The following is a 115,343-nucleotide window of genomic DNA, read 5'->3' as shown; positions in this document are numbered from 1 at the left end:
TTTCTTTCATGACTTTAGCAAACAAACTTCTGATTACTATCAACTTATAAAGTTAAATCCTGCTTATCGTGTTTATTTCGGGATAAATGACTTCATTAATATTTATGATAATTTAGAAGAAATAAAATCCACTTTTGAGAATATCGAAAAAGGAAGCGGCGCAAAACTTGAAGTTTTTATTAGTCATGCAAAAAGCAATTATGATATTGCTATTAAAGAATTGGTTTATCGTCCCGGAGTTTCACCATTAGAATTAATTACGCCACAAACCATTCTAAAACTCAATCAATTTTTTAGCACTGTCAGCAACGACATTAGAAAAGAGTTCAAAAACGAAAGATTAGTTCAGATTCTTGAATTTCCCGTTCTATTTCTCGGAGCCAAGCCATCTAAAACACCTTCGTTTTATAATTTTATGAATTATGCCGATTTTGGTTTAGGAACCTGGCATCCAAAAACCGGAATGTTTGATGTAATACGGGGAATAGAAAAATTAGCTCTCGAATTGGGAGTTACGATCGAAACCAATTCACCAATAGAGAAAATAATAATCGAAAATAAAACTGCAACAGGAATTGTAATTAATGGAAAAATCATTAATGCAGATATTATTTTAAGCGGTGCCGATTATCATCATACAGAAACCTTATTAGACGAAACATTCAGAACTTATTCGGATAAGTATTGGGAAAGCCGTGTTTTTGCACCTTCTTCCCTACTCTTTTTTGTTGGTTTTAACAAAAAAATAGAAAACGTTACCCATCATGCTTTATTTTTTGATGTAGATTTTAATCAGCATGCGGTCGATATTTACGATCATCCCAAATGGCCTGATGCTCCTTTATTTTATGCCAATTTTCCATCAAAAACAGATAAAACAGCAGCACCGGAAGGAATGGAAAGTGGATTTTTCCTTATTCCGTTAGCACCCGGAATAAACGATAGCGAAGAACTTCGCGAGGAGTATTTCGAAAAAATAATCACTCGTTTTGAGCAACTTACACAACAAGACGTTAAAAATAATATTATATTTAAGAAGTCATTCTGTAAAAATGATTTTGTGACAGATTATAATGCATACAAAGGAAATGCATACGGAATGGCCAATACATTATTGCAAACCGCTTTTTTAAGACCAAAACTAAAAAGTAAAAAAGTACGTAACTTATATTTCACGGGACAGTTAACTGTTCCCGGACCAGGTGTTCCGCCAGCTTTAATTTCAGGAAAATTGGTTGCCGAGTTAATTCAAAAATCTATTAGACCGTAAAAAGATGAAATCACTATTTGATACAGTTTCTTTTAAATGTAGTAAGTTGGTAACCAAAAACTACAGCACATCCTTCTCGCTGGCGGTAAATATGTTATCACCAAGCATTAGAGATGGTATTCACAGTATTTATGGATTTGTTCGTTTTGCAGACGAAATTGTCGACTCATTTCATGATTACGACAAAGAAAACCTCATAAGCGATTTTGAAAAAGAATATTACAAAGCCATTGAGAACGGAATTAGTTTAAACCCAATTCTAAACTCCTTTCAACATACTGTAAAACAATATAATATTACAGATGATCTTGTTCAGGCATTTTTAAAAAGCATGAAACTCGATCTCATTAAATCAAATTACGACACACAAACAGAATACGAAGATTACATATATGGTTCTGCCGATGTTGTGGGTCTAATGTGCCTGAAAGTTTTTGTAAAAGGAAACAATCAAAAATATGAACAGCTTAAACACGAAGCAATGAGACTGGGATCGGCTTTTCAGAAAGTAAACTTTCTTCGGGATCTAAAAGATGATAATTTGGTTTTAAACCGAAATTATTTTCCGGGCGTTGATTTAAAATCTTTTGATGAAAATGCAAAAACCGCCATCATCAAAGAAATTGAAGAAGATTTCAGAATTGCTTATCAGGGAATTGTAAAATTGCCTATCGAAGCAAAGTTTGGAGTTTATACAGCTTATGTTTATTACAAAAAGCTCCTCAAAAAACTTAAAAATACACCTTATTATGAAATTGGAAATTCAAGAATAAGAGTTTCAAATTATACAAAAGCCGGGCTTTTAGCACAATCTTTTGTAACTTACAAATTAAAATTGGTCTAGTTTTTTTACATCAAAACAATTCAACAAATACAAAATGATTTCTTTTTTAATCTTTTTAGGTGTTTTTTTATTCATGGAATGCATTACCTGGCTTACGCATAAGTACATTATGCACGGTCTAATGTGGTATTTCCATGCAGATCATCATCAGCCCAAATACGAAAATACTTTTGAGCGCAATGATATTTTCTTTGTCATTTTTGCTATTCCAAGTATAACTCTTTTTTATTTTGGAGTTCAGGGCGGATTCAACTATTTATTTTTTATCGCCTGTGGTGTTACACTTTACGGGATATGCTATTTTTTAATTCACGATGTTTTGATTCATCAGCGTTTTAAGTGGTTTAAAAACACCAAAAACAAATACCTCATCGGTTTACGAAAAGCACATAAAATACATCATAAACATTTAGGAAAAGAGCACGGAGAATGTTTCGGAATGCTCTTTGTGCCTTTCAAATATTATAAAATGTAGTATAATTTGGGCGTTCCCGCAGAAAAAGCGGGCGGGTTTTCCGTTCCCGCTTTTTTGCAGCAGGCAGAAAAAGCCTGCCACAAAAAGAGCTCCACTACAACCCCTAACGCAAACGTGTCTTCAAGAACAATTCGTAATAATTAATTTCATGAAAGTATATAAATTAGAAACAGTTCAGCATTTAAACACTACAATTGAAGAATGTTGGGACTTTTTCTCAAGTCCAAAAAATCTTCAAACCATAACGCCTAAGGATATGACTTTTGAAATTCAGGATTATGACGGTAAACGTATGTATCCCGGACAAGTTATCACCTATACGCTAAAACCTCTTCTCGGCATCAAAATTAACTGGATGACGATCATTACAGTTTCTGAAGAAAACAAATACTTTGTTGACGAACAGCGTTTTGGCCCGTATGCACTATGGCATCACAAACATTTTTTTGAGCCAACAGAAAATGGGACAAAAATGACAGATATAGTTCATTATGCATTGCCTTTAGGATTTCTGGGCCGCATCATGAATACTTTGGTAGTTAAAAACAAACTGAAAAACATCTTTGATTATCGTCGCACTATAATCGATGGATTATTCAAAGCTAAAGCATAAATTATTTTTTTGCCACAGATTTTAAGATTTAAAAGATTATATCTAAAATTAGCCACGAATTCACGAATTAAAATAACTGAAAAATTCGTGAATTCGTGGCAAAAAAAAGAGAATCAATAAAATGACAAAACAAAAAGTTACTTTTTTCTGGTTTCGACGTGATTTACGTTTAGAAGATAATACAGGATTATTTGAAGCCTTACAATCTGATTTTCCCGTAATTCCGTTATTTATTTTTGACGATGAAATTTTAGAAAATCTTCCTAAAAATGATGCGCGAGTAAATTTTATTTATGTTTCACTTCAAAAAATAAATGCTCAACTTTCAGAATTTGGCACTTCACTTTTAATTAAAAAAGGAAAAACACTTCTGGTTTGGCAATCACTTCTGGAAGAATTCGATATTCAAAAAGTATTCTTCAATAAAGATTATGAACCTTTTGCTATCAAAAGAGATTTGGCAGTTTCTTCTTTATTAAAAGAAAATAATATCGAAACTTTTTCATTTAAAGATCACGTCATTTTTGAAGAAAAAGAAATTACAAAAGCAGATGGGCTTCCGTACACGATTTACACACCATACAAAAACAAATGGCTGGAAAAATACCATCTTTCAGGACAAGCCCCAGAATATGAAACAAAAGCTTTATTAAAAAATTTTGCAAAAAATCAGTTTACGTTTCCAAAATTAGCAGCAATAGGTTTTGAAGAAAGCATTATAAAAGTACTTCCTCATAATTTAACTCAAATTGCCAATTATAAAGAAACTCGCGATTTTCCGGCTTTGGACAGCACATCGTATCTTTCGCCACATTTACGTTTTGGAACAGTTAGTATTCGAAAATTAGTAAATTGGGCAAACAAGAAAAATCAAACGTTTTTAAGTGAATTAATCTGGAGAGAATTTTTCATTCAGATTCTCTTTAGTTTTCCCAATGTTGTAAATCACAATTTCAAATCGGCTTACGACGGAATTCAGTGGCGCAATAACGAAGACGATTTTAAACGCTGGTGTTTCGGAACGACAGGTTACCCCATGGTCGATGCAGGAATGCGTCAGCTTAACGAAACCGGATATATGCACAATCGTGTACGAATGGTTGTAGCAAGCTTTTTATGCAAGCATTTACTAATTAACTGGCAATGGGGCGAAGCTTATTTTGCAGAGAAATTATTAGATTTTGAATTGGCTTCAAACGTAGGAAACTGGCAATGGGCTGCCGGAACAGGTTGCGATGCTGCACCATATTTCAGAGTATTTAATCCCGAAATTCAACAAAAGAAATTTGACGAAAAAGGAATCTACATTCGCAAATGGATTCCTGAATTTGATCTGGGGTACAATGAACCAATGGTTGATCATGCCTTTGCAAGGGATCGCGCTATTGCAACTTATAAGGAGGGAATCATTAAATAAATTCCAAAAGTAAAAAGTAAAATTTCAATATAAAAATTCCAAAATTCCAATTATTTAGCGACTAGATACCTTTGCCAAAAGTTTAAACTAGACAAAGTTTTAAAACTTTGACAAAGATCTCCATAATTGGAATTTGGAATTTATCCCGATGCTTCGGGATTGGGATTTTATATTCCTAGTATTTCAAATAATTATCTACTTTAATCTTTGCCTTTAAATCGAACATTAAATTATACAAACCAAAGAAAGTACGGTTCATATAAATAAAGTGTTTTGAACCGCGATTTCCGTTCATTTTTTTGAGATTGGTATCGTTAGAAAAGCGTTCGCCTAATTTGGCAATATTTTCAAAGAAAGTTTCATCTGCAAAATCAAATGTTTCTTCCTGAAAAGGTTTTGTGAAAAGTGACAATAAATCATGAAACATCTCTGTAAAATATTCAATTTCCGAAGGTAAATCGTCCGGGCGAAGAATTTCTAACTCAAACAATTTTTCATTAAAAAGAGCTGGATCTGTAATCACGTTTTTATTGATCAACTCAAAATAAGGCACGTAAAAGTCTGTCGGAATTTGTTTCATACAGCCAAAATCCAAAGCAATCAGATTATTTTGATCATCTACCAAAAAATTTCCCGGATGTGGATCTGCGTGAACTTTCCTAAGAACATGAATTTGATACATATAAAAATCCCAAAGTGCCTGCCCAATTTTATCCGCAACGTCACGATTTGTATTAATGGCGGTAAACTCAGAAAGATGAATTCCTGTCATCCAATCCATCGTAATAATTTTCTCTGATGAAAACTCAGGATAATAATTCGGAAAAAGTATACCTTCTATCTTACTGCAAGCTTCTACAACTTCTTTACTTTGTTCCAGTTCTAATAAATAATTCGTTTCTTCTATCAGTTTATCTTCAACTTCCTTAAAATATTTATCAGAATCTTTCCCCTGCAAATTAAACATTCTGATTGCAATAGGTTTAACCAAAGCCAAATCTGAAGAAATACTATTGGCAACACCTGGATATTGAATTTTAACGGCTAGCTTTTTACCATTTTTAGTTGCTAAATGCACTTGCCCAATACTTGCTGCATTTACAGAGTTTGCATTAAACTCATCAAAGATTTCATAAGGTGTTTTCCCAAAATTAGTTTTAAATGTTTTTAAAACCAATGGGGCAGATAATGGCGGAACAGAAAATTGTGAAAGCGAAAATTTCTCTACATAAGCCTGAGGCAAAAAGTTCTTGTCCATACTTAGCATTTGCGCCACTTTAAGTGCGCTTCCTTTTAGGCTTTTTAAACCGTCGTAAATATCTTCAGCATTATTCTCGTTGAGTTTATCGCGGGTTAAATCAGGATTTACTATTTTTTCAGCATAATGTTTAACGTAGTTTACCCCAATTTTGGCACCAGTCTGCACTAGTTTTCCGGCTCTTTCTATCTTTGAGGTTGGTATATAATCTATTGTTTTCATTGTTTGTTGTATATTTTTTCTTTGAAAAGAAATTTTCCGAAATCTAAAAGATGGTTCAATGGCGCAACATTCATTAACTCAAACGAAGCGTTTACAGATTTTTCGATAAAAATATCCGTTTTTTCAAAAGCTGGAGACGCATCATCCATCCAGAATTTAATCGTCATCATTAATTGCAGCCAGGCCGATTCCTGAATTCCTTTTTCCTGAAATTTTTGAAATTTTTCCTGTTCAATTCTATAATCATCTGTCAGGATTTCTGAAACATATTCTTTAAAACTTTCTCGAAGCAATGATAATTGCGAAAGGTTTTTTAAGGGATTTCTATCTATTTTTAATGATTGCAGGACGTAACTTCTGTTGGCAGTCAGTATTTCGAAAAAAGTAAAGTAAAAACTCAACATTTTGTTTTTCATATCATACTCCTGGTAATCTGCATTTTTATGAAGCAAATCAACTGTATTGACAAAAAAGAGCCTGAAAATTTCTTTTTCTAAACCTTCCAATGTTCCAAAAAAAGCATAAAATTCTGTTTCTTCAAAATCATTTTCTTTTGCAAAATGGTATACAGATTTTGGCTTTTGCCCTTTCTCTAAAATCTCATTCATGTATAGCGAAACGATATCTTCTTTGTTGATTATCTTCTTTTTAGTATCCATTTTAATTAATTTAGAATTCGCCTTAAAGGTAAGCAATGTTTAATTATCTTTACTAATCGCTAAACAAGATGCACTGTTAAATATATTATAAATCATGTCCAAAAATGTCTTACTTACCGGCGGATCAGGGTTCATTGGCAAATACTTAACCGAAGTATTAATTGCTAATGGTTTTTCGGTTTCTGTACTAAGCCGCAGTGATCGAAAAAATACTCCTTTAATCACTTATTACAAATGGGATTTAGAAAATGATTTTATCGAGGAAGAAGCTATACTTAAGGCAGATTATATTATTCATTTAGCAGGTGAAGGAATTGTTGAAAAACGATGGACAGAAAAACGAAAAAAAGCAATTCTGGAAAGTAGAACAAAACCGGTCAAACTAATTTTTAATGTTTTAAAGAAGAAAAATAAATCACTGGATGCATTTATTTCGGCTTCGGCGATTGGAATCTACGGCGCATATACCAGCAAACAAATTTGTACCGAAGACCAGCCTCCGGCAAATGACTTTTTAGGAATAACGTGCCAAAATTGGGAAGATGCCGTTGATGAAATTAATTCATTAGGAATTAGAACCGTAAAAGTAAGGACTGGAATTGTTTTTGGAAAAAATGAGGGCTTTCTTAAAAAGATTAATCCATCATTCAAAGCAGGTTTTGGCACTATTTTAGGTTCCGGAAAACAGTATTTGCCCTGGATTCATATTGAAGATCTGTGCCAGATTTATTTAAAAGCTGTCATTGACCCGGAAATGCACGGCGCATATAACGCTGCGATTACAGATAATACTACCAATGGCTCATTTTCTAAAATTCTGGCTAACCTGTACGGATATAAAATCTGGCTCCCAAAAGTACCTGCTTTTTTAATTCGCTTTGCTTTGGGCGAAATGAGTGTTGCTGTTTTGGAAGGACAAAGAGTTTCCTCTGAAAAAATACAACAAACGGGTTTTGAGTTTCAATTTACTGATATCGAAACTGCCCTTTCTCATAGTTTGTCGTGATTTTTTATTTTAAAGTTAAAAGAGCCAATTCCTCATTTCTAATAACTCCGGTTAAACCTGTATTTGCAGTCGATGAGATTTTTGAACCGATTTTCATAGGGATTGAAATATCAAAATCAGATACCAAAATTGGAAAATCAGAATGAATTTGTATTCCTTCATTTACTTTTTTCAATAAGGCTTTTACTTCAATTTCTCTTGATTTTCCGTGTACGGTTAATTTTCCTTTTATTAAATATTCCTTTTCGGCGTCATCAATATCTTTAATATCAAATTTTGCAATTTTTCCTTTAAAAACGGCTTTAGGATAACGATGGCTCTCTAAATAGTTTTCATTAAAATGCTCTTGCATTAAATCTAATTTAAATCGAAAATCTCTGATTATAACGGTACAAATAAATGTACTGGTTTTAGGCTCTAAAACTATCACAGCCGATCTATTTACTGCTTTTATTTCTTCAAAAAGAGGAATGGATGCCTCAAAATTTACTGTGGCTGTATTGGTTGTAAATTTTTCCTGAGCATACAAAGAAAATGCAGTAAAAAGCAAAATAAGTAAAGTAGTTCTTTTCATAATCGTCAGCAATTAAACAATTATGTCACTCCATTTTTTAAATTAAAATAGACAACTGAAAGAATCAGTTTTGAAAAATCGAATGGCAGTTATTCCGTTAAATATAGCAACTTATATATACACTTAAAGTTACGTAATTTTCCGGAGCTTAGTCGCTGGTATTATGCTAAATATTTGTGAAATGTTTTTGCTCTTGAAATGTAGAGTGAGGCAGAAATATTGGTGATGAAGTATTGTCTCTACGAGACACTTTGAAGTGGATATGTGTGTTTCAAAGTATCCCGTAGGAACTATATGATAATTAATTTGTGAATTAAATTCCTATCCTTCAACTTCGGTACAAATTTCAATTAAAAAACCATCAAGATCTCTCACATACGCTACAACTTGACCCCACGGTTTTTGTGTTGGTTCTTTTACCAATATTGCGCCAAACGAAGTTGCTTTTTGTACAAGTTCAGACACATCATCGGTTATAAAACCTATTTCTATTGCAAAAGGTTTGTGTTCTAAACTGCTTTCGACAAAACCATCTTCTAAATTTTGTGCTGCCAGTTTTTTTGATGCAAATGAAAGCGTAGTTTCGCCAGTAATCAATTCACCATAATCATTATCAGGTGTAATAAATTTTCTTGAAAAACCAAAAACGTTTTCATAAAACACAACCGACTTTTCTACATCTTCTACATATAATATTGTATAACCAAATTTGACCATTTCTCTGCTTTTTTTAATTTTTAATAATAGATTTCAATTTACAAAAATCATTTTAAATAGAATTATCCTATTTCTAACAAAACATTATATTTATCTAAACTTGCCAAATCTTCTATAGAATTTACATTCGTAATTTTTGCATGATCTTCTAATTCTTTTTTAGCTTCTATTTGTTTGATGCATTTTCTAAATCTGCGTACTTCATCTAAACTGGATAAAATAAGTCCGGGAACCTGCACGCTTTTGCCTTCTTTATCTTTTGCTACCATTGTAAAATAAGACGAAAGACAATGTTTTACGGCTCCGGTTTGAATATTTTCAGCTTCAACACGTATGCCTACAATCATGGAACTACGACCTACATAATTTACAGAAGCCTTCATTGTAACTAATTCCCCCACTTCGATAGGCTTTAAAAAATTCACTGTATCAACTGAAGCCGTAACGCAATAATTACCGCAAAATTTTGATGCCGAAGCAAAGGCAATCTGATCTAATAATTGAAGAATATATCCTCCATGAATTTTACCACTGAAATTGGTATGCGATGGTAACATTAATTCGGAAATACTAATTTTTGATGATGAAACGGGCTTAAAATCTGTAGTCATGTTTTTATTCTGTTTGGTTAAGTTTTAATTTAGGGATTGACTTTCGTCGGTATTTGAGGCTCTTGTAATAATATTTTCCGGAAGCGATTTTTTGGCCTTCGCTCCCATTTTCTTTAATCTTTCTACACTCGAAATTAGATTACCTTTTCCATCAACGAGTTTGTTCATTGCATTCTCATATTCGGTTTTGGTATCTTTTATTTTGTTTCCAATTTTTACTAAATCGGTTACAAAACCTTCAAATTTATCATACAATGCACCGGCCTGTCTTGCAATTTCAAAAGCATTTTCCTGCTGTTTCTGATTGCTCCACATACTATCAATGGTGCGCAAAGTGGCCAATAATGTGGTTGGTGTTACAATTACAATATTGCGATCAAAAGCTCTGTTGTATAACGTAGAATCTTCGTTTAAAGCAATCGCAAAAGCGGGCTCTATTGGTATAAAAAGCAATACAAAATCCGGGCTTTCAATTTGATATAAATCATGGTAATTTTTACTGCCAAGCTGCTCTACGTGTCTTTTAATCGAAAGTACGTGTTCTCTTAAAAAATCACTTTTAAGAATCTCAGACTCTTCGTTGATCCATTTCTCATAGGCTACCAAAGAAACTTTCGAATCGACAATCATTTTCTTTCCGTCTGGTAAATTAATTACAACATCCGGCAAAACGCGCGTTCCTTCTGTATTGGTAAAACTTTGCTGTACTTCGTATTCTCTTCCTTTTTCCAGTCCGGATTTTTCTAAAACACGTTCCAGAACCAGTTCGCCCCAATTTCCCTGCATTTTACTATCGCCTTTCAACGCTTTTGTTAGGTTTAAGGTTTCTTTACTCATTTGAGCATTCATTTCACTTAAACCTAAAATTTGCTGACGTAAAGCAGCATGATAGTCGATACTTTCTTTGTGTGTCTGATCTACTTTTTGCTCAAAAACATGAATTTTATCCTGTAAAGGCAACAAGATACTTTTCATATTTTCATTGTTTTGTTCTGTAAATTTTGCCGATTTTTCTTCGAGAATTTTATTCGCCAAATTTTCAAATTCTTTGGTGAATTTTTCCTGAAGCTCTGTTATTTCAGCTTTTTGTTCTTTATGCCTTTCCCATAAATTTTCAAAATCTACTTCTTTCTTTGAAAGCTGAATGGCGAGACTATCCTTTTCGGTTCTGATATTTTCTTTTTCCAGATTATTTTGCTGCAAAAGTCTTTCAAAATTTTTTCTGTCATTTTCAAATTGCTCTTTCTGCAATTGATACTGATTTACATTGGCATTTAATCTTTCTTCCAAGCTAATTTTTTCAGATTGAAATTTAGCCGAAAACAATATTCTTCCAAAGTAAATACCTAGTAACAATGCGATTATAAAAACCAATAAAAATGGAAGGAAGTCGAACATAACTAAGTTGTTTTTTAAGTAAAAGTACGCAATAATACGTAGTCCCGAATTTTAAAATTTAAATTTCACGAATTATTATCAATTCAAAATTAAACAAACATTCTGAACCATTTTTCAAAAAAATACGCTCAAAAAAAACCGTTCTACGCAACCTTTTTAAAAGATGATTATCTATTAAATATAACCTATTAAAAAAATATCATGAAAAAAATAATGCTTGGCTTATTTATAGCTTTTGGAATTAGTGCCTGCTCCCTTAACAACGATGATTTTAATACAGATTGCGGACCTGATGTAAATGTGCCTTTTACAGGATTTCCTCTTTTATGTAATTATAGTGTAAAAAATATGCCTAATAACCCTCAGGCTATTTATATAGATACTCAGGAAAGTATGGATAAGGCATTTACAAAGCATGAAAACACTTGTCCTGTTGCCAGTGATCCGAATATTGATTTTACAAAAAACCATTTAGTTGGGGTTTATGCCGGAGCAAAACCAACAAGCGGATATGAAATTAAAGTCACTTCTATGTATGAAAATAGCTGTCAAATGATTATCACCTTTTATGAAAAAAGCCCACAGGCAGGTGAACAAATTACACAAACACCAACTTATCCTTCAGACTTTATTTTAATTCCTGCAACTAAAAAACCACTTGTTTTTATCAAAACTTCAGAGTCTCCAGATAATATTATTATTGGAAACATTGGCAGCATTCGTAATTTCTATCAATTAAATGATTTTAACATTCTTAAATTTCAGGATGTTGCTTACGGAAGTTATAGTTTTGAGCAATACAAATATACCAGCACAATAAAAAGAGGCGAATATACTTTGTTCTTAAAAAATGTTCCAGCTGAAATTTTAAATATTAAAGGTCAGACTAAAACGTACGGTGCTCCGGATACTGCAGATCAGGGCGGCGTTTATTTTCAAATGCGTCAGGCAGGAACTGTTACTAAAATTTTCATTGATACTTATGATACTGCAGATCAAAGTGACGCTATAAAACTTTTCAAAAAAGCCATTCAGGATAAAATTACAAGTTTAAAATAATCCGATTATGAAAAGAATTTTATTGTTTTTTATTGCCTTTTGTCTTTTTTCAAGCTTTTGTGCTACAGAAAAGACAATAAATTCCAATGCGATAGTAAATACCTGGATTTGGGAAAAATCTATTGGAGGAACCAATAATCCTTACACGGCTACACCAAAAACAAGTGGATTTACTAAAAAAGTAGTTTTTACTTCTGATGGAAGGGTGATCACGTATAAAAATGATGTAGAGATTAGAAACAGCAGCTATGAAATTGGAAAAGGCCTTGGTGCAGCAGATAATCTGGAACATGACCTTATTTCGTTTGAAGGTAAAACTTATGTAATCGAAAAGCTTGATAATCAAAACCTAACCATTTTAAGCAATAACTCAGACGCTACTCGTACTATTTTTAAAAGATAGCTAAATGAGTTAAAAAAAGCTAATTTTGCCAAAACAAATCTAACCACTTTTTGAAAGACGATTTAGAAAAATATATTCGCCAATGCATGCAAAATGAACGAGAGGGACAACTGAAAATTTATCAGTTGTTCTCTCCGGTTTTGTATGGCATTTGCTTAAAATATATGAAAAACGAAGATGATGCAAAGGATGTTTTTCAGGAAGCATTTATTGTTGTTTTTCAAAAAATAAATCAGTTTAAGTTTGAAGGAAGTTTTGAAGGCTGGATGAAGCGAATTTTTATAAACAAACTCATTGAGACTTTAAATAAAAAGAAAAAAGAAAGTTTCTTTTTGGATGTTTTTGATCCTGATACCGATTTTATTGAAGAACAGGAACTGGATATCCCGCCAATAGAACAAGAAAAACTGTTAGAATATATTCGGGATTTACCAGATCAATACAGGACGGTTTTTAACTTGTATGTTTTTGAAAAAATGAAACATAAGGAAATAGCCGAATTACTAAAGATTTCAGAAGGAACATCAAAATCAAATTTAAACAGGGCCAAGCGCATTTTGCAAAAGAGAATTTTGAGCATAAAAAATTTTAAGACAGCATGAAAAAGCAAAATATAGAAGATATTTTTTCATCAATGGAAAACTTTTCAAGTGTTCCGCCTCCTGAATTATGGAGTCAGATTGAAGAAAAACTAGACAAACCAAAAAAGAAAAAAAGAGCGATTCTTTGGTGGTCTGCTGCCGCATGCTTGTTATTGGGTTTAATGCTCCCAACTGTTTTACATTTTAGTTCTGATGCAGGAATCAAAACTATTGATAATAGCTCTAAAAATAATAATGTTGTTCTGGACGGAAAAAATACAGACTTAAATGATTCAAAAACAAGAAGCATTGAAGAAAACAATATTCAGAAAGATACCATTACCAACAAAATAAAAAGTACAGAAAATGCTGTTGCGCTTGGAAACTCATCTGAAAAAGAAACAAAAAGCATATCAGATCCTTCTAAAATCAATCAAAATCAAAAAACGACAGTCAGTTCAATAAACACCAAAAACAAAAGCAATAAAGAAGGTGTTTTAAATGGGAAATCAAATTTAGAAGTAAATAAACCAAATCAGGCAGTAGCCGAAAAATCATTTGCCCCAAATAATGAGAATGGCTTTAATACCGCTTCTAAAGCTGAAACATTAAACTCTGAAAAAAGAAATTCAAACCAGGCTGTAGCCGGAAAATCTCTTGTTCCGAATAATGAAAATACATTTAATTCGCCTTCTAAATTTCAAACACCAAATATTGAAAAAGTAAAAACAAATCAGGCTGTAGCTGAAAAATCTGTTATCTCCGAGAAAACAAATTCATTTAATTCTGACGTTAAAAATCAATTTTCAAATATTAAAAAAGCAAAAGCAAATCAGGTTGTAGCTGAAAAATCAGTTATCCCAGGTAAAACAAACACCTTTAATTCTGGTTCTAAAAATCAGTTTTCAAACATTGAAAAAGAGAAAACAAATCAGACTGTAGCTGAAAACTCAATTGTTCCAAATAAAACAAATACCTTTAATTCTGGTTCTAAAAATCAGTTTTCTAATATTGAAAATGCAAAAACAAATCAGGCAGTAGCCGAAAAATCAGTTGTTCCGAATAAAACAAATTCCATTAATTCTGGTTCTAAAAATCAAAAGCCTTCTTCTATTTTTGAAAATAAACTGAATTTAAAAAACGAGAACAATCTGGCTTCAAATCCTTTTAATTCAGCATTAAATAAAGATCAAAAAACAAATACGGCTGCAAAAGGATTTAAAAACGAAATCATAACAAACGAAAGAGCTATTGCTGATAATCAAAAAAGCACTTCAAAATTTGGTGATGCGTTAAGCAAACAAGATTCAGTTCAGTTAGCAGAACTTCAAAATTTAGAAAAAGGTATTGTTGCCGTAACTCCCGAAACTAAAAAAGAAAAAGAAGATAAAGCTATTGCTAAAAATGAAAAATGGGCTGTGGAAGTTTTTGCCGGAGTTGCCAATTCTGAAAATTATAAAAATGAAAAAACTTTGGGCAACGTAAACGATTCTAAACAAAGTAACAGTTACGGTGTAAAAACGAAATATAAAATCAATAAAAAGTGGGCCGTAAGTTCTGGTGTAAAATTCAATGAATTGGGTCAGAGTATTGCCAATGTTTCTTATATGAGAACTACAAATGCATTTTTGACTTCCAGCGATTATTTCAACCAAAATGCAACGGTAGCAACTTCTCATATTACAAATAATGCCAATTATATATTTGTACCTACTAATACAATAACGGCATTAAAAAGTGATAATGTCGAAAAAGGAAAACTGGATCAGAATTTAAGATATCTTGAGGTACCATTAGAGGTTTCATATTCTATTTTTAATAAAAACAAAACCAATATTAGTTTAAATACAGGCGGATTTGTAGGTAAATTAATTTCAAATGATATGGCTTTAAATGGCAGCTCTATTGGCGAAAATGTAAACGCAAACGATTATGTATATGGCTCACTATTAAGTACTACTGTACAATATCGCATCTATAAAAAAACAAATGTTTTTGTTGAGCCTGCTATGAATTATTATATAAATCCTTTAAGCGAACAGTCTTTCAACCAATTTCAATGGGGGTTAAATTTTGGTTTGAATGTTTCCTTTTAGAGTTCTTTTTGTTGTACTTTTCAAGAAAAATAACAACAAATTAGCATTCTTAAAATGGCAATCAAAAATAACTGGATCAACACAAAACTATTCCCTAACGATTTAATTATTGCCAAAGAATTGGTTTATGATTATTGTAATTTTGAATGTACTGAACCTCAACCAGAAGCAGAAAGTCAGGATTATAATGCATACGATTTTCAAATTGAAGGCCGTACTATTAAATTTAGAACGGCAAAAATTACGCCTACAAAAACAGGGCAATTTGTAACTTTATGGAAACGAAATAAAACCGGAATTATTGAACCTTTTGATTTTTCTGATGCTATTGATTTTGTGATTGTAAGTGTTATAAAAAATGATTTATCAGGTCAATTTATTTTCCCGAAATCAATTTTGTTACAAAAGGGAATTTTTTCGACTGCTGCAAAGGAAGGAATACGCGCCACGAGAGTTTATCCGCCCTGGGACGAAACTTCGAGCAAACAAGCTCAAAAAACGCAAAAATGGCAATTGGATTATTTCTGTGAAATATCACCGAAAACAGATTTCGATAAAATCAAAAAATTACTGCTTTTATAAAATACAAAAAAGGCTGTCTGAGATTCAGACAGCCTTTTTTTAATATCGGTTATTGTGATTATTTCTTTATAATCTTATCTTTAAAAACAACTTTATTGTTTTCGCTTAAGGTATAAACATAAATTCCAGATCGTAAATTACTTACCTGAACTGCGGTAATATTACTATCCTGAGAACCTTTTATTTCAATCGGACCACCAACCAAACGTCCTGAGATATCATAAAGCTTTAATTTTAAGTTTTTCTCATCAGTTGTTTTTACTACAATATTTACAATATCAGTTGCAGGATTTGGATATGCTTGTGCAAAACCTTTTTTAGCATCAAAATCAATTGTAGATAATACATCTTGTTTCAATTGAAAACGAGCAATTACCGGGCCGTGATCTGATGTATTTGTAGTATAACTTGGAATATCATTTCTTGGATCATAAACGGCTGTTGAGCTATTAACATACTGATCAACCAATTCGTTTGAAATCATGATATGATCTAAAAATCCACCTGAACTTAAAAAGCTAAACGCACCGGCCTGACTAATTTCTAAAGTTAAGGCTTTGTAATTACTGCTATCTGTAACAAAGTTCTCATAAGTTGAAGGATTATTAACGCCAAAAACAGATCCCTTTACATCATCATTATAATCTCCTAAAAGAATTATGTTTGAGTTTGCATAGTAAGTATCTAAACTATCTTTTAGAACCTGCGTATCATATTTACGTCTGTTATAGGTGGTAACATCAGATCCGCTGTTGGCGCGGGCATGAAGGTCTATTAGATTTATTTCGTTTTTAACTCCGTTAACATTCGTTTCTATGGTTACCATATAAGGCAAACGTCCTGAAGAGAAAAATCCTGTGCTAGGTTTTGCCGGTGGCGTACCCAATGGTAATGGATAATTAACTAAAGTTTTTGTTCCGGCAACTAATTCATCATACAAACCCTGAAACATAACACGCGATTTTTTGACAGATGTTGTTTGTGTGTTATAAATCACGACTAACTTTTGAAGTGGAAAATTTGGGTCTGAAGTGGGATCCCATGAATAAGACCATGATGTAGAGGTACTCTTAGCAAATGTTTTTCCGTTTATGCTTATTTTCTGAATTAAGTCATCTATGGCACCATCACTTGAAACTTCCTGAACTGCGTATACATCTGCATCTAGTTTATTCATCACTTTAGCAACATTTTCAATTTGCAATAAATTGTCTGTAGGACCATAGGAATTATTTGTAGAACCGAAGAACTCTAAATTATAAGTCACCACATCAAAAGTATCTTCTTTTGGTAAAGAAGAACCTGTCAGTGAACCAATTTGTTTATTTAATGAAGTTCCGGTTACTGTTAAGGCTCCAGCTATTTTAAATTCTTTGACTGTTGGTGCAAACTTTACGTAAAGTATTTTTCCGGCTAAAGCATCTGCAGCAGAAACTAATATCGTGGATCCAAAAGAAATATTGTCTGCTGAAATTTGATAGGAAGCCGGAGCTGTAATGGTGATATCTCCATATCCTTCTGCCTTAAAATTGAATGATTGAGCATCAGAAACGGTATTCTGAAGTACAATTCCAAAATCTAAAACCGGATTTGAGTCTACATAACCTGCTTCATTGGTTATAGCAAAATCATCAAATGACCATTCTGAAGCATTATTATTTCCACCACCCATTGTTGTTTCATAAACCCACGCCAGATACGTATGGTTTGTTTTATAAGCGTCTAATTTAATATATTGCGATTGCACATAATTACCTGTACTGGTTGGAAATTTACCCTCAATTTCTGTCCATGTTGCTGTAGCCGGACTGCTTACTCCGTCATAATTTGTAGAAACCATTAATTTTAAACCTGGCCCTGGATAAAATTTACGAGAATAAAATGACAGCAGCGGCAAGTTTACAAAATTATCTAAACGCAATCTAGGCGAAATTAACCAATCGTTACTTGCTCCTGTATCTGTATAGCCGTTCACTAACACTGCTCCCGCGCCAGAATTTATATTTCTTGTTTCTGTTGTATGTTTCCATTGATTGGTTGGTCCTGCAAGATTGTATTGTGCCCAACCACTATTTGTTAAAACATTTGCATCATTAAAACCTTGTACATATGGATTAATACCCGTTCCGGTTAGCGAAACTGTTGTAGTTACTGCTCCGGTTGATTCATGCGTTATTTGACCAGAAAAACCAGCAACAGCATTTGGTGAGAATTTTACATAAACTGTTGGTGTTGCGTTTGAAGCAAAATCAGCAACAGTAAAAGTCAGTGATGATGCAAACGTATTGTTGTCTTTAGAAATACTAAAATTTGCCGGCGCTGTTACTACCACATCAGTTGTTAGATTTACCGCAGCAATTTGGTAGCTTTTGTGAATGGCATCCTCATAATTCGATTCTGAAAAACCTAAATCTAATGACGATATTGTAGTAGATATTAGAGGATCTACAACACTTGCAGTAGTCACGTCTACTCTATTTACTGTGATTTGTGGATTGTCATAAAGATCTTCTGAAAAAGAAAAAACAGAATATGCCGTATTCAAACTTAAGGCAGTAAATGTTTTTGAATACTCCTGAGTTGGATCAATTATATCTACGAAACCAGATTGTAAAGCTGTATTTCCGGCTGCATCCTGACCTGTTTTTATTTGTGCAATTGTTGGCTCAGAACTTCCGCCCGGAAGCAAGACGTAATATGTTTTTCCACTTTCGTTTATTTTACTGATAAAATCGAAGCCTGAAGATAAGACATTGTCTGTTTTAGGATAACCAGCAACAGTAACCGGAGCAGTATTATCACTTCTAACATCAATATTATCAATTGCAAAAGATGGACGTCCGCCACCTCCCGAAACTTGTTTTGAAACCCATCTTATCTGAACTACAGGCTGATTATTACATTGGGCAGGAAGTGTAATTTTTCTTTTTAGCGAATTTTGCGGCAGAAAAACGTTTGTTCCTGTCTGATTCTCCGTATTATTACGATATTCTGTTCCTGCAATTGAAGTAAAATCTCCTGTTGATCCCACTCTATATTGCAAAATCATTTCATTAATCCTTGTGTTACTTGCATCATACGGATTTCGTATGGTCATAATATCGTATTGAACTTTTACGTCAGTCAGTCCATCGGTTGAAAAAGCCAAACCCAGAGCAAGATTAAGGTTTGTTGTGTTTAAAAAACCAATTTTACCTACATAATTATAGAAACCTCCTGAATTAATATTTGCTCCTCTCCCAGTTAATATAGTGGTATAATCTGTAAAAGTTGAAGATGTCGCAAATTCAGTTGTCCCAGTCGCATTTGTTCCTAAGTTCCAACCTTTTAATCCTGAAATAAATTCTGTTGAAGTGCTGGACCAGTTTTCAAAATTTTCCTGATAAGGTAGTGGCGATAGAGCCGGCATTGTCTGTGCGACTATTGCAAAGCAACAAAAAAAACTTAAAAAAGTCATTAAATGACGTAACGAGTAAATGTTTTTCATATGATTAAAAAATAGGGTTTTAGAAATCAAATTTAAGTCTTTAAAGTTAAGAGAATATTGCAATAACTTAAACAAATTGTAAGGTTATTTACAGCCATACAGCATCAAAAGTCAAACTATTCACATATTCATTCAGTATTCTGTAAGGAAATGGAATCCATTTCATTTTGTATTATTTTCTAAACCCCTTATTTTTTAATAAGAAAATTAGCTTTTAATTTAAAATTTAGCAAATAAAAAAAGCTGCCCGAATTTCAGGCAGCTTGCTAATATATATAAAACTGATTTTTAAATTGCTGTATAACCTCCGTCGGCAATAATATAACTTCCGGTTGTGAAAGAAGATTTTTCAGAACTTAAAAAAGTAACAAGTTCTGCTATTTCTTCGGCAGTTCCTAAACGGTTCATTGGAGCTTTTGCAGCAATGGCAGTCATCGCCTCTTTATTCAGATTATCTTTCAATAAAGCTGTTTCTATATAACCCGGACCAACAGCGTTGCAGCGAATATTTTTTTGTGCATATTCCGCAGCAATATTTTTAGTTAAACCAACAACTCCATGTTTTGATGCTGTATATGCCGGACTTAATGGCGCCGCAACCTGACCGTGAATAGAAGCAATATTTACTATACTTCCACCACCATTTTTCTCCATTTGTTCTAATTGATAACGACAGGCATAAAATACACCACTTAAATTTAAAGCGATTACTTTATCCCAAGCCTCCGGTTCGTATTCTCCAGTTGGTTTTGCAGGTCCGCCCATCCCTGCATTGTTACATGCAATATCAAGTCGGCCGTATTTTGAAACCGCTACTTCAACCATGTGCTTGTTGTCGATTGCGCTGGACGAATCGCCTTTTACAAAAAAGGCTTCTCCTCCGGCATCTTTTATAATTTTTACGGTTTCTTCCCCGTGCTCAACATTAATATCCGAAACTACTACTTTTGCTCCTTCACGAGCGTAAGATTCTGCAACAGCGCGTCCAATTCCTGAACCACCACCTGATACAAAAGCTACTTTGTTTTCTAAAAGTGACATATTCTTAAAATTTAAATTTATAGCAACAATTTACGAAGATCTTAACCGCTGACCATACCAAAACCAAGGTTTACAATAAGATTAAGACTTTATCACAATCAAATGTTATTTCACATTAAAATCACGTAAATCATCCTTTTTTTTCTTAGTATTACTCTTCATCCAATTTCATATTGCCTCGATCTTCATGGCTTTCCGGATCTGAATTAGGATAACGATTTGGCGTAATGTCAGAATTTCGATCTTTGTTTTCGACTGTTTTTTTTGCCTCTTCTTCAGATGAAACTCCACGGTTTGCATTGGCATTATTTGGATCTACATCACCTTTGATTTTTTTGATTTCCTCATTTTCATTTCGCGCTCTTTCTACTACTTTTTTATTTCCGTCCTGATCTGCTACAACTTCTTTTTTCAAATTGGCATCGTCGGCTTTTCCATCGTGCGAAATATTTTTTCCTTTAGATTCGTCTATATTTTTTTGTACTCCATTTATTTTTTTAGAGCCTAAATCATTAGTTCCCATATCATTATTTTTTAAAGTTCTTATATAATATTACGAATTCTAAATTTTAAAACTAAATGGTTTAACATTGCTTTTAGTTTATTCCCGTATTATTTTTAATGAAGATGAAACAAAACTATCTTTGCAAAAAATAAAACATGCATCAACACTTTATTCTTTTTAAGCCTTATGGTTATTTGAGTCAATTTATTTATGAATTGAAAAGAAAGAAAAAACTCCTGGGCGAATTGCACGATTTTCCAGAAGGAACTATGGCAATTGGACGTTTAGACGAAGATTCTGAAGGATTGCTTTTGCTAACTACTGACGGAAAAGTCAGCGAACAAATAAGAAGCAAAAAAGTAGATAAAGAATACTATGTACAAGTTGATGGAATAATTACTACTGAAGCGATCGAACAATTGCAAAAAGGCGTTGAGATTGGTTTTGAAGGTGGAAAATACACGACAAAACCTTGTTCTGCATTTATCGTTACCGAAATTCCGGATTTTGGACCAAGAGCAAAAAAAATCAGAGATGAGCGACATGGACCAACTTCCTGGGCTTCAATTACTGTAAATGAAGGCAAATTTCGTCAGGTTCGAAAAATGACTGCAGCCGTTGGTTTTCCAACTCTTAGATTAGTTCGGGTTAGAATAGGAAATGTATATTTGCAAAACCTAAAAGCCGGAGAAGTTATCGAAGTTCCCGATTTTAAATTAGATAATGTGTCAATTTGAGAATTAGATAATTCCCAAATAAACGATTAAACAAATTAACAAATAAACGATAATGCTAAACGTTGTTCTTGTCGAACCGGAAATACCAAATAATACGGGAAATATTGGAAGATTATGCGTGGGAACCGAAAGCCGACTGCATTTAATTCATCCTTTTGGTTTTGTTATAAATGATAAAAATCTTAAACGTTCAGGTTTGGATTACTGGGTTCACCTTGATGTAACCGAATATCAAAATATAGAAGAATGGATTGCGCAGATTCCAGATCAATCACGTGTGTTTTTAATGAGTTCTCATGCTGAAAAATCGTATTTGGAAACTGAATTTCAAGACGGTGACTGGTTGGTTTTCGGAAAAGAAAGCGTCGGTTTAAGCAAAGAAGTTTTGGCTCGTTTCGAAAATCATTTAACGATTCCAATGTCGAAATTAATACGCAGTTTCAATATTGCAAATTCTGTAGCTTTTGTGGTTGGTGAGGCGAAGAGACAAATTGGATTGAAGAAATAATCTGCTTTTCCTGCAAGGTTTTCAAAACCTTGTAGGTATAAAATTTAAAGGTTGTAAAAAAACGCAATACCTACAAGGTTTTGAAAACCTTGCAGGAAACGAATCAAGTCACAATAAACTTCCCTTTCTCGGCATCAAAAATAATATGCTCATCTTTGAATAAAGTTGCAAAACTTCCGTTGGAAATTAAATTGCAAGGCTCATCCTGAACGACAGTTTCCGGCGTCATAATAATCATTTCATCACTTAACTGAATCGCAAGATCGATATCGTGTGTTGAAAACAAAATACATTTTTGAGTTTCCTGCGTTAGCTTTTTCAGTAATTTAAAAAGCGAAACTTTATGCAACAAATCAAGATGTGTTGTAGGTTCGTCAAGAATAATCAGTGGAGTATCTTGTGCCAACGCTCTCGCAATTAAAACCTTTTGTAATTGTCCGTCGCTAATTTCGTAATGCCTTTTTGCAGATAAATGTTCGATTTGAGTCAATTGCATGGCTTCTTGGACTTTCTCAATATCTGTTTGGGTCAAAGTTCCAATCCAATTAGTATAAGGCTGTCTTCCTAAAGCAACAAGTTCAAAAACAGAAAGGTTACTTGGCGGTAATTTTTCTGTTAAAACCAAACTTAGATTTTGTGCTAATTCTAAAGGTTTGTAAGTATTTATATTTTTATCATTTAGAGAAACATGTCCGGATAATGGCTGTTGAATTCCTGTGATAGTTCGCAATAAAGTAGATTTTCCAATTCCGTTTGCACCAATCAAAGAAATGAGTTTTCCTGAGGATAAATTCAAATTTAGATTTTCAGCAATAGTCACAATTGCTTTCTTGGTTTTATAACCAATATTTAGATTTGAAGTTGATAAGATAATACTGCTCATTTTTTAAGATGCTAAGATTCTGAAATACTAATTGCTAAGTTTTTTCACATAGATTAAAATGATCTGCGTAAATCCGTTTAATCCGCGTAATCCGTGTTCCAAATAATTTACTGAAAATTTCTTTTTCGCATTAACAACCAGACTACAACCGGAGCACCAATTATAGATGTAATTGCATTAATTGGCAAAGTGGTTTCTAATCCGGGTAATTGCGAAGCGATATCACAAAACAACATAATTATTCCGCCATAAAAAAGCGTGCTCCAATATAAAACGGCGTGATTACTAGTTTGAAAAGTAAGCTTTGCAATATGCGGAACTGCAAGACCTATAAAAGCAATCGGACCAGCAAAAGCTGTTATGCTTCCTGCCAGTATACTTGTTGCAAATATGATGATTAGCTGGGCTTTTTTGTAATTCAGTCCCATACTTTTAGCATAATTTTCTCCCAGAAGCAATGCGTTTAAAGGTTTAATACTTCCGGCACTTAAAAGCAAACCAAAACCAACACAAACAGCCAAAACAGAAATTGATGTCCAGGAAAGATTTCCTAAACTTCCCAACGACCAAAATGTAAATTTCTGCAATTGTTCTGCCGAACTAAAATAAGTTAAAACACCCACAATTGCACTTGTAAAACTCCCAAACATAAGCCCTACAATTAAAATCGCCATTGTATTTCGCAATCGCTGCGCGACCAATAAAACCAAAAGCAAAACCGAAACGCTGCCTAATGTTGAGGCAATAACAAGTCCGTATGGTGATAAAAGAATAGCATTTAAAAACGAAGGCAAAAATCCCGCACCCAAAATAACAATCGCAACGGCTAAAATGGCTCCGGAACTCAAACCCAAAACATCTGGTCCGGCTAACGGATTTCTGAATAAAGTTTGCATTAATAAACCGCTAATTGATAATCCTACGCCAACCAAAAAGGCTGTTATAGCTTTTGGTAAACGATAATTAATAATGATATATTCCCAAGTTGATTTACTGGCTTGTCCGCCTGTTAAACTGGTATATACTTCTTTAAACGGAATTGTAATTGATCCTAAACTTATGTCCAGAAAAAACATAAATAACAGCACTAAACCAAGTACAAAAAACAGAATTATATTTCGCTTTGAATTTATCAATGAATCTTAATTTAGTTTAGAGGCAAAGGTAAATTCGTAGCTTGGCAATAAATCAGGGTGAAAAATTTTGATATAATCTTTTAAAACTAAATCGGGACGACTTGGTGCCAATTCATAATAAACTGTTCCGCCAGTTGCTCCAAATTTTCCTTCAAAAGTATATACGTTTTTAGAAGTAAAAGCATCAAATTGTGTGTAATGCGGATTGCTTTTTCCGAACTCATCCAATGTTTTAAATGAGCCCGAAGCAATCCAGAAATTAGCAGTTTTGGCTTTGTCTAATACTTTTTCAAAAGATAAACCTTCACTTCCGCTTCCTTTTAAATCGGCCCATAAATAATTGGCATGGGCATCATTCATGAATTGTGCAACCCAGCTATTTCCTTTGGCTACATACCAAACATCTTCATACATAGAACCATACAAAACGGTTGAAGTTGCCGGCTGATCTGCCACTAATTTTTTTGCCTGATTGTAGCTTTCAACAATTTTATCAAACAATTCTTTGGCTTTATCTTCCTTGCCAAACAATGCACCGTAAAGTTTAATCCATTCTGCTTTTCCAAGCGGGGATTGTTCCATCCAATCTGCCTGAATAAAAACATTTAAACCGCTTTTTTTCAAATTATCCAACATTGGGTTGTTATTATCTACCCCAAAAGTTATAATCAAATCCGGAGACAATTCTATTAGCTGCTCGATATTCAATTTTTCATTTTGTCCCACATTTTTTACTGAACCTTTATCAATCAAAACTCTTGTTTTTTCTGAAGAAACATAATCAGTATGAGGAAAACCAACTAATTTATCTTCAACGTCAAGCATTTCCAAAAACGGAATATTTGTAGTTGAAGTAACAACAACAGATTCTAAAGGCACTTTTATTGTGGTATATTTTTGCAGACTATCCGGAACTTTTGCTTCTTTTTCTTTTAAAATATATGTGAATTTTGCATTCGCATTTGGCCAGGGCTCTGTAACTGTAACCACAGAATATCCTGAGTGTTTAACAATTGAAAGTCCGGAAGCAAACTCTATACTATTTTGGGGAATTTCAGTTTTTACGATCTCCGGAGCTTCATTTTTTTTACATCCAACCAGAAGAAAAAATGATAAAACAAAAATAGTTTTTGGAAATAAATGTTTCATATGTAGGTTATATATTTTGAAATATGGTATCGTTATTGCTTATTGTCATTCAAATTTGAATCACGGCGATTCACAATCGAAATTTTTCAATGAGGACAAAGGTAACGCAATTTATAAATTTTTTATTTACCTTTATTCTTACAAAAACCAAATTTATCTTTACCTACTATTATGAATACCACAAAAACCAAAATTTGCTCGAGTTGCGACTCTGCATTTAGTTGCGGAGATATTTCTGTTGAAAACAAATGTTGGTGTAACGACTACCCTCCTATTTTTAATCTTTCTGATGGAGGAGATTGCCTCTGCCCAGATTGCTTCAAAGAAGCTTGTATGGACAAAATAGACGCTTATATAGAAACTATGACTCCGCAAAAAGCACTACAAAATAAAGCACTATCTTTACCAAAAACCGAAAAACTAATCGAGGATGTTGATTTTTATATTGAAAACGGCAATTATGTTTTTACAACGTGGTTTCATTTAAAAAGAGGAAATTGCTGTGGTAACAACTGTCGGCATTGCCCCTATTAATTATAAATTATAAATTGTTGGTTCGTATTCATTTCTTAAAATCTAATTGGTCTTTTGCGTTAGGGATAGAAGCGGCATCCTTTTATTTTTTTTCTTTAAAAAAATAAAAGATAAAGCGTATAGCCCGACCCTTGGGGAACGCCACAATAATTCATAACTCAAAACTTACAACTCATAATTAAAAAATGATCTACTTAATTACCGGCGGCGAACGATCAGGAAAAAGCACTTATGCGCAAAATCTGGCTTTACAGCTTTCAGAATCTCCAATTTATGTAGCAACAGCCAGAAAATGGGATGTTGATTTTCAAAATAGAATCGATCGTCATCAACAAGAACGCGACGAACGCTGGACCAATATAGAAAATGAAAAACATATTAGTGAAATTGATTTTTCAGGAAAAGTGGCGCTGATTGATTGCGTTACGCTTTGGCTGACGAACTTTTTTGTCGACACTAATTATGATGTAAATTTAAGCCTTGAAGAGGCCAAAAAAGAATTCCTTTCGATTGCCAGTCAGGAAAATACAATATTTATTATTGTAACCAATGAAATTGGAATGGGCGTTCATGCAGAAACCCACATTGGAAGAAAATTTACAGAACTGCAAGGTTGGATGAATCAGTTTTTGGCATCAAAAGCAGATGAAGTTATTTTGATGGTTTCTGGAATTCCGGTTAGGATTAAGGGGTTGTAATTTCTAAAAATAAATTCCAAATTTTTAAAATTCCAAATTCCAAAGCTATAGTTTATCTTTACTTATGTACTAAATTTTCAAATTGTATTAATATTTCCTTTTTTGGAATTTGGATTTTTTTATTGGAATTTCCCACATATTTGGAATTTAAAAATTGTAATTTTATAAATTATGAGCCATTTAGATGATATATTAAAATCCCGTCGCGATACCCGACATTTCACAACCGATGAAGTTCCTGACGAAGTAATCGAAAAAGCTTTGCAGGCCGGACATTGGGCGCCTTCGGTTGGATTGACGGATGCTACGAGATATTTTATCATTAAATCGGCAGAAGTAAAAAGTGCTATTAAAGAACTATTTTTAGATTATAATAAAAAAGCCGAAGAACTCACCGATAATCCGGAACAAAAAGAACATTACAGATCATTAAAACTCGAAGCGATTGAAGAAGCTCCAATCGGACTTATTATTGCGTACGACAGATCTGTTTTAAATCAGTTTACCATTGGAACTGTTGGCAGTAATGAGGCGGTAAAGTTTAGTTCGGTTTGTGCTGCACAAAATATTTGGCTTTCGCTTACAGAACAAGGTTACGGAATGGGCTGGGTTTCGATCCTGAACTATTATCAGTTTAAAAAAATCCTTGATTTACCTGAAAACATTGAACCTTTGGGCTATTTCTGCATTGGAAAACCGGCAACGAATTACAATAACCAGCCGATGCTGCAGCAGTTGCACTGGAAGCAGAAATCGGAAGTTCCGGATTGTAAAGAAATCAAAAATGTGGTTGAAAGTCATGTTTTAGATTTTCAATTAAAAACAAAAAAATCTGATACCAAAAATGACTTTGCTAAACTTCTACAGGAAAAAATAGATTCTAAAACCAAACCTGTTGGTTCTTTGGGAACTTTAGAAACTTTGGCTTTTCAGATGGCAACGGTTTTTGAAACCTTAAATCCTAAAATTACAAACCCAAACATTGTGGTTTTTGCCGCAGATCACGGAATCGCAAATCATGGTGTAAGCGCCTATCCGCAAGATGTGACACGACAAATGGTTGGTAATTTTCTTGAAGGCGGTGCTGCAATCAATGTTTTTTGTAATCAAAATAATATTCAGTTATCCATTGTAGATGCTGGCGTAAACTACGATTTTCCAACAAATGCTAATTTAATCAACGCTAAAATTGCAAAAGGGACACAATCGTTTCTGCATGCGCCGGCAATGAGTGAAACGGAATTGCAATTGTGTTTTGAAAAAGGAAAATCTATTGTTGATGATATTGCAAAAGCAAATTCAAATTGCATTGGTTTTGGAGAAATGGGAATTGGAAATACTTCAACAGCTTCGGTTTTAATGAGTCTTTTAACTAGTTTTTCTATTGAAGAATGTGTGGGAAAAGGAACTGGAGTTGAAGCTGAAAAATTACTTCAAAAACAAAATATACTTCAAAAAGCAATTGATAATTATTCCGGTCAAGCCGAATTAATGCAGCAATTGGCTTATTTTGGCGGTTTCGAAATCATACAAATGGCAAGTGGAATGTTAACTGCTTTTGAAAATAAAATGATAATTTTGGTTGATGGTTTTATTTGCAGCGTGGCTTTTTTAATCGCTTCGAAAATAAATTCTGATATTCATAAAAATGCTGTTTTCTGCCATTGTTCTGCCGAAAAAGCACATCAAAAATTACTTGATTATTTACATGCAAAACCTATTTTAAATCTAGATTTGCGCCTAGGTGAAGGAACAGGCTGTGCGATTGCTTTTCCTATTTTAAAATCGGCCGAAGCTTTTTTGAATGAAATGGCTAGTTTTGAGAGTGCGGGGGTTAGTAGGAAGTAATCAAGTCTTTCGTTTGTCATTTCGACGAAGGAGAAATCACATCCAGAGAGCGACGCACTGTACGTGAGTTTCTAGTGTGATTTCTCCTTCGTCGAAATGACAAGATTACCTAAAATATATTTTCTTAAAATTAACAACAAATCTCTTAAATGAAAAAAGAACTACATATCTTCTTTACCTGTTTAATGTTTTACACCCGAATTCCCTGTCCCAAAAACATCGATCATAATCCTGAATATTTAAATAAAGCTACTCGTTACTTTCCTTTTATAGGATGGATTGTTGGAAGCATTTCTTTTTTAACTTTCTATCTTTTTTCCTTTTTTCTATCCACAGAAACTGCCGTTATTTTTGCAATTATTACTTCTGTTTTAACAACGGGAGCTTTTCACGAAGATGGTTTTGCAGATGTCTGTGATGGTTTTGGCGGAGGATGGACAAAAGAAAAAATCCTGATCATTATGAAAGACAGTGCTATTGGCGCTTATGGTGCAATTGGTTTGGTTTTACTTTTTTTATTAAAATTCAAATTACTTTCAGAAGGCATTTTGCTTTTTACCACTGATAATTCTCATCTTCTTGTTTTCCTTTTGTTTATTTCGGCTCATTCTTTAAGTCGTTTAGCTGCAATTTCGATCATTTTTACACATGAATATTCGCGCGATGATGCTTCGAGCAAAAGTAAGCCAATCGCAAATAAGCATAGTTGGAAAGAAGTTTTTGGTGCTTTCTTCTTCGGATTAATTCCTTTGTTGGCACTTGCTTTTTTTCAGTATAAAATTTTGTTTGCGATAATTCCAGTTTTCCTCACTCGTTATTTCTTGGCTCGTTATTTCCAAAAATGGATTGATGGATATACGGGAGATTGTCTTGGCGCAACGCAACAGGTTTGTGAAGTTATTTACTATTTAAGTATTCTTTTTCTATGGAAATTTATCTAGTTCGCCATACCGAAACTATTTGTGAAAAAGGAGTTTGTTACGGACAATCGGATGTTGCTATTGCTGAACCTTTTGATTTGGTTTTCGAAAACATCATTTCGCAATTACCTGCTGAAGCCATTATATTTTCAAGTCCATTAAAAAGATGTTCCATTTTAGCAAAACACATTCAAAAAAGAATAAAAACTATTTCTTATCAGGAAGACAAACGATTGATGGAAATGAATTTTGGCGATTGGGAAATGAAAAACTGGAATGATATTCTGCCCGAACAACTGAATCCGTGGATGGAGGATTTTGTTAATATTCCAGCTTTAAACGGAGAATCTTTTGTTGAATTACATAAAAGAGTGGTAGCCTTTTTATCAGATCAAATTTCAGAAGAAATAAAACAGCCAATAATTATTATTTCTCATGCCGGCGTAATTAGAAGCATTTTATGCCATCATACTTTTTTACCCCTAAAAGATGCTTTTACTAATAAAGTTGATTTTGGACAAGTAATAAAAATAGTACTTTAAAGGTCGTTTTGTTTAGAATTTGATATAAAAAATGAAACAAATTTGAAAATTCGATGATTTTACCTTTATCTTTGCGCCAAATTAAGGTTGTGTTTAATTAAACACATTAAAAGGGAATCAAGTATAAATCTTGAGCTGTTCCCGCAACTGTAAGCTAAGTTCTAAATGAATGCTTATTGTTATCTACAAACCACTGCTCGCCCCGGCGGGTGGGAAGGTAAACAATAAGACGCAAGCCAGGAGACCTGCCTTTATAACAAATATCGAGCTCTCGGGAAAAAGAGTGTAGAAATTATGACTTTAAAAAAACGTTTTGCATTTTGTTTTCTGTTGTTGTGCCAATTCATTTCGGCGCAAAATGACTCTATTACAAAACTTAAGGAAGTTATCGTTTCTGATGTCAATCTAAAAAAATACTCCAGCTCACAATCGGTTCAGGTTTTAAATGATTCTGTTATCAATAAAAATCAGCCTTCCTTAACTTCGCTTTTAAACTATAATACTGTTATTTATTTTAAGGAAAACGGTTTGGGAATGACTTCTGCTCCCTCTTTTAGAGGAACAACAGGAGCGCAAACTGCTGTTATCTGGAATGGTATAAATATAAATTCCCAGTTTTTAGGTCAGGCAGATTTTAATACTATCGGAACAAGAGATTTCAATTCTATAACTGTAAAAGCCGGAGGCGGAAGTGTTCTATATGGAAGCAGTGCCATTGGCGGAAGCATTCACCTTAATAATGATTTACGATTTAAAAAGGAATTCTCAAATCAGGTATTTTTTAGCTTAGGAAGTTATAATACTTTGAGCGCCAACTATCGTACTATCGTTGCATCAGATAAATATAGTCTTCAGATAAGTATTTCCAGAAACAGTTCTGATAATGATTTTAAATATCCGGGCAATACAGATCAGCGAAACACAAATGGCGAATACTATAATACTAGTATGAATACCACTTTTGGTTATAAAATTGATTCCAAAAACACATTAAAGGCTTATAGCCAGTTTTACGATTCTGAGCGTCATTTTTCTTTGACTTCTCCTAATGGTTCCAAAACCAAATATGGTGATTTTAATACCCGAAATTTATTAGAATGGGAAAGTCTTTTTAATCGTTTTACATCAAAATTGAAAGTTGCTCATATTGGAGAATCCTATAAATACTATCCTAGTATTACTTCAGAATTATTCACTTACGGAAAGGTTGAAACTTCTCTTATAAAATATGATTTGGCGTTTGATGTAAATGATAAAATTAAACTAAACTCGATTGTAGATTATAATCGCAATAAAGGATATGGATCGAGTATCGACAATGTAAAAAGAGAAATAGGCTCTGCGAGTATATTACTAAGTCATTCACTAAGTGACAAATGGGATTATAATGCGAGTATTCGTCAGGAAGTAACAGACAATTACGGAAATCCATTTCTTTTTTCGTTTGGAACACGTTATCAGTTCACTGACTTTTACCGCGTAAAAATAAATGCTTCAAAAAACTTCAGAATGCCTACCTATAATGATTTATTTTGGGAAGGAAGCGGCAATCCTGATTTAAAACCCGAAACTTCTTATCAGGCTGAAATTGGCAATGAATTTTTTACCAAAGATTTTTCAGTATCAGTAACGGCTTATTACAATTCTATTAAAAATTTATTGCGTTGGGTTCCTTCACAAGGCGGCGGAGATATGTGGTCTCCTGAAAATACAGACAAAGTAAGGGCTTACGGTGCTGAAGTAATTTTAGAATGGAAACCAAAAATAGCAAACAATAATTTTACAATTAACGGAACGTACGCCTATACAGTTTCAGAAAGCGAACAATTGATTGCAGGAGAATTAATTTACAAGCAATTGATATACGTTCCTTACCATAAATTGACAGGATCTGTCTCCTACAATTGGAAAAAATTCTCTTCTTATTTTCAGTATTTATATAACGGAGATGCCTATACAACACCTTTTAATAATCCTGCAACTAAAGTTAAAGATTATAACATTGGGAATGTTGGAATTGACTATGATTTTGGCAAAAAGAAGGGTTATAAACTTGGATTTCAAGTACTAAATATTTGGAACGAAAATTACCAGCCTGTTACAAGCAGGCAAATGCCCGGAAGAAATTATTCTATATACATAAACCTTAATTTTTAAATACCATGAAAAGATTCAATAAACTATTTTTAGCTGTCCTAGTAAGCTCAGCATTTTTTGTGTCATGTAGCAATGATGATGACAATACTCAAGAGGCACGCGGTGATTATGATGGCGGATTATTTATTGTTAACGAAGGTAATTTTGGAACTCCAAACGGTGCTATTTCATATTTATCTGATGATTTACAAATCGAAAACGATGTGTTTTCATTAGCAAACCCGGGAAAAGTAACTGGAGATACTCCTATATGTATTGTTTTTAATGGTGATTTGGCTTATATAGTGGTAAACGCATCAAACAAAATCGAGGTTGTTAACAGATATACTTTTAAAAGTATTACTACTATAACTACAAATCTAAACAATCCGAGATTTATTGCTTTTGCAAACGGAAAAGGATATATCACAAACTGGGGAGATCCGCTAGTTACTACAGATGATTATGTAGCAGTACTTGATCTTGCTACAAATACTATAAGTGCTTCATTAATTTCTGTTGTTGAAGGTCCTGAAAAAATTATTGAAAATGACGGAAAACTATATATAGCTCACAAAGGTGGTTATGGACAAGGAAATTCATTAACAGTAATTAATTCTACTACTAATACAGTTGTAACAAACTTTGAAGTTGGAGACGTTCCTAGTGCATTGGTAAAAGATAATGGAACTTTATATGTTTTATGTGATGGAAGACCTTCTTATGCAGCACCAGAAACTGCTGGTAAAATTGTAAAAGTTAACCTGAGCAACAATACTATTGCATCAACACTTACTTTCCCAGATGTAACACATCCTGGTTTTATGGATATTAATAACAGTAAAATATATTATACTGTAGACAGTAATATTTATACAACTTCGACAACTTCTACCGCATTACCAACTGCTGAAATATTTAAAGCTGCAAAAGTTAGTACACTATATGGTTTTGCTGTAAAAAACGATAATATCTACATCGCCGATGCAGGAAATTATCAAGATCCTGGAAATGTGTATATCTATTCTTTAACAGGAACACTTACTAGTGAACTTGGCGTTGGGATATTGCCAAACGGTTTTTATTTTAACAACTAATAAAATAGCTGGAAGAAATTTTCAGAACAATCAATTTACTTTATTTTTTTTATTTTTTTTGGAAAAAAAAGGCTTTCATTTCTGAAAGCCTTTTTTATTTATCATCGTATTTTTAATCTCTTATCTTAATGCTTTTAGAAATTCTTTTGGAGCAGTTTCTAAATACATTTCATTTCTTACTCCGTTTATTTTTTTGGAATCGCTAAAATAAGGTAAAACGAATTCTTTATCGTCCTGAATTCGTTTTGCTGTTACACCGGTAATTTTAGATATCGCTGTAGCCAGGAAAGGTTCGTTTGTTTCTCCTAAAACGCCGTAACTGGTTACAAACTCCTGTTGTAAATAAGTAGGTGTTAAACCACTTGTATAATCACCAAAATCTTCTGAATTGGCAATTTTTAAAACCAATGGCTGCATCGCATATTTATGATTTGGATTTACTTTAGAATTTTTGTCCAAAGTTGGTGAGTCATAAACTGTAAAAGAACCAACATTTTTACCAATTGTTGTTTCACCAATCTGCACAACATTAATATAAGGTTTTAATCCGTTTATAACCAATTCACTTGCAGATGCCGTATTATCGGTAGTTAGAACATATACCGTTGTTAGGTTTAAACTATTTAGACCAGCATCAGCGCTATTTAAAAATTTAATATTTAAACGCTCTAAGCCCTCCGCATCCATTCCTGCCATTGATTTAATGTTGTATTGTATTTTTGAGAAAATCTTACCTCCAAACTGACCTGTAATTAAACTTGCCAAAAGTGTTGCGCTGTTAATAGAACCTCCGCCATTATATCTTAGATCTAACACTAAATCAGTAACGCCTTGTGCTTTTAATTCTCCAAAAGCATCATTTAATCTGGCGTCATAGTCCCGATAAAAGCCATTATACATCAAATAACCTATTTTATGACCGTTTGAATTTATTACCTTATTAATTAAAATCGGGTTTTCTTCTAAAGTAGTTTTTGTTAAACTAACAGATTTTCCGTTTAAAACAAATGCCGATCCATTATAGTCAGCAAAATTTAAAGTATAGCTGTCACTATTTAGCAATAGAGCTTCGTAGTTTGAAGCTGTAAGTTTTGTTCCGTTTACAGCAGTAAAAAAATAACCTCTTTTAACATCTTTTGTTGAAGCATCAGAATTAGCAATAATATAACGCACATAACCTACTAAATCATTAGATCCTTCAGAAACTCTGGTAAGCCTGAAATCAACGCCATTGTTTTTACTGATACCGTTAAGTTGCTGTTCTAAAACAGTATAATCATCAACAATCCAGCTAAAACGGTCAATGGCATTAATCGGATATTTGCTTACCGGCTTATTTAATAAATCTTCAAACAATTCCTCTGGTTTTGAATAGCCCGCTAAAAATGAATTAAAGGCATCTTTATTTGCAAAACGATCATCAGCTAAATTAGGTACATCAGCCTGCCACAGATAAACTTGATTTAATCCTCTCCAGACAAAATCGTTTACCTGCAAATCAGCGGGTGCGGCAACATCGTCCTCATCTTCACAGGATTGCAAAGAAAAAGCTAATAAAAAAATTAGCAGGACACTTCTTAATATTGTTTTCATAAAAATATGTTTCGATATTCTATTAACGTAAAAATACTATCTTTAGTTTTAACATTTATAAATTTGTTGTTTTTTTTCTAATAAAAAAATTTCAATACTGTTGTAACAAAAATAATTGTATCTCGTCTTGACTATATAAACGCTCTATAAAGGTTTGTTTATAAAAATAATGATTGGCTAAAATTTACTGTAAAAGATTAAATATTTAGTCCTCTCTAACCAAAAACCAAAAAAAGCAACCACAGATGAACCAAATTGTGTTTATAGAATTAATTAATCCTTTTAAAGACAAAGTTTTTCGTCTGGCAAAAAGATTACTTACCAGCACCGAGGAAGCTGAAGATGCAACTCAGGAAGTAATGGTTAAATTATGGAACAAAAAAGATAATCTCGATGCCTATAATAATGTTGAAGCCGTAGCAATGACAATGACAAAAAATTATTGCCTGGATCAATTAAAATCTAAAAGAGCCGGAAACCTTAAAATTGTACATAATAATTTTACCGACAGAGAACCTCAATTAGACAAACAATTAGAAGACATTGACAGTTTAGAATGGGTAGAAAAAATAATGAGTCAGTTGCCGGAACAGCAGCAAATATTAATTCAGTTACGCGATGTTGAACAATATGAATTTGATGAAATTGCGAAAATTGTCGACATGAATGAAACGGCTATACGAGTAGCACTTTCGAGAGCGAGAAAAAAAATTAGAGAATCAATGCTTAATACACACCGTTATGGAATTAAATAAAATAGAAGATATATTAGAAAAATACTTTCAGGGAGAAACTACTATTGCCGAAGAAAAAGAATTAAAAGAATATTTTTCTTCACCGAATGTTGCGCAGCATTTGGAGCAATACAAACCAATTTTTGGTTATTTCTCTCAGGTAAAACAACAAAAATCAACGCAGAATATTCCACTAAAAACTAAAAAACGAAATGTGACGTGGTTATCAATTGCAGCTTCTGTTGTTGTTTTACTATCAATTGGAACTTATTTTTATGTAAGCGAAAAAAATACAGCCCCGGTTGTAGCGCAATCAGAATTAGGAACCTATGATGATCCGGAAGAAGCGCTGAAAGCAACGCAAAAAGCTTTGGCCTTATTATCAAACAATGTTAATGTAGGTATTGAAAGTGTACAATACATTAAAGAATACGAACAATCAAAAAACAAAATTTTTAAACAATAAAAAAATCAATCAAAATGAGAAATTTAATTATAACACTAGTTTTCGCATTCGTTACCACTACTTTTTATGCACAAAGTGCTTTTGATAAATATGATGGACAGGACGATGTAACCTCTGTAATTGTAAACAAAAAAATGTTTGATTTAATGAGTAAGGTAAAAGTTGATGCTTCAGACAAAGAAATGCAACAATATATTAGCCTGATCAAAAAACTAGACTATTTAAAAGTATTTACAACCAAAAACCCTAAAATTGAAGCCGACATGAAAGCTTCTGCAGATAAATATATAAAAACTGCAGGTTTAGAAGAATTAATGCGAGTAAATGACAGCGGAAGAAATGTAAAAATATTAGTAAAATCGGGTGCCAGCGACACTCAGGTTAAAGAATTACTAATGTTTATTGACGGTGCCAAAAACGAAGAAACTGTCTTATTATCTTTAACCGGTAATTTTGACATAAACGAAATCTCTGTACTTACAGATAAAATGCAGCTTCCCGGAGGTTCTGACTTGAAAAAAGCGTCTAAAAACAAAAAATAATCATGAAACTAAGCGTTTTCACCTCAGCCATTTTAGCATTAGTAACTTTAATAAGTTGCAATTCTGAACCTTCATTGCAAAAGTATTTTGTAGAAAACACAGAGAACAAAAATTTCATTGCCCTTGATGTTTCGCCCAGTATTTTAAACTTAGAAAAAGCAAAATTATCAGCCGAACAAACAGAAGCCTTAAAATCTTTTGACAAGATGAATATTCTGGCATTCAAGGCAAATGATAAAAATCAGGCGCAATTTGAAACCGAAAGAACAAAAGTTAAAGCTATTTTGGCAAATCCAAAATATCAAAAATTAATGTCTTTTGGATCAGGTAAAGACGGGGCTTCAATAAGCTACGTTGGTACTGATGAAAACATAGAAGAATTTGTGGTTTTTGCCAATAGAAAAGAAAATGGTTTTGCAGTAGTCCGCGTGTTAGGAAAAAACATGAATCCAAACAATATTATGACGTTAATGTCTGTTTTGAAGCAATCAAATATAGATATGGAACAATTAAAGCCTTTGCAGCAATTGGTTAAATAATACATCCTTTACTTACTTTAAAAACAAAAAAAGCTCCATAATTGGAGCTTTTTTCTTATAATATTTGAAAGATTAAACTTAATAATATTCAATGCTGTTTTATTCTAAACTGAAGTGAATTTAACTATATTTGTTACTTAACCAAAAATATTAAATATGGTACAAAAAACATCGAATGCCTTTATTGCAGCATCTTGGGTTGCACTTGGAGCGGGAATGATTGGATACATTGTGGGTCTAGCCAGAGCAGAAATGCTTTTAAACGAAAAAGGATATTATTTTACAGTTCTAATGTTTGGTCTGTTTGCTGTAGTTTCATTACAAAAAAGTGTAAGAGACAGACTTGAAAAACTTCCGGTGACAGATATGTATTATGGAATTTGCTGGTTCGGAACTCTTTTATCAATTGTATTGTTGGTAATCGGACTTTGGAATGCAACAATTCTACCAAGTGAAAAAGGTTTCTATGCATTTGCATTTTTATTAGCGTTGTTTGGCGCTATTTCAGTACAAAAAAACACAAGAGATAATATGTCATTTTCTAATGAATAATCTTTTGAAATTATAATTCAGATAAAAACCAACTTCCAAGTTAAAACGAAAAAGCTCCATAAAATTATGGAGCTTTTTTATTACTAAATATTGTGTTAGAAAATTTAGTATCAACAAAAATTCATCTACATTTATCCCTTAATTAACAACTAAAAATAAATGATGAAAATTACTTTAAAAACTGTACTACTATTTTTTATTCTTGCTTTAAACAGCTGTTCAAGCGATAATAACAGCGATGAAACTCCCGACAACCCAACTGTACCAACTTCAAAATTTGCAATGACTGCAAAAGTCGATGGAAAATTGTGGGAAATGAATAATCCATTCAATTCAAATGCTGCTACAAAACCATTGTTTACTTATTATCCCGAAACAGAATATATTCAGCTTCAAGGCCGTAATGGAGGTACTTTCGGAATGGATGAAATTAGACTTTTAATTAAAAGAAGTGACCTTAAAGTTGGCACTTATCCTATTACATTAGCAACCAATGATGCATCAAAAACAGAAATTGAGATGTCTTTTAATAGTAAAGCAAATATTCAATATCCAATTGAAGGCACTTTATCAGTAACGTCAATTGATTTAAATACCAAAACAGTAGCAGGGACATTTTCATTTAATTGTGTAGAAGATTATTCAAAACCAATAAGTACTTCTAATCCTGTTACAACAAAAGTAACTGAAGGAACATTTAATTATAAATATGATGTTGCAAAATAAGAAACAATAGATCTTACAACCAAAAAGCTCCATAAATTTATGGAGCTTTTTTTATATTAAGTATTTGAGATTATTTACTCAAATACATTTTTCTTCTAGAGTACAATTCGTAGAATTGATCGTCTTTTAAGTCATCAATAAACAAGATACTTTCTCCTGTAGATTTCATTTCTGGTCCTAATGCCTTGTTCACATTGTGGAATTTACTGAAAGAGAAAACCGGCTGTTTAATCGCATAACCTTTCAATTGCGGATTAAACTTAAAGTCAGTTACTTTATTGTGTCCTAACATTACTTTTGTAGCGTAGTTTACATAAGGCTCTCCGTAAGCTTTTGCAATAAACGGTACCGTTCTCGATGCTCTTGGATTTGCTTCGATAATATAAACCGTATCGTCTTTTATCGCAAACTGAATGTTGATTAAACCAACTGTTTTCAGCGCTCTTGCAATTTTTACCGTATGATCTTTTATTTGCTGCATTACAAATTCTCCTAAGTTAAAAGGAGGTAAAGTAGCATTACTATCTCCAGAGTGAACTCCGCAAGGTTCGATATGCTCCATAATCCCGATGATGTAAACATTTCCATCAGCATCACAAATGGCATCAGCTTCAGCTTCGATTGCTCCGGCTAAATAGTGATCTAAAAGCAATTTATTTCCTGGAATTGTTTTCAATAAATTGATAACGTGTTCTTCTAATTCTTTTTTGTTGATTACAATTTTCATTCCCTGACCTCCTAATACATAAGAAGGACGAATCAATAATGGGAAGTCTAAAGTATCTGCAAGTGCAGAAGCCTCGTCAGCCGTTTCAGCGATTCCAAATTGTGGGAAAGGAATATGCAATTCTCTTAATAAATCTGAGAAACGTCCTCTGTCTTCTGCTAAATCAAGTGCATCAAAACTAGTTCCGATGATTTTCACTCCGTATTTAGATAATTTTTCAGCCAGTTTCAAAGCTGTTTGTCCACCTAACTGAACAATTACACCTTCTGGTTTCTCATGCTGAATGATGTCGTAAATATGTTCCCAGAAAACCGGCTCAAAGTACAATTTATCTGCTGTATCAAAATCAGTCGAAACTGTTTCCGGGTTACAGTTGATCATGATGGTTTCGTAACCACATTCTTTTGCAGCCAAAACTCCGTGAACACAAGAATAATCAAACTCAATTCCTTGTCCAATTCTGTTTGGTCCTGAACCAAGAACGATGATTTTCTTTTTATCTGTTACAATGCTTTCGTTATCTACATAACGCTCGCCGTTTGCTTTTTCGATTTCAGCTTCAAAAGTTGAGTAGTAATAAGGTGTCAACGCTTTAAACTCTGCCGCACAAGTATCAACCAGTTTAAACACACGGTTAATGTTTTGATCCATTCTTAAAGTGTGAACTTCACTTTCAAGACAATTCATCATGTGTGCAATTTGTCTGTCGGCAAAACCTTTTTGTTTGGCTTCAAGCAATAATTCTTTTGGAAGATTAGAAATTTTATAGTTCGAAATTTCTTTCTCTAAAGTATAAAGCTCTTCGTATTGTTTTAAGAACCACATATCGATTTTTGTGATTTCATGAATACGACTCAACGGAATTCCCATTGCAATTGCGTCATAAATTACAAAAACACGATCCCAACTTGCAAAAGTTAGTTTCTCGATAATTTGTTCGTAGTTTTTATATCCTTTTCCGTCAGCTCCCAGACCGTTTCTTTTAATTTCTAAAGATTGAGTAGCTTTGTGTAACGCTTCCTGGAACGAACGTCCAATTCCCATTACTTCACCTACAGATTTCATCTGAAGTCCTAAAGTTCTGTCAGCACCTTCGAATTTATCGAAGTTCCAACGTGGTATTTTCACGATTACATAATCCAAAGTTGGTTCAAAAAGAGCCGAAGTCGATTTTGTAATTTGGTTTTGTAATTCATCAAGATTGTATCCTAAAGCCAGTTTAGACGCAATTTTAGCAATTGGGTAACCTGTTGCTTTTGATGCTAAAGCAGATGAACGAGACACACGAGGGTTAATCTCGATCGCTACGATATCTTCTTTTTCATCTGGCGAAACTGCGAATTGTACGTTACAACCTCCCGCAAAGTTTCCAATACTACGCATCATTAAGATTGCATAGTCACGTAATTTTTGGAATGTTGTATCAGATAATGTCATTGCAGGTGCAACTGTAATCGAATCTCCGGTATGAATTCCCATCGGGTCCATATTTTCGATCGAACAAATGATTACAACATTATCATTTTTATCTCTTAAAAGTTCTAACTCATATTCTTTCCATCCCATCAAAGCTTTGTCAATCAAAACTTCGTGAATTGGTGAAGCTTCAAGTCCACGTGTTAAAAGCTCATCAAAATCTTCTTTTTTGTAAACAATTGCAGCTCCAGTTCCTCCAAGCGTAAACGAAGGACGAATTACAAGCGGAAAACCAAATTCCTGAGCAATTTCTTTTCCTTCTAAGTATGAAGTAGCTGTTTTTGCAGGTGCAGTTGGTACATTAATTCTTTCTAAAAGCTGTTTAAACTGCTCTCTGTCTTCGGTAATATTAATTGCGTTTACGTCAACTCCAATTAATTTTACTCCAAAGTCCTGCCAAATTCCTTTTTCTTCAGCTTCCAAACATAAATTTAAAGCTGTTTGTCCTCCCATTGTAGGCAAAACAGCATCAATTTGTGGATGTTCCTTCAGAATTTCAATAATCGATTTTGTCGTTAATGGTTTTAGATAAACATGATCGGCCATAGTTGGGTCGGTCATAATTGTCGCTGGATTTGAGTTTATCAAGATAACTTCAATTCCTTCTTCGCGAATAGAACGTGCAGATTGAGATCCGGCATAATCAAATTCGCAAGCTTGACCAATAACAATAGGTCCTGACCCTATTATTAAAACTGATTTTATTGATGTGTCTTTAGGCATTTTATTTGTATTGTGTAGTTATATATGGTATTTCAAAAATGATCTGTAGTACATTAAAAACTAGAATGTTGCAAGTTTTTTTACTGACAAGGTATAAAAAAAGGCGATACTAAAAAAGTAACGCCTTATTTATGTTTATAGAAACATTATTTTTTGTGTCTAGGTTCGCTAGAAACAGTTAATTTATGTCTTCCTTTTGCTCTTCTACGCGCTAGAACTTTTCTTCCATTCGCAGAAGCCATTCTGTCCATAAATCCGTGCTTATTTCTTCTTTTTCTTTTCGATGGTTGAAATGTTCTTTTGCTCATTGCTTTGTATCTTTAAAATGGTGTCTAATATCTCTTTTCTGTTTTTGAATATCGTTATTCGAAAACCGAGTGCAAATATACAAAGACTTTTTTTTCCCGCAAGTACTTTAATAAAAATATTTTTAATTCATTTTACTATATTTGCAATCACAAATATACATCTATTATGTTTCACAAAAATATTAAACTTATTTTGGCCGGACTTCTTGTAGTTGCTGGCATTTGGCAATTTACAGAAAGTAATATCGGAAATGGAATTTTCCTTATTTTACTTACTGCAATTCCAATTTTTCTTTACTTTAAAAACGAATTCATCCTTTTAGCCTTCCTTAAATTAAGAAAACAAGACTTTGAAGGGGCTAAAAAATGGCTGGCATACATTAAAAATCCCGAAGCAGCATTGGTTAGAAAACAACAAGGATATTTTAATTACCTTCATGGAATCATGTTATCTCAAACTAATATCAATCAGGCTGAGAAACATTTCAAAAAAGCTATCGAACTTGGACTGTCAATGGATATGGATTTGGCCGTAGCAAAATTAAACCTTGCGGGAGTGGCCATGTCACGCAGAAGAAAGCTTGAAGCAACTAATTTATTGAACGAAGCCAAGAAACTGGACAAACAAGGTATGTTGAAAGAGCAAATCACAATGATGAAAGAACAAATGAAGAAAATTTAAATTTCTTTAAACTACAATATTAAAAATCCCAAATTCCAATTTACTGGCGTTCGGGATTTTTTTCATTTTAGATTTCTGAGTTTAGATTTTAGATTTTTCTTCTATTGGAAAGAATACCGTTTAGTTTGTCATTTCGACCGAAGGGAGAAATCGCACTCGTAACTCTACAAAGATTGGCGATTTTGATTGCGGAGTTTCTTGCGGAGATCCCTCGTTCCTCGGAACGACAAGAATGCGAGTAATAACTTTGCGCGTAAATCTTTGTCAAAGTTTTAAACTTTGACAAAGATATCGAACCGACAAACAATTGAATTTTGGAATTAATCTTCCAATATAATAGATGGCAGATTTTCATTCAGCCATTTGTATTTATTAAGAATCATGATATGAGTTCCGCCTTTTACGATAATGCAGCTTTTGATATATTTTATAGGAAAAACTTCGTCCTGATCACCATGAATATGAATTATATTTTCATCGATTTGATTCCTATCCCATAAAATCACATTTTCGACTGCCCATTGTAAATAGCGGATATCGCGCATGGCAAGAAATTTTTCGTATAACTTTATTCGTTTGTTGACTTTTTCTCCAAAGGAATATTTTGCAAGATTCTCGATATTCAGAATTAATTTCATCGGAATCAATTTATAGGCTTTTGTAGTTTTGCCAATTTTCATCCTTCTTGGAAATTCTAAATTGCTTCTAACGCTCGAAATAATTATAACTTTTCGGGCATCAATATGTTTAGCCATTTCCTGAACCAGAATCCCTCCAAAAGATACTCCAATTAAAACCGGATTTTCATGTTTGATGTTTTTTGTAATTCGAAGTGCATAATCAGACAAGGATTCCTTTGGTTGCGGAATCTCCCATTCCAGTAAACACATTTCGAAAACAGATTCATCTAAATTGATTCTTTCAAAAATAGTCGAACTTGCAGCCAAACCAGGCATAAAATAGACAGGAATTTTACTCATTAGTTCAGAAATTGTAGCTTTAAATTGATTCTAAAATTACTTTTTTTAGCAATATGCACAACAAATCTTACGCCATAATTACAAATTAAACTTATTTAAATTACAAAAAGTAAGTAAAGCCTGAGAAAACTGCATCTCCAAAAAAATAATTTAATATTGAGAATCAAATGATTACCTTTGTAATCTAAATAACACATGTTAAATATCTTTTTAAGGAGTTTTATATAAGTTATTTGCACCCACCATTTCTATTATTTTTTTAACCCTACAAGAACAACTAATTATGGAAACTATTGACATTATGGAAATCAAAGACAACACTTTTGCAAGACAATTTGAAGCCATAACCCCCGAAGGATTGCTTTCTGTTGAATATTCGTTTCAGGAAAAGAAAATTTTTTTAACTAAAATCAATACTCCCGAAGGGTTTGAAAACCAAGCTTTAATTGACACAATCCTTAAAAGTATCATGGAAATTGTGGTAGAAAAGAAATTTAAATTAATGCCTATTCACCCAAAAATTGTACAGTTCATCAAAAAAAATCCAAAATATAAAGAATTACTTCCTCCAGGAATTAGGATTTAATTTTTTATTTCTTCATAAAAAACAAAAAGCACAAGAATTAACTTGTGCTTTTTGTTTATAATAAAACTGAAAATTTTATTTTTCAATCTCTCTCATAGAATCCATTTTTTTATGAGCCAGGAATCCTGCCACATCTTCAAAATGTTCTTTAACTCGTTTATTTCCAAACTCAAATACCTTCGTTGCTAATCCGTCAAGGAAATCACGATCGTGGGAAACCAAAATTAAAGTTCCGTCGAAATCACGCAATGCATCTTTAATAATATCTTTTGTTTTCATATCCAAGTGATTCGAAGGCTCATCCAGAATCAATAAGTTTACCGGCTCCAACAATAATTTTATCATTGCCAAACGTGTTTTTTCTCCTCCTGAAAGCACTTTTACTTTCTTAGTAATATCATCCCCCTGAAACATAAATGCCCCAAGAATATTTTTAATTTGTGTTCTGATATCTCCAACAGCAATTGCATCGATTGTTTCAAAAATAGTAGCATTTTCATCTAATAAAGAAGCCTGATTTTGAGCAAAATATCCAATTTGAGAATTGTGTCCAATTTCAACACTTCCTTCATCGATACCTATTTCCTTCATAATAGCTTTAATCATGGTCGATTTTCCTTCACCATTTTTACCTACAAAAGCTACTTTTTCTCCTCTTTCGATCACAATATTGGCATCTTTAAAAACTACATGATCTCCGTATTTTTTAGACAATTCTTTTACTACTACAGGATATTGTCCTGAACGTGCTGCCGGAGGAAATTTTAATTTTAATGCTGAATTATCTACTTCATCAACCTGAACAATAACTAGTTTTTCAAGCATTTTAACACGAGACTGAACGGCATCTGTTTTAGAGAAAGTTCCTTTAAAACGATCAATAAAAGCTCTGTTATCAGCAATCATTTTTTGCTGCTCATCATAAGCTTTTTGCTGATGAATACGACGATCTTTTCTCAATTCTAAATAATGAGAATATTTTGCTTTGTAATCGTAGATTCTTCCCATTGTTACTTCAATAGTACGATTCGTGATATTATCTACAAACGCTCTATCGTGCGAAATTACTACAACTGCTTTCGCCGAATTGATCAAAAACTCTTCAAGCCACTGAATACTTTCGATATCCATGTGGTTTGTTGGCTCATCCAGTAAAATTAAATCCGGTTTTTGCAATAAAATTTTAGCTAATTCTATACGCATTCTCCATCCACCTGAAAATTCAGAAGTCTGACGAGTAAAATCTTCACGTTCAAAACCTAAACCAATTAAAATTTTCTCAACTTCAGCTTCATAATTCACTTCTTCAATCGCGTAAAATTTCTCGCTTAAGTCCGAAACTCTTTCGATCAATTTCATATAAGCATCACTTTCATAATCAGTACGAACAGTTAATTGCTCGTTGATTTCATCAATTTCGGCTTTCATTTTAAAAATTTCACCAAAAGCTTTAGATGCTTCTTCCATTACAGTCGAACCATCTTTGGTCAATAAATGCTGAGGCAAATAAGCCACAACAGCATCTTTTGGCGTCGAAATACTTCCGGTTGAGGGTTTGCTCTGACCTGCAATTATTTTTAAAAGTGTCGATTTTCCCGCACCATTTTTACCCATAAGGGCAATTTTATCATTTTCATTTATAGCAAAAGAAACATCGCTAAATAATGTAGTTCCACCAAACTGAACCGAAATATCGTTAACTGTAATCATTACTTTCTGTGAATTTGTTTAATCGGTTAATCGTTTATCTGACAACCCATTTTTTTCGTGGTGCAAAGATAGATTTAATTAGATAATGTGCCAATTTGTTAATTAGATAATTCTCATTAAAGACAAAAAGCTTTTTAAACATAAAAAACTCCGCAAAGCATATAAACTTTGCGGAGCAAATATTTTCAATTATCTAATTGGCACATTGACTAATTAGATAATTAATCCTTTCTCCATTTTTTAGTTTCCTCAAAAATGTGCTCTAGAATTGAAGATTCAATTTCATCAAATTCTATGTTTCTTCGGCTCATTACTAATTTTGCCGTTTCAAAAGCTTTTTTAGTCACATACGTGGTAAAACCTGCAGCTCCGCCCCAGGAAAAACTCGGAACAAAATTGCGAGGAAAACCACTTCCGAAAATATTCGCACTAACTCCTACTACCGTTCCTGTATTGAACATCGTATTGATGCCGCATTTACTGTGATCGCCCATCATCAAACCACAAAACTGAAGCCCGGTTTTAGCAAAACCTTCTGTTTCATAGCTCCATAATTTTACCTCTTCGTAATTATTTTTCAGGTTTGAATTATTGCTATCCGCTCCAATATTACACCATTCGCCCAAAACAGAATCACCTAGAAATCCATCATGACCTTTATTTGAATTGGCAAAAAGAACAGAATTTTTAACTTCACCACCAATTCTTGATCCCGGACCAACAGTTGTGGCGCCGTAAACTTTTGCATTTAGCTTCACTTGCGCATTTTCGCATAAAGCAAAAGGGCCACGAATTACGGTTCCTTCCATAATTTCGGCGTTCTTACCTATATATATAGGTCCGGCCGAAGCATTCAGCGTTACAAACTCAAGCTTTGCCCCTTCTTCAATAAAAATATTTTCAGACGAAATTACATTTACACTTTTCGGGATTGGTTGTGATTTTCGATCTTCTGTCAAGTAGTCAAAATCGGCACGAATTGCAGCATCATTTTTAGAAAAAATATCCCACGTATTTTCTACTGTTATACAATCCTCGTTGTATTGAATTATTTCATACGAATCAAAATCAACTTCTTCCTGGTTTTCATTTGTAAAAAAAGCAATTACATCATCTCCTTTAAAAATCGCTTGATTTTCTTTTAAATCAGAAACCATTTCTGCAAGCGTATCATTTGGTAAATACGCCGCATTTATCATTACATTTTCTTCCATTTCCACCATCGGAAATTTTGCAGACAAATACTCTTCGGTAATTGTTGTGATTGTAGACCCCAAACGCATTTCCCATTTTTGACGAATTGTCATAATTCCGATTAAAATATCAGCAACAGGTCTTGTAAATGTAAACGGTAATAAAGCATTCCGGACGGGACCGTCAAAAAGAATGTAGTTCATAAATTTGATTTAATATTGTTAAAATTGATTTGGTTACCTGAGTCAAAGTTACAAATATTTATGAGTTTGATTAAATCCGTTTTAAGGTAATAGCTACGAATTCAGGAATTTTTTATTTCGCTCCAAATTCTATATTCATTCAGATTACGGCTATTTGATAATGCTTACAGGATTTGATTTTATAATCTTCAAAAAAATATAGCCAGCGGTTTCAACCGCTGGGACGCAATATATCCATGATACCTACGTGCCCCCGTGGTTGAAACCACGGGCTATATTGACAATCAGATTCTTATCCTTTTTTTTTTTAAATCGTACATCGTTGGAAAAAAAATAGACGCATAAAAAAAGCCTTCCAAATTGGAAGGCTTTTGTATAAATAAAAACAGTTATTAGTTTTTAACGTGTTTTGCGTATTTAGTTTTGAATTTATCAATACGTCCTGCAGTATCGATAAGTTTAGATTTACCAGTATAAAAAGGGTGAGATGTTCTAGAAATCTCCATTTTTACAACTGGATACTCAACTCCGTCAACTTCAATTGTTTCTTTTGTATCTGCAGTAGATTTAGTGATAAAAACTTCGTCGTTTGACATGTCTTTAAATGCAACTAATCTGTAATTTTCTGGGTGAATTCCTTTTTTCATCTTTTCTTTTATTTATTGTTTAAAGCATTTTTATTTTGAAGCTTTTTCATGGTTAGAAAAAGGTGTAAACAAACAATACTCTTTTTTGTTTAAAAACTTTTAATTATTTTGAGTTTGCAAATTTACAATTCTTTTTTAATATACAAATCTTTACGCCACTTTTTTTTACTTAAATTCAAAAAGCTTTTTTCCCCGCGATTATATTCGGAATTACTATATTTGTGGATTAATTTTAAAACATATATAAATATGATTAATGAAGTTATAAAGAAGAATGGAATTACATATGGTGTAATGATCGGAATTGCATCTGCTCTAATTACTGCTACCATTTATGCAGTCGATTTGAATCTATTCGTTTCCTGGTGGTTTGGCTTGCTTGGTTTAGTAATAAACGTAACGATATCAATCATTTTGCTTTCTAAAACCAAGAAAGAATTAAATGGGATTTTTCCTTTCAAAGATGCCTTTACCACTTACTTTATTGCAGCGGTAATTGGTATTCTAATCTCTACTTTATTCAACATTGTCCTATTTAATGTTATTGATCCGGGAGCAAAAGACACTTTAAGCGAAATTATGATTAAATATACGGTTGGTATGCTACAAAAATTTGGCACTCCGGCTTCTACAATTAATGAAACTGTTGCAAAAATGAAAATAACAAATCCTTATTCTACCTTAGAATTAGTAAAAGGATCTGTTTTCGCTATTGTAATCTGTGCTATTTTCGGATTAGTTTTCGCAGCATTTTTTAAAAGCAAATCTACACAAGAATAAAAAATAAATGAATTTATCTATACTTATACCGCTTCTAAACGAGGAGGAATCACTACAAGAACTATATTCGTGGATCATTAAAGTGATGCAATCTAACAATTACTCTTATGAAATCATTTTTGTAGATGATGGCAGTACAGATGATTCCTGGGAAATTATTGAAGGTTTCTCTAACGAAAACCCCAATGTAAAAGGGATTCGTTTCATGAAGAATTTTGGAAAATCACAAGCTCTGCACGCTGGTTTTTCAAAAGCAAAAGGCGATGTTATTATTACGATGGATGCCGATTTACAAGATAGTCCGGATGAGATTCCCGGATTATTTGAAATGATTACCAAAGAAAAATTTGATTTGGTATCAGGTTGGAAAAAGAAACGTTACGATTCTGTTGTGGCGAAAAATTTACCTTCAAAATTATTTAATTGGGCGGCCAGAAAAACTTCCGGAGTTGAGTTAAATGATTTTAATTGCGGATTAAAAGCATACAAAAATACAGTTGTAAAAAATATCGAAGTTTCGGGCGAAATGCACCGTTATATTCCGGTTTTGGCAAAAAATGCCGGTTTTAATAAAATTGGAGAAAAAGTTGTGATTCACCAGGCCAGAAAATATGGGGAAACCAAATTTGGCATGGATCGTTTTATCAACGGTTTTCTGGATTTGATTACGATTTGGTTTTTATCAAGGTTTGGAAAAAGACCAATGCACTTATTTGGTTTATTGGGATCCATAATGTTTCTGATTGGTTTTTTATTAGCCCTGTACTTAGGGATCGATAAATTATTTATTCACAAAACAAGCCGATTAATTACCGAAAGACCACATTTTTATCTATCCATAACATCAATGATCATAGGAACACAATTATTTTTAGCCGGATTTTTAGGTGAAATTATATTGCGTACTAAAAGCAATGAAGCACGTTATAAAGTAGCACGAGAAGTTAATTTTTAAAGTAAAGACAATAAAATATGATGTTCCTGAATAATTCAGGAGCATCTTTTGCGTTCTTACAGGAACATAAAAATATTTTTTTGATAATTACTATAAAGCAGGATTATTCCTTAAAAAATATTATCTTTAATTAGAACATTAAAAACACATTTACATGAATATAGCACCTAATATTTTAAATGCTGTAAACGAATGGCTGACGCCTACATTTGACAATGAAACACAAGCGGCCGTTAAGGAATTAATGACAACGTCGCCAAAAGAACTTGAAGAAAGTTTTTATAAAAACCTGGAATTTGGTACAGGTGGAATGCGTGGTGTTATGGGTATTGGAAACAATAGAATTAACAAATATACGCTTGGAAAAAACACACAGGGTCTTTCAGATTATCTACATGAAGTTTTTCCTAATCAACCATTAAAAGTAGTTATTGCTTACGATTGTCGTCATAACAGTAACACTTTGGCAAAGGTTGTGGCTGATGTTTTTTCTGCAAACGGAATTCAGGTTTATTTGTTTTCAGATTTACGCCCAACTCCGGAATTATCTTTCGCGCTTAAGTATTTAGGCTGTCAATGCGGAATCGTACTTACGGCCTCACATAATCCACCGGAATACAACGGTTACAAAGTATATTGGCAAGATGGAGGACAAATTGTTCCGCCGGAAGATGCAGCAATCATCAATGTAATCGAAAATTTAGATTACGACAAAATCAAATTTAACGCAAACGAAAGCCTGATTCAATATATCGATACTGAAATCGATAAGGCTTTTATTAAATCATCTATAGAAAACGCAAGTTTTGATACTCCGGCTGAAGCCAAAGATAATTTGCATATTGTTTTTACTTCATTGCACGGAACTTCTATAAAATCTATTCCGGATACTTTATCACAGGCAGGTTACAAAAACGTACATATTGTCCCTGAACAAGCGATTCCTGATGGAGATTTTCCAACAGTTAAATCTCCAAATCCCGAAGAACCGGAAGCTTTAACAATGGCTTTGGCTTTGGCAGATAAAACAAATTCAGATATTGTTGTTGGTACAGATCCTGATTGCGACCGTTTGGGTGTTGCTGTTAGAAACAATGATGGTAAAATGATTTTGCTTAACGGAAATCAAACCATGATTTTGATGACTTCTTTTTTATTGAAACAATGGAAAAAAGCAGGCAAAATTAACGGAAAGCAATTCGTGGGCTCTACCATTGTTTCCACTCCAATGATGATGGAACTGGCAACAAGTTATGGTGTAGAATGCAAAGTTGGTTTGACAGGTTTTAAATGGATTGCCAAAATGATTAAAGATTTTCCGGAGCTTGAGTTTATTGGCGGCGGAGAAGAAAGTTTTGGTTTTATGGTTGGTGATGCCGTTCGCGATAAAGATGCAGTTGCTGCTACTTTATTGATCTGCGAGGTGGCTGCTCAGGCCAAAGCTGCCGGAAGCACTGTTTACAAAGAACTTTTACAACTTTATGTTGAAAATGGTTTCTATAAAGAATATTTGGTTTCATTGACCAAAAAAGGAATGGAAGGCTTACAGGAAATTAATCAGATGATGATTGATTTACGTGAAAATCCATTAAAAGAAATCAACGGACAACGCGTAATTATGGTTGAAGATTATCAATCATCTATTGCCTTAAATTTATTGACTGGTGAAGAATCTGCAATGGATATTCCGAAATCAAACGTATTGATTTATTATACTGAAGACGGTTCTAAAATTTGCGCAAGACCAAGTGGTACTGAACCAAAAATTAAATTCTATATCAGCGTTAATGCTGAATTAGAATCAGTTCAGGATTTTGACGCCGCAGAAAGTTTCTTAGACCAGAAAATACAAAATATCATTGCAGGAATGCAATTGAAGTAAATAATAATGAGTGACAAACCTGATATAAATAATCAGCCGGAACTATTAAATTCAATTATCGGATTAATAGATCAGACTCGTCATTTTGTTGCCAAAACGGTTAATCAGGAATTAACTTTATTATATTGGAATATTGGAAAAACGATCAACGAAGAAATTCTAAAAAATCATCGCGCAGATTATGGCAAAAAGATAATTCCAGCATTAAGCATTGCTTTAACTGACAAATACGGAATAGGCTTTAACAAACGAAACTTACAAAGCTTTGTCAAGTTAAACTCTACAATTGAGGACTTTACAATTTTGCACACAGTGTGTGCAAAATTGAGTTGGTCCCATATCAGAACTTTAATTTATATTGAAAACAATATTAAAAGAGAGTTTTACATTCAGATGAGCGTTCATGAAAGATGGAGCGTAAGAACTTTACAGGAACGAATTGACAGTATGCTTTTTGAAAGAACTGCTATTAGTAAAAAGCCTGAGGAAACCATCATCAACGACTTAGCACTTTTAAAATCAGAAAAACAAATTAGTCCGGATCTAACCTTTAGAGATCCTTATTTTTTGGACTTTTTAGGACTTCACGATAGTTATTCTGAAAAAGATCTTGAAAGTTCTATTTTGGCACAATTGCAAAATTTCATTACCGAAATGGGAAGCGAATTTGCTTTTCTTGCCCGCCAAAAAAGAATCACAATCGACGACGAAGATTTTTACATTGACTTACTTTTTTACCATCGCGGTTTGCGCCGGTTAGTTGCTATTGATTTGAAATTAGGGAAGTTTAAAGCCGGTTATAAAGGCCAAATGGAATTATATTTGCGTTGGCTTGAGAAAAATGAACAAAAAGAAGGCGAAAACAAACCAATTGGATTAATTTTGTGCAGTGAAAAATCTCCAGAACAAATAAATTATTTAATGCTGGATAATGACGAACAAATAAAAGTATCAGCATATTTAACCCAACTACCAGAAAAAAAATTATTGCTGGAAAAACTGGAAAAAGCAATTGCAATAGCAGAAAATAACATCTATAAATAAATGAGTAATTTCAAAAAAATAGTTCCTTTTATATATCCATATAAAAAATACGCTTTCTTAAACATCTTTTTTAATGTTTTATATGCGCTTTTTAGCACACTTTCTTTTGTTGCGTTAATACCGATGCTTCAGGTACTTTTTGACAAAAACAAACAAATTACGGTAAAACCTGAATATCAAGGAATTCTGGAAATTCAGAAATATGGTGAAGATTATTTAAGCTATTATATTACAACAACAAAAGGCACGCATGAGCCGGGTTACGTTTTATCTATTATGGTTGCGATTATCATTTCTATATTCTTACTAAAAAATCTGGCCGATTATCTGGCAATGTTTTTTATCACTTTTTTACGAAATGGTGTTCTAAGAGATATGCGAAATGCAATGTATAAAAAAACACTTGAATTGCCGTTGGCTTTTTATTCTGAAAAAAGAAAAGGAGACGTTATTTCCAGGATTTCGGCTGACGTAAACGAGGTTCAGACTTCGTTTTTAGCAATATTAGAACTTATTGTAAAAGAACCTTTGACGATCATTTTTACAATAATTGCAATGCTAATTATTAGTGCTAAACTTACCTTGTTTGTATTTATTTTTATTCCCGTATCCGGATATATTATTTCATTAATTGGAAAGCAGTTAAAAAAACAATCTACCAAAGCACAACAGGAACAAGGTACTTTTTTATCAACAATAGAAGAAACTATTGGAGGATTGAAAGTCGTAAAAGGATATAACTCTGAAAACTATTTCAATACTGTTTTTCAAAATTCAACAGAACGTTTTTTTAATTTATCAAACAACATTGGTAATCGCCAAAACCTTGCTTCGCCCGCGAGCGAATTTATGGGAATTACTGTAATTGCCATCTTGCTATGGTATGGCGGACAAATGGTTTTAATTGACAAAACACTACAAAGTGCCTCGTTTATAGCCTACATGGGATTAGCTTACAACATCCTTACTCCTGCAAAGGCAATCTCAAAAGCTTCTTACGGAGTAAAAAGAGGAAATGCAGCTGCAGATCGTGTTTTAGAAATTTTGGATCAGGAAAACCCAATTACTTCTAAACCCGATGCAATCGAAAAAACATCTTTTGATAACAATATAACGGTTCAAAACATTAATTTTAAATACGAAGAAGAAACGGTTTTAAAAGATTTTTCTCTTGAAATTAAAAAAGGACAAACCGTTGCCCTTGTTGGACAATCGGGAAGTGGAAAAAGTACAATTGCTAATTTATTAACGCGTTTTTACGATGTTAATGACGGTGTTATTTCTATTGATGGAATCAACATTAAAGACATGAATTTGCAATCACTTCGTAGTTTAATGGGATTGGTAACACAAGACAGCATTTTGTTTAATGATACTATAAAAGCAAATATTTCCCTAGGAAAATTAGATGCTACAGATGATGAAATTATTGAAGCGTTGAAAATCGCTAATGCTTTTGAATTTGTACAAGAATTACCTTTGGGAATCTATACAAATATTGGTGATAGCGGAAATAAACTTTCCGGCGGACAAAAACAACGTTTATCGATTGCGCGTGCGGTATTGAAAAATCCTCCAATTATGATTTTGGATGAAGCTACATCAGCACTGGATACTGAAAGTGAAAAATTTGTTCAGGTTGCTCTTGAAAATATGATGCAAAACAGAACTTCGATTGTTATTGCGCACCGACTTTCGACAATTCAAAAAGCGGATTTGATCGTTGTAATGCAAAAAGGAAAAATAGTAGAACAAGGAACTCATGACCAACTAATTGCACATAACGGAACTTATAACAAATTGGTTACAATGCAGTCTTTTGAATCGTAATTAAAAGATATATTTTAGCTTAGCCACAGATTACACAGATTAACACGGATTCTTTTTTATAAATAATGAAATAAAATCTTTTAAAATCTGTGTAATCTGTGGCATTTTTTTTGAGTATAATCCTCTAAATATTAAAGAAATGTACCTGAATAATCCAAATATAAAGTTGCCTGAAGATCCGGATACTATTGTTTGGAAATACCTTGATTTGTCTAAATTTTTAGATTTATTATTGTCTAAAAAATTATTCATGTCTCGCTCTGACAAATTCGAAGATCAGTATGAAGGAACTTTCAGCGAACCTACTTTTGAAGAGATTAAAAAGCTAGCCATTGATAATCCTGACTTTTTAAATTACTACAAAACACATCGCGAAAAAGTAGCTGTGAGCAGCTGGCACATCAACGAATACGAATCGTTTGCGATGTGGCAGATTTTCACTCAAAACAGCGAAGGATTAGCCATTCAGTCAACAATTGGCAGATTGCAAAAAGCGGTAAAACCAGAAAATAACTTTGATCAATATATTGGTGAAGTCAATTATATCGATTACAGAAAAGAATACATTCCGTTTGATGATTTGTTCTTTCCGTTTTTATTTAAACGAAAAAGTTTTCAGTATGAGCGCGAAGTCCGTATCTTAACTGATACTTCAAAAAGTACTATTAAACTAAATGACGGGTTAAAAATCAATGTCGATATCAATCAGTTAATTGAAAAAATATACATTCATCCAAAGTCTGAAAATTGGTATAAAAAACTGGTAATTGAATTGGTAGAAAGACTTGGGTTTGATTTCGAAATAGAAAAATCAGATTTGGAAAGCGATATTTTGATATAGATTTTTTTTAAGTTGCTAAGGTTCTAAGATACTAAGGGACTGAGTTTTTTTCTTGCTTTACGTACATAGAAAAATCAAAAGAGTTCTTTTTATTTGATGATAACAAAAAACCATTTAAAAATTATTTCAGTTAATTTTTAAATGGTTTTTTTGCGTAAGGTATTTAAGAACCTTAGTATCTCAGAACCTTATATTGGTTTGTAGTTTTTAACCTCCCATTTTTTAGAAGCTAAATCAATGTAGTTATAATGCAAAACATCGTTTTTATCGAATTGTCCGTTTTGGTTGGTATCTTCGATTGTTCTAAAATACAAACGGCTTTTAGATTCAATTAAACTCCAGTCTACTAATTCCTGAAAATCTTCAGAAATTTTGGTAAAATGTTCTCCGCTAATATTGCTTAAGTATAATGTTTTAATATCTCCCGAATCAATTTTACCATCTTTATTGGTATCAGCATCAGCAAGAGTGTAAACCATTATTTGATTCTTCGTTTTATCAGCAACAGGTTTTAAATACGTCGCTGTTAAGATCAAAACTGGTTTATCAGACAAAGGTCTTATGGAATCTGAATCTGTTTTTTGAAATTTCAGATTTTGTAAATATCCAGTAATTTCATATTCTCCTAAATTAGAAATTGTAAAACTCAAATCGTTTACACTAGATGATCCGTAACGTGATTTTGTACCTCTTTCATAAACGCGTAAATCTCCAACCGGATGGATTAAATAATTTGTTCCTTCCATCTGAATAGGCAAATCAGCCACTTCAATTTGTGTTGAATCTGTCTTGGCTACTACTTTTGCTTTATTTGAAGCATCATAAATTACTTTTGGTTGCTTCTGCACTTCATCTCTACAACTCACTACTGTTCCGATGATTACTAAGGCGATATATTTTAAATAGTTTTTCATGTATGCTAATTATATTGGAATATCAAATATAGTATTTTTGATTGTATTATTTATTTTTATTGAGGTTTAGTGAAGTAGTATATTGTATGTATATCAAATTAGATCTTATTCCAACTTACCAGTGATTAAAGATTTTTTCAGATCGTTTATTGTCAAATCTTTTTTCTTTCCCTTATTAAACAAACTATAAATCCACAAACTAATTGTATCTATTTCAGAATTAAAATGCTCTCCAAAATTTAAAGAAGTTATATCTACATTAAACTCACTTGAAAACTTCATTAAAAAATCTTCCGCTTCATCTCCATAGATTTCTAAATCTTTTTCAATATAATAGTTTGGCGATGCTTCATCAAAAAACTTTCCAGTTTCTTCTTTTAAAAACTTATAAAATTTAGAATTATCCATCTCGTTTAAATTTAATTACCACCTTCCTCTAAATAAAACGCATAAAAAAGTTAAATCTTACAATAAAGACGTGAGATAAATCTACAAAAATGCAATAATATTAGTTACAACCTCGCATTCAGCTTCACATTAAAAACGCGTGAAGTCATATAATTTGGAATCGCATATTGATTTTTAGAATATACATCGCGAACCCAGGTATTGGTTATGGCATTTTGATTATTGAAAAGATTAAAGATTTCTAAACCAAGAGACAATTCCTTGAAGTTTTTTATCCAGCCTGTTTTAGAACTTTGTGTATTGCTATCTACAAAAACCTTTGCAAAACCAACATCGGCTCTGCGGTAATCATTTAATCTGTTTTGATATAAATATGGATCGGAATAAGATGGTGAACCGCCTGGTAAACCTGTATTATATACCAAATTCAAATATAATTTTACACTCGGAATATTTGGCATGTAATCCTGAAACAACATGGCGAATTTTAAACGCTGATCTGTTGGTCGGGCGATATACCCTTTGTTTTCGTAATTCTCTTCGGTTTTTAAATATCCAAAACTAATCCACGATTCTGTTCCGGGAACAAATTCTCCGTTTAATCTAAAATCTAAACCTTGCGCATACGCTTTTGCATTATTGTTGGCGATATAGCGAATTCGAACATTATCAATCGAATACACATTTACATCTGAAAGCGATTTATAGTAGATTTCAGTAACCCATTTAAACGGGCGGCTCCACATTTTAAAATTATAATCGTTGCTCAAAACAATGTGTACAGATTCCTGTGCTTTTACATTTGGATTTACAACGCCATTTAAATCCCGAAGTTCTCTATAAAATGGCGGTTGATGATATAATCCTCCCGAAAGCCTGAAAACCATATCCATATCCCAATCTGGTTTTAAGGCAAATTGCGCTCGCGGACTAAAAACAATTTGATTTTTTCCTTCGATTGCAGCACCGGAAACATCCCAACTCTGGAAACGTACCCCAACATTATACCAAATTTGGCTTGACCCAATCTCTGATTGATTGTTATATTGTGCGTAACCAGAATATCTGTTTATCGTATTAAAATTAGTCGCACGAACATCCTGATAAGGCAGCAAAGGCCCAGTGTAAGGTTCGTATGGCTGATTATTTATTGGAATAATTGGCGGATTGATTGAAAATCCTGCAGAATCAATCATCTCCCACTCTACTATTCTATCACGAATGGATTCTCTGGTGTATTTTAAACCAAATTCTAACTGACTATTACTCCATTCCTTAAAACCTTTAATTTCTGCATTTGCAATTAAAGCGTCCAGATCATTTCGCGCATGATTGAGTTGAGAACCAATTCCGCGTGTGAAATCAACATTATCAGTATCGGTTTCTCCGTCGGGATTTACATTTCCTAAACGATATTGTGCCAAAATATCAAAATGTTCCTGTTCTGTTGTGTGAAATATTGAACCTATCAATTTTAAGGTAAAACCTGGCGAGACTTTATAAGTAGTTTTTAAAGCGCCAAAATAAGTATCGTATTGATCTTTTTCCTGACCTTCATAATAAACCGCCAAAGCCATAGGCTGATCTATGGTTCCAAATTTAGTTTCGCGGGTTAAAGGCTGGTATAAATATTTATTTCGCGAAATATTTCCTAAAAAACTCATTTGCCATTTTTCAGAAATATCATAATTGATATTCGTCTGAACATCAACAAAAGTTGGCGTATAATTGGTTTGTGTATCCTGGCTATTTACCAATAAACTATTGTTTCGATAACGAACCCCAGTTACGGCAGACCATTTTTTATTTTTAGAAACAGCATCAACAGCAACACTTCCCCCAAGGAAACTGGCTTCTAAAGCTGCGCCAAATTCGGTTGGTTTTCGATACGTAATATCTAAAACGGAAGATAATTTATCCCCAAATTTTGCCTGAAAACCACCGGCAGAAAAATCTACGTTCTGAACTAAATCTGTATTAGTAAAACTCAAACCTTCTTGCTGTCCCGAACGAATTAAAAATGGGCGATACACTTCAATTTCGTTTACATAAACTAAATTTTCATCATAATTTCCACCTCGAACAGCATATTGCGTACTCAATTCATTGTTTGAATTTACCCCTGGTAAAGTTTTCAGTACATTTTCGATTCCGGCGTTTGCCCCTGGAATTTTCTTGATCGTTGCGGCATCAATAACCGTAATTCCCTGAACGCGTTTTTTATTATTCGAAGAAACAAAAACTTCTCCCATTTGCTCTGCCGAATTACTCATAACCGGATTAAAAACAAAAATCTCATTCGGTTTTAAATTCACCGTAAGACTCATCATTTTTAATGAAATATGAGTAAAAATCAGGGATGTTTTTTTATTCGAAGGAATTTCTATTTCAAAAAAACCATTGGAATCGGTTTTAGAAGAACTTCCTGAAGCGACAATATTCACATCAGAAACGGGACGTTTTTCACTATCTAAAATAATTCCTTTTACACGAGCATTTTGAGCAAATGAGATAGAACTAATGCACAAAAAAAGGAAAACGAATATTAATTTACTCTGGTTCAAACGTTTTGGTTTTATTTTTGTTGACTTCTAAAAAAGTGAGTTTCAAAGATAGCAGAATTACCTACATTATCAACCACTTCAATTTTTAAATCGTTTGCACCTTCTGCAACAAGGCTATCAGCATCAAACTTGTGCGTAATTTTTCTGGTTTTATTATCATATTCAAACAGGACCCAATTTCCGTTTAAATAACCGTTGTACGATTTAATTCCGGATAAACTGTCGCCAATTGTAAACTGAATCGATTTCATATCGCTAATCCATTTATCCTGAATTGGTTTTGCTATTTTAATAACAGGCGCAATGGTATCGAGTACCAAACCATATTGCCCTAAAATTTTTGCTTTAGCGGTAAAAACATTCCCTTTTCTAATTGTTCCGTTATAACTGTTATTTCTTCCGATGTACAGTTTATCTCTTAAAGCTTCAGAATAAGTGCTGTCTTTTATGGTAATCGTAAAATTTGAATGTACCGGAATTACATCTTCATGAATATAAATTTTGTTGTTTTTTACATCAAAATTCATATTAAAATCATCATAGAAAGTTCCAGCAGGAAAAAATACCGACATATTATCTTTTTCGAAGTTGGTATCCCTGTTATATTTTACAAAATATTTTGAAGTAACAGGTTCTGCATTGACAATTGGTGTAGCCGAATCATATTCGATGGGAACATTTACTGAATTTAAATTTCCAAAATAATCAGAAACCTCAATACGATAAGTCGATGCCAAATTAGGTTCAGCCGGCACTATTCCGCGAAGCGAATCTGTTTTAATAATGCTCAGTGCAAAAGGCGTTTTCATGAATAACTTCTGCACTCTTTGTCCGGATTTTTTATATCTCGGATAATCAACCAACGCGTTTATATAGCGCATTTCATCAAACGAATAGGTATTGAATTGGTAATTATAATTTTGATTTCCGTTGAAAAAAGTCGAAACATTATAAACCCCATTTCTATTTCCCGAAACATCATCAAAATCTACAGCCGTGATTCCGAAACCAATTTTACCGTTTGCTTTTACTTTGTTAGCCAGATAAGTTCCATCTTTTTGAAGCGAAAGATTTAATAGCAAAGGCAATTTTGACTGATTTGCCGTTGTTCCGTCAAGCGGATAAACGAGCACATTTGAAATAGTTGGTTTTTTAGTGTCTTTTAGATTTTTATCAAAACCAAAAAACATTGGATTGATTACAAATTCGGTTTTAGAATCGCGAAATTCAAAATGCAAATGAGGACCTTCTGACGATCCGGTGTTTCCGGAAAGCCCAATTATTTGCCCTTTTGTAACCGGCAGTTCATCCGGTTTTAAAAACATTTCAATTTCAAAAGCTTTTTCTTTGTAATGTGTTTTTAAAACATAATCCTGAATAGCGCCAACGGGAGTTTGCAAATGTCCGTAAACAGAAGTGTACCCGTTTGGGTGTGTAATATAAATGCATTTTCCATTTCCAAAAGTCGAAATTTTGATTCTCGAAACATATCCATCAGCAACAGCATACACATTTAAACCTTCTCTTTGATTTGTTTTTAAGTCAAAACCAGCATGAAAATGATTAGGTCGCAACTCTCCAAAATTCCCCGAAAGCTGCATCGGAATATCTAAGGGAGGGCTGAAATAATCTTTTGGGTATTGGTTTTGGGCAAAAAATAAATTACAAAAAAATAAGGTAAATAGTGAAAATCTCATAAGCAACATTTTTGCTAAGATAAAAAATTAACCAGCAAAAACCGAGGATTTGGCTACAAAAATACAATTCACTGAAATTCATTTATTTGCCTATTTTTAATGCAAAAAAATCGATAAAAAATTGCATTAATAAAAAGGAATACTAACTTTGTATGATTAAGTAATGAATAGGATTTATAATGAGTGTAATTGCCGAAATAATTGATACTCTTGAATATAAGGTCGAAAAGCTTTTTGAGAAATCAAAGGGGTTGGAGAAAAACAATCAGGAATTACGATTACAACTAGCCAAAGCTGCGCAAATCATCCAGAAACAATCTGAAGAAATGGAAGCTTTGAAGAAGCAGTATGATACACTTAAAATAGCCAATTCGTTGCTCGGCAGCGACAATAACAAGAGAGAGACAAAGCTTAAAATAAATTCATTAATTCGCGAAATAGATCACTGTATAGCACAATTATCTGACTAGAAAAACATGGACGGAAAGCTTAGAATTAAAATATCAATCGCAGACAGAGTTTACCCGTTAACGGTAGAACCTACTCAGGAAGAAGGACTTAGAAGTGCTTCTAAAAAAATTGATGCTATGATAAAGCAATTCGAAGAAAGTTACGCAGTTCGCGATAAGCAAGATGTATTGGCCATGTGTGCCCTTCAGTTTGCTTCACAAGTAGAACAAAAACAAATTGATAACGCAATCGATGGAGAAGAAACCATCGAAAGAATTAAAAGATTAAATTCGCTTTTAGATCAATATCTCGAAAATTAAACGTTCTTTACAGAAACTAAGATACTGCCTACATTAGTTCACAATTGGTAAACTCAACACTAACAAATTAGAATGAGCAAATCGTCGCTACTATAGTATGCCATGCTTCGGCTTGGAAACTTGAACAGCGAGTTAGCTCAAAACTTGTCTTTACGAGTTTATTCAAGCAATTAATGTAGGCTTTTTTTATATATAAATTTTAACAAACATGGACATCATAACGATCATTATTTCAGGTATTGTAGGGATTGCAGCAGGTTTTGCAATCGCTAAAATTATCGAAAAAAGCAATATTTCTAACTTAATCAAAAACGCTAAAAAAGAAGCAGCTTCCATTTTAAAAGATGCAAATTTAGAGGCCGAAAATATTAAAAAAGATAAAATCCTTCAGGCAAAAGAAAAATTTATCGAATTAAAATCAGAGCATGAACAAGTTATTTTGGCAAGAGACAAAAAAGTTGCTGAAGTAGAAAAAAGAGTTCGCGACAAAGAATCTCAGGTTTCAAATGAATTATCAAAAGCTAAAAAAGTAAATGATGATTTTGAAGCTAAAACGCTTGAATATACTAATAAAATTGAAGTTTTAGATAAAAAACAAGCCGAAGTAGACAAATTACACAAAAGCCAGTTACAACAGCTTGAAGTAATTTCAGGACTTTCTGCAGATGAAGCAAAAGAACAATTAGTTGAAGGTTTAAAAGCCGAAGCTAAAAGTAAAGCAATGTCTCATATTCAGGAAACGATTGAAGAGGCAAAACTTACGGCTCAGCAAGAAGCTAAGAAAATTATCATCAACACTATTCAAAGAGTTGGAACAGAAGAAGCGGTTGAAAATTGCGTTTCTGTTTTTAACATTGAATCTGATGATGTAAAAGGTAGAATTATTGGTCGTGAAGGTCGTAACATTAGAGCGCTTGAAGCTGCAACCGGAGTTGAAATCATTGTTGATGATACACCGGAAGCTATTATTCTTTCTTGTTTTGATCCGGTTCGTAGAGAAATTGCTCGTTTGTCATTACACAAATTAGTAACTGACGGACGTATTCACCCGGCACGTATTGAAGAAGTTGTTGCTAAAACAGCCAAACAAATCGACGACGAAATTATCGAAGTTGGTAAACGTACGGTTATCGATTTAGGAATTCACGGTTTACACCCGGAACTAATTAAAGTTGTGGGTAGAATGAAATACCGTTCTTCTTACGGACAAAACTTATTGCAACACTCAAGAGAGGTTTCTAAACTTTGTGGTATCATGGCAGCTGAATTAGGCTTAAATGTAAAACTGGCAAAAAGAGCCGGTTTACTTCACGATATTGGTAAAGTTCCGGATACTGAAAGTGATTTACCTCACGCATTATTAGGTATGCAATGGGCTGAGAAATATGGTGAAAAAGAAGAAGTTTGCAACGCTATTGGAGCTCACCACGACGAGATTGAAATGAAATCATTACTTTCTCCAATCGTTCAGGTTTGTGATGCTATTTCAGGTGCAAGACCAGGCGCAAGACGTCAGGTTTTAGATTCTTACATTCAACGTTTGAAAGATCTTGAAGAAGTAGCTTACGGATTTAGCGGTGTAAAAAATGCTTATGCAATCCAGGCTGGTAGAGAACTTCGTGTAATTGTAGAAAGCGAAAAAGTTTCTGATGATAACGCAGCGAATTTATCTTTCGAAATTTCACAAAAAATCCAAACTGAAATGACTTATCCAGGTCAGGTAAAAGTGACTGTAATTAGAGAAACAAGAGCGGTTAATATTGCTAAATAATCTCAACTTAAATATAAAAAACAAAAGGCTATCTTAACAGATAGCCTTTTGTTTTTTTGAAGATGTTTATACCTAATTAATATTTTAAAACTTCTTGTATATTTCAACCATAGCCCGCGGTTTTAACCGTGGGGAATTTGGATCATTAATACATTGCGCTCCAACGGTTGAAACCGTTGGCTATATTTAGATAGATATATGTTTTTATCACAATTTGTATCAAAAAGCTTTTAGTATTTACATATCATTAAAAACGATTTTAAAACTCGTTCCCACTCCTACTTCACTTTCTACAGAAATCGTCCCTTTCATGGCTTCAATTTGATTTCTGGTGATATATAAACCAATTCCCCGGGCTTCCTGATGTTTGTGAAATGTTTTATACATTCCGAATAACAAATCACCATAAACAGCCAAATCGATTCCTAAACCATTATCTGTAATTTTTAATGATTTATGCCCGTCGGGTTCGATGGCAAAATCAAAAGTAATAACAGGATCTCTATCAGGATGACGGTATTTTATGGCATTTGTGGCAAAATTCAACAGTACACTTTCCAGATAAGCCGGATTAAAATTGATCGTTAAATATTCAGGCACATTATTTACAATCGTAACGTTCGTTTGTTTATCGTAACCTTTAATTGTAGTAATCGTTTTATCGATATACTCATTAAGTCTTAAAGGCATAACGGCAATATTAATATTGCTTTGTGTTTTTACAATTTGGGTTAAATTAGAAATCGTTTCATTCAAATCATTAGAAACAGTTCTTAGATGAACCAACATTTCATTGATATTTACTTTATCAACATCAGCATCAATAAAATCCAGAATCGATTTTATATTTCCTGCCTGTGTATTTAAATTATGCGAAACGATATGCGAGAAATTCAACAAACGACTATTTTGGTCGCTGTAGAGTTTCATTGTTTTTAAAAGTTCTAATTCTTTTTCTTTTTGAAGAGAAACATCAGTATGGGTTCCGATAACTCGTAATGGTTTTCCGTTTTCATCACGATCTATAACTTTCCCGCGATCTAAAATCCATTTATAATTTCCGCTGGAAGTCATTACACGATGATAATTTTCATAGTAAGGAATCTTATTATCAAAATGTTCCTGTATGTCTGAATAATATTTTGGAAGGTCGTCAGGATGCACAATTTTATCCCAACGTTCGGGTTCGTCAAAAATATCTGCCGAATCTAATTCTAAAATTTTAAGTGAAAGAGAAGAATAGAAAACACTGTTTGTAACCATATTCCAATCCCAGATTCCCGCGGTTGAAGCTTCAAGGGCAAACTGAAAACGTTCTTCTGAAATACGTAATTTTTCTTCTTTATCTTTTAAGTCTGTAATATCCGAAACATGCCCGTAAAAACTCACGCAACCGTCTAAAGCCAATTCGGTTTTTGAAGAAATCTTAAACCAACGCAATCCTTTTTTGGGTAAGATTGCTCTGAATTCAAGTATCCACGGTTTAACTTCTCTTCGGGATTTAACCAAAGACTCGAAGAATAAATCCCGATCATTGGGATGAATTCGATTGTAAATTACTAATATACTTTCATTTGAAAATGTACTTGACGGAAGTTCAAAAATATCATCGGCAGATTTACTGACTAGCGGAAAGCTGTAATTATTATCACAATCGATAATAAACTGAAAAAGCAAATCAGGCATTTCAGCAAATAACTTTTTATAAAAATTATTCACTTCTAAACAGTCCTCATTTTCATATAAATCAAAAACCATATATTCTCTTTTAATGCAAATTCAATTATTAAAATAATCTTCAAACCAAAAACAGAAAAAGACTTAAGTTATTGTTTTCTACCTCTATTAATGTAAAAATTTAAGACAAGGTATTAATTTTTATTACATAAAATTATAATTTTGAAAGAATTATACTCAAACTTATTTCCGTGGATGAAAAGAATGCATCACTTCTTTCAGGAAACTTCGATCTAAATGCACATAAATTTCGGTAGTTGTAATCGACTCATGTCCAAGCATTAACTGAATTGATCTAAGATCTGCACCATTTTCAAGCAAATGTGTTGCAAAAGAATGACGCAATGTATGCGGACTAATGTTTTTATGCAGATTGATTTGTAGAGCCAGATTTTTTATAATGGCAAAAATCATCGAACGTGTAAGCTGTCCGCCTCTTCTATTTAAAAACAGCGTATCTTCAAAACCTTTTTTGATATTTATTGTATTCCGAATTGAGTTTTGGTAAATCTCAATATATTTTTGCGTTAATTTTCCAATAGGAACAAAACGTTCTTTATTTCCTTTACCTGTGATTTTAACAAAACCTTCTTCAAAAAATAAATCGGAAATTTTAAGCGAAACCAGTTCAGAAACCCTAAGTCCGCAACCGTATAAAGTTTCCAGCATTGCGCGGTTTCTTTCGCCTTCATTCGAACTTAAATCTATCGCAGCAATAAGTGCATCAATTTCAGAAACAGATAAGGTATCCGGCAACTTACGTCCTGTTTTTGGCGATTCGATTAATTCTAATGGACTGTCTTTTCTGTAATCTTCAAAAATTAAATAATTGAAAAAGCTTTTCAACCCGGAAATTATTCTCGCTTGCGAACGTGGATTTACTTCTTTTGAAACCGAATAAATAAATTCCTGTACCGTTTCGTCAGTAATATTTATGGGAGAAACTTCAATTTGATTGGTTTCTAAAAAAAGACATAATCGCTCAATATCGAAACCATAATTTTCGATTGTATTTTTAGACAATCCTCTTTCGATGCGTAAATACGATTGATAATCTTTTATATAAGTATTCCATTTCATATTTACAAAGTAAAACATTTTTAGCATAAAAAAACCTTCCGAATTAGGGAAGGTTTATGATATTAGAACTTGTAAGCCAGAGACAACGCCAAAACACTATTACGGATTTTTGTATCGTCTCCAGATTCAGTTTTTGCAATATTTGATAGACCGATATTATACCGAAGATCAGCCATTAAATGCTGATTAATATTATAACCGACACCAATAACAAAACCAAAATCAATAGATTCAAACGCTTCTTTAACATCCTGTTTTACAATTGGACTATATTGAGTTAATTTAGTTGATGTTTTAGCCGATGTTAAAAACCCAACTTGTGGCCCAGCTTCAATAAAAGATTTATCATCTGCAGAATATTTAAAGAGAACTGGCACATTTACATAGGAAAGATTCCATTTAATATCTCCTGTATCATAAATATCAGATATGTTGGCTCCAGCATTTTTCATTTTTGTAACCTGATTAGAATACAAAACCTCAGGTTGAATATCGAATTTATCAGATAATTTGATTTGGGTTAGAGCACCGATATTAACTCCAAACATCGGTCATAAATTTAGTCCACGAGTATCTCCAGCCCAGCTTGACAAGTTTAAACTGCCTTTTATTCCTACTTTAACATCCTGAGCATTTGCAAAACCACATAACATAACTGCAATAGCAGATAAAATAATCTTCTTCATTTCTTTCTATTTTACGAAAAAAAATATAGCTTTTTTCTCTCAAAATAAAAATTCAATAAAAAAAACCTTCCGGATTAGGGAAGGTTATTTAAATATTCTAAAAAATATTAGAATTTATATGCAGCAGTTAATGCTAAAACGTTATTTGTATATCTATCATTATAGTAATAACCATCATTACCATTATAATCGTAATCGTAAACGCTTGTTAAACCAATAGTGTAACGAGCACCTACAGAAAAATTATCTGTAAAATTATATCCTGCTCCTAAATTAAAACCAGCATCAACTGATTTTTCATTGTCAATGTTACTAGAAACTAATAATCCAAGTTGTGGTCCAGCTTCAACACTAAATTGTTTTGTAATGTAATATTTAGCTACTACAGGAACATTGATATAGCTTAAATTTATAGTACGGTCACGGTCACCATAATAACGATCAAATTTAGCTCCCTGTGTAGAAAACAAAAGTTCTGACTGAATGTATAATTTTTTCCAAACATTAATCTCAGCAAAACCACCTAATTGAACACCAATTAATGCATTGGCACGATTATCACCACCAATAGTAGCGATGTTAAGACCACCTTTTACTCCAAATCTAGTTTTTTGGGCATTTGCAAACCCAAATGCCATTATTGCAATAGCACATAGAATAATTTTCTTCATTTTATTTGTTTATGGTTAAAATTCAGTGGCAAATATAAAACTATAGTTAGTGTAAAAGGATTTGTTTTTTAACAAATAATTTAATAATTAGACCTAATTATGTTAAAATAAATTAACAAGTCATTATAACAAGAAAAGCCTCCCATATTTGGAAGGCTTTTGTTAAATTTTAAAACAATATTTTAGAATTTATATGCCAAAGACAATGCAAGGTTACTATTTTTAGCACTGTCATAATAATCATCTTCATTATCAATATCTTCATCAGAAAGAGGAGATAAGCCAATAGTGTAACGAAGACCTATTGAAAGATTATCAGTAAAATTAAATCCAGCACCTATATTAAACCCAAAATCTACTGATCGGGTAAAATCTTTAATATCTTCATCTTCTGCTTTAGCTGATAATAAAACACCTAATTGCGGTCCGGCTTCGACACTAAATTTTTTATCTACAATATAATATTTAGCCAATACGGGAATATTCAAATAATTCAGTTTTATATCGCCATCAACTCCAAAAGGACCATCAACTTTAGTACCTTGAGTTGAGAACAAAAGTTCTGGCTGGATAAAAAATCTCTGAACAATATGAATTTCTGCAAAACCCCCAACGTGGAATCCTACTAAAGATTTAGTATTTTCAACATCTCCTCCAACTACTGTGGAAATATTAAGACCTCCTTTTACTCCAAATCTTGTTTCCTGAGCATTTGTGAATCCAAATGCCATTACTGCAATTGCAGATAAAATAATTTTTCTCATTTTATTTGTTTTGGTTAAAATTAATAATCAAATATAAAACTTTACTTGATAAAAATTAATTTGTTTTTTAACAAATAATGTTAGTTATTATAGATAAAGTCATGTTAAATAAAGCTCTCTAAATCGTTAATCTGTTATAAACCAATTCTAATGTCTTAAAATTTAAAATTTCGAAAAATTGTTAATATTAGCAGAAATGTGAATTCTGTTAATTATTGGATTCTAAATATAAAAACAATAAAATGAAGAATACGTAGTTTTAATAGTATAAAACAAATTTTAATCTTAAAAAGGTAATTCTATGAAAAAAATACTTTTAGCAGCTGTATTGTTCATGGCAACATCAGCTACAATTCAGGCACAATTGTTACAAATAGGTGTTAAAGGCGGGGTAAATTTTGCAAGCCAAACTGGAGACGCATTTCCAGAACAAAATTTTGATAAAGAAGGTATCACAAGTTTTCACGCAGGTTTAGTTGCAGAGATTAAACTACTAGAAAGATTTTCTGTTCAGCCAGAGCTTTTATACTCAACTCAGGGAGCAACGTATAAAAATGCAGCTCAGGAATTTAAAAACGAATTAGGTTATATCTCCATTCCTGTAATGGCTAAGTTTTATTTAACAGATTCATTTAGTCTTGAAGTTGGTCCACAAGCATCATTTTTAGTAAGTGAAAAAAATGATTTTGATGTTGAAGATGGAGAAACATTCGAATTTGGGCTTAATGCCGGTTTAGGATATAAAATCACCAAAAACTTTTTTGTTCAGGGGCGTTATGGTTTAGGTTTAACAGAAGCTTCAAAAAATGCTGATATTAAAAACTCTACAGTACAATTGTCAGCCGGATTTATGTTCTAAAATAATATCACATACTTTTATAAAAACCGTTCTGTTAATTAGAACGGTTTTTTTATTTTTACAAAGTTCAAATGGCAATGGCAATTTCAAAAAATCAATGTCAATGTCAATTGCAAAATTCAATCTCAATAAAAAACTAACTTTAGATTAATTGAACTTGTATTACTTATATGGGTTAAAAAGTCTAGATTTTTCAAAATAACTTAAATATGAAAATCGCTATAATCAACGGACCGAATTTGAATCTTTTAGGAAAAAGAGAACCTGAAGTATACGGAAGTGAAACTTTTGAAGAATATTTTGAAAGACTGGAACATAAATTTCCAAACGTTGAACTTACTTATTATCAAAGCAATATTGAAGGTGAATTGATAGGGAAAATTCAGGAAGTTGGTTTTACATTTGACGGAATCATTTTAAATGCCGGCGCATACACACATACTTCTATAGGTTTAGGTGACGCGATTAAAGCCGTTACAACTCCGGTTATCGAAGTGCATATTTCGAATACATATGCACGCGAAAGTTTCAGACATCAATCGTATTTATCCGGAAATGCCAAAGGTGTTATTTTAGGTTTTGGATTAAAAAGCTACGAATTAGCGATTCAGTCTTTCTTGTAAAATATTTTAATCGAAGGGAAAACTCAATATTCCTTTCATCTCTGAAATCATATTATTTTCAAATATAGCCCACGGTTTCAACCGTGGGGATACGGATCGTAAAAATACATTTGTGCCACAACGGTTGAAACCGTTGGCTATGTCTAAAGTACTATGCCTGATAGCAATTTAACAAATTTTTAATAAGCTCAGTCTCAACATATCCTATTTTTGTTAGAGAAAAAGCCTCTATGAAAAATTACATTTTACTTGCCTTTTTATTTTTTTCTATTACCAATTTTGCTCAAATAAAAGGAACCGTTACCGATGAAAAAGGAAATCCGTTGCCTTTTGTTTCTGTTTTTGAAGAAAACACATACACAGGAACAACCTCAAACGAGAAGGGAAATTACCAGCTTAACGTAAAAGAAACGGGAAAAAACAGAATCATTTTTCAATACCTGGGGTTTAAAACTCAGAAAATCACAGTTTCTACAGATTCTAAAACAATTACTTTAGACGTAAAAATGCTGGAGGAAAGTTTTACACTAAACGAGGTTGTAATTGACCCGAAGAACAATCCTGCAAATGCCATAATAAAAAATGCAATTGCAAACAAAAAAGAAAACTCTCAAAAAACTTCCCGATATACAGCCGATTTTTATTCGAAAGGAATGTTTAAGGTTAAAGATTTGCCTAAAAAAATCCTGGGACAAAAAGTGGATCTTGGCGATGATATGGCTTCTAACCTGGATTCGACCGGAACTGGGATTTTGTATTTATCTGAAACCGTTTCAAAAATTGCATATGAAAAACCCAATAAACTAAAAGAGAAAATTGTTGCCTCGCGAATTTCAGGAAACAATAAAGGTTATAGTTATAATACTGCCTCTTTGTCTTATTATGATTTTTATGATAATACTTTAGATTTTGATGTTAGGCTCATCTCTCCTATTGCCGACAATGCTTTTAATTATTACAAATACAAACTCGAAGGGACTTTTTTTGACTCCAATAATCAGGAAATCAACAAAATAAAAGTAATCCCAAAACGTGATAAAGAACCTGTTTTTGAAGGTTACATTTATATTGTTGATGACAGTTTTGCTATTTATGCAATTGATCTTGATATAAAAGGTTACCGAATGAAAAATGAATTTACTGAGGTAATGACTTTAAAACAGAGCTTTAATTATAATGCTACAAACAAAATCTGGTCTAAAAACGCACAGACACTTTCTTTTAATGCCGGTATTTTTGGTGTAAAATTCTCAGGACAATTCAATTATATTTATTCGAATTATGAATTTCCGGATTCATTCGAAAAGAAAACTTTTACCAATGAAATTGTTGCTTTTGAAGCCAATGCCAATAAAAAAGATAATGCCTTCTGGAATGAAATTCGTCCTATTCCGTTAACGATTGAAGAAAGCACGGATTATACAAAAAAAGACAGTTTACTAATCATTCGAAAATCTCAAAAATATACCGATTCTGTTGATGCAAAAAATAACAAATTTAAAGTTTGGGATATTTTAGCGGGTTACGATTATAAAAATACTTTCAAAAAACACTCTTTTAGTTACGATGGTTTATTAAATATTACTTCTTTGAGTTTTAATACGGTTCAGGGATTTAATCTGGATTCTGGTTTTTCTTTCAAAAAATGGAATGAAGAGGAAGGAAAAAGCACTTCTGTGAAAACTATTTTTAATTATGGTTTTTCTGATGAGCGTTTTCGTGTTATTGGAGAATTTAATCATAAATTCAACAATATCAATTATGCTACAATTGGCATTTCCGGAGGAACGAAAGTGGCTCAATTTAATGGAGCAGAACCGATAAGTAAATTTGTAAATTCTATAAGTTCCCTATTCTTTAAAGACAATTATATAAAGTTGTATAATCTGGAATTTGCTCAGATTAATTATGCTCAAGATGTTGCAAACGGAATAAATTTGAATGGAAAAGTGGCGTATGAACAACGAAAACCACTTTTTAATACTACTGATTATTCGTTCTTTAAAAGAGATGATTTTTATTCGTCTAATAATCCGCTTGCGCCAAATGATTTTGATACTCCTGCTTTTGACCAGCATCATTTGTTTAAAGCTGCGTTGACTGCACGAATTAATTTTGGAAATAAATACATTTCAAGACCAGACGGTAGATATAATTTTAAAGATGACAAATATCCAACTGTATTTTTAGTCTTTGAAAAAGCCTTTGCTGCGAGCGAAAAAAAATATGAATTTGAAAGAATTGGTACATCTGTTCAATATGATTTATCACTAGGAAACAAAGGAATTTTAGGAATGAATTTGAGAGCCGGGAAATTCTTTAATGCCGAAAACATTTCTTTTATCGATTACAGACATTTTAACGGAAACCAAACCCATATTGGAACAACTGACCGTTATTTGAATGTTTTTAATTTAATGCCTTATTACAACAATAGTACAAACGACAGTTACTTTGAAAACCATCTGGAATACAATGATACCGGATTTATCATGAACAAAATTCCGTTACTGAATTTACTAAAATCGACAATGAATCTTGGTTTTCATTCCTTAGCAATTCCCGGCAGAAAGCCTTATTCTGAATTTACGGTTGGTCTGGATAATTTGGGTTTCGGAAAATTTAAATTGTTCAGAGTTGATTATGTTCATTCTTATCAAAGCGGAATTCAACAAAATGGTGTTGTATTTGGGTTGAAGATTTTGAATGTTTTGGATTAGAAAAGTTGCTAAGTTAAATAGCTTAGTGAGTTCACGATTTCACTCGAACTGACAAAACGCTTAAAAACCTTTAAACTTCTAATTTACCTGGAATTGCGTTAGGGATAGAAGCGGTATCCTTTTTATTTTTTCTTTAAAAATAAAAAGATATAGCGGATAGCCCGACCGAAGGGAACGCCCAATAAAAAATCCGCTTACTCATTAAGAATAAACGAATTTTGTAATTTTTATCTTTGTCAAAGTTTAAAAATTTGACAAAGATTCGCAAAGCAAAAAACCTTAGTAACCTAGAATCTCAGCATCTTAGAACTTTTAAGAGTGATAATCATCCGGTTCAATATGTATCAAAACATTTCCTAATTGCGGGATTTTTTCTTTTAAAGTATCCTGAAGCTTGTGTGACAAATCATGCCCTTCTTTTACCGAAATTTTGGCTGAAACTATTGCGTGAAGATCAACGTGATATTTCATACCGGCTTTACGGATAAAACATTTTTCGGTACCCAGAATTCCGTCAACTTTTAAGGATTTTACGCGAATTTCTTCGACTAAATCATCATTTAAATGCTCGTCCATGATTTCGCCAAGAGCAGGTCGGAAAATTTTATAGCTGTTGTATAAGATAAAAAAAGCAGCAAAAAGTGCCGCCCAATCATCTGCAGACTCATAACCTTTGCCCATAAACAAGGCAAACGAAATTCCGATAAATGCTGCTACCGAAGTAATAGCATCGCTGCGATGGTGCCAGGCATCTGCGGCTAAAGCCGAACTATTGGTTTGCTTACTGCGTTTCATCACGACTCTAAAAGAATATTCTTTCCAGATAATGATGGCGCCTAAAACATATAATGTCCAGGATTTTGGCAAGTCATGTGATGACTGAATATTAGAAATACTTTCATAACCAATAATAGTGGCAGAAGTAATTAAAAACCCAACAACCAAAAAAGTAATTAATGGTTCGGCACGCCCATGTCCGTAAGGATGATTTTCATCGGCTGGTTTATTTGAATATTTGATTCCGAATAAAACCAGACAAGAAGAAAATATATCTGTCGTTGATTCGATCGCATCTGCAATCAAGGCGTAAGAATTGCCAAAAAAACCTGCCAAGCCTTTTATAAGGGCCAAGCAGGTGTTTCCGGCTATACTAAAGTATGTAGCTTTTATAGCTTTTTGTTCATTTGTCATTTAACGACATTTATTTTTTTGCCACGAATTCATAAATTATTTTGATAATCTTTGAAGATTTAAATTCGTGGCTAACTTTCTACGCTCTCACGATTTTTGCTCCAATAGCTCTTAAACGCTCATCGATACGCTCGTATCCACGGTCGATTTGTTCTATATTTTGAATTGTGCTTGTTCCTTTTGCAGAAAGTGCAGCAATTAATAATGAAATACCTGCACGAATATCCGGAGATGACATTGTTGTAGCTTTCAATTGAGATTCGAAATTATGTCCCATAACCACAGCTCTGTGCGGATCACATAACATGATTTTTGCTCCCATATCGATTAATTTGTCAACGAAAAACAAACGGCTTTCGAACATTTTTTGGTGAATTAAAACATCACCTTTTGCTTGTGTTGCCACAACCAAAACAATACTCAATAAATCTGGTGTAAATCCTGGCCAAGGAGCATCGGCAATGGTTAAAATAGAACCATCAATATCTGTTTTTACTTCGTACCCATCTGTGTGAGCAGGAATATAAATATCATCACCACGTTTTTCGATTGTAATACCCAATTTTCTAAATGTATTCGGAATCAAACCTAAATTTTCCCAGCTTACATTTTTAATTGTGATTTCGCTTTTTGTCATAGCTGCAAGGCCAATCCATGAACCGATTTCAATCATATCAGGAAGAATTCTGTGCTCGCAACCTCCAAGACTTTCAACTCCTTCGATAGTCAATAAGTTTGAACCAACTCCGGTAATTTTAGCTCCCATTGAATTTAGCATTTTACACAATTGTTGCAGGTAAGGCTCACAAGCAGCGTTGTAAACTGTTGTTTGTCCTTTTGCTAAAACTGCTGCCATCACAATATTTGCCGTTCCGGTTACAGATGCTTCGTCAAGTAACATATCTGTTCCTTGTAATCCTTCTGCAGGAGATTCTACTCCGTAGAAGTGATCTTCTCTGTTGTATCTAAATTTTGCTCCAAGGTTAATGAAACCTTCAAAGTGAGTATCTAATCTACGACGACCAATTTTATCTCCTCCCGGTTTTGGAATATATCCTTTTCCGAAACGTGCCAAAAGCGGTCCAACAATCATAATAGAACCACGAAGCGCTCCACCTTCTTTTTTGAAAGCTTCAGTTTCTAAATAACCAACGTTAACTTCATCAGCCTGAAACGTAATCGAACCCGGTTCATTGCGCTGAATTTTAACTCCTAAATTACCCAACAAAGTGATTAATTTATTGATGTCAATAATATCGGGAATATTATTAATTTTTACTTTATCTCCCGTTAGAAGCACGGCACATAAAATTTGTAATGCCTCATTTTTTGCTCCTTGCGGAGTGATTTCTCCTTTTAAAGGAATTCCTCCTTCGATTTTAAAAATTCCCATAGATTTTTTTTAAGGTTCTGAGCTACTAAGGTTCTGAGGTTCTAAGTTTTTCTCTTTGTAAAAAAGCTTAGTAACTTAGCTGCTTAGCAACTTTTATTTTTGTTTTTGTTTTTTAGGGCTTTGAGTTACTGAGATTCTAAGATCCTGAGCTAAAAAACCTTAGCAACTTAGCATCTTAGAGACTTAGTACCTTTTTTACTTTTGATTATTTTTCTGAAAAGGTTTTGGTTTTCCAGGGCCTTTATTGTTTTTGTTGCTTTGAATTTTTGGCTGTCCCGGTGGTGTAATTTTGTTCGACATGCGTTTATTGGTACGCAATAAATCGGTTGTATTTAAAAGCTCTTCTGTGCTTTGTAACAAGTTAATTTTTCCACCCGACAATTCGAATAAATGTTCAAAAATAACATCGTCTTTTACAGTGTCTTTATTCCAGCTCAAGTATGATTTTTTCATGTGGTTGGCGATCACCAATACCAATGCGTTTTTCATTTCGCCTTCGTCCCATTTATTAGCAACATCAATCATGTACTTGATGTTGTTACCATAGAATCTATATTTTGGAAAGTTTTGCGGATATTGTAAAACATCCGGTTTTAACTGCAATACATCTCTTGACGGAATTGGATATGGTGATTCTACATCTAATTTAAAATCAGACATAATGAAAAGCTGATCCCATAATTTATGCTGAAAATCAGGCACATCACGCAAATGCGGATTTAAACTTCCCATTACCTGAATAATGTATTTTGCAGCTTTATTGCGCGTATCGGCATCTTCAATTGCAGTTGCCTGATCGATCAGTTTTTGCAAATGACGACCATATTCAGGAATGATTAATCGTTGTCTTTCAGAATTGTATTCTAAATTAAAAACAACATCATTTGCGACTTCTTTTTTATATTTTTCGATCATAAGTTATAATGAAACTATACCTTCTATTGTAGAAACTTCTTTGTATTTACCAATGACATCGTCAGAGCTATTCATTGTAACATCTACAGAAACGCTGGTAAATTTACCTGTTTTAGATTTTGTTGTTTTGATAACCGCACCCATACTGTCAAAAGCTTTTTCAACGCGCTCAACATTATCGGCGACTGAAGGCACTATAAATTTATATAAATATTCAGCTGGCCAGGTATTTGCGTTATCCAGCTCTACTTTTAATCTTTCGTAAAATTCGGCGGTGTTTTTTTCTTTATCGTTCTCCATTCGTAATTAAAAATAAAGGCAAATATACGGTTTTGATTTCAGATTTCAGATTTTTGATTTTAGATTTTTTGGGATGAAATTCATGATACTTTTTTGCCACAAATTTCACGAATTTTCACTAATTAAAAACGGTTTAAAAATTGTAAATATCATATAGTTTAGATTTAGGTGTAAATTAAAAATTCGTGTAAATTAGTGAAATTCGTGGCTAACTTTTATATTTGAAAAACTTTGCTGCAAAAATATAGCACAAAGTCGCAGAGACGCAAAGTTTTTTAAGTCATCACTTTTAAATTCTAAGACTTTCCCTTTAAAACCGAAATACGATGAAAAAATATATCTTCTTACTTTTTACAATTCTCATCTTTTTCAATATTCAGGCACAGGAAATAAAAACAATGACTTATTTCCAAAATGATACAATCAAACTAGATCTGGATTTGTATTTGCCTCAGAAGAAAACCAACGAAAAAATTCCGTTGATCATTTTTGCTTTTGGTGGTGGATTTTCTGGTGGAGACCGTACACAAGAAAAAGATTTTGGAATGTTTATGGCTAAAAACGGTTATGCAGTAGCCAGCATTTCATACAGTTTATACATGAAAGGAAAAGATTTTGGGTGCAAAGGAACTTTAACTGAAAAGATAAAAGCAATTCAAATTGGCGTGAGCGATATGTGGCAGGCAACCTCCTTTTTGATTGAAAATGCAAATAAATATAATCTTGACGCTTCAAAAATATTTATTTCTGGAATTAGTGCCGGAGCCGAAATTGGTTTTCACGCTTCGTTTTGGGATTATAAACTGATGAATTTATACAAAAATAATTTACCTGAAAACTTTAAATATACTGGTTTTATTGGCGGTTCTGGTGCGATTCAGGATATTAATTTGATTACTAAAGAAAAAGCAATACCAATGTTATTATCACACGGAAATAATGACAATACTGTTCCTTATGCCGCAGGATCTCACCGCTCCTGCCCCACAAATGCTTCGGGTTGGCTGATTCTTTTTGGGTCTTATGCGGTTTACAATCAAATGAATGATTTACATAAAGACGTTGAACTGATTACGTTTTGCGGTGGCGGACATGAATTTTCGGGTTATCTTTTTCATGATGGCAAACAATATGTTTTGGATTTTGTGAATGATGTTTTGAGTGGAAAGAAATTTGAATCGCATTTGATTGTGCCTTCGAAGAAGAAAGTTTCGGGTTCTGGGAAGTATTTGTTTTGTGATTAATTTTTAAAATAGTTTTATGAAAATAAAAATAATATTACCGTTAGTTATTTTAGGATTATTCAGTCAATGCAAAGAAAATAAATCTAAAAAATCTACCCAAAAAACAGAAAAAATATCAGCTATTAATAACTATAATTTCATTGGAAGTTCAAGTTTAAGGTTTCAATTCTTCTCTGATAGCTCTTATGTTTTTACAATTATTGAAAAAGATAATAATCACAATAAAATAGAAAAATTTAATGATTTCTGCTATTCAAAAAATGACACAATTTATTTCAGCCCATCGAGATTTGGCTATAATAGAAGTGAAAAAGCAGTAATTAAAAATAATTTTATTGAATTTATTGGAGGTAATTTTCCATTAAAAATTGAAATTCAAAAAAACCTGCTTCAAACAAAAAACAAATTAAATCTTGAAAAATATAATAATTATGCATTTTTCTCTTTTGAAGAAGAATTTCATGAAAATTATTTTAATTACAAACCAAATACTGTAAAACCTGCAGATTTAAACCAAAAGGAATTAGTTGAAATTGATCAAATTTTAAAAAAATGCTTTTCTGATAACGCATCAAAACTCAGAAAATTTGACAAATATGTAAATCAATGCATTGTCATAATAAACGAGAAGCAAGAAAAAGAAGTTTTGATAAATAGTTATTGTAAAGATCCATATAATAAAAATGGTTTTAAATATTCTTTAATCCAAATGAATGACGGCGGAAATTGCAACATAAGTTTAAAAATAAATTTAACGAAACACAACTATTCAGATTTGAATATTTCAGGTATGGCATAAAAAACTCCAGCGGAGCAAAATATTTATAGCCAATTTCATGTTTCATATTCCTAAGCTCCAGCGGAGCGTTATAATTATTTTAAAAATTTCATCCCGATGGGGCTTTACCAAACAATATTATAATTTTCTATAAATATGACGTCCCGCCGGACTTAACAAATATTTCATATTTCGATTTAAAACTGGACTAAAGTCCAGCCCTACAATATTTGTCGAGCCGATGGCTCTTTTCTGTTTTAGTTCCGGAGGAACGATCTATTTTGTAGGGTTGGATTTTAATCCAGCACCATAATATTTTGTCGAGCGTATGACTCTTCCCTATTTAGTTCCAGACGAACGATTTATTTTCTAGAGCTGGATTTTAATCCCGCATAATTACGAAAATTGCGAAATCATTCGCGTAAAGCAAAATAATCTTTTTAAATACCAATAACTTTAGGTAAATTTGCGCTTTATTTTTAGAAAGTGCAAAAACAAATCATAGTACTCATTGGTGGCCCGGGAACGGGAAAATCTACTCTTATCAACGAATTGGTGGCTCGTGGCTACTGCTGTTATCCTGAAATTTCAAGACAAGTTACTCTCGAAGCCCAACAACGCGGAATCGAGCAATTGTTCCTGGAACAACCTTTGTTGTTTAGCGAAATGTTATTGGAAGGCAGAATCAAACAATTTGAAAACGCCATTAAAGAACCTGATAATGTAGTTTTTATAGATCGCGGAATTCCTGATGTTGTGGCTTATATGGATTATATAGGAGATGAATATCCGGCCCATTTTGTAAAGGCCTGTGAGGATTTTAAATACACCAAAACTTTTATTTTACCGCCTTGGGAAGAAATTTACGAAAGCGATACAGAGCGTTACGAAAATTTTGAACAGGCATTAACGATTCAGAAACATCTTGTTGAAACGTATAACAAATATGGATACAATTTAATTGAAGTGCCTAAAGATACGGTTGAAAACAGAATTCTTTATATCTTAGATAAAATTTAGGCAGGCGGTTTAAAGTTGTAAAACTAGAACTGATTTCTAAATTTTTAACTTTAAAACCAAAGCTATGCCAGAAGCACAGGAAATTCTTTTAAAATACTGGAAACATGACAGTTTCAGACCGCTGCAAAAGGAAATTATTGACTCGGTTTTAGAGTGTCAGGATACTTTTGCTTTACTCCCAACGGGTGGTGGAAAATCGATTTGTTTTCAGGTTCCGGCGATGATGCAGGAAGGAATTTGTTTAGTAATTTCGCCTTTGATCGCACTTATGAAAGATCAGGTGGCGAATTTGCAAAAACGAGACATAAAAGCAATTGCTCTTACTGGCGGGATTCATACTGAAGAAATTATTGATTTATTAGACAATTGTCAATACGGAAATTATAAGTTTCTATATCTTTCTCCTGAAAGACTTCAGTCTGATTGGATTTTGGAGCGTATTAAAAATCTTCCTATAAATTTAATTGCTATTGATGAAGCGCATTGTGTTTCGCAATGGGGACACGATTTTCGTCCGGCTTATCTGAAAATTTCTGAGCTTAAAAAATATTTTCCTAAGATTCCTTTTTTAGCATTGACAGCAACAGCAACTCCAAGAGTTATTGAAGATATCAATACAGAATTGGGTTTGAAAGATCCAAAACTTTTTCAGCAATCATTTGAAAGAAAAAACATTGCTTACATGATTTTTGAGGTCGAAGACAAATTGTATCGTACCGAACAAATTTTGAAGAAAAATCCACAACCTTCTATTATATATGTACGAAATCGAAAATCATGTTTGAGTATTTCGTCACAATTACAATCGTTAGGATTCAAGGCAACTTATTATCACGGTGGACTTTCGGCAAAAGAAAAAGATAAAAACATGCAGTTGTGGATGTCGGAACAAGCGCAGGTTATTGTAGCCACGAATGCGTTTGGAATGGGAATTGACAAAGACAACGTAAAAACGGTTATTCATACACAACTTCCTGAAAATATAGAAAATTATTATCAGGAATCCGGAAGAGCGGGACGAAATGGCGAAAAAGCTTTTTCAGTTTTGCTTTATAACAATTCAGATGCAAATCAAACCGAACAGCAATTTTTAAGTGTTTTGCCGGATAAGAAGTTTTTAAAAACGATGTATGTCAAACTTTGCAACTATTTTCAGATTGCCTATGGTGAAGGTTTAGATGATACTTTTTCTTTTAAACTAAATCATTTTTGTCATAAATATGAGTTTCCCACTTTAAAAACTTATAATGCATTGCAGTTTTTAAATCAACAGGGAATCATTACACTATCACAGGAATTTTCAGAAAAAATCACACTACAGTTTTTAATCGAATCAAAAGAAGTGATTCGATATACGAGTCTGAATCAAAATGATGAGGAAATTATTCTGGCGATTTTAAGAACCTATCCCGGAGTTTATGAAATGAAAACTCCTTTTAATCTTTCTTTAATAGCAAAAAAATCAAATCATACAGAAGAACAGGTTTCGGCTGTTTTAGAAAGACTTGCAGAGAAAGAAATTATCGAATACAAATCGAAAAACAACGACGCTACTATATTATTTAATGAAGTTCGCGAAGATGATCTTACCATAAACAGGGTTTCGAAATATCTGGAAAAACAAAATCAGCTAAAAAAAGAACAACTTTTATCTGTTCTACATTATATAAAGGAGAATAAAACCTGCAAGAACCGTTTGATTTTGGATTACTTTGGAGAAGAAACAAAAGAAAACTGTGGCGTTTGTTCATATTGCATTACTCAAAAAGGAAAAATCACCGAAGCTGATTCGATTGCAGATAAAATTCTGCATTTACTAAAATCGGCCGCTTTGACTTCGAGAGAAATTCAGACACAAATAAAAATGGATGCCAATGATATTATTTTGGTGCTTCAGGAATTATTAGAAAACAATCATATTACCATTCAACCCAATAATAAATACACTTTAAAATCATAATGGAAAAATTGAGAATTATATTTATGGGAACTCCGGAATTTGCCGTTGGCATTCTGGACACCATTATCAAAAACAATTACGATGTTGTTGGCGTTATTACGGCTGCTGATAAACCGGCCGGACGCGGACAAAAAATAAAATATTCGGCAGTAAAAGAATATGCACTGGCGAACAACCTTACTTTATTACAGCCCACTAATTTAAAAGACGAAACTTTTCTGGCGGAGTTAAAAGCTTTAAATGCTAATTTGCAAATCGTGGTTGCTTTTAGAATGTTGCCAAAAGTAGTATGGGAAATGCCAAGTTTAGGAACTTTTAATCTTCATGCCTCTTTATTACCTAATTATCGTGGAGCAGCACCAATCAACTGGGCAATTATTAATGGAGAAACTAAAACAGGCGTTACAACTTTTTTTATTGATGATAAAATTGATACCGGAGCTATGATTTTAAATTCTGAAATTGCAATTGAGCCATCAGAAAGCGCCGGAGAATTACACGACCGATTAATGAATTTAGGAAGTACAACTGTAATTGACACTTTAAAAATTATTGAAAACGGAAATGTAACTACTACAATTCAGGAAGATAACGAAGAAATTAAAACAGCTTATAAATTAAATAAGGAAAATTGTAAGATTGACTGGACTAAATCTGGCGACGAAATCAATAATTTAATTCGCGGATTAAGCCCTTATCCGGCAGCGTGGTGTTTTTTGAAAGATAAAAATGAAGAATTAAGCATTAAAATATATGAGGCAAAATTGGTTTTGGAATCACATTCTTTTGAAATTGGAAGCTTAATTAGCAGTAAAAAAGAAATTAAAATCGCTATTAAGAATGGTTATATTTTACTTTTAAGTTTGCAGTTACCTGGAAAAAAAAGAATGCAAGTAGCTGAATTACTAAATGGTATCACTTTTACAGAAGACGCAAAAGTCTATTAAGACCAATAAAACGGGGGTTTTTACCTGTATTATTTGATTAAACAACCTGCTTTATGAACAAAAAAAGCAAGTTATTAACAATTTTTGCTAAATTTAAAGAAAACACTTGCAAGGAACGGATTTCCTATTAAATTTGTGTATTAACAATTTTTTTTTTAACCAACAATTAATAACTAATTATTATGAACAAATCAGAATTAATCGATGCTATCGCTGCTGATGCAGGAATTACAAAAGCTGCGGCAAAATTAGCTTTAGAATCATTTTTAGGAAATGTAGGATCTACTTTGAAAAAAGGTGGAAGAATTTCATTAGTAGGTTTTGGATCATGGTCGGTATCTGCTAGAGCTGCTAGAGACGGTAGAAATCCTCAAACAGGAAAAACTATCAAAATCGCTGCTAAAAATGTAGTGAAATTTAAAGCTGGTGCTGAATTAGAAGGTGCAGTGAACTAAGTAAGAAAGTTCTCTAAACTTATAATATAATTAAAACCCTCCTTATGGAGGGTTTTTTTGTACGGTTTAACGATTTTATTTGGGTTTTTTAAAAATTTATAACTAAATTTAATAAAAATTGTAGCCGTATGATTTCAGAAAAATTAAAAAAAGGACACCTGCTTATTGCCGAGCCTTCTATAATTGGAGATTTATCATTTAATAGATCGGTAATTTTATTAGCAGATCATAACAAGGAAGGATCAATAGGATTTATTATTAATAAACCCTTAAAGTACACTATTAATGACTTAATTCCTGAGATTGATGCCTCTTTCAAGATATATAATGGCGGTCCTGTAGAACAGGACAATCTTTATTTTATTCATAATATTCCGGAATTAATCCCAAATAGTGTGGAGATTTCTAATGGTATATATTGGGGAGGTGATTTTGAATCGACCAAAGACTTAATAAACGACGGATCTATTAATAAAAATAACATTCGTTTTTTCTTAGGATACACAGGTTGGGACGAAAATCAGCTCGAAAGTGAGATGCAGGGTAACTCCTGGATTATTGCCGATAATAATTACAAAAATAAAATTATCGGAAAATCCACTACTCATTTTTGGAAAGAACAAATTATTGAGTTGGGCGGAGATTACGTTATTTGGTCAAATGCACCTGAAAATCCATATTTGAATTAATTCTCAGAAATGGATTCGTTTAGTTTTTGTATTAATAAATGAGCCAGATTACTTGTAAACTCTTTTTTTCGATATTTACTTATCGACTGTATCCCTGTGATCACATTTGTAAGAAATAATTCGTCAGCTTTTTGAAGATCAAATGGCGAAATTATTTCTTCTGATACTTCTATATCTGTAACTTTTTTGGCTAAAGCTAATATTTGTTTACGCATTACACCATTCAAACATCCTTCAGAAACTGGGGGTGTAATTAGCTTTTTACCTGTTACCATAAATAAATTTCCCTGTAATACCTCTACAACATTTTTTGCATCGTTAAGCAAAATACAATTTTCCAAGCCATTTTCATGCGCAAAAATACTTCCGGTAACGTTAATCATTTTATTCGTCGTTTTAATAGACGATAACAATTGCTTGGTTACATAGAAATCTTTATACAAATCAACTTCATAAGAATCAGTATTTAACGCATACAAAGCAGCATCAAGTGCCGTTGCATGAATTAAAAACGAAATTTCATTCGTTTGGGGTAAATACAACCCTCCATCATTTCTAAAAACTGTAATTCTTGCTCTGGCAGATGCTGAAATTCCTTTTTGCTGTACCAGGCTTAAAACCTGTTCTTCAAAATATTCCATTGTAAAGTTCATCGGAATTTCCATTCGAACTACACGCATAGACGCCATTAACCTGAAATAATGATCTTCAAGGAACAAGATTTTGTTATTGATTATTTTTAGCGTTTCAAAAACACCATCTCCGTACAAAAACGCACGATTTTGAGTTAATACATTATCGTTTTGCGCTACTATGTTTCCGTTAAAATTGATCATAAAAAAACCCTGAATTTTGTTCAGGGCAAATATAAGGCATAAAATAGACTTTTACTAAACAGATCCTATAAGATGTTTTAGATCTGAGATCTGATTCTCCCACAATTGTTTAGCTTCGCCAACTTCTTCTTTTTCTGCAAAATCAACTACCATTAATGATACATCTTTAGTTAATTCATCAACTAAAATATGCAATTCAAAAAAGTATTCAGTGTCTTTACTACTTTCGTCGACCCATTTAAACTTTACTTTTTCACCTGTTTTCTTAGATGCCAAACGCGCTTTTTCCTGCGAATCGTTCCAAATAAAAGTGAAAAATTCACCTCTTGAATTTACATTGTCAGCAAACCATTCTGATAAACCTGACGGCGTTGATATATATTGATATAATAATTGCGGCGAAGAATTTATTGGAAACTCTATTTCGTAACGTATTTTTGGATCCATGTGCTACTTTTAATTTTTTCGAAATATAAGAATATATGTCCAAAAACAATGCGTTTTTAAAAATATTTTTTTTTCTTCATTTTATGCTTGTAAGCTCTAATAAAATTTTTATATTTGCACCCGCAATGAGGAACACGGTTCACTTGCAATCTTGGCGAGGTAGCTCAGTTGGTTAGAGCGCAGGATTCATAACCCTGAGGTCACGGGTTCAACTCCCGTCCTCGCTACAAAAAATAAACCCTTAATCATCAATTGATTAAGGGTTTTTTATTGGAATTAATTCTATTTAAACCTAACTTTACACTATATAAAGAACATTATTTCCTTGATATTTTTAAAACTAAGTAATTCACAAACAGCAACATGGACATAGTTAAATTTAAAATCACATCTAAAACAATAAAAGTAGAGGTACGCAATTCGAATAATTATGTTTTTAATTTCAATACTGCCTTAGAAATTGCAAAAGAAGACAAAGATGTTTTATTAAAACTATACAACGCGCTGGATATTCTTTTTAAGAAAGAAAATACAAGTGAAGTCAAAAATTACATTTCGCCCAATCAAACCAATATATTGGACCAGATTTCTGCTGTTGACAATTTAGAAGAAGAGAAATAGATAAACAATTCGCTCTTTAATAAATTAGTTTTATATTAGCCATAATGCAAACGAACATCTCTTTTTTAGTAAAAATCAGGAGTTCGGGAATAGCAAAATTAAATTTGATTAAAATTTCTACTAATTTAATTCAAAACAATAATGGCAAATCAACTTGAGAATACGATACATAAAGCATATACCGCTTTTAACGAGAGAAACATTGAAAACGCATTATCAACAATGCAAGAAGATGTACAATGGTCAAAAGCATGGGAAGGCGGTTATATAAGTGGTCACAATGAAATTAAAGAATATTGGACAAGACAATGGACGGAAATTAATCCAAAAGTAGAACCTGTTGGTTTTGATGAAAGAGAAAATGGAAGCTTAGAGGTTAAGGTGCATCAAAACGTAAAAGATTTACAAGGCGGTTTAATCTTTGACGGAATGGTAAAACATATCTACACTTTTCAAGACGGATTAATAAAAACAATGGATATTGAATTGGTAGAAAATAATTAATATTGAATTCCTAAAATAAAAAATATGTCTATAAAACAAGAATCAGAATTAATTGGAATGAAAAAGGCAAGTGAAGCTGTTGCTTTTACTTTGAAAGAAATGAGAAATTTTGCCAAACCAGGTATGTCTACAAAGGAATTAGACAACTATGGCGGACAAATTCTGAATGATTTGGGCGCAAAATCAGCTCCATATTTGACTTATGGTTTTCCGGGATGGACGTGTATAAGTGTAAACAATGAATTTTGTCACGGCATTCCGTCTGATAAAAGAATTCTTAATGAAGGTGATTTAATTAATATTGATGTTTCTGCAGAACTCGATGGTTTTTGGTCTGATAATGGAGGTTCATTTGTTATTGGAACAGATATAAACGAGCATCAAAAATTGATTGAAGCTTCAAAACAAATTCTACATAAAGCAATTTATAATATAAAGGGCGGAGTTCGCATTTCTGATATTGGTTTTTTAATCGAAACTGAAGCTAAGAAAAAAGGATACAAAGTCATTAAAAATCTAACAGGCCACGGAATTGGAAGAGGTCTTCATGAAGAACCACATGAAATAGCAAATTACAGAGATCGATTTAACCTGACAAGATTCAAGAAAAATTCAGTAGTTGCAATTGAAACTTTTATTTCGACAACCTCAACATATGCCGAAACTTTACAGGACGGCTGGACAATGGTTGGTAATAAAGGCGGTTTTATGGCACAGCACGAACATACGATTGTTGTTACAGAAGGAAAACCTATTGTATTGACTGAAATGAATGGTATTTGGAATTAACAAAACCTGTTAATCTAATGTTCTAATAACAACAAAGCCTTAATGAATCATTAAGGCTTTGTTGTTAAAACTATTTTTTATTGATTGGGGGAATTTTCTCTATCAGATTTCTCCAATAACGTTTTGGCATATGCTGAATATGCAGTTTCATATTTTTTCTTGACTCAATATTTACACTGCTAAAATAACGTTTCCAAAGATGCTGAAAAAATTCTTCCTGCTCGTCGCATATTTCAGTTAAAAATTTAGACGAAACTGGCCCCTGATTAAATTCTAACTCTACGGTCGAAAGGTTTTCAAGATCATAATAAACTCCATATTTACGCTTTGCGTCATAAATTAACCAGCGCTGATCTGCATAGCGATTTTTAAAATGATTTTCTATAAGATGCAGCACATCACATTCGGGTTCGATTATGGCATAATAAAGCTGGTCTTTGGTTAATTTAAAACGCACAAATGCTTCCATCCTATGCGCTTCTTTTCCGGTGAGTCGGGTTGCCTTTCGTATATCCCAAACTGCAGCATTACTAAAATCCTCTTCTACATTTTTTGTGGTCGAAAAAATATATTGAGCAAACTGAAACATGGTCTGTTCTATATGATTTACTTCAGACAAAAATGCTTTATGAAAACTTGAAAATCCATCTGCCGAAAGGCGCTGTTTTAGTCCGTTTAAAACACGATTTGCCTTTTTAAAATCTGTTATCACAACATGGTTGGATGAAAATAACAGAGCATCACAAGCGCCGTTTTTACTAAAAACAGTATCTTCCAATTTATATTCATAAATCTCAAATACGGCTGTTAGCCATCCTTCATAAGTTCCATCGTAAATTACCAGTATCATTTTGATTAAAATAAGGCAAGTTGGTTAGAAAAATCATTTTTATATTTACTCTTCTGGATATTTAAAATCTTATCCTTGATTTGAATTGAAGTTAAATCCTTCTGCATTTGAAACGGTGTGGCAAAAGCCAAGAAATACTGTGACCTACTATAAGCAATACCAAATTTTTGTAAATCCTGAGGAACTAGTTTCTTAAATTTTCTGGAGGCAACAATTTTCTGTGCACCCAAATAACCAATTCCCGGAATGCGTTTTATAAGTTCTATATCGGCAGTATTTATATCAACCGGAAATTGATGCAGATTTCGCAATGCCCATCCTAGTTTAGGATCTATGTCCAGATCAAGATTGGGCTGATTTAACCCAACAATTTCATTAACGTTGAATCCATAATATCGAATTAACCAATCGGCCTGATACAAACGGTTTTCTCGAATAATAGGAACTGGTGTACCAATAGCCGGAAGCCGATTATCGTTACTTATTGGAACATATCCGGAATAATACACACGCTTCATATTCATCTTTTGATAAAAATAATCTGCCATGCCCAGAATCTCCAGATCATTTTCTTTTGTTGCACCAATCACCATTTGTGTACTTTGACCTGCGGGCGCAAAAAGTGGTGCTTTATAGTTTAGTTTTTTCTCTTCTTTATAACCAACAATTTCATTTTTAAGATATTCCATTGGTTGAATCACATCTTTGTGGTTCTTATCCGGCGCCAGTAATTTTAAACTTTGCTCTGTTGGCATTTCAACATTTACACTTAAGCGATCTGCATACATTCCGGCTTCTTTGAGCAATTCATCACTGGCTCCGGGAATCGCTTTAAGATGTATATAACCGTTGAAGTTTTGTTCTAATCGCAATTTTTTCGCAATCCTAACCAAACGTTCCATGGTATAATCTGCATTATCAAAAATACCGGAACTCAAAAAAAGCCCTTCAATATAATTTCTTCTGTAAAAACCTATCGTAAGGTCAACCACCTCATCAACAGTAAAAGCTGCCCTTTTAATGTCGTTGCTTTTTCGGCTTACACAATAAGCACAGTCAAAAATGCAATGATTGGTCAGTAAGATTTTCAGCAACGAAACGCAACGCCCGTCTTCTGTATAAGAATGACAAATACCATATCCTTTTGCATCTCCTACTCCTTTATCCTTATTTTTTCGATTGCTTAAAGCCGAAGAACATGAAACGTCATATTTTGCAGCATCTGCCAATATTCCCAGCTTCTCCATCACTCTCTCGTTTACCATTTTGACTTTTGTATTTGATTGGAAATAAATTTGTTTCGATCAAAATTAGTTATAGATCGTTACAATTTTATAATTTTTATTGTTCTAAATTGTATCAAAATTATCTTGCATTTTTATTTTGAAGCTGAAAGATTTTTAAAAACTTTTAGATCTTCTTTACTCTAAAATTTCAAAAAAAAATGCGTTAAAACCGTCGTGATATAATATTTTTTAGACATAAAAAAATACATTTGTCAAAACGAAAACAAAGTGATCCTTTATATCACATATTACCAACCGGAAAAGATTGTTGCATGGATACTGAGAAATTTATTTTCTGCCTCGAGGGTGTTCCTGATGTAGATGAAATTAGAACTACTGATGTGGTCAAAAATCTGGAAGAAATTGCCCTTGACCAAGGAATTGCAAGCATTTATAAAACCTGTGACACGATTGAAGGTTTAGAAGAAAGTTTGAACGTATTGCTTTATGAAGATCATAATTTTAAAGATTATGAAATTATTTATCTGGTTATGCCGGGTCAGGAAAACAATATATGCCTTCATGATTATTATTATAGCCTTGAAGAAATAGCCGAACTTTTTGAAGGAAAAATGAAAGGAAAAGTCATTCATTTTGCCAATAAAAAAATATTAGATTTAAGCGAAGAAGAAGCCCAATATTTTCTGGATGTAACCGGTGCACGCGCCATTTCCGGTTATGGATCAACTTATAATAAAATTGCGAGCTGCAGTACTATTGACAAAGCTTTTTTTAGTTTATATCAGGACAACGAGGATCTTATTGAAGTGGTTGAAGAATTATACCAAAAACATCATGCACTTTGCCAATTGCTTGATTTTAGATTGTACTATTTTAAACAATGAAAATAAAGCCGGACGAAAAAGTAAAAACATATGAAGCAAAGGGATTTCGTGAAAAATTTCTTGGCGAAGAAAATCCGATGCATTTACTTTTCAAATCAAACTCTGATCATTTTTTTTGTTTAAAGATGGAAGAAATGATGCAGTTACAATTTCCTGTACCGCCCTCTAAACACAGTTGTCATACTTTGCTATTTGTTGCTTCCGGCACACATGTAATGAAAGTGGGTTATAAAGAATATCAAACTGTTTCTAATGAAATTATTATGGTTCCTGCGGGTCAGATTTTTTCAATAGAAAATGTAAACAGCACACATACCGGTTATATTTGCCAATTTCATCCTGATATTTTAATTGGAAAATATGGCAATCGAGAAATGATCAATGATTTTGATTTTTTGAAAATATCAGGAAACCCAAAAATTAGTTTAGCAGAAGAAGATGTAAAATCTGTTACCGCAATTTTAAGTCGGTTGCAGCAGGAATATTTAGGAACTCAAACCGCAAATCTAAATATTGTACAGACCTATTTAATTGCATTGTTTTATGAAATGAACAAGAATAGCGTACAAACTTTTAAGAGTATTTCTGCTGCCGAAGTTCTTTCATCCAAATTCAAAGAGTTAATTCACAATAATATCAAAACACACCATCAGGTTAATTATTACGCTTCGTTACTGAATGTTACACCTAATCATTTAAACAAATCCGTAAAATTTGTAACCGGTCAATCTGCAGCCAAATGGATTGAAGAAACCATTTTATTAGAAGCTAAATATTTACTCTTTCAAACTACTTTTTCGGTAAGTGAAATTGCTTTGCAGGTTGGACATGAGGATCATTCTTACTTTAGCAGATTCTTTAAAAAACACGAAGGCATTACGCCTATACAATACCGAAAATTGATTGATAAGTCCTAATTATTGATTACGAAATCCTAATAAAGTTACAGCTGATTTATTGAAATTTGCCTTGTAAAAAAGAGCAAATTATGATTTATGTTTTTAAAACAACTGTTGATTCAAAATCCAAATTAGAATCAGCAACTGCAATACTTCACAAATTATTACCTTATGCATTATGGAATTTTGATCTGGAAGATTGTGATAATATTTTAAGAATCGACAGCGAGACAGAAATATCCGAATCAATTCTTAAAAACGATATTTTTGATTGTATCGAATTAGAATAAAAACCACACACTCCTCTTCTTTCCCAACCTTAATTTATTTCTATGGAAACTGCATTGCATCAAAACAAAACATTCGACACTATTGATTATTCTGATCAAAAATTATCCGACAACGAATTTATAAACTGTGAATTCATCAATTGCAATTTCTCTAAAAGTGATTTCAGTTATATTGATTTTTTAGATTGTACTTTTAAAAACTGCAATCTTTCATTGGCAATCCTTAAAAATACGGGTTTAAAAAACATCAAATTTATTGGCTGTAAATTAATGGGTTTGGATTTTAGTTCGAGTAACAGTTTTTTGTTTTCGATGAATTTTCAGGACTGCATGCTTGATTATTCAACTTTCATTTATAAAAAATTAAAGAAAACCCAGTTTATTGATTGCTCTTTGAAAGATGTCGATTTCTCGAATACAGATTTGTCTCTAGCTATTTTTATAAACTGCGATCTTTCTAATGCCACTTTCGTGGAGTGTATTTTGGAGAAAGCTGATTTTCGATCTTCAAGAAATTATGCTTTTGATCCTTCTGAAAACAAAATTAAAGGAACTAAAGTTTCACATTCCGCACTTGCGGGGTTACTGGAAAAATTTGATTTGGATATTGAGTAGGGTTTGTTTCACGCAGATTTTGCAGATTTGAGCAGATTTTATTTTTAATGATAAAAAAAGGGATGCAAAAATGCATCCCTTTTTAAACTAACTCTATAAAAAATTCTTATTTAATCCAACGTGGATCACCAATTCCGTTGTCTTTTAAAGTTTGATTACCAATTGTAAAATCTCCGTTTGCAGCATTAGCAAATTGCGGATTTAATGTTGTACCTGCAGGATCTGATTTTACCGCGGCAGTAGAGACAGCAGCATTAAGGGTTGCAGCATTGTAATAATTATTATTAGAAAATGTTGGAGCTATAGTTGTTGCCTGACTTGTATATCTGGCTACTGTTTCAACAAATAATGAATTACGAACGATTGCTGCATTGGTGGCAAAACGAACGTAAAAAATTACGTAAGCATTATTTGCAATGGTATTGGTTACACCATAGAAAGTACAACTATCAATTAATGAACTTGTAAGTCCTGCACCAAAGGTCGCTGTTGCATCTGCTCTAATAAAACCTCTAGAAGCAGCAGCATTATTAAACGTGCTTTTAGTTACATTAATATTCCCTACATAACTCGCTCTAAAATCGATAAACTCCCCTGATGACCCTGTAACCATATTAGTAAATATAGAATTTTCTACCGTTACAGACTCAATTCTCGCAGAAGAACTGCTTGGCGCATAAACAAGTGAACCTGTATAATCATGCACTATACAACCACTAATTAAGAGTTTACCATAGGTACCGCTTTGATTGTATTTTACAACTTCTGATAATGTTTTATCTCCATTTAATTCTAAATCAATTAAACTTAAAGATGTCGCTGTTGCATTAAGGGTAAATTTTACATGCAATTTTGGTTTATCAGCAATACGTAAACCTCTTATCGTAATTGGTTTATCTAATAAAATTTCACCCGTGTATTTTGTATAATCTCCTGGCATTAAAACTAATACAGAACCAGCAGGTGCTGCTGCAATAACAGCATTCAGATCGTCTTCCGGTTTAACTAAAATACCGGTTCCGATATCAATTCCTGTAGTAAATGTAACTACACCTCTTTTCTTAGTCCCATTAAGTAGTGTTGCAGTGTAAGCAGTTTCACCTGTAAGTCCGGTTATGATTGCAACTCCTGTTGTTTTTTCTTCTGGTGTTATAGTGTGGGTAATTTCACCCGGGGCAACTATAATTTGCGTTACAGTACTATTTGGAGTCCATCTTAAAGTAATTTGCGTTGCCTCGATATCAACATCCTGAACCGGCAGAAAAATTTGCTCAGATAATGTTGTTGCTGTTGTAACAGACCATTTAGAATCTGCTAATCCTGTTGAACTAACTGATTTTACTCTAATTGAATATACTGTTTCTCCTTCTAATGGAACCTGAACAGGCAATTGATCTGCAGTAACTTCAACTGTTTTAAAAATAGTTTTAAATTCTGGATCATCTGCACTAAATTCTATGATATAATGAGCCGCATCTTCTTCTTTTATAGTCCAATTTAATTCTACAGTAGTTTGATTTCTAACTTTTGCTGTCAGGTCTATAGGAGAGAATTCTCTGCTTACGTTGAGATCTTCTATTACACTTTCATTATAACTGTCGCAACTCCCGGTAATAAATACAAGTAATAATGCGGCGACTAATCCTTTAAATATATATTTTGCTTTCATAAATTTAATGACTTATAATTTATATTATTTTTTGTAAAATTTAATAATTGTAGTCATTGACTAATTTTCCATTACTGCTTTCAATAAACACTTTCCAAATTGGCCATAATTGTCTTTCATTAGGATTAACTCCCGGTTTGTACAGGGTATTTATCTTAGTATCAGCTGCAGCTCCTGTCCATGTCCACGGAAAAGCGGTATAGTCTGCACCCGGATTAGTTATTTCTCCACGGTTTAAACCGTAAATATCTAAACTCACATTATCAGTTTTAAACTTATAATATAAAGTAGTCGGCACATCAGCATATTCATCTGTTCGTTGTGATAAGTGCAGCATTTTCACTTTAGCCTCATCTAGTTTTGTTTTAAGTAAATTCCAACGAATAAGTGCTTGTTTACGCTCCATTTCTCCTGTAAATTCAAATTTATTTTCGTCTACAATAGCATTAAACATTTGTTCTTTACCTGCTAAAGCTGCTACATAAGCATCTACTTTTACAGCTTGATCTGCAACGCTAAAAGCTCTTCTTCTTACTTCTTTTAGATACGGTGCTGCTGCTCCAGGGCCTTCTAATTCATTTGCAGCTTCTGCGGCAATTAATAGAACTTCTGCATAACGCATATAAATTTTATTTACTCCGTCATCATTTGTTGAAGTAACAAAACGCGTCATCCATTCGTAGCGGTATTTTCCAAAATACCATGTATTTAATGCTCCTAATTCTTGTTTTGCAATTTTATTTACAGCTGTACCATATTTATAAGGCACACAGGTAACATCTCTTCGTGTATCTGCCTGATCATAATCGTAAAAAACAATAGGAAGCGGTCCAGCAGTTCCTCCACGATTTGGTCCATTAGCATGAAACTGGTCGTCTGTTGTATGTCTTACTGCGAAAGTAAATAACATACGTCCTCTACCTTCACCAAAAGGAATTTCCCAAAGTGATTCTCCTCCGGCTAATGTAATTTCCTGATTGTATTTTCTCCAAAAATTCTCAAAAGAAGATTCTAAATGTGCTTTTCCACTTTCGATAACCGCACGGGATTCGTCTAAAGCTAATTTGTACATAACAGGAACCGACAATTCAGGATCAGTACTTCTTCTAACTCCGTCAGGATATTGCTGAAATCCGCTTGCAGCTAAAGCCAAACGAGCGCGAAACCCTTTTACAAAAGCTTTATTAATTCTTTCTACACTATTTGTAGCGGCAGTTTCATTTGGCCATGGCACAAGAGTAGCGGCTTCTGCCAAATCTGCAAGAAGTTGTTTATAAATTCCATCACGGCTAGATTTTGGTAAATAAAGCGTCTCGGCATTAATTGGTTCAAAACGAGCAGGAACATCTCCCCAGGTTTTAATTAAATCAGCATAATAAACAGCTCTTAATGTTAATGCTTCTCCTAATAAATATCCAAGATCAGTTCCTGGTTTAGGATCACCATAAAGTCGCAATCCGCGTATACAAATATTGGCACGTTCGATTCCTGAATACATCATTGCCCACGCATTATTCGTGGTATTCATTTGAGAATTTATCGATTTTGCATCATAAGTAGCCAAATCAGAAGCATCACTTACCGTTTGTGAAGAGTTATACCATTCAACATCTGTATTCATTCCGTAAAAAGGAAGATAACGACCTCTGTAAGAGTTAGTTTCTCCAAATGGAATTTTAATTCCATCGATTGCTCCTTTAGCTAATCCGGCATTAGAAAAAAGTTCTTGTTCTTCAACAGTTGACTTTGCAGGAGCATCTAAATAATCATCTGAAAGTTCCTGACAGGACGTAAAAAGACTTGCTATAACAATTCCTGCGATTAATATTTTATGTTTCATCTTGTGAAAGTTTTATTGAATTAGAAATTAAGGTTTAAACCAAAAACCACTTGTCTGCTGCGTGGATACGCTGAGTAATCTACACCTGGCGTAAGTGGTGTATTTCTTCTGGTTGAAACTTCAGGATCTGGTCCTGAATACTTAGTCCAGATGAAAACATTACTAGCCGTAAGATAAAATCTCAACTTAGAAATACCTAATGCAGAAATCAATGATTCCGGAGATGTATAACCTAATGTTAATGTATTAAGCCTTAAGAAAGAACCATCTTCAACAGCATAATCGCTGAAAACGAAACGACTCATATAAGGTGACCACATGGTTGTGTTGGCATTTAGGGCTGCTAATTCTGTAGGATCTGTCACCAATTGTCCCGTTTCAGTATTAAGATTTGTCCATCTTTGCCCATCTGCCATTTCAGTATTTAAATTTCTGTATTGCCCGTCTGGATTAGAAGTTGTATTCTCTATTTTATTTGCGTTGTAAACATCATTTCCAATACTCCAGTTGAAAGCAGCAGAAAGATCAAAACCGTAAGCGTTAGCATTTAATACCATACCACCTGTGCTTTTTGGATTTGAATTTCCTATAATTTCACGATCGTTTGTGTTTACAACTCCATCTCCGTTAATGTCTTTTAATTTCATCATTCCCGGTTTTATAGTTCCCACAACCGTAGAAGCACTTGCTACTCCATCAGGATTTCTGGTTACGCCATCTGGCTGGAAATAAGGTTTTAGCGTATATGTTCCTGCATTGTAATTAAAATCAGAAACTTCATAACGTCCGTCACTTCTATATCCGTACATTAAACCAAGTGGCTGCCCAACATTTATCGCATAATCATTTCCAATTGCAGTTGAAGCCCAGTTTGTTGCTGCACCAAAATCACTCATTACACCAAGTGAGTTAATACGGTTTTTGTTAAATCCTGCATTAAAAGATACATTCACACCATATTTTTGTCTTTCGACTAAAACCAAATTCAAAGTAGCTTCTACACCTGTATTTTGTGTTTCACCCATATTTCTATATTGAAAATCATATCCTGATCCTGAAATCGGGAAATTGATTAAAAGATCTTTGGTTACGTTTTTATAAACCTCAACAGATCCGCTTACACGACTCTTAAAGAAATCAAAATCTAAACCTAAGTTTTGTGTCACTGTAGTTTCCCATTTAAGGTCCGGGTTATAAAGTGTTTTTGGAGCTGCCCAATAATTCGTTACGCCATTAATCCATGGAGTTGTTGTGGATGTAAAATATTGAGAAGTTTGCCCTGTTGGAATGTTGTTATTTCCTGCTTCACCATAACTTACACGTAATTTAAGCGCGTTTATCCATGAAACATCTTTTAAGAAGCTTTCTTCAGATATTTTCCATGCTGCCGCTGCTGCCGGGAAAAATCCCCAACGGTTACTGCCCAAGAATTTACTTGAACCATCTGCACGGTATGTTGCCGTAAAAATATAACGCTCTTTAAAATCATAATTTACACGTCCGAAGAACGAAAGTAATTTATCATCCGGAAAGTAATAATTATCTACAGATTGTGGTGTTCCTTGCGTGGTAAGCTTTTGTGCCTGAGCAAAATCAAAGAATTTAGGAAAACCCTGAATTACATTCGTTACGTCATTTCTTTCAAAATCAATTGTTTCCTCACCTACAAGAACTTTCAAATTATGATTTTCACCAAGTGATTTTTTAAAGTCGTAGTTAAGGGTATTTGCATTTCTAAAACGAGTATCTTTTCTGTCAGACATTGTAAGTGCCGGCATACCTTGTCTTTCTGCAGCTGGTGCATTATTCACATAATAAGTCGAACGTCCATAAAAACGGTAATCTAAATAGTTATAATTATCTAAACCTAAATCTGTTTTAAAAACAAGTTTATCCGTTAATTTCCATGAAAAACTGCCAAGCATATTAAAGTTTTTTCTGAATTGCTGACGATTATTATCTGCAATTGAAACAAAAGGATTTGTCAAATAACTGGAAAGCGCTTCATCTGTATTGGTTGTCGTTAATCCCGGCATCGGAATTGGAGCGTAACCAACACTGTGTTTTAATCGTGAATCTGCAGAAGAAACTTCATTTTGCTCATTTACACCTCCACCATTAATTTCTGTATCAGAGTAACGCATTGTAAAAGAAAGATCTATTTTCTCAGTGGCTTTACTATTTAAAGCAAGCGAAAGGTTATTTCTTTTAAAGTTTGAACCTATCATAATTGCTTTTTCGTCATAGTGAGCATAATTAAAATTAAAATTCACTTTTTCTGCACCCCCGCGAATAGACAAATCACGGCTTTCCACTTCTCCTGTTTTTCCATAAACTTGCTTTTGCCAGTTATTGCCTTTCATTCCTTTATATTGGTCATAATCCTGCCATGCTCCAAAATATTTCTCGTATGAGTTCACATCATCTTCAAGCAAAGCATATTCATATTGCCATTTAACAAAATCTTCAGGAGCTAAAACATCTATTTGTTTCGCCATCTTTTTCATACCGTAAAACATATTATAGTTTACGACAATTTTACCATCTTTTCCTTTTTTAGTAGTTACGATAATAACACCGTTTGCTCCTCTTGATCCATAGATTGCAGTAGATGAAGCATCTTTTAAGATAGACATCGATTCAATATCAGAAGCAGAAATATCATTAATACTATTTACCGGAAAGCCGTCAACGATATATAAAGGAGAACTATCCTGAGTTAAAGAGCCGCCGCCACGAATTCTGATTTTAATTTCAGAATCAGGAGAACCTTCAGAAGATGTTACCTGAACCCCTGCAACACGTCCCGTTAAAGCCTCAGCCACATTAGGAACCGGTATTTTTCTCATATCATTCCCGGATATAGTAGAAACAGCCCCTGTTAAATCAGATTTCTTTACAGATCCGTATCCAACAACAATAATCTCGTTTAGTTTGTTGGCATCTTCTGTTAATACAATATCTACTTTGGTTTTTCCTGCAGTAGAAACTTCTTCCGTTTTAAATCCTATAAAAGAGAAATTAAGAATTGTCTTCGCATTTGTTAGTTTAAGTTTATAACGACCATCAAAATCTGTAGAAGTACCATTCTTGGTACCTTTTTCCAACACGTTAACGCCGGGAAGCCCCATACCCGAAGCATCTTTTACAGTACCTTCAAGCGTAACATTCTGCGCACTTATTTGATTGCTCATAAATAAGCCTAATAAGAAAACTAATGCCAGACAGCATTTTGTTTTTTTATTAAATAAATCTTTAAAATTCATGGTTTTGTGTTTAAGTTATTAATTAGTCTAGTTTTTAGTGGTTTTTTGTTTTTTCTATATTTTTCTATAATTCTTTGGAAAGCTTTAGCATTACAACTACAACGATTTCTTTATTTAAAAAAAAGAAATCTTTTCACATTAAAAAACTTCATGTAATCGATTACACAAACATAGATATTTTTTTTAGATAAAAAATTAAAAATCATAAAAATTTCCCAAAAAAAATTACATATCAAAAAATAAAGTTATTTTTTATATGACATGTGTAATTTATACTAATAATAAGTATTAAATATATTTTTATTAATAACCTATTTGATGTCTTTTTACTAAAAAAACAATCGATTACATGAAGAAAAATTATAAAATTGTCAGGTGTAAAAACCACACTTAAAATAATTTCAAAAGAAGTTATTCGCTAAAAAATTTAACAAATAAAGTAATACTTAACCCAAATCACATAAGTTTCCGGGCTTTGGAAAATCATCAACAAACGTTAAAAAAATTAACTTAAAAGTCATAAAAAAACCCTTGAACAATAAATGTCCAAGGGTTCGATTTAGAATAAATATTTTTTTTAAGCGCTTTGCAGCTGTACCGAAGTTTTTCGACGTTGTATTAAAATGACGGTAATAATCATACCAATAATAGACATTCCGACACCTATAAGATTTGGAGATGCATAACTATATCCAGCCACAAGAGGCAATCCGCCAAGAAAAGCTCCTAATGCATTTCCTATATTAAAACTTCCCTGCAATGAAGCCGAAGCAATCATTTCGGCATCTTTGGCCGTTCTAATCATCAACATTTGAATGGGTGCAATAACTGAAAAAGAAATAGCTCCCGTTAAAAATGTTAGAAACAAAGAAACATATTGATTAAAAGAGAAAAAATAAACTAAAATCAAATCAATAGACATTACAAACAATAAAGCCAATGTTGTTGGTGCCGGAGAAAATTTATCGGCCAGCTTACCGCCCGCAAAGTTTCCTACCACCATTCCGAATCCGGCCAAAATCAAGATATAAGAAACATCTTCTGGTGAAAACTTAGAAACATTGGTTAGTAAAGGCGCGATGTAACTAATCCAGGCAAACAATCCTCCAAAACCAATTGCCGTGATTCCGATAATCAACCATGCATCTATTTGCTGGAAAAACTTTAATTGTGTTTTCATATTCACAGTATTGCTTTTCTCTAAGTTTGGCATCCACAAATAAATAAACAAAAAGGTAAGTAAACCTACAACAGCAATTAGTACAAAAGTATAACGCCAAATAAAATGATGCCCTATATAAGTACCAATAGGAACACCAATTAAGTTAGCCAATGTTAAACCAGAAAACATAATCGCAATTGCCTGAGCTTCTTTCCCTTTATCTGCCAAACGGCTTGCAACTACCGCTCCTACTCCAAAAAAAGCGCCATGTGGCAATCCGGAAAGAAATCGGGAAGCAAACAAAAAATTATAAGTTGGCGCAATAATAGAAAGCGCATTAAATACTGTTAGCATTAAAGCTAAAATTAAAAGCATTTTTTTAGGAGCAAAATTTCGTCCAAGAATTACCAATAATGGTGCACCAATAACAACACCTAAAGCATAAGCTGAAATTAAATATCCTGCAACGGGAATCGAAACTTTCATATCTGAGGCAATGTCAGGTAATAAACCCATCATCACAAATTCGGTTATCCCAATAGTTAAGCCTCCCAACGAGAGTGCAATAAGACTTTTTTTCATTTGTTTTTACAAGAAAGGAATAGATTTTCTATGGAGCAAATTTAACACCATACAGATTAAAATAAGTTGTACATTTGCGATATAAACTTGTAAATTTAAGTTATGCCAATCTTAAATCAATTTAAAACCCTGGTTATTGATGAATTTGAAGATGAGAAATTTCACCTTCCGCCACACACGCATACTTATTATGAAATCATTTATATAAAAAAAGGAAGCGGGGTTCATCATCTGAACAACAACTTATTACCTTATAAATCTGGAGATTTGTTTGTAATTTCGCCGGAAGATGAGCATTATTTTGATATCAAAAAAAGCACTCGTTTCTTTTATATTAAGTTTACAGATAATTATTTCAATTCGAAACAGAATCTTACTTGCGACGAATTCTTAATTCATACTCCGGAAAGTTTCATGCGTGATAAAACACTAAAAGAAACAGTTCTTAAATTAGATGATCCCTGCAAAACAATATTAAAAAATACGATTGAAAACATTGCTGCTTACAATTGCAAAACCGATGTTTCGACCTCACCTATTGTATTTTACCAGATTCTTTCGATTTTTGGATTAATCAAAGAAACCATGCGTGGTTTGAATCTTGTTGTTAAAGGAAATTCTATTGATAACGAGCAAATCACTTCCTATATTCATCAAAACATTTATCAGCCAAAACTAGTTCAGATAAAAGTAATTGCCAGTCATTTTAATATCGCTGAAACTTATTTTAGCGCCTACTTTAAAAGAACATTTAGTATAAGTTATCGCGATTATATTCATAATTTGAGAACAACCTTAATCGAAAAACGAATCCATAATAATCAATTGCCAATTAAACAAATTGCGTATGAATTTGGTTTTACCGATGAAAGCCATCTGTCGAATTATTTTAAAAAACGAAAAAACATGAAACCTACAGATTTCAAGAAAACATAAAATTGGAAATCTTAAATAAGTAGTCGCTCTTAAAAAAAATGGCTAAATTTGTAATTCTAAAAGCATTTTCATTGGCAAAAAAAATCCACATATTATCTCTTATTCTAACGCTTGGCTTCTTTTTGATGTCAAATATGGGATATGCTTGTGGAAAAACTTCCGAAACAACCTCTTGTGAAAAGAAAGCAATTTCTAAAAAAGAAACTACTGATTCTTGTCAAAAAGATTGCTGCAAAAAAAGTCATGATTCAAAAAAAGACCAACACGGCTGTAGCGGAAAATGTGATCATTCTGGTTGCACTACTTCTGGATTACAATTTAGTTTGATTGCTATAAATGAATTTGAATTCAACAGTAATCTATTTAATTTTTCTTTTAAAAAGATGATTCCTTATTACAAAAACAGTAGTCTTTCTGACGGCTTTACTTCTATTTGGCAACCGCCAAAAATAGGATAATTGTATTTGTGACAGCCATAATTGGGGGCTTTGCCACAAAGGCGCTAAGGCACTAAGAATATTAAACTTTGTGTTTCTACGGCTCAGCGAGGCAATACTTTCAACAAAAAAAAAATATTTATTGAACTTAGAGAAGATTTATATTCTCTACTAAAATTACATAAAAATGAAAAAATCAATTTCAACTATAATCGCCATAATTGCTTTATTATTTAATACAAATAATATTCAGGCAACTACAATTAAAATAGAAACTACAACAGAAGATGTAGATTCAAGTCAGTTACAATCTGTTTATAATGCTTATTTTACAGTAAAAGATGCTCTTATAAAAAGTGACAGTAAATTAACTTCGGCGAAAGCCGCAGCTTTATTAACTGCTATTTCTGCGGTAAAAATGGACAAATTAAAAAGCGACGAACATACTGCGTGGATGAAAGTGATGAAAAAACTAACTGCAGATGCTAAAAGTATTTCGGCTACGACAGATCTTAAAAAACAACGCGAGACTTTTAAATCGCTTTCAAAAAACACTTACGAACTAATTAAGGTTTCGAAATCTAGTGAAGTTGTTTACAAACAATATTGCCCAATGGCCGATGCTGATTGGTTAAGCAAAGAAAAAGCAGTTAAGAATCCGTATTATGGTTCTTCGATGTTGACTTGTGGAAACGTCGTTGAAACAATCAAATAAATATGAAGCTTTACATCAAAAATATGGTGTGCGCTCGCTGTAAAATGGTCGTGGAGTCTGAGTTTGAAAAACTCGGACTTCATACTATTTCTGTTGAATTGGGCGAAGTTGAACTGAAAGATTCTATTACAGACAGTCAAAAAGAAGTTTTACTTAAAAATCTTCAAGATTTAGGTTTTGATTTAATAGATGATAAAAAAAGTAAAACCGTCGAGAAAATAAAAAATCTGATTGTTGATTTGGTTCATCACAAAAACAATGATCTTAAAATCAATTTATCTGATTATTTGTCTAAAAACCTCAACCAGGATTATAACTCATTGAGTAATCTTTTTTCTGAAATCGAAAACACAACGATCGAAAAATATTTTATCAGTCAGAAAATTGAGAAAGTAAAAGAATTACTTGTTTACAATGAACTTTCGTTAAGTGAGATCGCGGATATTTTAAACTATAGCAATGTCGCGCATTTAAGCAATCAATTCAAGAAAATTACAGGTTTTACGCCGACACATTTTAAACAATCGAAGGATAAAAAACGAATACAGATCGAGAATTTGTAAAATCAATTATATCAAAAAAAACGTGCTAAAAATTAGCACGTTTTTTATTTATCTGAATAATGTCCCATTGCAGAGATTACAACAACGGTTACAATCTCTTCTTCAACACTATAAATTAGTCTGTCTTTTTTATTTATTTCTCTTGACCAAAATCCTGAAAAATTATGTTTAAGAGCTTCCGGTTTTCCAATTCCTTCAAATGGCGTATCTGCAAGTTTCTTCTAAAATTTTAGAAATCTTCTTTATACTGGATTGATTACCTGACTTTAAATGTTTTGCAATTTCTATTTTAGCTTCTGGAATTATTTCAACCCTAAACTTCCCCATACATCATTAGGATCAACCGTTATACTTTTAGATTTACCGCTTTTATAATCAGCATATCGTTCCTTAACCATTGCTACAAATTCAGGATTATATGGACTTTCTTCTTCCTCTATTTTCACCCCTTTATTTGTAACAGCTAACAACTTTGCAAGTTCAAGCAATGTCTTGCCTGCTTTTGTTCGTTCGTTTATAGTTATAGTTGTCATAATCTATTTTTTTTATTATTACAAAGATACAAAAATCAAACCATTTGAATTGTATCGAGAATTTGTGAGTTTTTTAAACACAAAGGGCGCAAAGATTTACGCAAAGTTCGCAAAGATGACAAACATAGCCAATGGTTTCAGCCATTGGGGCGCATATCGGGATAATTCGTTGCGTTCCAATGGTTGAAACCATTGGCTATATTTTCCAAAGATTCGCAAAGTTATTTTAGACAAAACTTTGTGTTCTTAACTGTTAGATACCATTTCGTAAATCTTACAAATCATTCTCAAAATTATACAACATGAAGTAAACCTTACTTCAGAAATTTGCATTGTAATACTTTAAAAGATAAAACAATGACTCATCAATATATAATTTCAGGAATGTCGTGTGATGGCTGTCGCAAGAAAGTTGAAAAAACTTTAAACGCCGTAGAAGGAATTCAGGCTGAAGTAACTTTAAATCCTCCATTGGCGACTATTACAATGGAAAAACATGTTCCGACTGAGAAATTTCAAGAAGTTTTAACCGAAGCCGGAAAGTATACCATTGAGATGAATTCTCAAGAAAATGCCCCAGAAACTACCGTGAAATCTTGTTGTTCCGGTCACAAAAAAGAAGAGCATAAAGTACATCATCATAAAAAAGAAACAACTCACAATCACAATACAACGGGAGTTTTTTATTGTCCGATGCATTGCGAAGGAGATAAAACGTATGATAAACCGGGAGATTGCCCCGTTTGCGGAATGGATTTAGTACCGCAAGTAGCGATAAATGCGACACAATTTACCTGCCCAATGCATCCTGAAATTGTTTCGGACGAACCTGGCGATTGCCCGATTTGCGGAATGGATTTGGTCCCGATGCAGGTTTCTGAAAATGAAGAAAACAAAACCTATACTGATTTATTAAAGAAAATGAAGATTGCGATTTTATTTACGCTTCCCATCTTTATTATTTCAATGTCAGAAATGATTCCTGATAATCCTCTTTATAAACTAATGTCTATAGAAAACTGGAATTGGGTTCAGTTTCTATTTTCAATTCCGGTTTTATTTTATGCCGGATGGATGTTTTTTGTTCGTGCTTATAAATCAATTGTTACATGGAATCTAAACATGTTTACGCTAATTGGAATTGGAACAAGTGTTGCATTTTTATTTAGTATCGCCGGAATGTTCTTTCCAGATATTTTCCCAACTGAATTCAAATCGCATCACGGAACTATTCACTTATATTTTGAAGCTGCAACGGTAATTATCACTTTAGTTTTATTGGGGCAACTGCTAGAAGCTAAAGCACATGGGCAAACCAACGGTGCTATAAAAGAATTGTTGAAATTAGCACCAACCGAAGCCACTTTGGTCGAAAACGGAAATGATAAAGTAATCTCCATCCATAATATTAAAAAAGGAGACTTATTACGCGTAAAACCCGGAGAAAAAATTCCCGTTGACGGAAAAATTACTAGCGGCGAAAGCAATATAGATGAAGCCATGATTACCGGCGAACCGATTCCGGTTGATAAAAAAGTGGGAGATTCTGTAATTGCAGGAACTATAAACGGCACCAAATCGTTTGTAATGATTGCCGAAAAAGTAGGATCAGAAACTTTGCTTTCGCAGATTATTCAAATGGTAAATGATGCGAGTCGATCCAGAGCGCCAATACAGAAACTGGCAGATCGAGTGGCTAAATATTTTGTTCCAACAGTTGTCGCTATTTCTGTTTTGACTTTTGTTATATGGGCAAAATTCGGTCCTGAACCTTCCTATATATATGGATTAATAAATGCCATTGCCGTTTTAATAATTGCCTGTCCTTGTGCTTTAGGTTTAGCAACTCCAATGTCGGTTATGGTTGGTGTAGGCAAAGGAGCGCAATTCGGTATCCTGATAAAAAATGCTGAAGCGCTTGAAAACATGAGTAAAATTGATGTTCTAATTACTGATAAAACCGGAACCATTACCGAAGGAAAACCATCTGTAGAAAAAATCTACTCTATTAATAATAATGAAAATGAATTATTGCAAAACATTGCTTCGCTAAATCAAAACAGCGAGCATCCTTTGGCGCAGGCCGTCGTAAATTTTGCAAAAGCGAAAAATCTAACTTTACTTGAAGTTCCGGATTTTGAAACCGTTGCCGGAAAAGGAGTTATTGGAACTGTAAATAACTCTAAAGTCGCTTTAGGAAACAAAAAACTAATGATTCAGGTTAATGCTTCTATTGCTGAAGATATTGAAAACAGAATTATTGCAGAGCAAAACTTAGGCAAAACAGTTTCTTATATATCTGTAAATAAAGCTGTTATTGGTTATGTAGCGATTACAGATGCCATTAAAGAAAACAGTGCAAAAGCTATCAAAGATTTGATAGATCAGGGTGTTGAAGTTATTATGATGACAGGCGACAATAATAATACTGCCAAAGCTGTCGCTGAAAATTTACACTTAAGTTCGTTTAAAGCAGATTGCTTGCCAGAAGACAAACTAAAAGAAATTCAGCGTTTGCAAGCCGAAGGTAAAATTGTAGCCATGGCCGGCGACGGAATCAACGATGCTCCGGCTTTAGCACAAGCAAATATTGGAATCGCAATGGGAACAGGAACTGATGTTGCTATTGAAAGTGCTAAAATAACACTCGTAAAAGGAGACTTAAACGGAATCGTAAAAGCTAAAAAACTAAGTCATTCCGTGATGAAAAACATCAAACAGAATCTATTTTTTGCTTTTATATATAATGTATTAGGTGTACCAATTGCAGCAGGAATTTTATATCCTGTATTCGGGATTTTGCTTTCTCCAATGTTGGCTGCTTTGGCCATGAGTTTGAGTTCAGTTTCTGTTATTGTAAATGCTTTGCGATTGCGAAATCTAAATCTTTAAAAAAATCAATATGAGACTATATACCTTTTTGATTGTCTTTCTGATTGCTTTTAATGCAAAAGCACAAAAAGTAGTTCGTTACGATTTGCACGTTCGGGATACAATTGTAAATTTCTCCGGAAAAGAAAAGCGCGCCCTTACCGTAAACGGACAAATTCCGATGCCAACATTGACTTTTACCGAAGGTGATATTGCCGAGATTTATGTTCATAACGATTTAAAAAACGAAGATACGGCGTTGCATTGGCACGGATTATTTCTTCCAAATAAAGAAGATGGTGTTCCATATTTAACACAAATGCCAATAAAACCGGGAACAACCCACAAATATACTTTCCCGATTATCCAGAACGGAACCTATTGGTATCACAGTCATTCTGGTTTGCAGGAACAAATTGGTTTGTACGGACTTTTTATCATCAACAAAAAGAAAGACGATGCTACTTTTAGAAAAGGAATTGACGATTTACCAACGATTCCGGTTATTTTAAGTGAATGGACAGATTTGAAACCAGAGAATGTTCAACGAATGCTACACAATGCAAACGACTGGTTTGCTATAAAAAAAGGAACAACGCAAAGTTATTCTGAAGCGATCCAAAAAGGACAATTTTCTACAAAAATTACTAACGAATGGAAACGCATGAACGCGATGGATGTAAGTGATGTTTATTATGAGAAGTTTTTAATTAACGGAAAAAATGAAGATCAGCTATCACAATTTAAAGCAGGCGAAAAAGTAAGATTGCGAATTGCAAACGGTGGCGCCTCAAGTTATTTCTGGCTTACTTATGGAGGCGGAAAAATAACGGTTGTAGCCAGCGACGGAAACGATGTTGAACCTGTAGAAGTTGACCGATTGATTATTGCGGTTTCTGAAACGTATGATGTTGTGGTTACAATTCCTGAAGACAATAAATCTTTTGCTTTTTTGGCTACAGCCGAAGACAGAACCGGATCTGCTTCTTTATTTTTAGGCGAAGGCACTAAACAACCTGTTGCTCATCTTCCGAAATTAAAATATTTTGAAGGAATGAAGATGATGAATGATATGATGAAGATGAATGGCGAAATGAATGATATGGGTATGAACATGTCACTTAATAAAATGGACATGAATGCCGTAATGTATCCTGAAATTTCCGGTGAAGAGGAATCAGTAAAAAAAGAAGATCATTCTATGCACAATATGGAGGGCATGGAAATGGCAAACGATTCTACTGAAACTTCTGAAATTGTAACATTAAATTACGGAATGCTGAAATCTCCAACCAAAACAACGCTTCCAAAAGATGCGCCTGTAAAAGAATTGCGTTTTGAATTGTCAGGAAATATGAATCGTTATGTTTGGAGTTTAGATAATAAAGTGATTTCTGAAACGGATAAAATATTAATCAAAAAAGGCGAAAACGTTCGGATTGTATTGTACAACGGATCAATGATGCGTCACCCAATGCATTTACACGGTCATGATTTTAGAATTCTGAACGAACATGGTGAATATTCTCCCCTAAAAAATGTGATTGATATTATGCCGATGGAAACGGACACGATAGAATTTCAGGCAAATGCTGATGGCGACTGGTTTTTTCACTGTCATATTTTATATCACATGATGGCGGGAATGGGACGTATTTTCAGTTATGAAAATTCAGCGCCAAATCCGTTGATTCATCATCCTGAAATGGCGTACAAAATGTTAAAAATGGACGATAGAATGTTTCATTTTATGGCAGAAAATGATTTTGCTTCAAACGGAAACGACGGTGAAGCCATGTACAGCAACACCCGCTGGAGCATTGGAACAGAATGGCGATTGGGTTACAGCGACAAACACGGTTACGAAACCGAAACCCATATTGGTCGTTATATAGGTAAAATGCAATGGTTTATGCCTTTTATAGGTTTTGACTGGCGCTATCGAAAAATGGGAATGGACGAACAGGAACAAAATCTTTTCGGGCAAAGTAATACAAAAGACAATCGCTCTGTTTTTAGTGCCGGTATGGAATATACTTTACCAATGCTTGTAAAAGCGCAAATAGAGGTTTATACCGATGGGAATGTGAGACTACAATTTGAAAGAAAAGACATTCCGCTTTCCAGACGTTTGAGAATGAACTTAATGTGGAATACAGATAAAGAATATATGGCAGGTTTGAAATATATCGTCGCCAGAAATTTTGGAATTACGACGCATTATGATAGTGATATGGGAATTGGTTTTGGAGTTAATTTGAATTATTAATTTTTTTATATTAGCTCAAAAATTAATATGAATCAAAATAAACCTTCTAATCTTTATATTTTATTAGATTTTATTCGTGATAATCCTGAACTATATATTGGAAACAAATCATTAACTACTTTATATAATAATATTAATGGATACAATTTATGTTGTTTTATAAATAATGCTAAAGAAAATCTTATTCCGGACTGGACAGAATTTCATGATTTTGTAGCTCTCCAGTTAAATTATTATGAATCAACTTCTGGGTATAAAAATATGATTCTTGAAAAAAATGGTTTTAACGAAGAAGAATCTTTAAAAGCATTTTATTATTTATTAGATTTATTTAAAAATAGTATTACCCCAAATGAAAAACTATGACATTAGAAGACTTCAAAAAGAATTTCAACAATCAAATTACTGACGAATTAACTTTATTCTTTGAAATAAACGATGAACTCGGATTCGAAAATTACTCCCAGGGTTTTGGATTATATGAAGATGATAAATCCGGAATTTCGACCTGGTCTGAAGATCCTGCTTTTTTAGATAAACTAATGCCTTTTGCACAGGCAAACGGATCTGGCTCGATGTATGTTTTATGGAATAACGACTCAGGCAAATCTTTAAACGAACTGCCAGTAGTTGTTTTTGGTGATGAAGGCGGTTATCATATCGTAGCAAAAAACATCTTCGAATTTATGCAATTGCTAACTTTTGATAATGAGATTTCTGTAGATCACGAGGAAGCTTATTTTTATAAAGATGAAGACGATTATGAAGAAAGCGAAAATTTGCCTGAATATAAAGTATGGCTAAAAGAAAATTTCAATCTCGATCCAATAGAAGAAACAGAAGCAATTTTGTCAGAAGCACAAGAAACATATAAAGCTGAATTTGACGAATGGGTTTCTCAATTCTACTCAGAAAATTAAATTATAATACATCATACAAACAATTAAAAAGAATAAAAATGAAAAAAGTATTTACCCTTTTAGCAATAGCTTTATTTACAATTAGCGCGCAGGCACAAGAAACAAAACCGGCTCCTAAAAAAGAAACAGCAAAAAAAGAATCTTGCTGCAAAAAAACAGCAAAAGATAAAAAAGCGTGTTGCGCAAAAAAATAATCGAAATTCTATTTCAACAAAAAAGACCTCAAATTGAGGTCTTTTTTTTATGGTTCCTTTTTGCCACAGATTAAAGGATTAAAAAGATTTCTATTTTGAAATCAATAAAAAAATCATTTCAATCTGTGAAATCTGTGGCAAAAGACTATTTTACTCTAATACTCCATTCAAAATCCATTTCAGAAACCTGAACTCCTTTTTCATCAGTTCCTATAGATTTCATCCAGAAAGTTTGCCCCTCACCTGTTTCAATAGTTTTTTTTATGGCATCGGCAATTAAATGTCCGTCGTTACAAACAAAAGTGATTCTTCCAGTTGCTTTTTTAGTAAAGTTACCTTTATTATTAGCGACTAACATTGAGATTTTTTTTCCGCTTTGCTGAATTTGTGAAATCACCAAAGCTCCGGTCGTTAACTCTGCCGCCATTGCCTGAACTGCAAAATACATCGAATTAAAAGGATTTTGATTTATCCAACGGTGTTTTACACTTACTATACAAGTTTTATCATCGATAGCTTTAACGCGTACACCGCAAATATACGCCGACGGTAATTTGAAAAATACAAATTTGTTGAGTTTAGAAACTGAAATTGCCATGTGATTTATTTTTTTATGTAAAAATACAAAAAAACTATGCACGCACAATAAATGGTTAAAACTTTCCAATAACCTCAGTAAAATCAAGTATTAACACTGATTGTCAACACCTTTTTGTGTTAAATAAAATATCAAATTTGTTAATATTTTGTTAATATTTGGTACTATGCAAAACAAGATACTGTCTTTTAGCCATATATTTGTATAAGAAATTACTATATGCTTTTAATCATGGAAACAACAACACCACTCATCATGGAAACAACATCAGAAAAGAACACTGCAACGTTCACACATTTAAGTACATTAAGTCAGTATATCATTCCTTTTGGAAACTATATTTTTCCAATACTAATCTGGACGAGTTACAAAGACAAATCAGAATTTGTAAATCACCACGGAAAACAGGCTTTAAATTTTCAGTTAAGTTTATTGCTTTATACTTTGATCTTAGCCTTAATTGCTATTCCGATTTTCATCATTGTATTTCTTCAAAACCTTCCTATGGAAGCTGTTTTTAACGATGAAGATTTCGTTATCAGAAATTTCAATTTTCAGGGTAATATTGGCTTACTAACAATTGGTGCAACAGCTGTAGTACTTTTTGGATTGCTAAAAGTTGTTGAATTCTTTTTAGTGATTTATGCTTCAATAAAAACTTCAAACGGAGAATATTACAAATATCCGCTAACGATTCCTTTTATAAAGTAATCATTATTATGAAGCACTTCGACTTAGCACAGTGTGACATAAAAAAAAATTAAAAGTTATAGTCGAAACCATACAAACAATCAATAGAAATAGTTTCGAAATCAATCATCAATCAAAATCATCAATCAAAAAACGAATTGTTCAATCTAAAAAAAACAAAATGAAATTATGAACATTGAAAACACAAAAGCACAGATGCGCAAAGGTGTTCTTGAATTTTGCATCTTATCTGTTTTAAAAGAAAAAGACGCATACACATCAGAAATATTAGACACTTTAAAAAACGCAAAATTATTAGTGGTTGAAGGAACGGTTTATCCTCTTTTAACCAGACTGAAAAACGACGGTTTACTCAATTATCGCTGGGAAGAATCGACTTCCGGACCACCACGAAAATATTATGGATTAACCGAAATAGGACAAACTTTTTTAAACGAACTTAACGGTACCTGGACAGAATTGTCTGATGCCGTAAAACTAATCACCAATCAAAATCAATAAGTCATGAACAAAACAGTAAATATTAACTTAGGAGGCATGTTTTTTCACATCGATGAAGATGCATACTTAAAATTAACGCGCTATTTTGACGCCATAAAACGATCATTAAACAACTCATCTGGTCAGGATGAAATTATTAAAGATATCGAAATGCGTGTTTCTGAATTATTAACAGAAAAACAAAAAAGCGACAAACATGTTGTGGGATTGAAAGATGTTGAGGAAGTAATTGTAGTAATGGGACAACCTGAAGATTACATTATTGAAGATGACGAAAAACCAAATCAGTCTTTTAATGACTATGCAAACAGAAAAACCAAAAAATTATACCGTGATAAAGAAAAAGGTATGATTGGTGGTGTTGCAACAGGTTTAGGACATTATTTTGGAATTGATGCCGTTTGGATCAAAATCATATTCTTAATATTTGTTTTTGCAGGTTTCGGAACCGGGATCTTAGCTTATTTTGTTCTTTGGATTGTAACGCCGGAAGCAGTTACAACTTCTGAAAAATTAGAAATGACTGGCGAACCGGTAACCATTTCAAATATTGAGAAAAAGGTTCGTGAAGAAATCGAATCGTTATCTGATAAATTTAAAAGTGCAGATTATGATAAAATGGGAAACCAGGTAAAGTCGGGAGCTGAGAGAATAAGTAGTTCATTTGGAGACTTTATCATGACAATTTTTAAAATTTTCGCTAAATTTTTAGGAGTAGTTTTAATCATGTCAGGAATTAGCGTTTTAATCATGTTACTGATTGGGGTTTTTACTTTAGGAACAAATGTTTTTGTTGATTTTCCTTGGCAAAACTTTGTTGACGCAGGAAACTTTACAGATTATCCTATCTGGTCATTTGGTTTATTGATGTTCTTTGCAGTTGGAATTCCGTTTTTCTTCCTTACGTTATTAGGTTTCAAATTGTTATCTCCAGATTTAAAATCAATTGGAAATATCACAAAATATACCTTGTTAGCAATCTGGATTATCGCAGTAGCAATTGCAATAAGCATTGGAATTAAACAAGCTACAGAAATTTCTTATGATAATAAAACTATTGAGAAAAAAGAGATCGGTATTAGTCCAAACGATACACTTTATGTAAAGTTTAGATATAATGATTACTATGCTAAAGACTTAGATCACCACAGAGATTTTCAATTTGTACAGGATTCTGCCAACAATCAATTGATTTATTCTACAGATGTTCGTTTGCATGTTTTACGTACTGATGAATCTAATGCATACCTGCAAATAGAAAAAAGTGCAAGAGGAAATTCATTTACAAATGCTAAAAAAAGAGCAGAAAAAATAAATTATAAGATTGAAATTAACGGAAATCATTTAATTTTGGATAATTATTTTCTTACGGATGTAAAAAACAAATTCAGAGGACAAGAAGTTGACATTTATCTATACTTACCAGAAGGACAGCTATTTAAACCAGATTCTTCTGTACAAGATTACGATGATTCTGAAGATGATTTTTTCAACTTACACTTTAGTGGAAATTATAACTACAAAGTAGAAGGTTCTAAAATCAAATGTTTTGACTGCCCACCAGATGAAGATGATTATGACGATGTTACCATTGAAGAGAATCAAAACGACAATGATACAATAAATGAAGTTTCGGTTAAAATTAACGGTAAAGAAGTTTTAAACGGAAAAAAAACTAAAGGAAAACTAACCACTGATAAAAACGGAGTAATAATCAAAATTAACTAAGCCATGATCAAAATAATCATTCATATTACGAAATTCATTATTGCCACAATCACCGCATTATTATTTGCCTCTTGTAATTTTAACATGAATACTGTTGAAGGCAGCGGAAATGTGACTACCGAAAAAAGAATTGTTGAAGGAGATTTTAAAAACATATCTGTAAGCAATGCCATTGATGTTGTAATCGAACAATCTGACGCAACCGAAATTACGGTTGAAGCTGATGATAATTTGCAGAAAGAAATTATAACTAAAGTAGAAAACGGAACTTTAATAATTAAATGCAAATACAGTTCTTTCCGCAACATTACAATGAAAAAAGTTACGGTAAAAGTGCCCTCTCTTGAAAAAATAGAAGCTTCGAGCGCTTCAACTGTACAAAGCAAAAATGTTTTTCAGGGAGAAAATATAGATCTTGAATCATCTAGTGCCGCAACTATGGATCTTAACATTGAATCTGATAATATTTCGGCTACATCAAGCAGCGGAAGTTCTATTAACGTTCAGGGAAAAGCTTTAAAAGTTCAAACAACAGCGTCAAGCGGTGCAAGTGTTGATGCCGGAAAATTATTGGCAAACGAAGTAAATGCGGATGTTTCAAGCGGAGGAAGTATAAATGTACATCCAATTGTAAGCCTTAAAGCAGAAGCGAGCAGCGGAGGCCATATTAATTATGACATAGCTCCTAAAACAATCGAGAAAAAATCAAGTTCAGGAGGAAGCATCAGTCAGGGATAAATATTTATCTGTTAAATATAAAAGAAATCATTCATCAAAAGTGGATGATTTTTTTATATTTGTCCAAATCAAATCTAGAATTAATGAAAAAAAGTACAGCCTTACTCCTATTATTATTAGTTACGACATTAACTTTTGCACAAAAAAGAGAAAAACTAAAAGGATCTAAAATCGTAACCACTTCTATTAAAGAAGTAGGAGAATTTGATGGAATCGAAGCCGATGACAATTTGGAAGTTTATCTGGAACGTGGAGAGAAAAACGAAATCAAAATCGAAGCCGATGACAATTTACACGAAATCATCGGAATGGATTTAAGAGATAAAATGCTTCGTTTATACACAACAAAAGAAAGCACCATTTTTAAGAAATTAATTGTTCGCGTTACGTACACAAAATCTCTTAATAAAGTAATTGCAAAAAATGAATCAGTCATTTATGCCATACAAGAACTTCAATTAGATGATATTACATTTAACAGTTATGATTATTCTAAATTATTTCTGAATGCAAATTCTAAAAAATTTACCTTAATTGCTGATGATAAATCAAAAACAGAATTAAATTTAAAATCAGATGATGGTACGTTACAATTAAGTAAAAATGCTTCAATTAAAGCATTGGTAGCTGCAATAAAATTTAAATGTGATTTGTATCAAAAAGCAAATGCTGCAATTGAAGGAATTACCGAAAAAGGAACTATTCGTTTAGATAACAATTCTACTTTTACAGGAACTAAATTCACCTTAAAAGAAGCAAATGTTACTACAGAAGGATATTCAACAGGAACTATTCTTGCAGAAACTACTATTTCGATAGCCGCCGGAGACAAATCAGAACTTACACTATTTGGAAATCCAAAAATTGAACTTACCCGTTTTTCTGAAGAAGCAAAATTGATCAAAAAACTTAAATAGTTTCAAGTTTCAGGTTCTCTTTGTTTCAAGTTATTGGAACGTTATAAAATAAAAAATCCCATTCGCCGCGGCGAATGGGATTTTTTATTTTTTTATTGGCTTTCTAATTAACGGTTCCAAGAACTTGAAACCTGAAACAAAGAAAACCTGAAACAATTTTCACTTATTCCTTAGACGCCAAATATCTTTCAGCATCAAGTGCAGCCATACAACCAGTACCCGCAGCTGTAATTGCCTGACGGTATACGTGATCTGCAGCATCACCGGCTACAAAAACACCATCAACATTTGTTTTAGATGTTCCCGGTACATTTATAATATAACCTGTTTCATCAAGAGTAATATAATCTTTAAAAATATCTGTATTTGGTTTATGACCAATTGCAACGAAAAATCCTGTTGCAGGAATTTCAATTACGTCGCCTGTCGTTTTGTTTAATGCTTTAATGGCATGAACAACGTTGTTGTCACCTAAAACTTCTACAGTATCGTGATTCATTAAAATCTCGATATTTTCAGTTTTGCGAACACGTTCTTCCATAATTTTCGAAGCTCTGAATTTTTCGCTTCTTACCAACATGGTTACTTTTTTACAAAGTTTAGACAAGTAATGTGCTTCTTCACAAGCAGAATCTCCTGCTCCAACAATAACAACTTCCTGATTACGGTAGAAAAATCCATCGCAAACAGCACAGGCAGAAACTCCTCCACCCATGTTTAGGTAATGTTGTTCTGAAGGCAATCCTAAATATTTAGCCGAAGCTCCTGTAGAAATAATAACGGTTTCACAGTGCAATTCGATTGCATCGTTAATCCAAACTTTATGAATATCTCCTGAAAAATCAACTTTTGTAGCCCAGCCATCACGAATATCAGCACCAAAACGTTTTGCTTGCTCTTGTAACTGAACCATCATTTCAGGACCTGTAACACCATCAACATAACCCGGAAAATTCTCTACCTCATTTGTCGTAGTCAATTGACCACCAGGCTGCATTCCTTGATATAATATTGGATTCATATTTGCTCTGGCAGCATAAATTGCAGCAGTATAACCCGCCGGACCAGAACCAATAATTAGGCATTTAATTTTTTCGATTGTATCTGACATAATATGTATAGTTTTTAGTGATGCAAAGGTAAACTTTATTATAAAAAATTCCCCTCAAAATAAATCCTAAATAACTATCTTAAAATAAGTTTTATTTATTTTGAAATTTTTCTTTTGTAAACAGAATTTATTACTATATTTGCATCCGCTTACGGGGTGTAGCGTAGCCCGGTTATCGCGCCTGCTTTGGGAGCAGGAGGCCGCAGGTTCGAATCCTG

The 115,343-nt window shown here is 33.0% G+C and carries 113 protein-coding genes, 1 tRNA gene and 1 riboswitch (1 of these 115 running past the window's edge); of the genes, 69 read left to right on the top strand and 45 right to left on the bottom strand.

All coding sequences use genetic code 11. The features are described from left to right. The 5 genes from RT99_RS24280 to RT99_RS24260 form a co-directional block, all read left to right on the top strand. Positions 1 to 1,270: the 3' portion of an NAD(P)/FAD-dependent oxidoreductase gene (locus tag RT99_RS24280; protein ID WP_042567343.1), read on the top strand. The gene continues 197 nt to the left of window position 1, outside the view; the window shows 1,270 of its 1,467 coding nt (coding positions 198-1,467); its start codon lies off the left edge, out of view; its stop codon occupies positions 1,268 to 1,270. Between the two features lie 4 nt (positions 1,271 to 1,274). Then, positions 1,275 to 2,114: a phytoene/squalene synthase family protein gene (locus RT99_RS24275; protein ID WP_042567342.1), complete on the top strand. Its 840-nt coding sequence runs from the start codon at positions 1,275 to 1,277 to the stop codon at positions 2,112 to 2,114. 34 nt (positions 2,115 to 2,148) lie between these two features. Next, complete coding sequence (locus RT99_RS24270) at positions 2,149 to 2,589, top strand: sterol desaturase family protein (RefSeq protein WP_042567341.1); 441 nt, start codon at positions 2,149 to 2,151, stop codon at positions 2,587 to 2,589. Positions 2,590 to 2,737: 148 nt separating this feature from the next. Beyond that, positions 2,738 to 3,202, top strand: a complete 465-nt coding sequence (locus RT99_RS24265) for an SRPBCC family protein (protein ID WP_042567340.1) — start codon at positions 2,738 to 2,740, stop codon at positions 3,200 to 3,202. A gap of 121 nt (positions 3,203 to 3,323) precedes the next feature. Beyond that, entirely contained in the window at positions 3,324 to 4,619 is a 1,296-nt protein-coding gene (locus RT99_RS24260; protein ID WP_042567339.1) for a deoxyribodipyrimidine photo-lyase, read from the top strand. Between the two features lie 175 nt (positions 4,620 to 4,794). Here the strand turns inward: RT99_RS24260 and RT99_RS24255 are convergent, their stop codons facing one another. After that, positions 4,795 to 6,099 (bottom strand): AarF/ABC1/UbiB kinase family protein, encoded by a 1,305-nt coding sequence (locus RT99_RS24255; RefSeq protein ID WP_042567338.1) that lies wholly within the window; start codon positions 6,097 to 6,099, stop codon positions 4,795 to 4,797. Next, complete coding sequence (locus tag RT99_RS24250) at positions 6,096 to 6,758, bottom strand: TetR family transcriptional regulator C-terminal domain-containing protein (protein ID WP_042567337.1); 663 nt, start codon at positions 6,756 to 6,758, stop codon at positions 6,096 to 6,098. Before RT99_RS24250 ends, RT99_RS24255 begins: the two co-directional genes overlap by 4 nt. A 94-nt stretch (positions 6,759 to 6,852) precedes the next feature. Between RT99_RS24250 and RT99_RS24245 the strand changes: the two genes are divergently transcribed. Beyond that, on the top strand, positions 6,853 to 7,764 hold the full coding sequence (locus RT99_RS24245; protein ID WP_042567336.1) for a TIGR01777 family oxidoreductase: 912 nt from the start codon (positions 6,853 to 6,855) through the stop codon (positions 7,762 to 7,764). Between the two features lie 4 nt (positions 7,765 to 7,768). Here RT99_RS24245 and RT99_RS24240 read toward each other — a convergent pair whose 3' ends face one another. From RT99_RS24240 to rmuC, 4 genes are all read right to left on the bottom strand, one after another. After that, complete coding sequence (locus tag RT99_RS24240; protein ID WP_042567335.1) at positions 7,769 to 8,338, bottom strand: YceI family protein; 570 nt, start codon at positions 8,336 to 8,338, stop codon at positions 7,769 to 7,771. A gap of 321 nt (positions 8,339 to 8,659) precedes the next feature. After that, on the bottom strand, positions 8,660 to 9,055 hold the full coding sequence (locus RT99_RS24235; protein WP_042567334.1) for a VOC family protein: 396 nt from the start codon (positions 9,053 to 9,055) through the stop codon (positions 8,660 to 8,662). A 62-nt stretch (positions 9,056 to 9,117) separates the two neighbouring features. After that, positions 9,118 to 9,666: an acyl-CoA thioesterase gene (locus tag RT99_RS24230; RefSeq protein ID WP_042567333.1), complete on the bottom strand. Its 549-nt coding sequence runs from the start codon at positions 9,664 to 9,666 to the stop codon at positions 9,118 to 9,120. A gap of 24 nt (positions 9,667 to 9,690) precedes the next feature. Continuing rightward, positions 9,691 to 11,064 carry a DNA recombination protein RmuC gene (rmuC, locus tag RT99_RS24225; protein ID WP_042567332.1) on the bottom strand — a complete coding sequence of 458 codons (1,374 nt, stop codon included), beginning with the start codon at positions 11,062 to 11,064 and terminating at the stop codon, positions 9,691 to 9,693. 201 nt (positions 11,065 to 11,265) lie between these two features. Here rmuC and RT99_RS24220 point away from each other — a divergent pair, with 201 nt between their 5' ends. The 5 genes from RT99_RS24220 to RT99_RS24200 all read left to right on the top strand — a co-directional run bounded on the left by RT99_RS24220 (position 11,266) and on the right by RT99_RS24200 (position 15,785). Beyond that, positions 11,266 to 12,123 carry a protease complex subunit PrcB family protein gene (locus RT99_RS24220; RefSeq protein ID WP_042567331.1) on the top strand — a complete coding sequence of 286 codons (858 nt, stop codon included), beginning with the start codon at positions 11,266 to 11,268 and terminating at the stop codon, positions 12,121 to 12,123. Between the two features lie 7 nt (positions 12,124 to 12,130). Next, positions 12,131 to 12,526, top strand: a complete 396-nt coding sequence (locus tag RT99_RS24215; protein WP_042567330.1) for a hypothetical protein — start codon at positions 12,131 to 12,133, stop codon at positions 12,524 to 12,526. A gap of 86 nt (positions 12,527 to 12,612) precedes the next feature. Beyond that, on the top strand, positions 12,613 to 13,128 hold the full coding sequence (locus tag RT99_RS24210; protein ID WP_256365498.1) for an RNA polymerase sigma factor: 516 nt from the start codon (positions 12,613 to 12,615) through the stop codon (positions 13,126 to 13,128). Then, complete coding sequence (locus RT99_RS24205; RefSeq protein WP_042567328.1) at positions 13,125 to 15,203, top strand: hypothetical protein; 2,079 nt, start codon at positions 13,125 to 13,127, stop codon at positions 15,201 to 15,203. The genes RT99_RS24210 and RT99_RS24205 overlap by 4 nt, the downstream gene beginning before the upstream one ends. Positions 15,204 to 15,257: 54 nt before the next feature. Next, positions 15,258 to 15,785, top strand: a complete 528-nt coding sequence (locus RT99_RS24200; RefSeq protein ID WP_042567327.1) for a MepB family protein — start codon at positions 15,258 to 15,260, stop codon at positions 15,783 to 15,785. Between the two features lie 58 nt (positions 15,786 to 15,843). On the opposite strand, the gene RT99_RS24195 is transcribed toward RT99_RS24200, so the two are convergent. The 3 genes from RT99_RS24195 to RT99_RS24185 form a co-directional block, all read right to left on the bottom strand. Beyond that, the gene (locus RT99_RS24195) at positions 15,844 to 19,272 is read right to left on the bottom strand and encodes a T9SS-dependent choice-of-anchor J family protein (RefSeq protein ID WP_042567326.1); all 3,429 of its coding nucleotides are present in this window, start codon (positions 19,270 to 19,272) and stop codon (positions 15,844 to 15,846) included. 288 nt (positions 19,273 to 19,560) lie between these two features. Continuing rightward, the gene (locus RT99_RS24190; RefSeq protein WP_042567325.1) at positions 19,561 to 20,313 is read right to left on the bottom strand and encodes an SDR family NAD(P)-dependent oxidoreductase; all 753 of its coding nucleotides are present in this window, start codon (positions 20,311 to 20,313) and stop codon (positions 19,561 to 19,563) included. 151 nt (positions 20,314 to 20,464) lie between these two features. Continuing rightward, positions 20,465 to 20,836 (bottom strand): hypothetical protein, encoded by a 372-nt coding sequence (locus RT99_RS24185; RefSeq protein WP_042567324.1) that lies wholly within the window; start codon positions 20,834 to 20,836, stop codon positions 20,465 to 20,467. A 137-nt stretch (positions 20,837 to 20,973) separates the two neighbouring features. On the opposite strand from RT99_RS24185, the gene RT99_RS24180 reads away from it, so the two are divergent. Further along, positions 20,974 to 21,555: a pseudouridine synthase gene (locus RT99_RS24180; RefSeq protein WP_042567323.1), complete on the top strand. Its 582-nt coding sequence runs from the start codon at positions 20,974 to 20,976 to the stop codon at positions 21,553 to 21,555. Positions 21,556 to 21,607: 52 nt separating this feature from the next. Beyond that, a complete protein-coding gene (locus tag RT99_RS24175) occupies positions 21,608 to 22,063 on the top strand; it encodes a tRNA (cytidine(34)-2'-O)-methyltransferase (RefSeq protein ID WP_042567322.1) in 456 nt (151 codons plus the stop codon). Between the two features lie 103 nt (positions 22,064 to 22,166). Here the strand turns inward: RT99_RS24175 and RT99_RS24170 are convergent, their stop codons facing one another. From RT99_RS24170 to RT99_RS24160, 3 genes are all read right to left on the bottom strand, one after another. Then, on the bottom strand, positions 22,167 to 22,946 hold the full coding sequence (locus tag RT99_RS24170; RefSeq protein ID WP_042567321.1) for an ABC transporter ATP-binding protein: 780 nt from the start codon (positions 22,944 to 22,946) through the stop codon (positions 22,167 to 22,169). A 107-nt stretch (positions 22,947 to 23,053) separates the two neighbouring features. Continuing rightward, positions 23,054 to 24,082, bottom strand: a complete 1,029-nt coding sequence (locus tag RT99_RS24165) for an iron ABC transporter permease (RefSeq protein ID WP_165587229.1) — start codon at positions 24,080 to 24,082, stop codon at positions 23,054 to 23,056. 6 nt (positions 24,083 to 24,088) lie between these two features. Further along, a complete protein-coding gene (locus RT99_RS24160; protein WP_042567319.1) occupies positions 24,089 to 25,231 on the bottom strand; it encodes an ABC transporter substrate-binding protein in 1,143 nt (380 codons plus the stop codon). A gap of 333 nt (positions 25,232 to 25,564) precedes the next feature. Between RT99_RS24160 and RT99_RS25770 the strand changes: the two genes are divergently transcribed. The 7 genes from RT99_RS25770 (at position 25,565) to RT99_RS24125 (ending at position 33,006) form a co-directional block, all read left to right on the top strand. After that, positions 25,565 to 25,765, top strand: coding sequence for a DUF5522 domain-containing protein (locus RT99_RS25770; protein ID WP_242607253.1), 201 nt, complete (start codon positions 25,565 to 25,567; stop codon positions 25,763 to 25,765). A 185-nt stretch (positions 25,766 to 25,950) separates the two neighbouring features. Beyond that, positions 25,951 to 26,463 (top strand): bifunctional adenosylcobinamide kinase/adenosylcobinamide-phosphate guanylyltransferase, encoded by a 513-nt coding sequence (gene cobU, locus RT99_RS24150; RefSeq protein WP_042567317.1) that lies wholly within the window; start codon positions 25,951 to 25,953, stop codon positions 26,461 to 26,463. 171 nt (positions 26,464 to 26,634) lie between these two features. Beyond that, complete coding sequence (gene cobT, locus RT99_RS25065) at positions 26,635 to 28,311, top strand: nicotinate-nucleotide--dimethylbenzimidazole phosphoribosyltransferase (RefSeq protein WP_082037014.1); 1,677 nt, start codon at positions 26,635 to 26,637, stop codon at positions 28,309 to 28,311. 149 nt (positions 28,312 to 28,460) lie between these two features. After that, the gene (locus RT99_RS24140) at positions 28,461 to 29,252 is read left to right on the top strand and encodes an adenosylcobinamide-GDP ribazoletransferase (RefSeq protein WP_042567316.1); all 792 of its coding nucleotides are present in this window, start codon (positions 28,461 to 28,463) and stop codon (positions 29,250 to 29,252) included. Continuing rightward, positions 29,237 to 29,773 (top strand): alpha-ribazole phosphatase family protein, encoded by a 537-nt coding sequence (cobC, locus tag RT99_RS24135; RefSeq protein WP_042567315.1) that lies wholly within the window; start codon positions 29,237 to 29,239, stop codon positions 29,771 to 29,773. Before RT99_RS24140 ends, cobC begins: the two co-directional genes overlap by 16 nt. A gap of 67 nt (positions 29,774 to 29,840) precedes the next feature. After that, positions 29,841 to 30,041, top strand: a riboswitch (cobalamin riboswitch). 26 nt (positions 30,042 to 30,067) lie between these two features. Continuing rightward, positions 30,068 to 31,930, top strand: a complete 1,863-nt coding sequence (locus RT99_RS24130; RefSeq protein WP_042567314.1) for a TonB-dependent siderophore receptor — start codon at positions 30,068 to 30,070, stop codon at positions 31,928 to 31,930. A 5-nt stretch (positions 31,931 to 31,935) separates the two neighbouring features. Continuing rightward, positions 31,936 to 33,006, top strand: a complete 1,071-nt coding sequence (locus RT99_RS24125) for a YncE family protein (RefSeq protein ID WP_042567313.1) — start codon at positions 31,936 to 31,938, stop codon at positions 33,004 to 33,006. Positions 33,007 to 33,126: 120 nt separating this feature from the next. Here RT99_RS24125 and RT99_RS24120 read toward each other — a convergent pair whose 3' ends face one another. Next, positions 33,127 to 34,599: a S41 family peptidase gene (locus RT99_RS24120; protein ID WP_042567312.1), complete on the bottom strand. Its 1,473-nt coding sequence runs from the start codon at positions 34,597 to 34,599 to the stop codon at positions 33,127 to 33,129. Between the two features lie 245 nt (positions 34,600 to 34,844). On the opposite strand from RT99_RS24120, the gene RT99_RS24115 reads away from it, so the two are divergent. From RT99_RS24115 to RT99_RS24090, 6 genes are all read left to right on the top strand, one after another. Then, the gene (locus RT99_RS24115; RefSeq protein WP_042567311.1) at positions 34,845 to 35,354 is read left to right on the top strand and encodes an RNA polymerase sigma factor; all 510 of its coding nucleotides are present in this window, start codon (positions 34,845 to 34,847) and stop codon (positions 35,352 to 35,354) included. Then, a complete protein-coding gene (locus RT99_RS24110) occupies positions 35,341 to 35,799 on the top strand; it encodes a hypothetical protein (RefSeq protein WP_042567310.1) in 459 nt (152 codons plus the stop codon). Before RT99_RS24115 ends, RT99_RS24110 begins: the two co-directional genes overlap by 14 nt. A gap of 14 nt (positions 35,800 to 35,813) precedes the next feature. Continuing rightward, positions 35,814 to 36,341: a DUF4252 domain-containing protein gene (locus RT99_RS24105; protein WP_042567309.1), complete on the top strand. Its 528-nt coding sequence runs from the start codon at positions 35,814 to 35,816 to the stop codon at positions 36,339 to 36,341. A 2-nt stretch (positions 36,342 to 36,343) separates the two neighbouring features. Continuing rightward, complete coding sequence (locus RT99_RS24100; RefSeq protein ID WP_042567308.1) at positions 36,344 to 36,880, top strand: DUF4252 domain-containing protein; 537 nt, start codon at positions 36,344 to 36,346, stop codon at positions 36,878 to 36,880. Positions 36,881 to 37,036: 156 nt separating this feature from the next. Further along, the gene (gene yiaA / locus RT99_RS24095) at positions 37,037 to 37,432 is read left to right on the top strand and encodes an inner membrane protein YiaA (protein ID WP_042567307.1); all 396 of its coding nucleotides are present in this window, start codon (positions 37,037 to 37,039) and stop codon (positions 37,430 to 37,432) included. A 159-nt stretch (positions 37,433 to 37,591) separates the two neighbouring features. Then, a complete protein-coding gene (locus RT99_RS24090) occupies positions 37,592 to 38,158 on the top strand; it encodes a DUF6252 family protein (RefSeq protein WP_042567306.1) in 567 nt (188 codons plus the stop codon). Positions 38,159 to 38,228: 70 nt separating this feature from the next. Here RT99_RS24090 and carB read toward each other — a convergent pair whose 3' ends face one another. Further along, positions 38,229 to 41,084: a carbamoyl-phosphate synthase large subunit gene (gene carB / locus RT99_RS24085; RefSeq protein WP_042567305.1), complete on the bottom strand. Its 2,856-nt coding sequence runs from the start codon at positions 41,082 to 41,084 to the stop codon at positions 38,229 to 38,231. 146 nt (positions 41,085 to 41,230) lie between these two features. Continuing rightward, complete coding sequence (rpmH, locus tag RT99_RS24080; protein ID WP_008464848.1) at positions 41,231 to 41,392, bottom strand: 50S ribosomal protein L34; 162 nt, start codon at positions 41,390 to 41,392, stop codon at positions 41,231 to 41,233. 166 nt (positions 41,393 to 41,558) lie between these two features. On the opposite strand from rpmH, the gene RT99_RS24075 reads away from it, so the two are divergent. Then, positions 41,559 to 42,074, top strand: a complete 516-nt coding sequence (locus tag RT99_RS24075; protein WP_042567304.1) for a hypothetical protein — start codon at positions 41,559 to 41,561, stop codon at positions 42,072 to 42,074. Between the two features lie 320 nt (positions 42,075 to 42,394). On the opposite strand, the gene RT99_RS24070 is transcribed toward RT99_RS24075, so the two are convergent. Continuing rightward, positions 42,395 to 43,054, bottom strand: coding sequence for an alpha/beta hydrolase (locus RT99_RS24070; protein ID WP_042567303.1), 660 nt, complete (start codon positions 43,052 to 43,054; stop codon positions 42,395 to 42,397). A gap of 283 nt (positions 43,055 to 43,337) precedes the next feature. Here RT99_RS24070 and RT99_RS24065 point away from each other — a divergent pair, with 283 nt between their 5' ends. Continuing rightward, positions 43,338 to 43,640, top strand: coding sequence for a GNAT family N-acetyltransferase (locus RT99_RS24065; RefSeq protein WP_242607252.1), 303 nt, complete (start codon positions 43,338 to 43,340; stop codon positions 43,638 to 43,640). A 75-nt stretch (positions 43,641 to 43,715) separates the two neighbouring features. On the opposite strand, the gene RT99_RS24060 is transcribed toward RT99_RS24065, so the two are convergent. From RT99_RS24060 to RT99_RS24050, 3 genes are all read right to left on the bottom strand, one after another. Next, on the bottom strand, positions 43,716 to 45,350 hold the full coding sequence (locus RT99_RS24060) for an ABC-F family ATP-binding cassette domain-containing protein (RefSeq protein WP_042567302.1): 1,635 nt from the start codon (positions 45,348 to 45,350) through the stop codon (positions 43,716 to 43,718). 221 nt (positions 45,351 to 45,571) lie between these two features. Next, on the bottom strand, positions 45,572 to 46,747 hold the full coding sequence (locus RT99_RS24055; RefSeq protein ID WP_042567301.1) for a GlmU family protein: 1,176 nt from the start codon (positions 46,745 to 46,747) through the stop codon (positions 45,572 to 45,574). Positions 46,748 to 47,139: 392 nt separating this feature from the next. Next, positions 47,140 to 47,394, bottom strand: a complete 255-nt coding sequence (locus RT99_RS24050) for a type B 50S ribosomal protein L31 (RefSeq protein WP_029272307.1) — start codon at positions 47,392 to 47,394, stop codon at positions 47,140 to 47,142. 249 nt (positions 47,395 to 47,643) lie between these two features. Between RT99_RS24050 and RT99_RS24045 the strand changes: the two genes are divergently transcribed. From RT99_RS24045 to RT99_RS24020, 6 genes are all read left to right on the top strand, one after another. Then, positions 47,644 to 48,174: a DUF4199 domain-containing protein gene (locus RT99_RS24045; RefSeq protein WP_042567300.1), complete on the top strand. Its 531-nt coding sequence runs from the start codon at positions 47,644 to 47,646 to the stop codon at positions 48,172 to 48,174. A gap of 7 nt (positions 48,175 to 48,181) precedes the next feature. Further along, the gene (locus RT99_RS24040) at positions 48,182 to 49,129 is read left to right on the top strand and encodes a glycosyltransferase family 2 protein (RefSeq protein WP_042567299.1); all 948 of its coding nucleotides are present in this window, start codon (positions 48,182 to 48,184) and stop codon (positions 49,127 to 49,129) included. A gap of 154 nt (positions 49,130 to 49,283) precedes the next feature. After that, positions 49,284 to 51,011, top strand: coding sequence for a phospho-sugar mutase (locus tag RT99_RS24035; RefSeq protein ID WP_042567298.1), 1,728 nt, complete (start codon positions 49,284 to 49,286; stop codon positions 51,009 to 51,011). A gap of 6 nt (positions 51,012 to 51,017) precedes the next feature. After that, entirely contained in the window at positions 51,018 to 52,055 is a 1,038-nt protein-coding gene (locus tag RT99_RS24030; RefSeq protein ID WP_042567297.1) for a YhcG family protein, read from the top strand. Further along, on the top strand, positions 52,056 to 53,885 hold the full coding sequence (locus RT99_RS24025; protein ID WP_042567296.1) for an ABC transporter ATP-binding protein: 1,830 nt from the start codon (positions 52,056 to 52,058) through the stop codon (positions 53,883 to 53,885). A 139-nt stretch (positions 53,886 to 54,024) separates the two neighbouring features. Next, positions 54,025 to 54,726 (top strand): hypothetical protein, encoded by a 702-nt coding sequence (locus RT99_RS24020; RefSeq protein ID WP_042567295.1) that lies wholly within the window; start codon positions 54,025 to 54,027, stop codon positions 54,724 to 54,726. 188 nt (positions 54,727 to 54,914) lie between these two features. Here RT99_RS24020 and RT99_RS24015 read toward each other — a convergent pair whose 3' ends face one another. From RT99_RS24015 to RT99_RS24000, 4 genes are all read right to left on the bottom strand, one after another. Next, positions 54,915 to 55,640, bottom strand: coding sequence for a hypothetical protein (locus RT99_RS24015; RefSeq protein WP_042567294.1), 726 nt, complete (start codon positions 55,638 to 55,640; stop codon positions 54,915 to 54,917). 105 nt (positions 55,641 to 55,745) lie between these two features. Continuing rightward, positions 55,746 to 56,048: a DUF1493 family protein gene (locus RT99_RS24010; RefSeq protein WP_042567293.1), complete on the bottom strand. Its 303-nt coding sequence runs from the start codon at positions 56,046 to 56,048 to the stop codon at positions 55,746 to 55,748. A 104-nt stretch (positions 56,049 to 56,152) separates the two neighbouring features. Continuing rightward, on the bottom strand, positions 56,153 to 58,612 hold the full coding sequence (locus RT99_RS24005; protein ID WP_042567292.1) for a TonB-dependent receptor plug domain-containing protein: 2,460 nt from the start codon (positions 58,610 to 58,612) through the stop codon (positions 56,153 to 56,155). An 11-nt stretch (positions 58,613 to 58,623) separates the two neighbouring features. Continuing rightward, the gene (locus tag RT99_RS24000; protein ID WP_052483795.1) at positions 58,624 to 60,309 is read right to left on the bottom strand and encodes a M23 family metallopeptidase; all 1,686 of its coding nucleotides are present in this window, start codon (positions 60,307 to 60,309) and stop codon (positions 58,624 to 58,626) included. 179 nt (positions 60,310 to 60,488) lie between these two features. On the opposite strand from RT99_RS24000, the gene RT99_RS23995 reads away from it, so the two are divergent. From RT99_RS23995 to rny, 3 genes are all read left to right on the top strand, one after another. Next, positions 60,489 to 60,779 (top strand): hypothetical protein, encoded by a 291-nt coding sequence (locus RT99_RS23995; RefSeq protein WP_042567290.1) that lies wholly within the window; start codon positions 60,489 to 60,491, stop codon positions 60,777 to 60,779. Between the two features lie 6 nt (positions 60,780 to 60,785). Further along, the gene (locus RT99_RS23990) at positions 60,786 to 61,079 is read left to right on the top strand and encodes a cell division protein ZapA (protein WP_041516860.1); all 294 of its coding nucleotides are present in this window, start codon (positions 60,786 to 60,788) and stop codon (positions 61,077 to 61,079) included. Between the two features lie 208 nt (positions 61,080 to 61,287). Next, positions 61,288 to 62,850: a ribonuclease Y gene (gene rny, locus RT99_RS23985; protein ID WP_042567289.1), complete on the top strand. Its 1,563-nt coding sequence runs from the start codon at positions 61,288 to 61,290 to the stop codon at positions 62,848 to 62,850. A gap of 237 nt (positions 62,851 to 63,087) precedes the next feature. Here rny and RT99_RS23980 read toward each other — a convergent pair whose 3' ends face one another. The 6 genes from RT99_RS23980 to RT99_RS23960 form a co-directional block, all read right to left on the bottom strand. After that, positions 63,088 to 64,608 (bottom strand): PAS domain-containing protein, encoded by a 1,521-nt coding sequence (locus RT99_RS23980; RefSeq protein ID WP_042567288.1) that lies wholly within the window; start codon positions 64,606 to 64,608, stop codon positions 63,088 to 63,090. Between the two features lie 162 nt (positions 64,609 to 64,770). Beyond that, entirely contained in the window at positions 64,771 to 65,667 is an 897-nt protein-coding gene (gene xerD, locus RT99_RS23975) for a site-specific tyrosine recombinase XerD (protein WP_042567287.1), read from the bottom strand. A gap of 62 nt (positions 65,668 to 65,729) precedes the next feature. After that, positions 65,730 to 66,215: a porin family protein gene (locus RT99_RS23970; RefSeq protein WP_052483792.1), complete on the bottom strand. Its 486-nt coding sequence runs from the start codon at positions 66,213 to 66,215 to the stop codon at positions 65,730 to 65,732. Between the two features lie 3 nt (positions 66,216 to 66,218). Continuing rightward, entirely contained in the window at positions 66,219 to 66,353 is a 135-nt protein-coding gene (locus RT99_RS25850; RefSeq protein WP_256365496.1) for a hypothetical protein, read from the bottom strand. A 107-nt stretch (positions 66,354 to 66,460) separates the two neighbouring features. Then, on the bottom strand, positions 66,461 to 67,024 hold the full coding sequence (locus RT99_RS23965; protein WP_042567286.1) for a porin family protein: 564 nt from the start codon (positions 67,022 to 67,024) through the stop codon (positions 66,461 to 66,463). Between the two features lie 182 nt (positions 67,025 to 67,206). Next, complete coding sequence (locus tag RT99_RS23960) at positions 67,207 to 67,788, bottom strand: porin family protein (RefSeq protein WP_042567285.1); 582 nt, start codon at positions 67,786 to 67,788, stop codon at positions 67,207 to 67,209. 301 nt (positions 67,789 to 68,089) lie between these two features. Between RT99_RS23960 and RT99_RS23955 the strand changes: the two genes are divergently transcribed. The 3 genes from RT99_RS23955 (at position 68,090) to RT99_RS23945 (ending at position 71,990) form a co-directional block, all read left to right on the top strand. Then, a complete protein-coding gene (locus RT99_RS23955) occupies positions 68,090 to 68,647 on the top strand; it encodes a porin family protein (protein ID WP_042567284.1) in 558 nt (185 codons plus the stop codon). A 209-nt stretch (positions 68,648 to 68,856) separates the two neighbouring features. After that, the gene (gene aroQ, locus RT99_RS23950; protein WP_042567283.1) at positions 68,857 to 69,270 is read left to right on the top strand and encodes a type II 3-dehydroquinate dehydratase; all 414 of its coding nucleotides are present in this window, start codon (positions 68,857 to 68,859) and stop codon (positions 69,268 to 69,270) included. Between the two features lie 230 nt (positions 69,271 to 69,500). Continuing rightward, positions 69,501 to 71,990 carry a DUF5686 and carboxypeptidase regulatory-like domain-containing protein gene (locus RT99_RS23945; protein WP_042567282.1) on the top strand — a complete coding sequence of 830 codons (2,490 nt, stop codon included), beginning with the start codon at positions 69,501 to 69,503 and terminating at the stop codon, positions 71,988 to 71,990. Positions 71,991 to 72,302: 312 nt separating this feature from the next. Here RT99_RS23945 and RT99_RS23940 read toward each other — a convergent pair whose 3' ends face one another. The 4 genes from RT99_RS23940 to RT99_RS23925 all read right to left on the bottom strand — a co-directional run bounded on the left by RT99_RS23940 (position 72,303) and on the right by RT99_RS23925 (position 75,789). Beyond that, entirely contained in the window at positions 72,303 to 73,181 is an 879-nt protein-coding gene (locus RT99_RS23940) for a cation diffusion facilitator family transporter (protein WP_042567281.1), read from the bottom strand. A gap of 79 nt (positions 73,182 to 73,260) precedes the next feature. After that, positions 73,261 to 74,574, bottom strand: a complete 1,314-nt coding sequence (gene murA, locus RT99_RS23935) for a UDP-N-acetylglucosamine 1-carboxyvinyltransferase (RefSeq protein WP_042567280.1) — start codon at positions 74,572 to 74,574, stop codon at positions 73,261 to 73,263. Positions 74,575 to 74,769: 195 nt separating this feature from the next. Then, positions 74,770 to 75,489: a DUF4290 domain-containing protein gene (locus RT99_RS23930; RefSeq protein ID WP_042567279.1), complete on the bottom strand. Its 720-nt coding sequence runs from the start codon at positions 75,487 to 75,489 to the stop codon at positions 74,770 to 74,772. Between the two features lie 3 nt (positions 75,490 to 75,492). Beyond that, positions 75,493 to 75,789: a DUF493 family protein gene (locus RT99_RS23925; protein WP_042567278.1), complete on the bottom strand. Its 297-nt coding sequence runs from the start codon at positions 75,787 to 75,789 to the stop codon at positions 75,493 to 75,495. A gap of 326 nt (positions 75,790 to 76,115) precedes the next feature. Between RT99_RS23925 and RT99_RS23920 the strand changes: the two genes are divergently transcribed. From RT99_RS23920 to RT99_RS23890, 7 genes are all read left to right on the top strand, one after another. Then, positions 76,116 to 77,033: a S9 family peptidase gene (locus RT99_RS23920; protein WP_042567277.1), complete on the top strand. Its 918-nt coding sequence runs from the start codon at positions 76,116 to 76,118 to the stop codon at positions 77,031 to 77,033. A gap of 16 nt (positions 77,034 to 77,049) precedes the next feature. Next, positions 77,050 to 77,832: a hypothetical protein gene (locus tag RT99_RS24895; RefSeq protein ID WP_052483791.1), complete on the top strand. Its 783-nt coding sequence runs from the start codon at positions 77,050 to 77,052 to the stop codon at positions 77,830 to 77,832. Positions 77,833 to 78,297: 465 nt separating this feature from the next. Then, positions 78,298 to 78,831, top strand: a complete 534-nt coding sequence (locus RT99_RS23910) for an AAA family ATPase (protein ID WP_042567276.1) — start codon at positions 78,298 to 78,300, stop codon at positions 78,829 to 78,831. Positions 78,832 to 78,895: 64 nt separating this feature from the next. Next, positions 78,896 to 80,791 (top strand): ATP-dependent DNA helicase RecQ, encoded by a 1,896-nt coding sequence (locus RT99_RS23905; RefSeq protein ID WP_042567275.1) that lies wholly within the window; start codon positions 78,896 to 78,898, stop codon positions 80,789 to 80,791. Continuing rightward, on the top strand, positions 80,791 to 81,738 hold the full coding sequence (gene fmt / locus RT99_RS23900) for a methionyl-tRNA formyltransferase (protein WP_042567274.1): 948 nt from the start codon (positions 80,791 to 80,793) through the stop codon (positions 81,736 to 81,738). Before RT99_RS23905 ends, fmt begins: the two co-directional genes overlap by 1 nt. A gap of 182 nt (positions 81,739 to 81,920) precedes the next feature. Beyond that, entirely contained in the window at positions 81,921 to 82,193 is a 273-nt protein-coding gene (locus RT99_RS23895; protein WP_042567273.1) for an HU family DNA-binding protein, read from the top strand. 128 nt (positions 82,194 to 82,321) lie between these two features. Further along, positions 82,322 to 82,882, top strand: coding sequence for a YqgE/AlgH family protein (locus tag RT99_RS23890; RefSeq protein WP_042567272.1), 561 nt, complete (start codon positions 82,322 to 82,324; stop codon positions 82,880 to 82,882). Here the strand turns inward: RT99_RS23890 and RT99_RS23885 are convergent. Together RT99_RS23885 and RT99_RS23880 are read right to left on the bottom strand one after the other, a co-directional pair. Further along, the gene (locus RT99_RS23885) at positions 82,879 to 83,718 is read right to left on the bottom strand and encodes an aminotransferase class IV (protein ID WP_042567271.1); all 840 of its coding nucleotides are present in this window, start codon (positions 83,716 to 83,718) and stop codon (positions 82,879 to 82,881) included. The two genes, RT99_RS23890 and RT99_RS23885, sit on opposite strands and share 4 nt — an antisense overlap. 54 nt (positions 83,719 to 83,772) lie before the next feature. Further along, entirely contained in the window at positions 83,773 to 84,165 is a 393-nt protein-coding gene (locus RT99_RS23880; RefSeq protein ID WP_026984135.1) for an START-like domain-containing protein, read from the bottom strand. A gap of 153 nt (positions 84,166 to 84,318) precedes the next feature. Between RT99_RS23880 and RT99_RS23875 the strand changes: the two genes are divergently transcribed. From RT99_RS23875 to map, 4 genes are all read left to right on the top strand, one after another. Continuing rightward, positions 84,319 to 84,392, top strand: a tRNA-Met gene (locus RT99_RS23875). A gap of 136 nt (positions 84,393 to 84,528) precedes the next feature. Then, positions 84,529 to 84,786, top strand: a complete 258-nt coding sequence (locus RT99_RS23870) for a hypothetical protein (RefSeq protein ID WP_042567270.1) — start codon at positions 84,529 to 84,531, stop codon at positions 84,784 to 84,786. Between the two features lie 141 nt (positions 84,787 to 84,927). Next, complete coding sequence (locus RT99_RS23865; protein WP_042567269.1) at positions 84,928 to 85,290, top strand: nuclear transport factor 2 family protein; 363 nt, start codon at positions 84,928 to 84,930, stop codon at positions 85,288 to 85,290. A 24-nt stretch (positions 85,291 to 85,314) separates the two neighbouring features. Then, positions 85,315 to 86,079, top strand: coding sequence for a type I methionyl aminopeptidase (gene map, locus RT99_RS23860; protein WP_042567268.1), 765 nt, complete (start codon positions 85,315 to 85,317; stop codon positions 86,077 to 86,079). Positions 86,080 to 86,149: 70 nt separating this feature from the next. Here the strand turns inward: map and RT99_RS23855 are convergent, their stop codons facing one another. Both RT99_RS23855 and RT99_RS23850 read right to left on the bottom strand, forming a co-directional pair. Next, complete coding sequence (locus tag RT99_RS23855; RefSeq protein ID WP_042567267.1) at positions 86,150 to 86,929, bottom strand: TIGR03915 family putative DNA repair protein; 780 nt, start codon at positions 86,927 to 86,929, stop codon at positions 86,150 to 86,152. Between the two features lie 5 nt (positions 86,930 to 86,934). Continuing rightward, the gene (locus tag RT99_RS23850) at positions 86,935 to 88,194 is read right to left on the bottom strand and encodes a putative DNA modification/repair radical SAM protein (RefSeq protein WP_042567266.1); all 1,260 of its coding nucleotides are present in this window, start codon (positions 88,192 to 88,194) and stop codon (positions 86,935 to 86,937) included. Between the two features lie 293 nt (positions 88,195 to 88,487). On the opposite strand from RT99_RS23850, the gene RT99_RS23845 reads away from it, so the two are divergent. The 4 genes from RT99_RS23845 to RT99_RS23830 all read left to right on the top strand — a co-directional run bounded on the left by RT99_RS23845 (position 88,488) and on the right by RT99_RS23830 (position 90,864). Continuing rightward, entirely contained in the window at positions 88,488 to 89,060 is a 573-nt protein-coding gene (locus tag RT99_RS23845; RefSeq protein ID WP_042567265.1) for a DUF6642 family protein, read from the top strand. After that, positions 89,057 to 89,977, top strand: a complete 921-nt coding sequence (locus tag RT99_RS23840) for an AraC family transcriptional regulator (RefSeq protein WP_042567264.1) — start codon at positions 89,057 to 89,059, stop codon at positions 89,975 to 89,977. The genes RT99_RS23845 and RT99_RS23840 overlap by 4 nt, the downstream gene beginning before the upstream one ends. A 71-nt stretch (positions 89,978 to 90,048) precedes the next feature. Further along, positions 90,049 to 90,249, top strand: coding sequence for a hypothetical protein (locus RT99_RS23835; protein ID WP_042567263.1), 201 nt, complete (start codon positions 90,049 to 90,051; stop codon positions 90,247 to 90,249). Positions 90,250 to 90,291: 42 nt separating this feature from the next. Next, on the top strand, positions 90,292 to 90,864 hold the full coding sequence (locus RT99_RS23830; protein WP_042567262.1) for a pentapeptide repeat-containing protein: 573 nt from the start codon (positions 90,292 to 90,294) through the stop codon (positions 90,862 to 90,864). Positions 90,865 to 90,970: 106 nt separating this feature from the next. On the opposite strand, the gene RT99_RS23825 is transcribed toward RT99_RS23830, so the two are convergent. The 4 genes from RT99_RS23825 to RT99_RS23810 form a co-directional block, all read right to left on the bottom strand. Continuing rightward, the gene (locus RT99_RS23825) at positions 90,971 to 92,533 is read right to left on the bottom strand and encodes a DUF5123 domain-containing protein (protein WP_052483790.1); all 1,563 of its coding nucleotides are present in this window, start codon (positions 92,531 to 92,533) and stop codon (positions 90,971 to 90,973) included. Between the two features lie 40 nt (positions 92,534 to 92,573). Beyond that, positions 92,574 to 94,373: a RagB/SusD family nutrient uptake outer membrane protein gene (locus RT99_RS23820; protein WP_042567261.1), complete on the bottom strand. Its 1,800-nt coding sequence runs from the start codon at positions 94,371 to 94,373 to the stop codon at positions 92,574 to 92,576. Between the two features lie 20 nt (positions 94,374 to 94,393). After that, positions 94,394 to 97,639, bottom strand: coding sequence for a TonB-dependent receptor (locus tag RT99_RS23815; protein WP_042567260.1), 3,246 nt, complete (start codon positions 97,637 to 97,639; stop codon positions 94,394 to 94,396). Between the two features lie 577 nt (positions 97,640 to 98,216). After that, the gene (locus RT99_RS23810; RefSeq protein WP_042567259.1) at positions 98,217 to 99,383 is read right to left on the bottom strand and encodes an MFS transporter; all 1,167 of its coding nucleotides are present in this window, start codon (positions 99,381 to 99,383) and stop codon (positions 98,217 to 98,219) included. Positions 99,384 to 99,485: 102 nt separating this feature from the next. On the opposite strand from RT99_RS23810, the gene RT99_RS23805 reads away from it, so the two are divergent. The 4 genes from RT99_RS23805 (at position 99,486) to RT99_RS23790 (ending at position 102,034) form a co-directional block, all read left to right on the top strand. Further along, positions 99,486 to 100,319: an AraC family transcriptional regulator gene (locus RT99_RS23805; RefSeq protein ID WP_042567258.1), complete on the top strand. Its 834-nt coding sequence runs from the start codon at positions 99,486 to 99,488 to the stop codon at positions 100,317 to 100,319. A gap of 38 nt (positions 100,320 to 100,357) precedes the next feature. Then, complete coding sequence (locus tag RT99_RS23800; RefSeq protein ID WP_242607250.1) at positions 100,358 to 100,777, top strand: hypothetical protein; 420 nt, start codon at positions 100,358 to 100,360, stop codon at positions 100,775 to 100,777. 166 nt (positions 100,778 to 100,943) lie between these two features. After that, complete coding sequence (locus RT99_RS23795; protein WP_042567257.1) at positions 100,944 to 101,471, top strand: DUF3347 domain-containing protein; 528 nt, start codon at positions 100,944 to 100,946, stop codon at positions 101,469 to 101,471. Between the two features lie 2 nt (positions 101,472 to 101,473). Further along, entirely contained in the window at positions 101,474 to 102,034 is a 561-nt protein-coding gene (locus RT99_RS23790; RefSeq protein WP_042567256.1) for an AraC family transcriptional regulator, read from the top strand. 44 nt (positions 102,035 to 102,078) lie between these two features. On the opposite strand, the gene RT99_RS25765 is transcribed toward RT99_RS23790, so the two are convergent. After that, the gene (locus tag RT99_RS25765) at positions 102,079 to 102,225 is read right to left on the bottom strand and encodes a type II toxin-antitoxin system YoeB family toxin (RefSeq protein WP_242607257.1); all 147 of its coding nucleotides are present in this window, start codon (positions 102,223 to 102,225) and stop codon (positions 102,079 to 102,081) included. A 111-nt stretch (positions 102,226 to 102,336) separates the two neighbouring features. Beyond that, positions 102,337 to 102,567, bottom strand: coding sequence for a DUF2683 family protein (locus RT99_RS23785; protein WP_042567255.1), 231 nt, complete (start codon positions 102,565 to 102,567; stop codon positions 102,337 to 102,339). Positions 102,568 to 102,924: 357 nt separating this feature from the next. On the opposite strand from RT99_RS23785, the gene RT99_RS23780 reads away from it, so the two are divergent. Genes RT99_RS23780 through RT99_RS25510 form a run of 5 tightly spaced genes read left to right on the top strand, consistent with a single transcriptional unit; the run spans position 102,925 to position 108,821 of the window. Further along, the gene (locus tag RT99_RS23780) at positions 102,925 to 105,459 is read left to right on the top strand and encodes a heavy metal translocating P-type ATPase (RefSeq protein WP_042567254.1); all 2,535 of its coding nucleotides are present in this window, start codon (positions 102,925 to 102,927) and stop codon (positions 105,457 to 105,459) included. A 10-nt stretch (positions 105,460 to 105,469) separates the two neighbouring features. After that, entirely contained in the window at positions 105,470 to 107,707 is a 2,238-nt protein-coding gene (locus RT99_RS23775) for a multicopper oxidase family protein (RefSeq protein WP_042567253.1), read from the top strand. A 27-nt stretch (positions 107,708 to 107,734) separates the two neighbouring features. After that, positions 107,735 to 108,073, top strand: coding sequence for a hypothetical protein (locus tag RT99_RS23770; protein ID WP_042567252.1), 339 nt, complete (start codon positions 107,735 to 107,737; stop codon positions 108,071 to 108,073). Continuing rightward, the gene (locus tag RT99_RS23765) at positions 108,070 to 108,627 is read left to right on the top strand and encodes a hypothetical protein (protein ID WP_052483789.1); all 558 of its coding nucleotides are present in this window, start codon (positions 108,070 to 108,072) and stop codon (positions 108,625 to 108,627) included. The genes RT99_RS23770 and RT99_RS23765 overlap by 4 nt, the downstream gene beginning before the upstream one ends. A gap of 38 nt (positions 108,628 to 108,665) precedes the next feature. Continuing rightward, positions 108,666 to 108,821 carry a hypothetical protein gene (locus tag RT99_RS25510; protein ID WP_159438484.1) on the top strand — a complete coding sequence of 52 codons (156 nt, stop codon included), beginning with the start codon at positions 108,666 to 108,668 and terminating at the stop codon, positions 108,819 to 108,821. Positions 108,822 to 108,966: 145 nt separating this feature from the next. Here the strand turns inward: RT99_RS25510 and RT99_RS23755 are convergent, their stop codons facing one another. Beyond that, entirely contained in the window at positions 108,967 to 109,419 is a 453-nt protein-coding gene (locus tag RT99_RS23755) for a DUF4442 domain-containing protein (RefSeq protein ID WP_042567250.1), read from the bottom strand. A 231-nt stretch (positions 109,420 to 109,650) separates the two neighbouring features. On the opposite strand from RT99_RS23755, the gene RT99_RS23750 reads away from it, so the two are divergent. The 5 genes from RT99_RS23750 to RT99_RS23730 all read left to right on the top strand — a co-directional run bounded on the left by RT99_RS23750 (position 109,651) and on the right by RT99_RS23730 (position 114,014). Continuing rightward, the gene (locus tag RT99_RS23750) at positions 109,651 to 110,130 is read left to right on the top strand and encodes a DUF4870 domain-containing protein (protein WP_242607249.1); all 480 of its coding nucleotides are present in this window, start codon (positions 109,651 to 109,653) and stop codon (positions 110,128 to 110,130) included. A 168-nt stretch (positions 110,131 to 110,298) separates the two neighbouring features. Then, positions 110,299 to 110,631 (top strand): PadR family transcriptional regulator, encoded by a 333-nt coding sequence (locus tag RT99_RS23745; RefSeq protein ID WP_007804050.1) that lies wholly within the window; start codon positions 110,299 to 110,301, stop codon positions 110,629 to 110,631. A gap of 3 nt (positions 110,632 to 110,634) precedes the next feature. Next, positions 110,635 to 112,359, top strand: coding sequence for a PspC domain-containing protein (locus RT99_RS23740; protein WP_042567249.1), 1,725 nt, complete (start codon positions 110,635 to 110,637; stop codon positions 112,357 to 112,359). Between the two features lie 3 nt (positions 112,360 to 112,362). Then, entirely contained in the window at positions 112,363 to 113,097 is a 735-nt protein-coding gene (locus RT99_RS23735) for a head GIN domain-containing protein (protein ID WP_042567248.1), read from the top strand. Between the two features lie 83 nt (positions 113,098 to 113,180). Next, the gene (locus RT99_RS23730; RefSeq protein WP_042567247.1) at positions 113,181 to 114,014 is read left to right on the top strand and encodes a GIN domain-containing protein; all 834 of its coding nucleotides are present in this window, start codon (positions 113,181 to 113,183) and stop codon (positions 114,012 to 114,014) included. 163 nt (positions 114,015 to 114,177) lie between these two features. Here the strand turns inward: RT99_RS23730 and trxB are convergent, their stop codons facing one another. Next, positions 114,178 to 115,125: a thioredoxin-disulfide reductase gene (trxB, locus tag RT99_RS23725; protein WP_042567246.1), complete on the bottom strand. Its 948-nt coding sequence runs from the start codon at positions 115,123 to 115,125 to the stop codon at positions 114,178 to 114,180. Positions 115,126 to 115,343: the final 218 nt, after the last annotated feature.

Origin of the sequence: Flavobacterium sp. MEB061 (genome assembly GCF_000834715.1) — a bacterium.
GTDB classification, from domain to species: Bacteria; Bacteroidota; Bacteroidia; order Flavobacteriales; family Flavobacteriaceae; genus Flavobacterium; species Flavobacterium pectinovorum.
The sequence above is the reverse complement of the archived record's forward strand: the minus strand, read 5'-3'. Positions and strand labels throughout refer to the sequence as shown.

Coding starts and splice junctions, on each gene's coding strand:
- RT99_RS24275 (WP_042567342.1), top strand. CDS start 1,275: ATGAAATCACTATTTGATACAGTTTCTTTTAAATGTAGTAAGTTGGTA.
- RT99_RS24270 (WP_042567341.1), top strand. CDS start 2,149: ATGATTTCTTTTTTAATCTTTTTAGGTGTTTTTTTATTCATGGAATGC.
- RT99_RS24265 (WP_042567340.1), top strand. CDS start 2,738: ATGAAAGTATATAAATTAGAAACAGTTCAGCATTTAAACACTACAATT.
- RT99_RS24260 (WP_042567339.1), top strand. CDS start 3,324: ATGACAAAACAAAAAGTTACTTTTTTCTGGTTTCGACGTGATTTACGT.
- RT99_RS24255 (WP_042567338.1), bottom strand. CDS start 6,099: ATGAAAACAATAGATTATATACCAACCTCAAAGATAGAAAGAGCCGGA.
- RT99_RS24250 (WP_042567337.1), bottom strand. CDS start 6,758: ATGGATACTAAAAAGAAGATAATCAACAAAGAAGATATCGTTTCGCTA.
- RT99_RS24245 (WP_042567336.1), top strand. CDS start 6,853: ATGTCCAAAAATGTCTTACTTACCGGCGGATCAGGGTTCATTGGCAAA.
- RT99_RS24240 (WP_042567335.1), bottom strand. CDS start 8,338: ATGAAAAGAACTACTTTACTTATTTTGCTTTTTACTGCATTTTCTTTG.
- RT99_RS24235 (WP_042567334.1), bottom strand. CDS start 9,055: ATGGTCAAATTTGGTTATACAATATTATATGTAGAAGATGTAGAAAAG.
- RT99_RS24230 (WP_042567333.1), bottom strand. CDS start 9,666: ATGACTACAGATTTTAAGCCCGTTTCATCATCAAAAATTAGTATTTCC.
- rmuC (WP_042567332.1), bottom strand. CDS start 11,064: ATGTTCGACTTCCTTCCATTTTTATTGGTTTTTATAATCGCATTGTTA.
- RT99_RS24220 (WP_042567331.1), top strand. CDS start 11,266: ATGAAAAAAATAATGCTTGGCTTATTTATAGCTTTTGGAATTAGTGCC.
- RT99_RS24215 (WP_042567330.1), top strand. CDS start 12,131: ATGAAAAGAATTTTATTGTTTTTTATTGCCTTTTGTCTTTTTTCAAGC.
- RT99_RS24210 (WP_256365498.1), top strand. CDS start 12,613: ATGCAAAATGAACGAGAGGGACAACTGAAAATTTATCAGTTGTTCTCT.
- RT99_RS24205 (WP_042567328.1), top strand. CDS start 13,125: ATGAAAAAGCAAAATATAGAAGATATTTTTTCATCAATGGAAAACTTT.
- RT99_RS24200 (WP_042567327.1), top strand. CDS start 15,258: ATGGCAATCAAAAATAACTGGATCAACACAAAACTATTCCCTAACGAT.
- RT99_RS24195 (WP_042567326.1), bottom strand. CDS start 19,272: ATGAAAAACATTTACTCGTTACGTCATTTAATGACTTTTTTAAGTTTT.
- RT99_RS24190 (WP_042567325.1), bottom strand. CDS start 20,313: ATGTCACTTTTAGAAAACAAAGTAGCTTTTGTATCAGGTGGTGGTTCA.
- RT99_RS24185 (WP_042567324.1), bottom strand. CDS start 20,836: ATGGGAACTAATGATTTAGGCTCTAAAAAAATAAATGGAGTACAAAAA.
- RT99_RS24180 (WP_042567323.1), top strand. CDS start 20,974: ATGCATCAACACTTTATTCTTTTTAAGCCTTATGGTTATTTGAGTCAA.
- RT99_RS24175 (WP_042567322.1), top strand. CDS start 21,608: ATGCTAAACGTTGTTCTTGTCGAACCGGAAATACCAAATAATACGGGA.
- RT99_RS24170 (WP_042567321.1), bottom strand. CDS start 22,946: ATGAGCAGTATTATCTTATCAACTTCAAATCTAAATATTGGTTATAAA.
- RT99_RS24160 (WP_042567319.1), bottom strand. CDS start 25,231: ATGAAACATTTATTTCCAAAAACTATTTTTGTTTTATCATTTTTTCTT.
- RT99_RS25770 (WP_242607253.1), top strand. CDS start 25,565: ATGGACAAAATAGACGCTTATATAGAAACTATGACTCCGCAAAAAGCA.
- cobU (WP_042567317.1), top strand. CDS start 25,951: ATGATCTACTTAATTACCGGCGGCGAACGATCAGGAAAAAGCACTTAT.
- cobT (WP_082037014.1), top strand. CDS start 26,635: ATGAGCCATTTAGATGATATATTAAAATCCCGTCGCGATACCCGACAT.
- RT99_RS24140 (WP_042567316.1), top strand. CDS start 28,461: ATGAAAAAAGAACTACATATCTTCTTTACCTGTTTAATGTTTTACACC.
- cobC (WP_042567315.1), top strand. CDS start 29,237: ATGGAAATTTATCTAGTTCGCCATACCGAAACTATTTGTGAAAAAGGA.
- RT99_RS24130 (WP_042567314.1), top strand. CDS start 30,068: ATGACTTTAAAAAAACGTTTTGCATTTTGTTTTCTGTTGTTGTGCCAA.
- RT99_RS24125 (WP_042567313.1), top strand. CDS start 31,936: ATGAAAAGATTCAATAAACTATTTTTAGCTGTCCTAGTAAGCTCAGCA.
- RT99_RS24120 (WP_042567312.1), bottom strand. CDS start 34,599: ATGAAAACAATATTAAGAAGTGTCCTGCTAATTTTTTTATTAGCTTTT.
- RT99_RS24115 (WP_042567311.1), top strand. CDS start 34,845: ATGAACCAAATTGTGTTTATAGAATTAATTAATCCTTTTAAAGACAAA.
- RT99_RS24110 (WP_042567310.1), top strand. CDS start 35,341: ATGGAATTAAATAAAATAGAAGATATATTAGAAAAATACTTTCAGGGA.
- RT99_RS24105 (WP_042567309.1), top strand. CDS start 35,814: ATGAGAAATTTAATTATAACACTAGTTTTCGCATTCGTTACCACTACT.
- RT99_RS24100 (WP_042567308.1), top strand. CDS start 36,344: ATGAAACTAAGCGTTTTCACCTCAGCCATTTTAGCATTAGTAACTTTA.
- yiaA (WP_042567307.1), top strand. CDS start 37,037: ATGGTACAAAAAACATCGAATGCCTTTATTGCAGCATCTTGGGTTGCA.
- RT99_RS24090 (WP_042567306.1), top strand. CDS start 37,592: ATGATGAAAATTACTTTAAAAACTGTACTACTATTTTTTATTCTTGCT.
- carB (WP_042567305.1), bottom strand. CDS start 41,084: ATGCCTAAAGACACATCAATAAAATCAGTTTTAATAATAGGGTCAGGA.
- rpmH (WP_008464848.1), bottom strand. CDS start 41,392: ATGAGCAAAAGAACATTTCAACCATCGAAAAGAAAAAGAAGAAATAAG.
- RT99_RS24075 (WP_042567304.1), top strand. CDS start 41,559: ATGTTTCACAAAAATATTAAACTTATTTTGGCCGGACTTCTTGTAGTT.
- RT99_RS24070 (WP_042567303.1), bottom strand. CDS start 43,054: ATGAGTAAAATTCCTGTCTATTTTATGCCTGGTTTGGCTGCAAGTTCG.
- RT99_RS24065 (WP_242607252.1), top strand. CDS start 43,338: ATGGAAACTATTGACATTATGGAAATCAAAGACAACACTTTTGCAAGA.
- RT99_RS24060 (WP_042567302.1), bottom strand. CDS start 45,350: ATGATTACAGTTAACGATATTTCGGTTCAGTTTGGTGGAACTACATTA.
- RT99_RS24055 (WP_042567301.1), bottom strand. CDS start 46,747: ATGAACTACATTCTTTTTGACGGTCCCGTCCGGAATGCTTTATTACCG.
- RT99_RS24050 (WP_029272307.1), bottom strand. CDS start 47,394: ATGAAAAAAGGAATTCACCCAGAAAATTACAGATTAGTTGCATTTAAA.
- RT99_RS24045 (WP_042567300.1), top strand. CDS start 47,644: ATGATTAATGAAGTTATAAAGAAGAATGGAATTACATATGGTGTAATG.
- RT99_RS24040 (WP_042567299.1), top strand. CDS start 48,182: ATGAATTTATCTATACTTATACCGCTTCTAAACGAGGAGGAATCACTA.
- RT99_RS24035 (WP_042567298.1), top strand. CDS start 49,284: ATGAATATAGCACCTAATATTTTAAATGCTGTAAACGAATGGCTGACG.
- RT99_RS24030 (WP_042567297.1), top strand. CDS start 51,018: ATGAGTGACAAACCTGATATAAATAATCAGCCGGAACTATTAAATTCA.
- RT99_RS24025 (WP_042567296.1), top strand. CDS start 52,056: ATGAGTAATTTCAAAAAAATAGTTCCTTTTATATATCCATATAAAAAA.
- RT99_RS24020 (WP_042567295.1), top strand. CDS start 54,025: ATGTACCTGAATAATCCAAATATAAAGTTGCCTGAAGATCCGGATACT.
- RT99_RS24015 (WP_042567294.1), bottom strand. CDS start 55,640: ATGAAAAACTATTTAAAATATATCGCCTTAGTAATCATCGGAACAGTA.
- RT99_RS24010 (WP_042567293.1), bottom strand. CDS start 56,048: ATGGATAATTCTAAATTTTATAAGTTTTTAAAAGAAGAAACTGGAAAG.
- RT99_RS24000 (WP_052483795.1), bottom strand. CDS start 60,309: ATGAGATTTTCACTATTTACCTTATTTTTTTGTAATTTATTTTTTGCC.
- RT99_RS23995 (WP_042567290.1), top strand. CDS start 60,489: ATGAGTGTAATTGCCGAAATAATTGATACTCTTGAATATAAGGTCGAA.
- RT99_RS23990 (WP_041516860.1), top strand. CDS start 60,786: ATGGACGGAAAGCTTAGAATTAAAATATCAATCGCAGACAGAGTTTAC.
- rny (WP_042567289.1), top strand. CDS start 61,288: ATGGACATCATAACGATCATTATTTCAGGTATTGTAGGGATTGCAGCA.
- RT99_RS23980 (WP_042567288.1), bottom strand. CDS start 64,608: ATGGTTTTTGATTTATATGAAAATGAGGACTGTTTAGAAGTGAATAAT.
- xerD (WP_042567287.1), bottom strand. CDS start 65,667: ATGAAATGGAATACTTATATAAAAGATTATCAATCGTATTTACGCATC.
- RT99_RS23970 (WP_052483792.1), bottom strand. CDS start 66,215: ATGTTTGGAGTTAATATCGGTGCTCTAACCCAAATCAAATTATCTGAT.
- RT99_RS25850 (WP_256365496.1), bottom strand. CDS start 66,353: ATGAAGAAGATTATTTTATCTGCTATTGCAGTTATGTTATGTGGTTTT.
- RT99_RS23965 (WP_042567286.1), bottom strand. CDS start 67,024: ATGAAGAAAATTATTCTATGTGCTATTGCAATAATGGCATTTGGGTTT.
- RT99_RS23960 (WP_042567285.1), bottom strand. CDS start 67,788: ATGAGAAAAATTATTTTATCTGCAATTGCAGTAATGGCATTTGGATTC.
- RT99_RS23955 (WP_042567284.1), top strand. CDS start 68,090: ATGAAAAAAATACTTTTAGCAGCTGTATTGTTCATGGCAACATCAGCT.
- aroQ (WP_042567283.1), top strand. CDS start 68,857: ATGAAAATCGCTATAATCAACGGACCGAATTTGAATCTTTTAGGAAAA.
- RT99_RS23945 (WP_042567282.1), top strand. CDS start 69,501: ATGAAAAATTACATTTTACTTGCCTTTTTATTTTTTTCTATTACCAAT.
- RT99_RS23940 (WP_042567281.1), bottom strand. CDS start 73,181: ATGACAAATGAACAAAAAGCTATAAAAGCTACATACTTTAGTATAGCC.
- murA (WP_042567280.1), bottom strand. CDS start 74,574: ATGGGAATTTTTAAAATCGAAGGAGGAATTCCTTTAAAAGGAGAAATC.
- RT99_RS23930 (WP_042567279.1), bottom strand. CDS start 75,489: ATGATCGAAAAATATAAAAAAGAAGTCGCAAATGATGTTGTTTTTAAT.
- RT99_RS23925 (WP_042567278.1), bottom strand. CDS start 75,789: ATGGAGAACGATAAAGAAAAAAACACCGCCGAATTTTACGAAAGATTA.
- RT99_RS23920 (WP_042567277.1), top strand. CDS start 76,116: ATGAAAAAATATATCTTCTTACTTTTTACAATTCTCATCTTTTTCAAT.
- RT99_RS24895 (WP_052483791.1), top strand. CDS start 77,050: ATGAAAATAAAAATAATATTACCGTTAGTTATTTTAGGATTATTCAGT.
- RT99_RS23905 (WP_042567275.1), top strand. CDS start 78,896: ATGCCAGAAGCACAGGAAATTCTTTTAAAATACTGGAAACATGACAGT.
- fmt (WP_042567274.1), top strand. CDS start 80,791: ATGGAAAAATTGAGAATTATATTTATGGGAACTCCGGAATTTGCCGTT.
- RT99_RS23895 (WP_042567273.1), top strand. CDS start 81,921: ATGAACAAATCAGAATTAATCGATGCTATCGCTGCTGATGCAGGAATT.
- RT99_RS23890 (WP_042567272.1), top strand. CDS start 82,322: ATGATTTCAGAAAAATTAAAAAAAGGACACCTGCTTATTGCCGAGCCT.
- RT99_RS23885 (WP_042567271.1), bottom strand. CDS start 83,718: ATGATCAATTTTAACGGAAACATAGTAGCGCAAAACGATAATGTATTA.
- RT99_RS23880 (WP_026984135.1), bottom strand. CDS start 84,165: ATGGATCCAAAAATACGTTACGAAATAGAGTTTCCAATAAATTCTTCG.
- RT99_RS23870 (WP_042567270.1), top strand. CDS start 84,529: ATGGACATAGTTAAATTTAAAATCACATCTAAAACAATAAAAGTAGAG.
- RT99_RS23865 (WP_042567269.1), top strand. CDS start 84,928: ATGGCAAATCAACTTGAGAATACGATACATAAAGCATATACCGCTTTT.
- map (WP_042567268.1), top strand. CDS start 85,315: ATGTCTATAAAACAAGAATCAGAATTAATTGGAATGAAAAAGGCAAGT.
- RT99_RS23855 (WP_042567267.1), bottom strand. CDS start 86,929: ATGATACTGGTAATTTACGATGGAACTTATGAAGGATGGCTAACAGCC.
- RT99_RS23850 (WP_042567266.1), bottom strand. CDS start 88,194: ATGGTAAACGAGAGAGTGATGGAGAAGCTGGGAATATTGGCAGATGCT.
- RT99_RS23845 (WP_042567265.1), top strand. CDS start 88,488: ATGGATACTGAGAAATTTATTTTCTGCCTCGAGGGTGTTCCTGATGTA.
- RT99_RS23840 (WP_042567264.1), top strand. CDS start 89,057: ATGAAAATAAAGCCGGACGAAAAAGTAAAAACATATGAAGCAAAGGGA.
- RT99_RS23835 (WP_042567263.1), top strand. CDS start 90,049: ATGATTTATGTTTTTAAAACAACTGTTGATTCAAAATCCAAATTAGAA.
- RT99_RS23830 (WP_042567262.1), top strand. CDS start 90,292: ATGGAAACTGCATTGCATCAAAACAAAACATTCGACACTATTGATTAT.
- RT99_RS23825 (WP_052483790.1), bottom strand. CDS start 92,533: ATGAAAGCAAAATATATATTTAAAGGATTAGTCGCCGCATTATTACTT.
- RT99_RS23820 (WP_042567261.1), bottom strand. CDS start 94,373: ATGAAACATAAAATATTAATCGCAGGAATTGTTATAGCAAGTCTTTTT.
- RT99_RS23815 (WP_042567260.1), bottom strand. CDS start 97,639: ATGAATTTTAAAGATTTATTTAATAAAAAAACAAAATGCTGTCTGGCA.
- RT99_RS23810 (WP_042567259.1), bottom strand. CDS start 99,383: ATGAAAAAAAGTCTTATTGCACTCTCGTTGGGAGGCTTAACTATTGGG.
- RT99_RS23805 (WP_042567258.1), top strand. CDS start 99,486: ATGCCAATCTTAAATCAATTTAAAACCCTGGTTATTGATGAATTTGAA.
- RT99_RS23800 (WP_242607250.1), top strand. CDS start 100,358: ATGGCTAAATTTGTAATTCTAAAAGCATTTTCATTGGCAAAAAAAATC.
- RT99_RS23795 (WP_042567257.1), top strand. CDS start 100,944: ATGAAAAAATCAATTTCAACTATAATCGCCATAATTGCTTTATTATTT.
- RT99_RS23790 (WP_042567256.1), top strand. CDS start 101,474: ATGAAGCTTTACATCAAAAATATGGTGTGCGCTCGCTGTAAAATGGTC.
- RT99_RS23785 (WP_042567255.1), bottom strand. CDS start 102,567: ATGACAACTATAACTATAAACGAACGAACAAAAGCAGGCAAGACATTG.
- RT99_RS23780 (WP_042567254.1), top strand. CDS start 102,925: ATGACTCATCAATATATAATTTCAGGAATGTCGTGTGATGGCTGTCGC.
- RT99_RS23775 (WP_042567253.1), top strand. CDS start 105,470: ATGAGACTATATACCTTTTTGATTGTCTTTCTGATTGCTTTTAATGCA.
- RT99_RS23770 (WP_042567252.1), top strand. CDS start 107,735: ATGAATCAAAATAAACCTTCTAATCTTTATATTTTATTAGATTTTATT.
- RT99_RS23765 (WP_052483789.1), top strand. CDS start 108,070: ATGACATTAGAAGACTTCAAAAAGAATTTCAACAATCAAATTACTGAC.
- RT99_RS25510 (WP_159438484.1), top strand. CDS start 108,666: ATGAAAAAAGTATTTACCCTTTTAGCAATAGCTTTATTTACAATTAGC.
- RT99_RS23755 (WP_042567250.1), bottom strand. CDS start 109,419: ATGGCAATTTCAGTTTCTAAACTCAACAAATTTGTATTTTTCAAATTA.
- RT99_RS23750 (WP_242607249.1), top strand. CDS start 109,651: ATGGAAACAACAACACCACTCATCATGGAAACAACATCAGAAAAGAAC.
- RT99_RS23745 (WP_007804050.1), top strand. CDS start 110,299: ATGAACATTGAAAACACAAAAGCACAGATGCGCAAAGGTGTTCTTGAA.
- RT99_RS23740 (WP_042567249.1), top strand. CDS start 110,635: ATGAACAAAACAGTAAATATTAACTTAGGAGGCATGTTTTTTCACATC.
- RT99_RS23735 (WP_042567248.1), top strand. CDS start 112,363: ATGATCAAAATAATCATTCATATTACGAAATTCATTATTGCCACAATC.
- RT99_RS23730 (WP_042567247.1), top strand. CDS start 113,181: ATGAAAAAAAGTACAGCCTTACTCCTATTATTATTAGTTACGACATTA.
- trxB (WP_042567246.1), bottom strand. CDS start 115,125: ATGTCAGATACAATCGAAAAAATTAAATGCCTAATTATTGGTTCTGGT.